The organism is Parafrankia elaeagni (assembly GCF_000374165.1).
GTDB classification, from domain to species: domain Bacteria; phylum Actinomycetota; class Actinomycetes; order Frankiales; family Frankiaceae; genus Parafrankia; species Parafrankia elaeagni.
Genome location: NZ_KB893726.1, coordinates 1 through 81649 on the forward strand (window position 1 = coordinate 1; position 81649 = coordinate 81649).

Sequence of the window (81649 nt, forward strand, 5' to 3'; positions counted from 1 at the left end):
CACCGCCGCCGCCGCCGCCGCCGCCGCCGCCACCGCCGCCACCGCCACCGCCGGGAACACCGCCGCCGCCGCCGCCACCGCCGGTCCAGCCTCCTCCGCCTCCAGGAACGCCGCCGCCGCCATTGCCGCCGCTGCTGCCCGTGCCTCCGCCGCCGGTCCCGCCGCCGCCGGAGCCTCCGCCGCCGGGAACGCCGCCACCGGAGCCGCCGCCGGGAACACCGCCACCGGGAGTACCCCCGCCGCCGGCCCCGCCTGGCGCGTTCGTGGCCGTGCCGCCGCCTCCGCCGGCGCCACCCCCCGGGGTCCCGCCGCCGCCTGCTCCGCCCACGCCGCCGCCGGGAGTCCCGCCGCCGCCGACTCCGCCCACTCCGGGAATGGACGTACCGCCGCCACCCACTCCGCCCACTCCGGGAATGGACGTACCAGCGACCCCGCCGACCCCGCCGCCAGCAGCGCCGGTGGTCGTCGGGACGGGGATGCCGCCGGGCCCGACCGCGCAGGTCGACACCCCGACAGCCGGGACGGTGACGAGCAGGCTTCCGGTCCTCGCGTTCCAGGGCGAGGCGATCACGGCCAGGGCGCGAGTCGGCAGCTCGATCGACTCGCCGGGCCTGATGGTGGAGATGCCCGACCCCTGACTGGTATCGAACCAGCCGAAGCCGAAGGTCTCGTCGGACCGATTTCTGACCTTCCAGAGCGGGCCCTGCGCGGTGCAGGTGTAGCTCAGGACCAGCGGATTGGTCTCGAAGTCCTCAATGCCGTTGATATCCCGGTCGAAGGGGATGCGGAACGGCAGCAGGGACAGGAACTGGTCGAGTGTCGCGTCCCCGGTGCCGACGGGAGTCGACGACGGGCTGGTGATCACGGCACCAGGGGCGGGCGGCGCGGCCACGGTGGGGCTCGGGCTGCCGCTGGGAGTAGCGCTGGGGGATGTGGTCGGGTCGAGGTCCACCGAGATTCCGGTCTCGGTGGGCCAGGTCGGTTCCGGGGTGGCGAAGATGCCGGCGGTGATGTCATTGGTGGCGCCTGCCGTCGGCATGGGCTCGGCCGAGGCGGGAATCGCCGCCGCGGTCAGCGCTGCCCCGAGAACACCGGCCGTGACGGCCCGCATTCTGTTGATACGCATGAATCCCTCTCCCTGACTATGACGAGTCGCCATGACACTCGCCGACGGCGCCCGTCGAACCACCGATTCTGGGAGGGGTGGCGGCGCAAGGTGCGGATCAGCGTTTGCCGGTCAGTCTCGACTGAGGCAGAAAGCTACCAACGTCTTGTTAACCCGCGACTCCTCGGGTGCAGACCGGGAAAACGGCCGAGTGCTCGTCCGTGCTATTCGCGTACTGCGCGGCCGGCGTGCTGCCGAGGGGTCCGAGCGCATGATCGATGGAGTTCTTTCGATCATCGCTGAGATCGCCCGAACCAGAGGCCTGATCGCGGTTTCGGTTGCCTGACAGGCATTTTCAGGGCCATGACGTCACTGTTTGTCCGAAATACGGGGATCTGGTATGCCCTCGCGCCGGCGGCTTTCGGTGCCCGCGCGATCCCGCACCGTCAGCGATCTTCGGCCGGGCGGAGCCCGCCGGGATGCGGAGGGGATGGCGGCATCCCGGCCGCGGACCTGTATTTATCGGCACTTCCGGGTAGGCAAGTTCGGGTAGGTACCGGAGTGGTTCGCGCTGACCTGGCCCTGGTGCCGGCGCGTGGCCCACTCGTGGGAGTAGTCGGCCCGGATGGACACCCCGTGAACGGGGGTAATCGCGCCGTAGCAGTCCGTCGCCGGAGCTAAGATAGATCATCTTTGGCGCCCTGACCTGGGTAAACATCGAAACTCGCGGCCGGTGCAGCGGACGGCGAAAGACACTGCGGGGTGGCCCGGTGACCACCCCGAGGGGCGCGACGCACCGGATGCGGGCCCTCCGGCCGGGGCCGGGTGGTGCCCGCCCGGCCGGAGCGACAAGTGGTTCTCAGCTGGCGCGGCGCGGTGGTGCCGGTCCGCCGCCGTGCTTTCCCGTCGTTGATGTATGGGTCGCCACCGGCCGCCCGGGTGCGCAGAAAGGTGGCTGCTTCTCCGCGCCGGGTGACCCCGATGCGGCGGAAGGTGCCCGAAACTTGTTGCCTGCGCGGCCGGGCGGCACCGGACGGTGATGAGCCGAATGGGCAGCCGCCAGAACTCCCTCGCCAGAACTTCCTCGCCCGAGCTCCCTGCCTACCGAACGGAACGCGCGGCCGGCGCCGGTTCCGGTGCAGCTGCCAGCGTGGACCAGTCGATCAGTTGTTCCGTGGCCGTCAGCCGGGCGGCCAGCAGCACGGCGCCGGTGGCCGGCGAAATCGTGGGCCACACGAAGCGGGCGCCCGGGCTGCCGGCGGTGACGTGGGCGGTGAACGCATCCAGGAAAGCGGGCCCGGACCGGAAGGCGCCGCCCACCATCGCGACCGGGAAATCTCCGGTGAGACCGGTTCGGGTGATGGCGGTGAGCGTCTGCTCGGCCAGCAGCCGGCCCGCCTCCGCGAGGATCCCGCGGGCCACCTCGTCACTCCGGTCGCCGCCGCCGCCGCCGCCGCCGCCGTCGCCGCCGCCGTCGCCGTCGCCGCCGTCGCCGCCGCCGCCGTCGCCGTCGCCGGCATCGGCGCCGTCCTGGCCGCCGCCTGCCGCGGCAGCGGCGACCTCCGCGGCGAACGCGGCGATCCCCGACTTGTCGAGGGTCGTGTAGACCAGATCGTCGACGTCCTCGACCTGGCTCAGGCCGTAGAAGGTGAGCAGGCGCGGCACGATGGCCGACCACGGGGCCCGGCCGTCGCGGAAGGCCACGGCCGCCCGGATCCCCTCCAGGCCGATCCAGTGCCCGGAGCCCTCGTCGCCCAGCAGATGCCCCCAGCCGCCGCAGCGCCATGTCCGGCCGTCGGCGGCCACTCCGAGAGTGTTGCTGCCGGTGCCGCTGATGACCGCCACGCCGGGCCGGCCCAGGGTGCCGGCGGCCCAGGCGGCGACGACGTCGTTGAGCACCAGCACGTGTTCGACCCGGGCGAGATGGGGCAGCCGATCGCGGAGCGCCGCCTGGTTCTCCTCGGAGTCGGCACTGGCGATCGCGAGGACCGCCCCACCCAGGTCGCCGGCGGAGGCACCCGCCGCGTCGAGTGCGCCACGCACCGCCTCCGTGATCGACTCCGCGGCCACATCGAGCCCGTTGACGTCCGGGTTGCTCGGCCCGGCGGTGAACGTGCTCAGCGCGGCGCGGCGGAGATCGAGGACCGCGGCGGTGGTCTTGGTTCCGCCGCCGTCCACACCGAGGAGGAAGGAGACCGGCCCGGCCGGCTGCCGGTCGGCGCCGCGCGCGGGCGGCCGGAGCGCTGCCGGCAGCCTGATCAGCGGGGTCAGGCTCTCCGGTGTGGTGCTCTCCGGTGTCGTACTCGCCGGCTGTTGGCTGTGCACCTGCTGCCTCGCAATCCCGTCGCGCCAGGCCGGTGGCGGCGCTGGCTGGTTCCCGCGAGCGCGCTCTCGCGTGGCCCTGTCACTCCGCATCGTGCCGGTCGCCCGGCCCCCGGCCGCGGAGGCCGGACAGTGCCAGCAGCGGTGGGTCCCGTGTGTGGCCCTCCGGTGGGTGACCGCCGGCCCCTCGGTGGGCGTACGAGGCCCCTGGCCGGACGTCCAGCCCTGACCCGCCCAGGCCGTCCGTCGGCCGTCGGTGCTGCGGTGACGCGGCTGATGCTGGTGAGTGTCCCCGTCGCGCATGCCGATGCCGCGGGATGTCGGTCCTGCCCGGGCGGGACCTGTGTCCCGCTGTGTGTCCGCTCACTCGACGTCCTGTGCCGGCCGCGGAAGGAGACGGTAGGACGGTGACCGATGACGACGACGACTGGGCGCCGCCGCCGGTGCCCGACGGAGACGGCGATCCCGTCGCCGCCGTGGACGAGGCACTCACCGAAGCCGAGGCCGCCCTGCGGGGCTTCGCCTGGCTGCCGGACGCGGACGAGGTCGACGCCGCGACGACGATCCTGTTTCACCTCGACCCGGCACGCCGAACCCCGGAGACGCCGCTGCGCCGGGTCCTGCACCAGGCACTGGGGGAGACGTATCCGCAGCTCACCACCTGGCGGCCACGGCCGCAGTACCTCTACGCGGCGGTGAAGACGCTGCATCAGCTCGCGTCCGACCAGGTGGCCGGGGAGAACAGCGCCGCCCTGCTCGTCGGATGGGACCGACTGACCGCGGTGCTGCGCACCGTGACCGCGGCGGCCGGCGGCACGGACCGGGCGGCGCCGGACCCCCCCGGCCCCGGCGCGGGAGCGTGACCGATGCCATCACGATCACGATGACGGTGATTCGGCACATCACGGACTGTCGTGGACCGTCATGTTGCTTCCGAGACGGAAAAGGGAAACCAGGTGGTGCCGGGAGCACTCGTCGCCGAGTATCTGTCTCGTGTCCATTCCACGGCAGGGGCCAACGTCCAACGGCGATCGTGTGAGGAGTGAGCAACCAGGCCGCGGTGCCGGGGCCAAGCTTCCCTTCGTCGTCGCTCTCGACGACTCGGACACGCCCTACGACGTCGTCGACGCGCTGGCACTGGGACCGTTCACCAACGGTGACCAGCCCTGGGCCCGCAGCGTCCGTATCGACCGCCTGCGGCCGGGCGCGAGCCTGCTGCCTGTCGACGCCGAGGTCGTGCGCACCGTTGTGGAGGACTCGCGCGACTCCCGCCTCGCGACCGGCGACGGCTGGACGGTGCGCGCGGTGCGGTGGCGAGGCGGCAGCGCAGAGGTGCTGGTGACCGCGGTCAGCGAGGAACTGGCCCGTACCGTTCTGGACGGCGTGGTGCGTCAGGCGGCGGCGGAGTCCGCCACCGAGGGCACCGTCACCATGGGTTTCTGGTATCTGTCGGCGCAGCGCGGGCCGACGCGGATCACCCGCCGCGCCGCCACGACGGCGTGGCCGTCGATCCGGCGCAACTACCCGTCGGCGTCTCTGGAGTCGCTGGACCGGCTGATGGGCATGCGCCCCGAGGCACTCGTGGGCCGGCTGATCCTGCTGCACGGCCCTGCCGGGACGGGCAAGACGACGATCCTGCGCGCCATGGCGCACGAATGGCGGCGCTGGTGCCAGGTCGACTGTGTCCTCGACCCGGAGGCGCTGTTCGGCGACCCCGGGTATCTGATGGAGGTCGCGATCGGCTCGGATGACGGGGACGACGACGACCCCACGGACGGTGACGGGGAGAGCCTCGCGCTGGCCAGCGCACCGGGCCCGGGCGAGACGCAGCCCGGGACCACCGCGGCAGCTCCCGGCGGTACCGCGGCTCCGGCTGCTCCCGAGGTGCCCGCTGCGCCGGCTTCCTCGGGTGCCCCGGAGACACCGCCCGCTTCGGAGACACCGCCCGCTTCGGAGGCGCCGGCCGCTTCGGAGGCGCCGGCCGTGGAGGAGCGGTCCAGGCGTCGCTGGCGGCTGCTGGTCGTCGAGGACTGTGACGAGCTGCTGCGGGGCGATGCCCGCAGCGTCTCCGGACAGGCGCTCTCCAGGCTGCTCAACCTCACCGACGGCCTGGTCGGGCAGGGCCGCGAGGTGCTGGTGGCACTCACCACCAACGAGCCGCTGGCCCGCCTGCACCCGGCCATCGTGCGCCCGGGCCGCTGCCTGGCCCAGGTGGAGGTCGGCACGCTGCCACGGGACGAGGCGGTCGCCTGGCTCGGCAGCGGGACGGGGGTGGCCTCGTCCATGACTCTGGCGGAGCTGTTCGCGCTGCGCGACGGCCGGCTGCCCACCGCAGCACAGGAGAAGGAAGGCCACACCGGCCTCTACCTCTGACGCCGCCGGCCGTCCGCTGTCCACTGCCTGTGCCGTCTCTCTCCCCCCGCCTGCCGCGCGATGGTTTCCGCGCGGGCATCCGATGCCGATATCGGATGAATTTCCGAATCATTCCCGGAATATGGGCGGACTCCGGAGTCCCCGTGGAATGTGCGAAATGATCGCCGTGGCTGCGGGCAGATTCATCTGCCCGCAGCCACGGCGCCGGTGCTTCTCGCGATGAATGTGGTGCGGCAGGTCGGCGTAACACGCCCGCTGTCGTACTTCGGTGACCGGCGGGGTGTTTTCGACTACTCTTCCAGGGGCGGGACGGGCATTTGGGGATGCTCTGTTCTCGTTCAATCATCAGTCGATAGGAGTCTGGGGGGTCGGTTCTGGGGTCCGACCGAAATCCACTGGGGGAATACTGGTGAGACCGCGCCGGGGCGGGCGGGTCCTCGTTCCCGCGCGCACGGTTTCCTGTGCGTGGGCATCGCCGGGCGCGACCGCGTGAGACCGTGCGGCGCCGGTGTCGTGTGCCTGGCCGGGCGGGCTGCACACGATGCGGCTTCATCGTCTCGACAGTCATCGTCTAGACGGTCGTCCTTCGGGCGTTCATTCGGCTCTGCCTGACTCGACCCAGCCTCACGACCGCCATGCCCGTCTCCACGGACAAGGCGCGGTCCACGAAGAACGATCAGCGGATCGGACGGCGTAGCCATGCCCTCCTCCGCTCAGTTCCGGACGTCTTCGTCCGCCATCGCTCGACACCGCCGGGTCATGCCCATCGCGCACGCCCGGAGCGGGCCCCAAGGAGCTTGAGATAATGAGAATCTTTGTAGTTGGTTCCGGCGTTGTGGGAACGGCCACCGGCAGAGGGCTGATCGAGACCGGGAACACGGTGACATTCATCGACGCCGCGCCGGAGCGGGTTTCCTTCCTCGTCGGGCTCGGTCTGGACGCCCGTCTCGACCTCGATCTCGACGTGGAGCCGGACTCCTTCGTCTTCCTGACGCTGCCGACCCCGAACGCCGGCAGCCGGTACGACCTCTCCGCGTTCGTCGCCGGTACCCGTACGGTCGGCCGGGCACTGCGCTCCGCCGCCGGCGTGCACACCGTCGTCGTCCGCAGCACCGTCGACCCGGGCACCACGGAGGGGCTGGTGGGCCCGTTGCTGGAGCAGGAGTCCGGTCTGCGCCAGGGCGACGGCTTCCTGCTGGCGAGCAATCCCGAGTTCCTGCGGGCGGCGTCCGCGGCCGAGGATTTTCGCTGGCCGTGGATGACCGTCATCGGCGCTCGGAACCGGCGTGTCCAGGAGCGGCTCGCCGAACTGCTCGCGCCCTTCGGCGGCCCGGTCAGGATCTTCGGTGACCCGATGACCGCCGAGTTCGTCAAATGCGCGCACAACATCTTCAACGCCACCAAGATCTCGTTCTGGAACGAGATGCACACCGTCGCGGAGCGGCTCCAGCTCGACCTCGACGCCATCTCCGACACGGTCTCGCGCTCGGCGGAGGCCTCCTTCAACCCCGGCTACGGCATCCGGGGCGGCGCACCGTACGGCGGTGTCTGCCTGCCGAAGGACACCATGGCCTTCCTCGGGTTCGCAGCGGGCGTCGGCGTGGACCTGCCGATTCTCCGCTCCGTCATCGAGACGAACACCCGGTTCCTCGACCGCTTCGACCTGCGTGGCAGTGACGGGCTCGACGCGCTGCCCGTCCGTGCCCGGACCGGCGTGATCGACCGGGCCGCGGTCCTGTCCGCCGGGTCGGTGCAGCCAGGTGCGGGTTGGCCGGTGGATCAGCGCCCCGCTCCGGCTGCCGAAGGCTTCGGCCCGGCTGCCGAGGCCTTCGGACCGGATTCGGCGGAAGGCACCCCGCGATGAGGACCGTGCTGCCCTGGCTGCTGCTTGTCGCCTTCCTGCGACCCATGATCGAAATCTTCGTCCTCGCGGCCGGAGAATGGTGGTTCCACACTACCTTCCGGCAGAATCGGGACCTCTTCTCCCGTTACATCATCCAGATCACCACCGTCGGCCGGGAACAGGACCGGGTGAACGAGATCATCCGGGAGATCCGCTCATTCCCGATGACGATGAACTACGAGATCTGGGTGACCAACGAGCCGGGGAACGGTGACATCTACCCCGAGGCGGACCGGGTCATCACCGTGCCGAAGGACTTCACCTGCGTCGCCCAGTACAAGGCACGCGCCCTGGAGTTCAGTCGGATTGTCCGCCAGCATCTCGGCTACGACACGGACGACACGAAAATCACGTTTCTGGACGACGACACCTCGCCGACCTGGGAGTACCTGGAGACCGCCTACGCGGCCGACTACGACATCTGCCAGGGTGTCACCGCACCGCGTATCGACTACGGTCGTGGGCCTTTCACGCACTTCCTGCTCAGCCACATCGACGACCTGCGTTTCCACAACTGCATGACCTACTGCTCGTCTTTCCAGGGAATTCTGGGCCGACCGCTGTTCGTGCACGGTGAGGGCCTCACGATCACGGGGAAGACGGAGCGGACCGTTACCTGGAACTGGCGGATCTTTGCCTCCGAGGACCTCACCTTCGGGTGCAACGCCGCTGCCGCCGGGCTGCGCTGGGGCTTCTTCCACGAGTACATCCAACTTACGTCGCCGTGGACCTGGAAGGCGTACTTCAAGCAGCGCCGCCGGTGGATGTGGGGAAACATCCACGCCATCGTGAACCGGGACGTCCTGCCGCTCGGTGCCGCGATCCGCATCGCGGTCCGGTACTTCCTGAGCCTGTTCACCTTCCTCGCGTCCGGGTCGGCGATCGTGCTGATCCTGACGAACACGATCGAGGTCTCCGGCTGGGCGCACTCGCTGTTCTGGTGCTCTCTCGCGGTCTGGTTGGTGAACTTCGGGCTGAGTGGCTGGGTCAACGCCGGCCTGCGCCAGCCGGGAGTGAGCAGCGCGAAGTTCTGGACCAACCGTGTCCTGCAGTCCCTCGCCGCCGTCGTGCTCGCGCCGGTCACCGCGACGTTCACCATCGTCGCGCTGATCACCACCCTCTACATGGGCAACCCGCGCAGCTTCGAGGTCATCGCGAAGACCGCGGCGACGAGCGGGCAGCGCGAGCGGGACCGCGGCGACCGCGGCGACAGCGGCGACGCCACAGGCGGCACCGGACGGGTGCCGGCCTCGACCGGTGGGGAGCGACACCGATGACGACGAGCCACCCCGGCCACAGCGGGCACGGCGGCCAGACCGACCAACTCAGCCACGGCGGCCAGGCCGGGCCGCTGGGCCGAACCGGGCCGCTGGGCCAGGCCGGGCCGCTGGGCCGAACCGGGCCGCTGGGCCAGACCGGGCCGCTGAGCCGAACCGGGCCGCTGAGCGCCGCGAGCACCCTGAGCCTGCCGAGCGGCGGGCCGGACCCGGCGCTCGCCGCCGAGCTGCTGCGCCGCCAGCGGGCCCGCCACCGCGGCGTGTACCTGCTCCTGGCGGTGATGACCCTGCTCAGCGCGGTCACCCTCAGCGTGACGGTCGGCCGTGACTACCGCGAGCTGACCTCGACGGCCGAGTTCTTCCACCGGCACGCCTACACACCGTCCTACGACCCGCTCAGCAACGTGATCCTCGGGTTGCCGCCGAACACGATCGACGTCGCCACCAGCCGGCCCTCGCCGGACATCCGCGGGATCGCGCTGCGCACGAGCGACATCGCCCTGGTCGCCGGTGGCGAGCTGGTGCGCAGCATTCCGCTTCCGCGCCCGGTCACCGGCCTGATGGACGTTGTCCGCGCCGTCGACGACTCGTCCTGGATCAGTGACGACGGCAACGGGCGGGTCTCGGTGTCCGCCGCACTCGTCGTTTCACCGGGTGCCGAGCTGACGATCAGCGCGCCGGTGCGGGAGCTGGTGCTGACCGTCCGGCGGGGGGTGCTGCTCGGTGTCGACGGCGGCCGGCTCACCCTGGACGGGGTGTCCGTCCGCCCGGATGTCCCAGGCGGCGACCCGCTGCTGCTGGCCGTCGACGAGCGGCGCCCGTTCGTCGTCGCGACGAACCGGGCGACCCTTGTGATCACACGCAGCCACCTGAGCTATCTCGGGCGGGACTGGAACAGCTCCTACGGTGTCTCCTGGTCCGACGGGTCGACGGGGAGCATGACCCATTCCGAGGTTGATCACAGCTTCATCGGGACGTACACGGACCATGCCCGGGACGTGGCGATCGAGCGAAACTGGTTCCACGACAACACGCTCTACGGCGTCGACCCGCACAGCTACTCGACCGGAATCGCGGTGCGCCACAACGTCAGTGAGCGCAACGGCCGGCACGGGATCATCTTCTCCGACTTCGTCACCGGCGGGGTGGTGGAAGGGAACATCACCCGGGACAACCGCCTCAACGGCATCATGATGGACGCCTCGAGCACCGGTAACCGGATCGTCGGCAACATCTCCTCCGGGAACCGGGGCGACGGGATCGTGCTCGCCTCCTCGCCGCACAACGTCATCGCCGACAACCGGATCGTCGACAACCGGGTCGGCATACAGGCCCGCGGGGAGCGCGAGAACCTGGAGGTCCGCGGCAACACGCTGGTCGACAACCAGCTCGCCGCGCAGGGCGTCGACCTGGCCGGCAACACGCTGCGGGACAACGGCAGCCAGTGGCGACCCCGGGTGCTGATCGGCATCTGGTCGTCCGTGCCGGCCGTCCTGGTCCTGCTCGGCGGCGTCACCGGGCTCGCACGGCGGCGGCGGGCCCGTCACGGCGGCCGCCCCGCTCTGGCCGCCAGGTTCTGAGATGACAGTCGGTGTGCCACCGGGCGTGGCGGACGGCGGGACACCCGCGGAGGTGGCCGGGAGCGACGGGCGGCTGCGGAGGTTCCGCCCGGACATCGAGGGCCTGCGCGCGGTCGCGGTGATCCTGGTCGTGCTCGGCCATTCCGGGCTCGCCCTTCCCGGCGGCTACGTCGGCGTGGACGTCTTCTTCGTGATCTCGGGGTTCCTCATCACCCGGCAGCTGGTCACGGAGCGGGCCACCCACGGGCGGATCTCGCTCGCCGGCTTCTACGCCCGCCGGGCCCGCCGGATCGTTCCGGCGGCCGCGGTGGTGATCGTGGCGACGATGCTGGCGGCGTGGCGGTGGATGTCACCGCTGCGCCTCCACTCCACCGGGGTCGACGCCGCGCTCTCCGCGGTCTCGGCGATCAACATCCGGCTCGCCCAGGAGGGCACCGACTACCTGCGTGCGGAGGGGCCGCCCTCACCGTTCCAGCACTTCTGGTCCCTGGCGGTCGAGGAGCAGTTCTACGCCGTGTGGCCGCTGCTGCTGATCGTGACGGCGGCGCTGGCCGGGCCGGTGCGCAGGCACCGGGCCGGGCCGGTGGCAGTGCTGCTGGTCGTGGTGACGGGCACGTCGCTCGCCCTCAGCGCGGTCATCACCCCGCGGTCGGCTCCCTGGGCCTACTTCGGGGGCCACACCCGGGCCTGGGAGCTCGCGCTGGGGGCCCTTGTCGCGCTGGCGGCACCGGGGCTCGCCCGGATGCCACGAGCGCTGTCATCCCAGCTGACCTGGCTCGGCCTGGCCGGCATCATGGTCGCCGCCACGATGTTCGGGGAGGCCACGCCCTATCCGGGGCTGGCAGCGGTGCTGCCGGTGGCGGGGTCCGCGCTCGTGATCGCCGGCGGGTGCGCCGCTCCGCCGCGCGGCGCCGAGCTGCTGCTGCGCGCGTGGCCCTGTCAGCTGATGGGACGGGTGAGCTACTCCTGGTACCTCTGGCACTGGCCGGTGCTGGTCCTGTGGCCGGAGGCCACCGGGGAGCAGCCCGGCACCGCAGGAAAGATCGCCGCGGTCGTGCTGTCGCTGCTGCTCGCTGTCGCCACCTACCACGCGGTCGAACAGCCGGTCCGGTCCCGGCCGGCCCTGGTCCGCCGGCCGGTGCTGGGGCTCGGCCTCGGCGGCTTCTCGATCGGCGCCGCGGTGGCCGCCAGCCTGGTGGTCGCCCAGCTCGCCGCCCTGCCCACCGGCTCCGGGGTGCCGGCGTCGCGTCTTGATACCAGCGACGGGCCGGCAGCCGGCGGGCCGGCAGCCGGCGGGCCGGCAGCCGGCGGGCCGGCGGGCGGCGGGCCGTCCGCCGGCCTGAGCCGGGTGATCGAGGAGTCGCTCGACCTCACCGGGCTGCCGGCCGGCCTGCGGCCCTCGCTGGACCAGGCGCCGAGTGACTACAAGGCGAACCGGTGCTACACATCGATCACCAGCAGCACCCCGACCGACTGCGTGTACGGAGACCCGTCCGGCCGGCGGACGGTGGTGCTCTTCGGCGATTCGCATGCCAACCAGTGGTTCAACGCGATGAACGACATCAGCCGCCGGTACAACTGGCGGCTGGTCCCCTACACGAAGGGCGGGTGCCCGCCGGCGCACTACCCGAACTTCGTCCTGGAGACCCTCAAGCGTGTCTACACCGAATGCAACACCTGGCGTGCGGAGGCACTGCGCCGGATCAGGACGCTCGCACCCGATCTGGTGGTGGTCGGTTCCGAGGCCCGGACGGAGGCGATCCGGGTCGGTGCCGGCGGCATGACGAGGATGGTGCGGGAACTGCGCTCGACCGGGGCCAAGGTCGTCCTGATCGCGGACACCCCCTACCCCGGCTTCGACGTCCCGGACTGCCTGGCCCGTAACCCGGGGCATGTGCGGCGGTGTGTCGTACGGGTCTCCGAGGCGAAGCTGACCGAGCCACAGCGGGCCATCGAGACCCGCGGCGCGCTCGACGGCGGGGCGATGCTGGTGGATCCGGTGCCGTGGCTGTGCTCGAGGGACCAGTGCCCACCCATCATCGGCGACACCGTCGTCTACTACGACAAGAGCCATATCACCGGGACGTATTCTGCCGCGCTCGCGCCCTATCTCGGACCGGAACTCGTCCGGCTGGCCGGCTGACCTTTCACCCAGCCACCTTCCCGGCTTTCCGGACCCCGCGTCCGGTCCAGTGAAAGGAAGGGGTCGGAGGGGGACGGAAGCAGCCGGCACGCCGGTTCCCTGAATACGTAGGACGCCGTCCGGGCGGGTTCTAGACTGCCCGCGGCCGGGAGAGCGCGCCGGCCGGGAAGTCGTTGGGCGGTTCGCGCGGGTCGGGGGATTCGCGCGTCGGGGACGCGCGAATCAGGGGGAGTCGTCGGGGTGAGCGCACCGTCGCGGCGGGCCGTCGCCGTCGTGGCACTGCTCGGCGCGGCCGGGGCCGGGGCCGGTGGCTGCACGTCCGACGGTGGCCGTGGCCGTGGCCGTGACCGTGACCGGGAACCGGCGGTGCGCCTGGCCACGACGGCCGGGCCGGCACCGGTGGCTCCGCACCTGCAGAGCTTCTTCGGTGACGAGCTCGTCATCCGCCAGCGCGGGGCGTTCGGTCTCGACGATGTGGCGGTGCGGGCGCCGGCCCCGGGCTGCGGGTGGAGATCCATCCGGGTCCGCTACCCGGCCGGCTCGGCCAGCCAGCTGTCCGTGCAGGAGGACGGAGCGCCGTCCGGCGGGGCGCAGGCCTACCTGCTGTTCCGCGGCGGGCCGCGTGACGACCTCTTCCTGAGCTATCGCGTCCGTTTTCGGAGTGGTTTTCGGTTTGCCCGCGGTGGAAAACTCCCTGGATTCTTCGGCGGTACACACGTGGCCGGTGGGCACACCCCGGACGGTACCAATGGATTTTCGACAAGATACATGTGGCGTGACGGTGGGAAAGGGCAGGTCTACGCGTATCTCCCACTGTCCCGTGATTACGGGACGACGCTCGGCCTGGGCACCTGGGAATTCGTCCCGGGTCGCTGGGCGGCCATCCAGCAGCGGGTGCGGCTGAACACCCCGGGCCGGGCCGACGGGTCGCTGACCGTCTGGGTCGACGGCCGCGGGGTGTTCCACCAGGACGGCATGCTCTTCCGGAGCACGCCGTCACTGCGGATCGACGGTGTCTTCTTCTCCACCTTCTTCGGTGGCGACGACCTCAGCTGGGCCAGCCCGATCGACCAGTACGCGGACTTCGCCACCTTCGTGGTCTCGGACCGCTTCGTCGAGGCTGGTCCCGCCGGAACCTGCTGATCCGGCGGGACCCCGCAACAAGCCGCCGGGGCCTACTGGCGCCCGCGGCGACGACTGTCACGGTCGGAGTCACCGAGGGTGACCTCGTCGCCGGTCACCAGGCCGGCCCGACGCAGCGCGTCGGCGATGGCACCGTCGGTCCGCCCGCCGCGCTGACCGCCGCCGCGCTGCCCAGCGCCGCGGTTGCCGCCGCTACCCGGGCCACCCGGGCCGCCCGGGCCGCCCGGGCCGCCGTTACCGCCGCCGCGCTGGCCAGCGGAGCCGCCGCGCTGGCCGCCGCCCCGACCGCCGGGCGTCCCACCGGAGGCCTGGCCGCCGTCGCGCCCGGAGGCGCGTCCGGCCCCGGCCCCGGCCCCGCTCCCGGCGCTACCGGCGCCACCACTCCCGCCGCGGCCCGCTCCGCCGCGGCCGCCGCGTGCCGACCGGCGCTCGCCGGAGCTCTGGCCGCCCGCGTCCGCGGCGCCCGGCTCGTCGTCGAGGCGCAGCGTCAGCGAGATCCGCTTGCGGGGGATGTCGACGTCCAGCACCTTGACCCGGACGATGTCGCCGGGCTTGGCGACCTCGCGGGGGTCGGCTACGAAGTTCTTCGACATCGCCGAGACGTGCACGAGGCCGTCCTGGTGGACACCGATGTCGATGAACGCGCCGAAGGCGGCGACGTTGGTGACGACGCCCTCGAGGACCATGCCCGGCACCAGGTCGGCGAGGGTCTCGACACCTTCGCTGAACGCGGCGGTCCTGAACGCCGGCCGTGGGTCGCGTCCGGGCTTCTCCAGCTCGGCGAGGATGTCGGTCACGGTCGGCAGGCCGACGGTGTCGTCGACGAAGTCGGTGGGCTTCAGCGAGCGCAGCGTCTTCGTATCACCGATCAGTGTTCGCAGGTCACTGCCGGCGACGGTCAGGATGCGTCGGACCACCGGGTAGGACTCGGGGTGCACGCTGGAGCTGTCGAGCGGGTCGTCCCCGCCGCTGATGCGCAGGAAGCCGGCGCACTGCTCGAACGCCTTCGGCCCGAGCCGCGGGACGTCGAGCAGGCCGGTGCGGGAGCGGAACGGCCCGTTGCTGTCACGGTGGCGCACGATGTTGTCCGCCAGGCCGCCGGTGATCCCGGAGACCCGGGCGAGCAGCGGCGCCGAGGCGGTGTTGACGTCCACCCCGACGGCGTTCACACAGTCCTCGACCACGGCGTCCAGCGACGACGACAGGCGCGTCTCGGACAGGTCGTGCTGGTACTGCCCGACCCCGATCGACTTCGGGTCGATCTTGACGAGCTCGGCGAGCGGGTCCTGCAGCCGCCGCGCGATCGACACCGCGCCACGCAGCGAGACGTCCAGCTCGGGTAGTTCCTGCGAGGCGTAGGCCGAGGCGGAGTACACCGACGCGCCGGCCTCGGAGACCATGACCTTGGTCAGTTTCAGGTCCGGGTGCCGGCGGATCAGGTCCTCGGCGAGCTTGTCCGTCTCCCGGGAGGCCGTGCCGTTACCGATCGCGATCAGGTCCACGCCGTGCGTCGCCGCGAGCTTGGCCAGGGAGGCGATCGAGTCGTCCCAGCGGCGGGCCGGCACGTGCGGGTAGATGGTGTCGGTGGCGACGACCTTGCCGGTGGCGTCGACGACGGCGACCTTCACCCCGGTCCGGAAGCCCGGGTCGAGACCCATCGTGCGCCGCTCTCCCGCGGGGGCGGCGAGCAGCAGGTCGCGCAGGTTCGCGGCGAAGACCCGGGCCGCCGTGTCCTCGGCGGACGTCCACAGCCGCATCCGCAGGTCGACACCGAGGTGGACGATGATGCGGGTGCGCCACGCCCAGCGGACCGCGTCGAGCAGCCAGCGGTCGGCGGGTCGGCCCTCGTCCGCGATGTCGAAGCGTTCGGCGATGCGGCGCTCGTAGTCGGTCGGGCCGGGAACGGGCGGCTCCGCCGGGTCGGCGGGCTCGTCCGGCTCCAGGGTCAGGTCGAGCGCCTCCTCCTTCTCCCCGCGGAACATCGCGAGGATGCGGTGGGAGGGCAGCTTGGTGAACGGCTCGGCGAAGTCGAAGTAGTCGGCGAACTTCGCGCCGTCGGTCTCCTTGCCCTCGCGGACCTTGCTCACGAGGTAACCACGGGACCACATCCGCTCGCGCAGGTCACCGATGAGATCGGCGTCCTCGGCGAACCGCTCGACCAGGATGGCGCGGGCGCCCTCCAGCGCGGCGGTGGCGTCGGCGACACCCTTCTCCGCATCGACGTAGGCCTCGGCGGCCGCGCGTGGGTCGAGCGTGCGGTCGGTCAGCAGGGCGTCGGCGAGCGGCTCCAGCCCCGCCTCGCGCGCGATCTGCGCCTTGGTGCGGCGCTTCGGCTTGTAGGGGAGGTAGATGTCCTCCAGCCGGGCCTTGGTCTCGGCCGCCATGATCTGCGCTTCAAGGGCCTCGTCGAGCTTGCCCTGACCGCGGATGGAGTCCAGGACCGCCGTGCGCCGCTCCTCCAGCTCCCGCAGGTAGCGCAGCCGCTCCTCCAGGGTGCGTAGCTGCGCGTCGTCGAGGGCGCCGGTCGCCTCCTTACGGTACCGGGCGATGAACGGCACGGTGGCCCCGCCGTCGAGCAGGTCGATCGTGGAGGTCACCTGCCCCTCGCGTACGCCCAGCTCCGCGGCGATCCGCGCCTGGACAGTCACCGTCTCCGGGACGGACACCGTCGTCACGATCCGCAACCGCCTTTGCCTGTGTCCTCGTCGTCCCCGCCGGATCCTCCCGGGGGCTGTTACCTCTGATAATCCCTCTCGCCGGATAGCCCGTGGCGTTCGGGGTGAGGCCGCGCCCCGGGCGCGACGCCGTGTGCACGTTCACGGCCACCTGGCCGGGTCCGGGTGCTTTGCCACCCTTTGCGGTCGACTGCCGCCGGCTGGACGGGCCTGGCGGCCGGACGATCTGTGACGGCGCTGACGGTCCCCACCGACGCCGGCGGCGGCGCCTACCCGACGGAATATCGTGTGCATCCGTTGGCACGACATGTCAGCGAATCTGCATGAACTGTCACTTTCAGTAGAGATCTGCGGCGGCGGAGGAGCTGTGCGAGGAGTTCCGGAGCACGGTTCCGGCGGTGGGGGACTGCCCGCTCCTGCCGTGTTGTCGGACGCAGCTGTGACCCGGCTGCCGTTCACCGCCGACAACCTGCTGGCCGCCCGCCGCCAGGTCCTGTTGCTGGCCAGCAGGGCGGGGGTGCCGCCGCAGCGGGCGGCCGACCTGAAACTGGCGCTCCACGAGATCCTCACCAACAGCGTGCGCCACGGCGGCGGCGGTGGTGTGCTCCGCGTCTGGGCGGAGGAGGCCATGCTGATCTGCGAGGTCTCCGACCGGGGCCACGTACGGGACACGCTGGCCGGGCGGCGGCCTCCCGCCCTTGACGCGGAGGGCGGGCGCGGCCTGTGGCTCGCCCATCAGCTCTGTGACCTGGTCCAGCTCAGCTCGTCGCCCGCCGGCACCATCGTGCGCCTCCACTGCCGCATCGAGAGCGGCTGTGACGCGAGCGGCAGTGTGGAGAGCGGCCGCGCGGGGGCCGGCGCTGAGACGGAGCCGGTGGACGCCGGCCGTGCGCCGGCGCACCCGACGCACCCGGCGCACCCGACGCACCCGGCCCACCCGGCGCACCCGGCGCACCCGGCGGAGATCAGCGGAGCCTGGCCTCCAGCCCGTCCAGCACCGCATTGCTGAGCTTGCGGATACCGATCGGCGCGAAGGTCTTCTCGAAGAAGCCACCGACACCGCCCGCGCCGTCCCAGGTCGTCAGCGCCGTGACGGTGCTGCCGCCGGCGCCGGCGGCGCGGACCGACCACTGCGTGCGCAGGGACGAGCGCTGGTCGGCTTCCAGCAGGACGCCCGCCGAGGGCGTGCTGACCAGCGCCTCGACCTCGCGGATGCGCTTCTTGGTGGCGTGCAGGCGGTAGGCGATCCGGGTGCCGGCGCCCTCGCCGCCCTCGACCACCCGGTAGTCGGTGATCATCGCCGGCCACAGCTGGGCCCGAGTGCCGGCATAGTCCGCGAGCAGGCCCAGGACACGCTCCGGTGCCCCGCCCACAGTCCGCTCCACTTCGACACTGATGCGCGCCATCGCGACTCCGTCCCTCCCTCGATGCGTCCATCCGGAAAGCCGAGACTATCCCCCGGCCCTACATAACCGCGTGGACGGGCCCCTCGCCGGCGCCGCCCGATCGCGAATTGTGGGAACGCCGGTCGGCCGTTAATGTGACCGCGCTGCCCGGCGGCGCGACCCGCGGCGCGTGATCCGATGGGGAGAAGGCGGCCGAGGCTGTGCCATGCTGGTTGGACGGGGGTTCTGTGCCACATTCTCCGCAGACGTCCAGTGATACGCGAGAGCCGGTTCCGCGCCGCGGACCACTGCGGGCCGCAGGTGACATGCTGGTGTATTTCGCCGGGGCACAGGCCCGTTTCCTCCCGCCGACCGACCGGGCCCGGTTCGTCACGGCCGGCATCCTCATGCTGCTGACCGCGGTGCTGGCCACCTACGCCGGCGCGACGGTCGCCGCCGTCGGATTCGGCACCGGAATGGCGCGGGCGCTTCCCTACGGCCTCTTCTACGCCCTTTTTATATTCTTCATCGACCGTTCCGTACTGCTCACCCAGACGTCCTACCGTTACGGCAAGGACGGTACCGTCGAAACCACCCGTCCGGGTTTCTCGATGACGGTCCGGGTTTTCATCGCGATATGTGGCGCGGTCCTGGTGGGCGAAGCCGTCCTGCTGCGAATCTTCGAGACGTCCATCGCCGCCCGGGTAACCGAGATCCAGCAGGAGGAGACGGGCCGCATGCTGGCCGCCTGGGATGTCAACCAGGAAGGCGAACTGGCCGCCCGCACCGCGGACCTCGCGGCCAAGCAGAAACGTCTCGACGCCGCGAACGCGCTGGTCGAGTCGAAGACGGCCGAGGTGAACTGCCAGCTCACCGGCGGTCCGTCCTGTCTGGGCGGCGCCGGGCCGGTCTATGAGATCAAACTGGGTGAGCTGGCCGCGGCCACGGGCGCGGTCACCGAGGCGGCCCGTCTGCGCAACGCCGCCCAGGCGGGTCTCGACGAGTTCCGCGCCGGTCAGGAGAAGGACCGGGCCGCGTTCGCGACAACCGCCGCCGGCACCAGCGGCGCGGCGAACGACCTGCTCATGCGGGAGAAGGCGTTCTGGCGGCTCACCACCGAGGACAGGTCGGTCCTGGTGTGGCGGGTGCTGCTGACCCTGCTGCTTCTCGGTGTGGACCTCGCGCCGCTGCTGTTCAAGCGCGGGCTTGACGCGACCTCCTACCGCCGCCGTGAGCGGCTCGCCCGCTGGCGGGACGAGACCGATACCGAGGTGGCAGCGCTGCAGGTGGGGCACACAGCCCGCGAGCGGCGTGATCTCGCGCCCGTCGTCGCTGCGCGGCTGGCGGCCCGCTGGGAGGACTACCAGCTCCGGCGGGACGGTGTCGAATCGGCGGTGCGCTGGACGGCGGACACAGCCGACGGCCGCCTCGCCGAGGCGGAGATCAGCGCCGAGCAGCAGTCCCGGCTGCGTGAGGTGCGCGCCCGGCACGGCATCGTCGCGGTCCCGCGCGAGCCGTCCGGTGCCCTGCCGCGCGACGCGGTCGGGATGGTCTCGCGCGAGCCGGTCCCGCGCGAGCCGGTCCCGCACGACCCGTCCGGTACCGGGCCCCCGCCGCAGGTGCCGGGAGCCCCGATCGTCACGGCGCCGCAGACCCCGCCGGCCTCCCTGGGGCCGTGACCGCCCGACGGTGTCGGTCTGACAGCCCCGACCAGGCCGACCAGGCCGACCAGGCCGGTCAGCCGGCGCGGCGGCGGCGCCGACGGCGTCGGATCATCGAGGTCAGCAGGCCCACGGCGGCCAGGCCGCCTGCCGCCGTGCCGGCGGCGCGGGGGTTCTCCCGGGCCTTGTCCCGGCCGGCGCTGCTGGCGGTGGCGACCTTCGTCTTCACTCCCTGCGCGGTGCGCCCGGCGACCTTCTGCGGGCTGATCCGGTCGGAGAGCTCGTCGAGGTCATGACCGAGCTGCGCGCGGGTCGCCTCGATCTCGGAGCGGATCTCGTCGGACTTCGTGCTTGTCACAGTCGCCTCCCTGGCGGCGGTCGACGGATGGGTGCCGGCGGCGTGCGCCTGCTGGAGGCCGGCCGGTCTGCCGGTGTACTGAGTCTGTCGGCGTGCTGGGGTCTGTCGGCGTGCTGGGGGTCTTGTCGGTGTGCGTTGGGGTCAGTGCCGGCGGTTCTGCGCCCACTGGACGTCCTCGCGCAGCGTCTCCACCGTCTGGGTGGGCGCGGGGTGGACGTTCTTCACCGTCCGGCGGCCCATCAGGGCGAGGACGGCCGCGGCGGCGACGAGCAGCACACCCACGATCAGTGCCGCCCAGCCGAGTGCCATCACCGAGCCCAGCCCGAACATGACCGCGAGGAGGATGAACACGAGGGCGAAGAACCCGGCGCCACCGGCTCCGGCGAACATCCCGGCGCCCTTGCCCGCCTTGGTCGCCTCCTCGCGGAGCTCCGCCTTCGCCAGGGCGAGCTCCTGACGGAACAGCGTCGAGACGTCGTTCGCGACCTCGCTGACCAGCTGTCCTGTGGACGAGGCGTGGCCCGGGGGGGCTTCGGTGGTCGGCGCCACCGGGCTCCGCGTAGCGGCGGGCTGGGCTCCGGTCACCGGGGTGTGGGGTCCGGCGCCGTGCCTCCCGGCGGTCGCGGCGGCGCCGTGCCGGGTCTCCGGCGGCGAGACGGCGGCGACCTCGGGGCGCGCGGCGGAACCGTCGACAGGCGTCCTGACGGTCATCTCGGCGTCGTCAGGCACGCCGGTGCGGTCCACCGGAGGCGTGGTCTGTGTCGTCGGCTGGCGGGCGAGTGCGCTGGTCATACCGTCTCCCTCTCAACCGTGCCGGTCCCGGAGCCCTCCGGTGGTTTCCCTGCTGGTCGGTGTAGACCCGGATGCCCGCCCGTGGCCGGATAAACCGTCGTCGGCTCCGTCGCTGTCGCTGTCGCTGCCGCTGTCGCTGCCGTCGCCGTCAGCGTCAGTCGGCGCGTTCCTGCGGGGACGAGTGCTGCCAGTCGGCGAGGATCGTGCGAATGCCGGTGACCAGCGACAACGGCTGGTCGAGCATCACGTGGTGCCCGGCGAGCGGGATCTCGATCACCGGCGCGACCCGGCCCAGCAGGTTGTACATGAGATGCCCGATGTCAGCGGTGACCAGGCCCTTCTCGGCACGGAACAGTGCGACCCGGCAGTGGACCTTGCGCAGGACCTCGGGGGAGGGCGTCCGGTTGCCGAACACGTTCGGGTCGAACTTCCAGGCCCAGCCGCCCAGCATCGCCCCCATCGAGTTCCGGGCGATGTGATCGATGATGTACGGGAGACTGCTCGGCTGCGCCGGCACCGTGCGGAACCGCGCCAGCGCGTCGGTCGCCGTCGGATACACGCGCAGCGGGCCGAACGCGGTCCGCTCGCGGGCGGCCCGCTCCTCAGGGGTGGACTCCTGCACCGGCGAGTCGATCAGCACGATGCCGGCGACCCGGTCCGGGTACTCGGCGGCGGTGGTGATCGTCACCCAGCCGCCCATGCTGTGGCCGATGACGATGGGGGGCGAGGTGATCCCCGCGTGGTCGATGACCGCGACGACCTCGGACGCCCACGTGCTCAGCGAGTACTCGTCGCGCCGCCCGCTGTCACCGTGGCCGGACAGGTCGAGAGCGACGACCCGGTACTCCGCCGGGATCAGCGGGGCGATGTGGTCCCACCAGCCGGCGTGGGCCGCGCCACCGTGCACGAGCACGATCCCGGGCCCGTTCACCCGCCCCCAGCACCGGTAGCTGACGGTCGTCCCGTCGACCTCGGCCTCCAGCCGCTCGGGACGTGTGTCGATGGCGGCCTCGAACCAGGCCGGTGCTTCCTCATACATCCATGTCTGCCGTTCGGCTCGTCGTTGCGGTTCTCGGCGACCGCCGCTTCCTTGATGAAACACCGTGGGCGGGCTCCCGCCGGTGTCCCTCGGCCCGGTGGCGGATACGTCGTATTTCCGACTCGCCGCCGGAGACGGACCCGATCTGATCCGGAACCCAGGGGCACCGCGTGACCGCCGCGGCCCGCGGCCGGTCGCCTGGGCCTCGCTGCCGCGGGACCCTGCGTAGCCAGCCCGGACTCCGACACCCGGGCTTCACGACGGCGGTGCCGCGGAACGTGCCCGGATCAGCGCTCGGTACAGGGACACATGCCGGGCGGCGCAGACGTCCCAGCTGAAGCCGCGGGCGAGCGCCCGCCCGGCCGCCACCCGCGCGGGGTCGGGCGCCCGGTCGGGCCACGGCTCGGCGGTATCGAGGCATGCCTCCAGCGCGGACGCGAACCCCGCCGGCTCCGCGGCGAACCGCACGGCACCCGCCGCCGAGGCCCCCGCCAGCACCTCCCGCAGGACCGGCAGGTCACGTGCCACCACCGGGACCCCGGCGGCCAGCGCCTCCAGCGCGGCCAGCCCGAAACCCTCCTTGGCGGAGGGGAACGCGAACACGTCCGCCGCGGCGACCAGCGCGGGCAGCTCCCCGTGCGGCACCGGCCCGAGGATGACCGGCTCGACACCAAGGCCGGCTGCGCGGGCCAGTACCTGATCGCGGTAGTCGCGATAGTCGAACAGCGTCTCCCCACCGGCGAGGACCAGTGAGACCGGCCCGGGCTGCCGCGGGCGCAGCCGCGCGAACGCCTCGACCAGGTCCGCGGTGCCCTTGCGCGGCTCGATCCCGCCGACCGCGAGGACATATCGGCCCAGCCGGGCCCGCCAGCGCTCCCGAGCGGCGTGAGCCGGGCCCCCCGGATCTGCCGCCGCGGTGAAGCGGGCGGCGTCGACCCCGTTCGGAATCACGGTCGCGGTGATCTCCCAGCCGGCGGCCAGCTCGGCGGCGACGGCCACCGAGACGCACACGTGCGTGTGCGGGCGGCGCAGCCCGCGCTCGTGGCAGGCGACCAGCTCGGGGGTGGTGAAACTGTCGAGATGGTGAACGGTGCGCACGCAGTCGTCCACCGCGTTCGCGGAGAGACAGTCCTGGGCGTGCACGACGTCGTACCAGCTCCCGGCCTCGTGCTGCTGTCCTGCGCTGTGCGGCCGTCCCGCGCTGTGCTGCTGTGCCGCGCTGCGGCCTCGTGCCGTGCTGCGCCGGTGCGCGGCGAAGGCCTCGCCGAGGACGGCGATCGAGCGGAGGATGCGCGGCCCGACCGCCTCGTCGGAGACGTCCGGGAACGGCACCGCACGGATCCGCACGGCGCGGTCGACCGGTCGGAAGAAGCCGATGTCGCCGCCGCGGGCGAGTGTCCACAGGTCGACGCGGTGCCCGGCGCGGGCCAGCGCCTCGGCCAGCGCGAGGGTGGCGACCACACCGCCCCGCGGCCGGGTGGAGTAGGTGAGCAGCGCGACCGCCAGCGGCCCGTCCCCCGTCGCGTTCATCGGTGCTCCGGCACGCCCGGCTGGCCCGGCACGCCCGCCGGGTTCGGTCTGTCCGGAGCGCCGGTCGGGTGGGCGTGCGCATCGGCCGCGAGGCCGACCAGGTCGTCGTGGCTGGGCCCCGGCACGACTGCTGGGCGCCAGTCCGTTGCCAGCACGGCGCGCACCCGGGCGACGAACTCGGGGTCGGCCAGCACCGAGGGCGCGAGCAGCAGGTTCTGCAGGCGGGTGAAACGGCGCCACACCCAGGGATCCCGGCGGGCGGCCAGGTACGCCTCACCGTTGGTGACCGAGGGCGTGCCCGTGCCCCCGAGGGCCGCCGTGACGGCGGCCGGGACCGCCGGCCACGGCGTGAAACCGGTCGGCGGTGCGCCTCCGGCCACCCCGGCCTGGCTGGTGGGCGGACCCCCTGGCCCGGCCGGGCGCCAGCGCAGCAGGCGGGCGGCGTCCTGGGCGCACGAATCCTCGAACCAGGGGGCGAACTCGGCGCGCAGGACCTCGTCGAGCGTGTGGGCCCACATGGCGGGGTCGGGTGACGCCCCCACCGTCTCGGCCAGTCGGACAGCGGCGAGTACGGCGAGCGTCACCCCGCGGGTGTGGGCCGGATTGGTGATGACCGCCGCGTCGCCGACGGGCAGCAGCCCGAGCACCACCGGACGACCGTCGGGCACCAGCGGCCGCAGCCGGTTGGTGAGGTGCGACATCGCACTCACGGGCGAGACCGGCTCGACCTGGCCGGGCGCGAGCCACGGGCCGAACATGTCGATGGAACGTGCCGCGGCGTCGAAGGCCGCACCGTGGCGCAGCACCCGGATCTCCGTGTCCTCCGGGAGCACGCCGAAGGTCATCGAGAAGACGTCCCCGTCGGCCGGGAACATCAGGCAGGAGTAGCGGTCGAAGGACGCACCCGCGGTGTGCCCGCGGTTGAGCGGAAGGCCCGGCTCCGGGCCGCGCCGGCGGTAGAAACGTGAGTAGTAGGCGATGCCGCAGTCGGCCTCGGCCGGGGCGGGCAGGTCGGCGCCCGCGTCGACCAGCCAGCGGCGCACCGGTGAGAGCCGCCCGGCCGCATCCACGACCAGGCCGGCCTCACAGCTGGACCCGTCCGCCAGACGCACCCCGCGGACCAGCAGCGGCCCCCGGCCCGGGCTGGCGGGTCCGCCCGCCACAAGCAGGCCGACGACCCGTGCCCCCGGCCGCAGGCTCACCCCGGGCTCGCGGCCCACCACATCGCGCAGCACCCAGTCGAGCACCGCGCGGCGGCACCCGAGCACGACCAGCTCGCCATCGCCATCGCCATCGCCGCTGCTACCGCCGCCGGGCGCGCCGGGCGGCGGACCGGTGAGGGTCGGCGGTGCGTGTTCGACCAGGCGGGTCTCCCGCGCGCCCGCGGCCTGCAGGGCGGCGAGGACGTCCGGTGCGTGCTCGGCGAGCAGCGATCGGCAGCGGGCGAGGAAGGCGTGTGAGTGCCAGGTCTGGGTCGCACCCGGGCGATGCCAGCCCGCGATGTCCGCGAGGGTGCGGGGGCAGTCGTCGACATCGCGTTCGAGCACGGTGACCCGCCAGCCGCGCCGTGCCAGCAGCAGGGCGGTGACCAGGCCCGACGCACCAGCACCGACGACGACGGCGGTGGCAGGGGTGGTGGCGGTGCGCATCAGCAGGTGGCCCGGGTGCGCTGCGAACGCCGCGGGTCGTACGGTTCGCCGGCGAGCAGGCACTGCGGTGAGTAACTGGCGCCGCGGCGGTCCCGCAGCAGGTTCATCCCGCCGCGGGCCGCGCCCAGCGCGCCGGTGACGTCGAGGGTGGCGACGGCCAGGCCCTCCTGGGGCCCGGTCGTGGCGAGCACCGACCCGTCCGGGTGGACGACCTTGGCGCTACCGACGAAACGCAGCGCGCCGACGGCGCCGGTCTGGTTCGCCGACACCCAGACGACCTGGTTCTCCAGCGCACGGACCTGGTCGTAGAGGTTGAAGCGGTGCAGGGAACGGTCCTCGGAGATGTCGGCGGCCGGGTGGGTGCGGGAGATCGGCCAGGCGGACAGGCAGGCGATGATCGCCGCGTCGGCGAGGGCGAGGCTGCGCCCCGCCTCCGGGAACGCCTTGTCGTAGCAGATCATCATTCCCATCCGGCCGAGTGGGCTGTCGAACGCGGTGAAGGCGCGCCCGGCCTCGTAGACGAGGCCTTCACCCAGTGGCTGGTGGACCTTGCGGTGCCGGCCCAGAACTCCGCCACCGTGCACGCACACCGCGCTGTTGTACCGGTACCGGCCATCACGCTCCGTGTATCCGGCGCAGACCACCATATCTCCGGCGAGCGCTGCGAGCCGTGCGATCTCCGGGCCGTCCGGGTCGAGCGCCGGCGGCCCGCCTCGCTGCCGGTCACCCGGGTCGGGGACGCGTCCCCGGCGCCCCGGCGGCCCGTCCGGCCCGTCTCCGAGCTCGATGACCGGGCCGCGGTACGGCCGCAGGTCGTCCGCGGTGGGCGGCAGACCATGCAGATAGCCGCCGAGCGCGCCCTCGGGCAGCACGAGGAGATCGACCCCGCGCTGCCGGGCCGCGTCGATGTGCCGGCCGATCCGGGCGAAGCATTCGTCCAGGTCACGGACAAACGGAGCGGCGGCCGCGGCGATCGTCACCGGTGGGCGGGCGGGGTGCTCCCGCTCGCCCACCGGGTCCCCGCGGCGCACTGTGCTCATGCGTGGCCCAGCCCCGTCACATGGCCGGACAACGCCGGGGTGAGGACGCCGTCCGGCCACCGCAGCGTCACACCGGTGCCGTTGCGCAGCCGCCCGCAGCGCCCGGACGTCGCCGGCTGGGTCGCCGGGACGGGGCGGTCGTCGACGTCGGCGGTGAGCATGGCATACCCGGGGAAGCAGGTGAGCCAGTCACCCACCGTGGTGTTCGCGGGCCGGGGGACGGCGGCGACGTCCAGTTCGGCGGCGCAGCCGCTCGCCTCGGCCAGCATGCCGAGCGTTCCGACGATGCCGACCATGCTGACGTCCTTGGCGGCACAGGGCCGGTGACGGCGTGGCAGGTCCAGCAGCGCCCGCAGCTCGGCGCTGCGCCGTCCGGACGTCGAGTCCCACTGCCGCCCGGAGTAGCCCGGGCGCCACTCGCCGCCGAGGTCGGCGGTGAGGGTCACCGCATGCCCGGGCAGGCCGCCGCCGGCGGGGACCGGGTGCTCGGCCCGCCCGAGCGCCGTCACCGACAGGGCCGACGCGACGCCGAGCTGGGTGTGCCCGCCGAGGATCGGGACGCCGTACCGCTCCGCCGCGGCGCGCAGGCCCCCGATCACGCGGGCCACCCGGGACACCGTCGGGCCGGCGACCGCGTCCAGCAGGCCCACCGGCCGGGCTCCCATCGCCGCCAGGTCGTTGAGGTTCACCAGCACCCCGCACCAGCCGGCCCAGTACGGGTCGCGCTCGACCATCGACGGCACTATCGCGTCGCAGGCGGCGACCACGTCGGTGCCGGGCACCGGGGCGCCGTCGTCGCCGACGAACCCCGGGCCGCCGGGGCGCATGCCCGCCAGCAGGTTCGCCAGTGGTGCCTTGATCGACGCGGCGACGGCGGCCAGCCGGTTGATGGGCCAGCGCATCAGTACATGGGGGCGCCCGCCGACGGTCGTCGTCCCGGCGATCATCCAGCCGAGCCGGCCGAAGAAGCGGACCCGGTCGGTCTGCACCGCTGCGTCGAAGCGGAGCACACCCTCGTTCTCGGCGCGGGCGCAGGCCGCCCGGACCAGCGCCGCACCGACCCCGGCGTACCGGCCGCGGGCCGCGGCGGCGACCACCAGCCGCCCGCCCTGCCAGGCCCCGATGTCGTCGCCCCGCCAGATCGGGGCGAGGCGCACGCCGCCGATCACGGTGCCGTCGTCGACGCCGCCGACGATCCGGGCGACCAGGACGACGGTGCGCGGGTCCGCGTCGACCTCGTCGAGGTCACCGGCGACGCTCGCCGGGAACAGGCCCTGCTCGTCGACGAAGACCTCGCGCCGCAGGCGGGCGTAGGCGGTGTAGGTGGCCAGGTCCACAGCCTGTTCGACTCGGTAGGGCGGCTGCCCGGCCAGCGCGCGCCGGTCGCCCCAGACCGCCAGCGTGTCCACCGTCCGGTTCCGGATCGGTGTGTGCCCTCCCGAGAGCAGACCGGACATCTCGATCATCCCCCGGCCTGGGGGAGTGCCGAGCACGCCCCGCACGCCGCGCAGCCGGCGCCCTGGTCGGCACCCCGCATCCCGGCGGCGGTCAGCGCGGCCGCCACCCGGGCGGTCACGTCCGCGACGAGGTCCGGCGAAGGTGCGCGGGCCCCGTCCCGCTCGGCGAGCGTGCCCGCCAGCGGGCGGAACGGCACGACGAACGGATAGACACCCTGGGCGATGAGCCGTCGCGCACCCTCGACCAGCTCGTCCGGATCCTCGCCGAGCCCGAGGAGCAGGTAGGTCGACACCCGGTTCCAGCCGAAGACGCGTACAGCCTCCGCCCACGCCCGCTCGTAGTGCTCCAGCGGGACGGTCGCCTTGCCGGGCGTCCACCGGCGGCGCACCTGCGGGTCGAGCGACTCGACATGCATCCCGATGGTGCTCGCGCCGGCGGCGCGCAGATCGGCCAGCACGGACAGGTCGGCGGGCGGCTCGCACTGCACCTGCACGGGCAGCTGCGGGACGGCCGCCACGACCGCGCGGACGCACTCGGCCAGCAGCGCGGCACCCCGGTCGGCGGCGGCGGTGCTGCCAGTGGTCATGACCATCTGCCGGACGCCGTCGAGCCGCACCGCGGCGCTGGCCACCTCCGCGAGCTGCGCGGGTGTCTTCAGCCGCGTGGTGGCCCCGGCGCGCAGCGACTCCTCGATCGCGCAGAACCGGCAGCGGTCCGGCTCGCGGTACCGCACGCAGGTCTGCAGCACCGTGGTGGCCAGGACGTCCGCGCTGTGCAGGCGCGCGAGCTGCGAGTACGGCACCCCGTCGGCGGTGCTCAGGTCGTAGAACCTCGGCCGGCGCACCGGAGTCGCCTCGACGCCGAGATCGGCCCCGTCGAACAGCAGCCGCCCGGCGTCGACGGAGTACCTGCTGGTGGGGACGATCGGCAGTGCCAGCCCGCGGCCCTCGACGACGACGTGGCCGTCGTCGCTCGGGCCCGCGCCGCTGCGCCGCTGGACGGGCGCGGCGACCCGTACTCCCTGGACGGCGACGGCGCTGCGCAGGGCGAGGCCGAGATCCCCCGGCGGCCGGGGGGCGGACCGGGAGTCGGACCGGGGGCCGGGCCGGGTGGCGGGCCGGGGGCCGGGCGCGTCGTCGGGCCGGCGATCGATCGTCAGACCATTGTTCATCTGTGGTCTCCCGTCGGGAATCCGCGCCGGACCTGCCGGGGCGCGTGAACCAGCGCCCGCGGGCAGGGGCGGGAGAGCGGGGTGAAGATATGGATGACGCCCGTTCCGGGACCGGACCGGTACCCGGAGGAGCGGTTGCTGTCCGCCGACCTGACGGCCGGCCCACGGCGTCCGGAAACGGCGCTCAGAGCATGTACGTCGAGTTCACGATCGCACCCTTGCGGGTGTAGTGAATGACACAGTCCTGGATGTCGAGGGGATGTGCGGGGATGACCCCCTCGATCAGGTCCTCCTCGCGCAGGCCGTGCAGCGACAGGCCGAACCGGCAGACGTAGACCTTCCCGCCCTCCTTGATGAAGGTCTCGATCTGCGCGTTGATGTTGTGCTCGCCGGCGAAGGCGGAATCGCCGGTGTGCGGGAAGCCCCGGGTGGCCATGCAGTTCATCGAACCCGGGCCATAGAAATAGATGACGGATTCAAATCCTTTACGCAGTGCCCTGGTGGCCTGCAGGATCGCCACGAAACTCACCGAGGACTCGTGGGCGATGCCGTGGACGAGGGTCAGGTAGCACTCGCCGTCCTCGGCCTGGTAGTCGGGGAAGAGCTTGGTCGAGCCGTACAGATTGCTCCCGGGCGGCAGCGACGGGTGCGGAACCTCGGTGAGGCTCTGGCGCTCCAGCTCCGTCAGCTCCATCTGCGCTCCTGTCTCGGTCTGGTCGGAAGTGATCGACTACCACAGGTTTACCCGAGGTTGATCACTTCGCGCGGTCGTCAGGTGTGGTCGCCGCGTGGGGTCCGGCGGCGGATCCCGCGGCGGATCCCGCGGCGGCGGGGGTGGGAGCGGATCCGCGGCGGAGGTAGAGGTCCTGGAAGTTCTCCGCCAGGACCCGGCGGGCGAGCTCCGGGTCGCCGATCGCGGCGGTGAGCCGCGAGAGTTCCCCCGGGTAGTCGCTCCACGGCTCGTCGCTGGCGAAAAGCAGCCGGTCGTGCCCGAGCCCGCGGCGTGCCACCTCGGCCGCGAACCACCGTGGAGCGAAGCCGATCGCCCAGCTGGCGTCGGTGTAGACGCGTCGCCCGGCGGCGACCCAGTCGAAGAAGCGCCCGCCGATCAGCTTGATGTGCCCGCTCACCCCGCCGCCGAGGTGCACGAGGTGGACGGCGACCCGCTCGGCGTAGTCCTCCACCAGCCGCCCCATCCGGTCGATGTCGGCCGGCCCGCCCGGTGAGGTGTGGACGTGCACCACGAGGTCGTGGGCCTCGGCGACCGCGAAGATCCGATCAAGCGCGCCCCGGCAGGCCGGGTCGTGCACGTCGCCTCCCGGCAGGAAGCTGAGCTTGAGCGCGGCCACGCCCGGCTCGTGGGCGAGTGCCAGTGCCTGGTCGGTGGCCTCGGCATCGGCGGGGCGCGGGGAGACCCACAGGCCGGCGAGGATCCGGTCGTCGCGCTGTGCGGCCTCGACGCAGAGCTCGTTGAGCCCGAACGGCACCGCCGGGTCCGGGACGCCGTAGTTCGGGATCACCAGTGCCGCCGCGGTGCCCTCGTGGTCCAGGTCGGCCCGCAGCTCGGCGATGGTGGCGCGGGCACCGACGGTGGGGACGACCGCCGGCCCGCCGTAATAGGCGTGGGCCGGCAGCGTTCCGAGATGACGGTGCCCGTCGTGTACGTCCGGTCGCGGCACGGTGGCAGTGAAGCACCCTGGTGTTTCCCGTGTGTGGCCAACGTGACAATCCGGTCGCGGCAATGGCACGTTCTGGTCCCTGTGCTGCCAGAACCTGGTCCTGAGATCACCCCTCTGGGTAGTCGAAGCGTTGCCTCCGTCCGCTCGCTGTGATCTTTGTGTTGATCGCGCGGCTCGACCTGTCATCCCGGGAGCAAGCTGGACGCATGCGGTACGCGGTCATGGCAGACCTGCACGGAAAACGCAAGGCGCTGCGTCGGGTCCTGGCGGCGGCCAGCCAGGCCGGTGTCGACGAGGTCGTGTGCCTCGGTGACTACCTGGAGGCGAAGGTACCCATGCGCCGGCACGACCCGGCCCGCTTCTGGCCGCTCGACGAGGTCGTCGATCCCGACCCCGACCTGTGGGCCGAGCTCGTCGGCGTGCGGCGCGTCCTCGGCAACCAGGAGGAGCGGATCCGGGATCTGCTCGAGCCGGAGCAGATCCCGGACCTGCTCGCGCCGTTGCTGACCGGCACATCGATCACCCACGTCGACTGCGCGGTGGGGATGCACGGCCACCAGATCGGCTGGGACTTCGACGAGGAGTCCGACGCCTTCCTCCCCCGTGCCGGGGACGTGCCCGTCGTTCCCCTGGTCCTGGTGGGGCACACGCACCGCCGGGCCGTGTTCGAGATCCGCGGGGGCGGGCCGGGGTCGGTGCGTTCCGTGCCCGTGATTCCCGGCCGGCCGGTACCGGTGCCCGTCCGGGCTCCCGGGGCCGAGCTCGTGACGACGGTCGTCAACGTGGGTCCGGCGATCGGGCGTCCGTCCAACTGGTTGTTCTTCGACGCGGACCGCGGAGAGGTGATCTTCGAGGAGGCCTGACCCGATCTGACCAGGCCTGCGATCTGCCGTTGGGCCCTCAGGATTGGGACTTTGGTCCTGTCGCCTCTGACGTCTGGGGGTCGTAAAGTCGCTATACGTCCCGGCGAGTTTCGCGCAGAGCCTACGTTCCCCCCGTACGTCAGGAGCTGCGAGGCCCGCCGGGGCTTCTTCTTTTTCCTGGCGTTCTGGCGTTCTGGCGTTCTGGCCTCCCGGCCCCGGCCCCGGCCCCGGCCCCGGCGCCCCGGTGCCCCGGCTCCGCGTCGAGCCGTGCGAGTGATGATGCCGCAGTGTGCTGGTGATGCTGATGCAACGCCCTCGAAACACCGAGCCCGTTCGTGCTGGCTGTAGCCGGTTGGTCGCTGTGCCGGTAACCGGAAGTCGTATCGGGTGGCGGCAGCTGTTCGCTGATACGGCCCCGAGTCTCCCCGTAGTCCGGAGCGGATGCCGATTCGGTGTCCGGAACGGCCCTGACGGTGAGGGTCGTCGGCTGTACGACACCGGTTGGGCGCACCCAGGTGGTGGCAGACCTTCATTCCGATGATGACAATACGAACATGTCTGATAATTTTCGGTAGTACGCGATGGGTGCCGGTCTACTCTCGTCGCCCAGGTCGTGTGGGTCGTTACTTTCGGCTCGATGTCGGCCGGGTGGTGACGGTCTGGCGGCGGCTGGGTCGGCTCAGGTGCGGTCGCGGCGGTTGGCGCCGCGAAGTGGGTCTGTAGCCTGCCAACGGCAGGGTGGGGGCAAATCGGCGTGATCCGGGCGGACCGGACCTTTGGTTTCCAGCAGTCGGATGGTCTGGTTTCGCCACGTTGGGAGCCGGCCTGGGGGCGAGCCGGTAGCGTGCGAGGCCGATCGCGTTGCGTACGCGATCGACTACAGCAACTGGGCTCGTTGACCTAGGGGGGTTGAACTGGTGCAGGTCCCCGCGGCGCGCATCGTGTTTACACCGGAAGACCGGGCGGAGGTCGCGTCGGTCGCGGCCGAAGTCCTGACAACAGGTGCGCTGACACTCGGTGCGCACACCCAGGAATTCGAGGCGGCCTTCGCCGCCGCTCACGGTGCTCCGTACGCGGTCGCCGTGAACAGCGGAACGGCCGCTCTGGAGATCATCCTCAGAAGTGTCGACGTGGACGGATTCGACGTCGTCGTGCCGACGAACACGTTTGCGGCGACGGCCTTCGCGGTACTGCGGGCCGGCGGCAACCCGGTCTTCGCCGATGTGAGCGCGGACACCTTCGCGCTGAGCGCGGAGACCGTTTCGGCCGCCGTGACACCCCGGACGAAGGCGGTTGTCATCGTGCACATCGGCGGCCTCATTCCGCCGGACATCGACGAGCTGCGGGCCATTCTCGACGAACGCGGGATCGCCCTGGTGGAGGACGCGGCCCACGCGCACGGATCGAGCCTCGCCGGCCGGTACGCCGGCTCCTTCGGGCTCGCCGGATCCTTCTCGTTCTACCCCACCAAGCTGATTACCAGCGGCGAGGGCGGAATGGTCGTCACCGCGGACGAGCGGATACGGGACGAGGCCCGCGTCTACCGGGACCAGGGCAAGGCCGGATTCCTCGGCAACATTCACATCCGGCAGGGATACGCCTGGCGGATGAGTGAGGTGCACGCGGCGACCGGGCGGGCCCATCTTCGGCACCTGGGCGCCTTCCTCGCCCACCGGCGTGATGTCGCCGCACGGTACGACCTGGAGATCGATGCGATGGGCGTGGACCGGCCGCGGGCAGTCGAGGGCGGCATCACCAACTACTACAAGTACCCGGTGCTGCTCGCTCCGGGCGCGGACCGCGCGCGCGTGAAGAAGGAGCTGCGGGAGGGGCACGGTGTCTCGCTCGCCGGTGAGGTGTACGAGGTCCCGCTGCACCAGCAGCCGATCTTCGAACAGTACGCCCGCGCCCACCTGCCGGTGGCCGAGGACATCTGCGCCCGGCACGTCTGCCTGCCGCTGCACTCCGACATGACCGAGGCGGAGGCCGAGCACGTCATCAGCTCGTTCCGCACCGTCATGCGCGCCCTCGACCTGGACGGTGCGTCCCGATGAGGATCGCGGTCACCGGAGGGTCCGGGTTCATCGGCGGCCATGTGGTCGACCGCCTGCTCGACGCCGGCCACGACGTCCTCTCCCTCGACCTGGCCGGATGTCACCGGCCGGATCCACGGGCCGCCTACCGCGAGCTCGACGTGCTCGACCTGGACGCGCTCACCGACGCGTTCACCGGTGTCGACACCGTCTTCCACATCGCTGGGATGTCCAACGTCGACTTCGCGTTCGCCGACCCGGTGCGCACAGTACGCCTCAACGTCGAGGGAACCGGCAAGGTCTGCGAGGCGGCCCGCCGCGGCGGCGTGCGACGAGTCGTCTTCGCCAGCACCGTCTGGGTCTACGGTGCGGTGGCCGACACCACCGCACCGGTCGGCCCCGTCAGATCATCCCAGTCATCGGGTGCAGCGATTCCGCCGCCGTCCGGGCACAGCGACGGCCCGGCCCCGGAACCGCTGACCGAGGACGCCGAGATCACGCTCGCCCGGGCCGGCCACGTCTACACCTCGACGAAACTCGCGGCCGAGCTGCTCCTGCAGAGCTACCAGCAGACCTATGGCCTGGCCTTCACCATCCTGCGTTACGGCATCCCCTACGGCCCGGGCATGCGGGACGAGCTGGTCCTCGCCCGGTTCGTCACCAACGCGATCGCCGGCCGCCCGCTGACCGTCGCCGGGGACGGCCAGCAGTTCCGGAAATACGTCTACGTCCGTGACCTCGCTGACGCGCACGTGCTCGCACTGGCGGACGCCGCGCGGAACACGACGATCGCCCTGGAGGGCGAGGAACGGATTAGCGTGCTGGAGATGGCCCAGGCCGTCCAGGCGTACTTCCCCGACGTCGCCATCGAGCACGTTCCCGTGAGGCCCGGCGACTTCCGCGGCCGGGAGATCTCCGCCCGGCGGGCGGCGGAGCTGCTCGACTGGCGTCCGACGACGCCGTTCCGTGACGGGGTCCGGCAGTACATCGAGTGGTATCAGGCGAATCGGCAGCCACCGGTGGTGGCTGCCCAGTCAGTCGGGGATCTCGGCGTCTCCGCGGCCTCATCGGAGTGAGCGTGACGAAGATGGACGGGATTGACGCGACCGTGAGCGGCATCGACGCGGTCGTGAGAGGGGCTGGTGCGGTCAGGCCCGGCCCCGGTGTCGTCATGAACGGGGCGCTGGCGGACGGCGGGTCCGAGGCACGCCGAGGCGAGGTGCTGTTGCTTTCCGGTTCCCTCGGCATGGGCCATGACGTGATGGCCGAGGCCTGCGCCATGTCGCTGGAACGCCGCGGGTTGCGCACCAGGACCGCTGACAGCCTGCGCATGACGGACGGCCGCAACGGCATGCTGGGGCAGAACGCCTTCCGCGGGCTCATCGCGGTGCCCGGTGTGTATGACGCGCTGCACTTCTCGCAGCTTCGCACCGGCGGCCCGGTCGCCCGCGCGATCGAGCGGACGTCCAGCAGGTTCCTGGTGCCGCGGCTGCGCGAGAACCTCCGTGCCGAGCCGGTCGACATGGTCGTCTCGATCTTTGCCTCGGCGGCCGCGGCGGTCAGCCGGCTGAAGCCGGAGTTCCCGGGGCTGGTCACGGCGGTCTTCTCGTCGGACTGCTGTGTGCACCGAATCTGGGTGCAGGAGAACACCGATCTGTTCCTGGTGACGTCGCAGACCGCCGCCCGGTACGTGCGCAGGTTCTCGCCGAACGCGCGGGTGGCGGTCGTGCCGACGCCGGTCCGGGCGGCGTTCTACGACCCGCCGACGCAGGAGGAGGCGCGGGCCAACCTCGGTATCCCGCTGGAAAGCCGCTGCGTCCTGCTCATGTCCGGCTCGTGGGGGCTGGGCCCGCTGGTGGAGGCGGCCGAGGCGCTCGCCAGGGCCGGAGTCTGGGTGCTCGCCGTGGCCGGGCGCAACGAGAAGCTCGCCGCTCGGCTCGCCGCGCTCGCCGAACGGGACCACCGGGTGATCCCGTTCGGGTTCACCACCCGTATCCCGGAGTTGATGGCTGCGAGTAACCTGGTCGTGACCTCGTCGGGCGACACCTGCAGCGAGGCCCGGGTCATCGGGCGCGACCTGCTGCTCATGGACGTCGTCCCCGGCCACGGGCGGGACAACCTGCAGAAGGAGCTCGACCGCGGCCACGCCGAGGTGACAAGCACCGACTCGCTGTCCCTGACCCGGTCGGCGCTGGCCTGCCTGGATCGGGTCAAGCCACCCTCGCAGCGGGTCGCCGCCACGCCCCAGGCCTGGGAGCAGGCCTTCGGTGCGGCGCTGGCGCAGGTGGGCCTGGGCGCCAACTGGTGATACCCGTCGCGGCACGATCCGTCGCGGCACAACCCCGCCCAACGTCCGGTGCGTTCTGGAGAAGCGAAGTATCACGACATGAGCTCGGAGAGCCGTCACGTTGCGGCAGATGATGGCGCGGTGGCTGTCCGTGCCGGGGCGGTGCACCCCGGCTCGGCGGCCATCGGGAGCGGATGGGACGCTGCCCTGGTGAGCCGCGCATGAACACGGCGCTCGTCCTCGGGCTGCCCATCACCATTGTCTCGGCCGCGCTGTACGGCGTCGCGCCGCTGTTGCAGGCGATGGCCGCCCGCCGAGAGGAGGCCGGCGCCGGCCTGGGCCTGGGCCTGCTCGCCCGGCTCGCCACCCGGCCGCTGTGGCTGCTGGGCCTGGCCGTCGAGGCAGGCTCGTTCCTGCTCGAGGTCTATGCGCTGTCGGTGGCGCCAGTGGCCCTGGTGGCCCCGGTGATGGCTCTCGACATGATCGTTTTTACTCTGCTGGCCCGCCGGGCCCTGGGGGAACAGATCAGCCGGGTCGGCTGGAGCGGTGTGGGCCTCATGGTGGCCGGGGTCGGCCTGCTGGCCTACGCGTTCCACCGCAACGCCGAGGTCGGCAGCCCGGCAGGGCGCAATGTCCTGCTCGCCTTCCTGGTACTCGGGCTGATCTTCTCGTTGCTGTGCGCGTTCGGCGCGAATCTCGCGGCGGCCAGGCGGAAGATCGCGGGCGCCGCGCTGGGGTTCGGCCTGGCGGCCGGCGTCAGCTACGCCATCGCGACGCTGGCGACGCGTCAGATCGGCCTGGCCGTGCACGAGCACCGCAACGGCGACTCGCCGCTGGTCGACCTGCTGTCGACGCCGACCCCGTACATCCTGATCCTGTTCTCGGTGCTCGCGCTGGGGCTGGAACAGCGCGGCCTGCAGGGGCGCGCGGCTGTCATCGCCTTCCCGGTCACCAGCGGCGTCTCCGCGTTCCTGCCGGTGACGCTCGGCCTGACCCTGTTCGACGAGCCCGCCCCGGACGGCCCCCGCCTGCTGGCCTTCGTGGTGTCGCTGGTCATGGTCGCGGCCGGCATCGCCGCGCTCGGCCGGGACCGGATGGCGGCCAACCGGTCGGTCGAGGAGGAACTGGCGCTGGAGGACCTGCCGCCGCGTGGCCCGACGTCCGGTGGTGCTGAAGCACGCCCGGGCGTGCTTCAGCACCACCGGGCCGACGACGACGGCTTCCTGATCGGGGACGTCCACGGTGTGGCGGACGAGGACTGGGCTGCTCCGGACGCCGGTTCGGGCCTCGGTGGCAGTGGGCCCACTGCCGGCGGCGCCTCCGCGCGACGGTCCGGTGACCGGTTCGGGGTTGTCATTGACCCATTGCGGAGTGCGCAGCGCTGAGTAAAGATGCATCGCGTGGGTGAAATGTCCGGTGACACCGTCGGTCGCTGAGGGCGTTGCCTCTGGTGTTCGGGGTGTGGCCCCGCCTGGCCGGGATTGGTGGATCGCATGTATGCGGACGACTCGGGGTTTGACAGCGCGGGCCCCCAGGGGTCGGGCTACCAGTCCGTCACTGTCAGTCTGCCCAGCGACCTGTTGGACGTCGTCCTGCGGCGAGTCGGCCCGAACGGTCTGTCCGCCTACGTCGCGCAGGCGCTGTGGCGGCAGGAGCCGCGCGCATCCCTGATCGACTTCCACCGCTGGACGGCTGCGCTCAGCCGGGCCGCGCTCGAGCAGGAGCCCTCCCGAGCCGAGCCGCCGGCTCTGCACTGAGGAGCCTCCCGACGGGGCAGACAGATCCTGGTGCCGTGGCCGGCACCAGGATGGACGGCCGGGCGCCCGGGCGATCGGGGGGTGAACCCGGGCGGCCGGCCACAGCGACTATCTCACGGACCGCACATGGATTGTCACCAAGAGTTTTTGGATGTGTGCATCGCGTGAGCGAGACCCCGGGTAGGACAGCATTCGTGACGATCATCCGTTTCTGATGGCGCTCCATGCTGTCCGACCCGGTCCGCCGCGTTACCGAGGGTCGGGAGCGAAGCGGTCGAGCGCCTTGCGAATCCGGGAGTTCGCCTGCGCGAAACTGATCTTCCCTTCCACGTACGCTGCGAGCGCCGCGCGTCGGACCCGCTCGACTCGCGGATCGGGCAGAGGGGTGTTCAGCAGGTTGGTCGTGGCGGTGGCCACGGCAATCACCTCCCGGTACCAAGGGAACAGGGGACTACAACTCAATCCGTGGCGGACGGGCAGCGTGGCAGACACAGCTGACCGCTCGCCCGGCAGGCTTACCAGCCGGTCGGCGGCCCGACGGCCTCCGCCGAGGCCAGCCGACGCCCGACCGGAGCCGGCACCGCCCGGCCGGGCGGTGCCGGCTGGACGATCTGGGTGGCGGGTGGCGGGTGGCGGGTGTGGCGGGCGTCGTGCGGGCGGGGACGTGGGCCCTGCCTACGCGGGCGGCCTGCCGGACGGGGTGTGCCGGGCCTGATGCCGTGACCGGCTAGGCCCGGCCAGGTGCTCGCTCAGTGGCACTCACGGCGTCACTCCTCCGCTGCAGGACGGGCTCCGGGCGGCTGGAACCCGCCTCCGAACGCTACAAAGCCGATGCAGGTGTCACCTTCGGTCAACGGTGACCGGGTGAACATCTACAGAGTGCGTGACTGCGGCTGGTTACGCAAGGGGCAGGGAACCGCCGCCACCAGGCTCGTCCCGGGCGGCGCCGGGAACCCGGGGCACCCCGGGACTGCTGCGGGCCTTCGGGCCCGCGGCGGGCGCGCGGTCGAGGCTCAGGGCGCGGTCGAGGACGCCGGTGCGTCGAACTCGCCGTTCCGCACCCCGGCGAGGAAGGCGTCCCACTCCGCGCCGCTGAAGACCAGGAGAGCGCGCAGCGGCGCGGTCGAATCGCGGACGGCCACGCCGCCGTCGACGTGCGCCACCTCGACGCACATGCCGCCCTCGCCGCTGCTGTAGGTGCTCCGGTGCCAGGCCAGGGCCATCGGATCCGGGACTGCCGGCTTTCTGGACGTTCTCACCGAAAATCCTCCGAAACATCCGCTATCAGGGCCGCGGAGTCCGCCGGGCTCAGTGCGGACGCCATCAGACGATCAAGCCTGACTCTATAGCGCCGAATTTCGGCGGGACGTTCGAGGTAGAGGCTTCCGGCGCCTTTCTCTATATAGACCACGTCGTGATCCGTCTCGTCCGCGAAAGTCAGAACGGAGAATGTGCTGCCGAGCCCGGCATGTGCCCCGACGGAGAGGGGAAGCACCTGAACGGTGACATTCGGGAGCTCGGCGGTCCGGTTGATCCGCGTGAGCTGGGCGCTCATCGCGGCGGTGCCGCCGACCGGCCGCCGCAGCACGGCCTCGTCCAGGATCACCTGAAGCCGCGGTGGACTGTCCTCGTGCAGCCGCGACTGCCGGTCCAGCCGGAGAGCGACCCGCCGTTCGATCTCGTCGTCCGACGCCTCGGGCAGGCTCGCCCGCATCACCGCCCGCGCGTAGTCGGCTGTCTGCAGCAGGCCGTGGACCAGCTGCGGCTCGTAGACGCTGATCGACGATGCCCCTGCCTCCAGGCCGATGTAGACCTCGAACCATGCCGGGACGACGTCCTGGTAGGCCTGCCACCAGCCATGCCGGCGGGACTCGCGGGCGAGCGCGAGCAGCGCCTCGCGATGCTCGCCCGGCGGCACCCCGTACAGCTGCAGCAGGTCGGCGACGTCTCTGGTCCGGACGGGCAGACGCCCGTTCTCCAGTCTGCTGATCTTGGATGCCGAGCACCGCAGCGCCTCGCACGCCTGCTCCACCTCGATGCCCGCGGCCTCGCGCAGCCGCCGCAGCTCGCCGCCGAGCCGGCGGCGCCGCACGGTCGGGCCGCTGTTTCTCGCTGTCACCTGGTCCTCCTCCAGGAGTTGCGCAGGCAGTGACGCGTTCCGTCACGTATCCACAAGCTAATGACATAGATAGTGCGCAATCTGTAGCGAAACCATCACGCAAGACCTTGCATATGCGTCATGCAAGCTCCATGCTGCAGAAGCGGTGCTCACCTTGAGTGGCGAAAGCGAGCTCCTGGGTGAGATGTTGTCGACGATTGGACCTACCAGGGGGAGCGTCGGTGGTGGTCGGGGCGGCGTGGGTAGCCACAGCTCGGCGCCGCCCGCTGCCTGCCCCGGGCGCTGCCTGCCCAGGAGCTGCCTGCCCGGGCGCGGTGGTACTTCCACCCGCCGGTCTGATCATCTCAGTGATCGCGTCCGGAGTGGGCCCTTTCCGCGGCCGGGACCGCGGCGACCGGGCTCCGGTGGACGTACAGGCGGAACCGGAGACCCGATGAACTGTTATCCGCGCGGCAGGAGTTCCTGCGGCAGACGCGTTCGCCCGGCCACGGCCAGATCAGGGGAGAAGGACGACCCGGAATCATCGTCAATGTTCGGGGTCATCCTGTTCACGGGCGGCCCGCGCCGCGCGCGTCGGATCGTCCTCGCTTTCGACTCCGCCTCCGACGCCGACGCGTTCGCTGTGGAGAACCACTATGTGGACTATCTGGTCGCGCCGCTGTCCTTCCTGGCGCCGGCCGGCAGCCGCCGGATCCGGTGATGTGCCACGAGACCGCCGCGACGGCGGGGAGAAGAAAGGCGGGAGCACGATGAGCCGGCGATTCCTGGTCTTCGACGGCGACGGCGAGCTCGTCGGCGCCTTCGCCGCGTGGGAGGACGCCCATGCCTGGGCCCACCTGCGCTCGGCCGAACCCGCGACGATCGGTCCCGTGCAGGTCGAGGACCGCGACGAGCGCCGCACCTGGACGATGGACGGTGGCGACCACTGCCGGCTGACGGTCTGGCGGCGGCACGTCGAGTACGGCTACTGCGCGCCGTCGTCGCCCGAGCCGATGCCGCCGACCACCTTCGTCCCGCCCTCCGCCCCGCCGCCGGGCACCGTGGGCCCGCGCCCGCGGAACCGCCAGCGCCGGCAGGTCATCGCCTCCTGACATCCGCCGGCGACGCCGGGTCCGAGCCAGCAGCCGCTCGCGGATGGGGGAGCAGCGTCGAGACCGCGGAGACCGCCGTGGCCGGCACGCCCGCGCCCGGCACGTCCGCGCCCGGCACGTCCGCGCTCTGGGTGGATGAGGTCTCCTGCGCCGCACGCCGTGGGTGAGGTGTGACCGCGGCGTGCCACAACAGCGCGGCGAGGAGAGCGGCCGCCGCCGCGAAGTAACTGTTGGCGAGGGCGATCTGCCCCGCGGAGTGGGCCAGCTCGAGGTTCCCGCCGTGCGGTACCCACCAGATCGGGGCGAGGGCGGCCAGGACGTAACCGGCCCCTGCCGCGGCGCGTCCCCAGGGCGGGCGCTGCGGGCCGACGGACAGCCCGAGCAGCAGTGGCACCAACCAGACCCAGTGGTGACTCCAGGAGATCGGCGAGGTCAGCAGGCCGGCCAGCGCACAGGTCGCGCCACCGAGCAGCGGTCGCCCGCGGCGGGTCAGCAGAACCGCGGCGGCGAGGCCGGCCGCCAGCAGCACCCCGGCGAGCGGCAGATACAGCGGCCTCGCCGCCTCCGCGCCGCCCATCAGCCGGGACAGCACGCCGAACAGCGACTGGTTCCCGGCGTAGGGGATGCCGCCGATGTGCCCTGCGTCGAAGAACGTGTGCGTCCAGTAGGTGGCGGAGGGGCGAGGGCTGACGGCGAACCCGACGGCGACCGTCGCGCCGAAGGAGGCCGCCGCCGTGGCGGCGGCGCGCCAGCGGCCGGTGAGTAGAAGATAGGGCAGAAAAATCAGCGGCGTCAGTTTGATCCCGGCGGCGATGCCGGTCAGCACTCCGCGCGGAACAAACCTGCACCGCCCGAACAGGTCGTGGGCGACCATGAGCGCGAGAATGACGTTGATCTGCCCGAAGCTGACGGTACTCCGTACTGGTTCGAGTAACAGCGCGAAGCCGGTGAGGGAACAGCAGGCCATGATGCGCGGACGCCACCCCGGTACAACGGCTGCCGCCCGGGCCGAAAAACCGCAGGTCGATCCGCCTGGGCTGGCCGCGCTCGCCGCGCTGCGGGCCGGGAGGGCGCAGAGAGCGCAGAGAGCACAGAGGGCGCAGAAGACGCCGAGACAGAGCAGCGTGGCGAACGTCCAGAGTACCTGCGCGGGCTGGCCGGGCAGCAGCGCGATCGGCGCGAACGCGGCCGCGGCGAAAGGCGTGTACGTGAAGGGAAGTCCGGAAGCGCTGTCCGGTTCGGCGTAGGGGTCGCCGCCGGCCAGGATCGCGTCTCCGCCCATGCGGTAGATGTTGAGATCGACCAGCCTGCTGGTGGCGGCGAAATACAGGAAAGCGGCGGAGAAGGCGATTCCGAGCCCGATTCCGAGCACGGCTGCCGCCGTGGCAGGTGCGGTCCAGGCGCCTGGTTTCCGGATGGTGGCCGTCAACGAATCTTCCAGCTCGGGGCCCGGGGGCAGTGGGCGGTGCGGAACTCGCGGCGGAACTACGGAAATTTACGCGCCCACTCTAGAGCGCTGTTCCCCCGGGCGGTGGAAGGCTGTTCGACGGATGGGTCTCCAGTGGCGAGAGCCGATGTTTTTCCAATGGAGGATCACGGCCTGGGCGATGGCTGCCGCGGCCGCTCGCCGGCATGCCTGAGCGGCGTCCGCGCGCGGGTCAGCGGGTCGAATGATGATCGTCTATCTGCTGCAGGAGGCGGAGGAGCTCCGCGCGCTCGGCAGGGGTGAGTGGGGCGAGCAGCTCCTGTTGGGTCTGGTCGACGAGGTGGTCCAGGGCGCGCAGCCGAGATCGCCCGGCCGAGGTCAGCGTGACGATGTTGCGGCGCCGGTCGTCGGGGTCGGGCGCGCGCTCCACGTGCCCGGCCTCGGTCAGGCCGCCCAGCACGGCCACCATGTCGCTGCGGTGGATGCCGGTGCGCTCGCTGAGCGTGGCCTGGCTCGCCGGCCCGCCGTCGCGCAGGGTGACGAGTGTGGCGTACTGCCACCGGGTCGCCCCCGCGGCGGCGAGGTGCGTGTTCGAGATCCGATCGGCGTGCACCGCGGCACGGCCGAGGAGTCGGCTGGCCAGTGATCGCAGCCGCGGGGAGACGGCGACGGGGTCGGTCGGCACGTGGCGGTCGCGTTCCGGCATGAACGGCATCCTAAGGCTTGCGTTGGTCTCACCAACGACCTAGCGTTGGTGTTACAAACGTTAGGGAGACTAATGACGGAGATCGAGCTGTTTCGGGTGGACGTGCCGCAGGCCGACCTCGACGACCTGCACGCCCGCCTCGACCGCACCCGGTGGCCCGACGAGCTGCCAGGCGTCGGCGACGAGTTCGGCGTGCCACTGGCCCGGGTCAGGGAGCTCGCGGGCCACTGGCGTCGCCGCTATGACTGGCGTGCGGCGGAAGCGGAGCTGAACAGCCATCCGCAGTTCGTCACGGAGATCGACGGCCAGCGAATCCACTTCCTGCATGTGCGCAGTGCGCGGCCGGACGCGCTGCCGCTGGTGCTGACTCATGGCTGGCCGGGATCCGTCGTGGAGTTCCTCGACGTCGTCGGGCCGCTCTCGGCCGACTTCCACCTGGTCGTGCCGTCGCTTCCGGGGTGGGGCTTCTCCGGGCCGACGCGCGAGCGCGGCTGGGACGTCGACCGCGTGGCCCGCGCCTGGGCGGAACTCATGCGCCGGCTGGGCTACCAGCGGTACGGCGCCCACGGGGGCGACTGGGGGGCGGCGGTGTCCCGGGCGCTGTCGCAACACGACGCCGAACACGTCATCGGAATACATCTGAACTACCTCCCGACCCCCGCGCTGCCCGGCGACCCGGACCGCGCGCAACTGACCCCGCAGGACCAGGAGCGGCTCGCGCAGACCGAGGCCTACCTGCGTGACCAGCCAGCGGTCCGAAAGGTGAACGGCACCCGGCCGCAGACCCCCGCGTACGCGCTCAACGACTCGCCGGTCGGGCTGCTCGCCTGGCTGCTCGACCCGATGACGATGTGGGCGGGCAGGGACTTCACGATCAGCCCCGACCGCGTGCTCACGAACGTGATGCTCTTCTGGCTGACCGGCACCGCCGGCACGGCACCTCGCCTGCACCGGGAGACCGGTGGACCACCTTCCTGGCGAACCGTCCAACCGGTCGGCGTCCTCGTGTTGCCCGAGGACATCACCCGCCCGATCCGTTCCCACGCCGAGCGGCGGATGCCGATCGTCCGGTGGACGGAGGCCGACCGCGGCGGCCACTTCCCGGGACTGGAAGTGCCTGAGGTGCTCGCCGCCGACATCAGCGCCTTCTTCGGCGGCTTCTTCCGGGGCCGGTGAATTCCGGCACGAGGAAGAAGTGGTCTCGATGAGGGCCGCTGCAGGCGGCGGAGGTCCTCGCGCGTGGTTTTGTGCGGGGACGACGCAAACCGCCGATCTCGCAGACAGTCGATCTTTTGTTTTCCGGCGTCTGTACTTCTGTACTTCGCGGTGGCGGGCGTGCGGAAGAAAGCACCAGAACCGCGCGCTGCCGCGCCGCCGTCGGGGGGCCCTGTGATTCCGTGGCATCCGAGGGAGTACAGATGCGAAGAAAACCGTCGTTCCTGCTGGGAGCGGCACTGGCGGCCGGGGCGACAGTTCTGTGTCAGGGGCTGGCAGGGGGAGTGGCGTCGGCCTCCCCGTACACCGAGGCGCAGGTGGCGGCCGGGCCGCAGATCCAGACGTCCCTGCTGGGGAAGGCGCTGAGCCTCGACGCAGTCGGTCTGACCACGGACGGCCGCCTGGTGCGGTTCGACACCCTGTTCCCCGGATTCGCGTCCACCATCGGCCCGGTCACCGGGCTCACCCCGGACACGACGCTGGTCGGTATCGACTACCGGGTCCAGGACGGGCGGCTCTACGGTGTCGGGAACCTCGGCGGTATCTACGTCCTCTCCACCACCAGCGCGGTCGCCACCAGGGTCTCGCAGCTCACCGTGCCCCTGGTCGGCACCCGGTTCGGGGTGGACTTCAACCCGGCCGCCAACCGGCTGCGGATCGTCAGCGATCTCGGCGAGAACCTGCGCCACAACATCGACGACCCGGCCGGCACGCCGCCTCCCGGGGTGACGGTGATCGACGGGCCGTTGACCTTTCCCCCGTCACTGACACCGGCCCAGGGCATCACGGGCGCGGCCTACACGAACAACGATCTCGACCCGTCGACCTCGACCACCCTGTTCGACATCGACACCGCCCTCGACCGGGTCGCCATCCAGTCGCCGGCGAACAACGGCTCGCTCGCGCCGACCGGAAACCTCGGCGTCGCAGCCGGGCCCGGGGCTGGATTCGACATCTACAGCACGCTCAGCGGTGGGCGTTCCGTCGGCTCGTCCGCCTACGCGGCGCTGTCCGTCGGCGGCAGATACGCCCTGTACTCCGTCGAGCTTCTGTCGGGCCGGGTCGAGTCCGTCGGGCGTTTTCCCACCGGCAGACAGGTCTTTGATCTCGCTTTCCCGCTGAACCAGTAGGGACAGGACCGACTCGTCAGGAACGGTCCCGAAGGGCGCCCGAACGCATGGCTCCGGGGTGTTGGGCGCATCCACGCCCGGCACCCTCGCGGCGCCGTGGCTCGGCGTGGGGCCGCCCCATGGTCCCCCGCCGGAGACCGCCGGAGACCGGCTGCCGCCGCGGCGGCAGCTGCTTCCCAGCGCCTGGCGTTCCCGAGGCGCTCGCCGTCGGCCTGCCGATAGCATCGAGGAATCGCGCGACCACCCACTGGGGAAGCCGGGGCACCATGACCGTCATCAAGATCAACGCCATCACTGTCGAGCCTGACAGCGGCGACGAACTGGCCCGCCGTTTCGCCGCGCGTGCCGGTGCCATCGACGACCGTGACGGTTTCGAGGGCTTCGAGCTGCTCCAGCCGGCCGACGACCGCACCGTGTGGCTGGTGGTGACCCGCTGGCGGGACGAGGCGTCCTTCCAGGCCTGGGTCAGCTCGCCGGCGTTCGCCCACGGGCACCGCTCCGAAGCCGAGCGCGCCGGCGGCGAGGCGCCCAAGCCGGTCGGTGTGCACAGTGAGCTGTGGAGCTACACGATCGCCGGCGGCTCGGCAGGCTGATTCTGCTGCCAGGGCGGAGCCACTCCCCACCCCCACCGTGGCACGGGCGCGTGCGGCATGGGGGTCGCGCCAGGCTGGGAGTTCTGCACGGCGATGCGGGTTCCCCACTCGAGGTAGCCCATGAACGCGGCGCGGAACTCGGGATCGTCAGGCAGCCCGACCTCGTCCGCGGCGTCGACGAGGAGACTCACCCAGCGCCGGCGCTGCTGCTCGGTGATCGCCCTGTCGAGGTGATGCGCGAGCATGTTCTCGTAGCCGCCGCGGTGCGCGGTGTAAAGCGCGGGCCCGCCGAACACCTCGCCCAGCCACAGGGCCACATGGTGCGGATGCCCGGCATCCATGCGCGCGAACAGCGGGGCGAGCAGATCATCGTCGAGGACGGTCTCGTAGAAGCGTGTGAACAGGCGCTCGAACGCCTCTGCTCCGCCCGCCCAGTCGTGGAGGCTGGGTGGTCGTGGCTGGCCGCCGCCGGGGCCGCCGACCGCCGTCGGCGTGTAGTGCCGCATTTCCTCGATATGCTCGACATACGGACCGACCTCGGCGAGGAAAGCGCGAAAGACATCGCTCCCGCGGAATCCTTTCAGGTGGCCGTCGAGCGAGTCCCAGTCAATGCGCAGCACGTAGTGGTCGCTGTTCTCGTGGCAGCGTGCGAGCTCGAATCCGAGGCAGTTCGGTGACTCGCGCAGCGATTCGGAAGCCCGGCTGTAGGCAGCTTCGAACTCGTCGGACCTGCTCTGGGGAATCTGGTAGCGAATGTATTCGACGATCACCGCTGCACCTCCGGTCGTCAGGCTACCAACGACTTGCTCCGCTGTGGGTACCCACTTTTTTGTGCGTACCCTGACGTGGAGGAGCGGCCCAGCGAGGGCTGGTCAGAGCCGCAGCGGAGGAATGCCGATGGGCGAACGCATCTACCGGTGCCCCGTGGAGGTGACCATCGAGGTCGTCGGTGGAAAGTGGACCGCGGTGATCCTGGCCCACCTCAAGGAGAACGACCGGCTGCGCTTCACCCATATCCGTCGCCTGATCCCCGACGTCACCGAGAAAATGCTCACCCAACGCCTGCGAGAACTCGAGAAGATCGGCATCGTCGAGCGCACCCAGGTGAGCGCCACGCCCCCACACGTCGAGTACGCGCTCACCGCCGAGGGCCACTCCCTGGCGCCGATGCTGCAGTCGATGTGGGAGTGGGGCCAGCAGTGGGCGCAGACCCACCAGCTCTCGATCCGGCCCCCGGCCGAGCGGCTCGCCGGCCACCCGGGCGCCGGCTACTCGGACGAGGGCAGCAGCACGTCGCCGACATCCACGGTGTCCTGACTCCACTGCCAGACAGGTACCTCGCGGATCGGATGCAGGTCGGCGTCGGTGGCGGCCCACGAGTTCTGCTGCGCGACCTGTACGCCGAACTCGACGTGCTCGCGCACCGACCGGCGGCTGCCCGGACGGGTCGTGCGTGCTGACGCGACCGCGATCCCGTTGCGGGCCTCAGTCCTTCTGCGGGCGTCAGTCCATGCCTCGTTTGCCCGGGGTCCAGAACGGCTGGACGACTACCTGCCGGCGGTCCCAGCCGCGCTCGCTCACCAGATGGCGGCGGACGGACTGGCAGGTCCGGGCCTCACCGGCGACGTACGCGACGGGCCGGCCCTCGGTGTCGGTGTCGGCGGGCTCCCGCGGATCGGGCAGGTTGAGGCCGGCGAGCGCCGCCGGCAGCAGCGGGGAGTCGGCGGGCGAGGCGCCCTCGCGGTAGGCCCAGGTGAGGTGCTCGGCCCGGGGGAGCGGCAGCGCGTCCGCCGGGCTGTCGCACTCGAACACGCCGCGGACCTGGGCGGACGCGGGCAGCCCGCGCAGGATCGCGCCGAAGGGAACCGCCGCGGTGTCGTCACCGACGAACAGGTGGAAGGCCGCCTCGGCGCGCGCGACGAGATGGCCGTCCGGCTTCGTGATGATCGCTTCGTCTCCCGGGGCGAGGCCTCGTGCCCAGGCCGCTCCGGGGGCGTCGCCGCCGTGGTCGTACACGGCCAGCGTCAGCCGTCCGTCCGGGTCGTACTCCCAGACGGAGTAGCTGCGCTTGATGTCGCGGAGGCCCTGGCGCCAGTTGCCCAGCAGGGTCGGGTCCCGAGGAAAGAGCGTCACGTTCTGGCCAGGTGTCCAGGCGAGGCCGGCGAGCGCGGGGCCGGTCAGGACGATCCGGCGGGTGCTCCGGGCCAGCTGGTCGACGCTGTCGACCCGCGTGCGCAGCAGCAGCCGGTCCAGCAGCGCGAGGGGCCCCCGCCGAGGGCGGGCAGGGGATGCCACGGGGGAGACGGCGGGGGAGTCAGCCGCGGGGGAATCAGCAGTCACAGGGCGAGCGTAGGCAGGGGAGGATCTGCACTCAAATGCAACTTACTCAATGGCAAAATGCATGCCATGCAATCAGCGTCCTCGCTGGACCTCAATCTGCTGGTGGCTCTCGACGCCCTGCTGGCGGAGGGGAGCGTCAACGGTGCCGCGCGGCGGCTGCGACTGACGGAGTCCGCGGTCAGCCGCGCGCTCGGGCGGATCCGGCGGGCGATGGACGACCCGGTCCTCGTGCGCGCCGGCCATCGGATGGTGCCCACCCCGCGGGCGCTCGCCGTCCAGGCCGAGGTGCACGCCCTGGTCGAACGGGCCCACGCGGTGTTCACCCCGCTTCGGGAACCCGATCTGGCCACCCTGGCGAGGACGTTCACGATCCTGGCCAACGACGCGCTGACCACCGCGATCGGCGTCGACCTGCTCGACCGGCTGAGCCGGGAAGCCCCCGGTGCACGGGTACGGTTCCTCCCCGAGCCGTCCGCGACCGAGGAGCCCCTCCGGGACGGGACGGCCGACCTGGAGATCGGTGAGATCGACTCGACCTCGCCGGAGATCCACATCGAGGTCCTGGCCGAGGAGCAGGCCCTCGCCGTCGTCCGCGCCGGGCATCCGCTGACCCGGGGTCGCCTGACGCCGGAACGCCTCGCCGCCGCCCGCCACGTCACCGCGTCCCGCCGTGGTCGGTTCGCCGGCCCGCTGGACGAGGCCCTCGCGGCACGGGGCCTGCGCCGGACGGTCGCCGTCTCGGTCCCGTCCCACTCCGCCGCGCTGCTGCTCGTCGCCGGCAGCGACCTGGTCGGCCTGGTACCCGCCCGGCTTGGTCGCGGCCTGCTCACCAGCCTCGGCCTGGTGGCCCTCGACATCGGCCTCGACCTGCCCACGTTGACCATCGCGCAGGCGTGGCATCCCCGCTATGAGGCTGACGGGCCGCACCGTTGGCTTCGCGACCGCGTCCGCGACACCGTCCGCCAGGCTCTCGCCCTCGACACCCGCTGCTAGTCTCCCGCTCCGCCTCCGCTCCGAATCATGGTGATGACGATGTCTCCACGTCCGATGAGGCCACCTGATCGGTTGCCGGGTGAGAGACGGCCAGTTCCTGGCGCAGTCGCTCCCGGGCACGGCGCAGGCGTTGTCTGACCGCCGACGGCGTGATCCGCAGGATCTCGGCGATCTCGTCGGCGGTCAGGTCGTCCCAGCAGGCCAGAGTGAGAACCGCCTGGTCGGCCTCGGTGAGCTGTGCCAGCGCGGCCCGGATCTCGACAGCCTGCTCGGGCAGCGCGTCGTGTGCCGGGATGACCGTGGCGAGATGGGTGCGAAGACGATCGGCCAGCGCGGCCCGGCGGGTCTGGCCACGGCGGTGGTTGGCGAGCGTGTGGCGGGCGATGCCGAACAGCCAGGCAGCGGCCGCGTCGTCGTCGGACGGCAGGTCGGCGACCCGGCGCCACGCGGTCATCAGGACCTCGGCGAGCAGGTCAGCGGCGTCGGCTGGTGGGTCGACCCGGCGGGCGAGAAAAGCCAGCAGCCGTGGGCCGACCGTACTCACAAGGTCGGTGAACCATTCCGCGGTCGTTGCCGCCGCAGTTCTCGATGCCGCATCGGCACCCGAGCTGACAGGCTCAGAGCTCACTGGTCGACACCGATCCAGCTGGAGGTGCAGTTCGCCCTGATGTGCTGACGGATCGGGCCCTCGTCGCCATGAGTCGCGGCCTCGGCGATGGAGCGAAGCCAGTCGACGGTGCCGCCCCCGTCGTTCTCGACGAAGATGGGCCACGACGGCACGCCGCGTATGACTTCTACGGCCCGCCCGACCCGGGCGGTGTCGCCCGCCTGCCGCGCGGCGAGCCATTCACCGTCCCAGACACAGACCGCGTAGTGGGCGAAGGCCGCGTGGACGCCGGTGGCCTGCATCCTCGCGGGCTCCCGCTGGCCGTCGGCGACCTGTTGGTCGATCACGGGCTGCCAGCTGCGCCCGGCCGGCAGCGGGAGATCGGACGGGCGCAACGACTCCACGACCTCGCGGAAATCCGGCGCACCGGTGTTGAGCCACTCGCTGGTGTCGTTCTCGGTGAGTCCCGGCGAGCCGAAAATTCCTGTGCGGGCGAGGCCGTCGGTGGATGCGAACGCTGTTCCCAGGAGCGCCGCGGCCGCAAGCCCGGCCACGGCCACACGTTGCCACGCGCGAGGTCTTCCCGGCACCCGCCTCGACGTCGGTCCCTGGCGTCGTGACCGCGCCGACCGGTCCAGCCGCTCCGTCGTGGTGCCGACCGACCCGGTCCCGCCTGCGGTCCTGTCTGTGATCCCGCCTGTAGTCCCGCCTGTAGTCCTTCCCGTGGTCCTGCCTGTGGACCCGGCGTCGGTGTCGACGACCGCCCGCGCAAGCTCGTCGACCAGGCGGCCGACGTCCGCGCGGGTTGCCAGAGCCGGCCCGACCGGGTCCGCGGACCGCATGCGGCGATCCAGCTCGTCGTCCTCCGGCAGCCCCATTCTGATCAACCTCCGGCGTCGACATGGATCTGCTGCCCAGAACATGTCCGGCATGCCGTCCGGTGTGACGCTGTGGAACGCGGACCTCGCGCGTGGGGTGCGCGTCAGGTGTGTGCGTCGGACAGGCGTAGCAGGTGGTGCAGGCGGCGCAGGCGGTGCCTGAGATGGTGTTGCTCGGCGAGGTTGACGGTGGCGGCGATGGCTCGCCGGTAGGCCGTGGCCGCGTCGCCCGCTCTGCCGGCCTGCTCCAGGAGGTGGGCGCGGACGGCGTCGAGGCGGGGAAGGCCAGGGTGGTCGGCTTCCAGCGCGTCGATCCCGGCGAGGGCGACGTCGATGCCGTCGACCATGGCCTGGGCGACGATGCGGTTGAGGGCGATCGTGGGGTTCCGGTGACCGGTCACGATCTCGAGAAGCCGGTAGAGCGCGAGGATCTCGTCCCAGTCGGTCGTCGCGATGTCGGGCGCTTCGGCATGCAGAGCGGCGATGCAGGCCTGGAGCAGGTAGGAGCCGGGCGCGGCGCCGGGGGTGGCCTGCTCGACGAGCCGGATGCCCTCGCTGATCAGATCCCTGTCCCACCGGGCCCGGTCCTGCTCGTCGAGCGAGGTGAGGCGCCCGTCCGGCCCCACCCGGGCCGGGTGGCGGGCCTCGGTGAGCAGCATGAGCGCAAGAAGCCCGGTGACCTCGGTGGATTCGGTGGACTCGGGGACGCTGCGGCGCAGGAGCCGGGCGAGGTGGATCGCCTCGGCGGCGAGATCCGCGTCGCGGGGAGGCGCACCGGCGGTTGTGTGATGCGCCTCGGCGAACATCACGTAGAGCACGTCGAGTACGGCGGTGATGCTCTCGCCCGCCTGCTCGGGTGGCGGCAGCGGCTGGTCGAGCTCGCCGAGGCGACGCTTGGCCCGGGTGATCCGCTGGGCGATGGTGCGTTCGGGGATCTGGTAGACGTTGGCGATCTGGGCGGTGGTCAGGCCGGCGACCGCCCGCAGGGTCAGCGCGACCTGTCCGGAGCGTGGCAGGGCGGGGTGGCAACACAGCTGCAGCACCAGCAGCGAGTCGTCCCGCTGGACGGTCTCCGGCGCCACCGGGGGCGCCAGCAGCGTTGCGCGGGTCTCGCGGTCGCGGCGCCGGGCGTCACTGCGGGCGCGGTCGGCGTACCGGCGGCGCGCGGTCGCGATCAGCCAGCCGAGCGGGTCGTCGGGAAACCGCGCCGGCCACTGTTGGTACGCCTGCAGGAGCGCCTCCTGGACGGCGTCCTCGCACAGGTCGAACTGGGCGGTGCCATAGGCGCGGAGCAACCGGGCGAGGGCCTGCCGCGCGAGCTCGCGCCACCGGCCCTCGCCCTGATCCCCGGTCTCACCCTCGCCGAATGGTTCAGCTGGGATCATCCCTCGCCCAGGTCGGAGAACATCACCGGCCGGAGCTCGAGGGCGAGCCCGGGGATGTTGGCGTCGGGAATCTGCTGGGCCAGCTCCACCGCCCGGGCCTCGTCCTCGACGTCCAGGAGATAGAAGCCGCCCATGAACTCCTTGCTCTCGACGAACGGCCCGTCGGTCACCTCGGGCCGGCCCCCGGAGCTGCGAACGACCTTCGACTGGCTGGGGTCGGCGAGGGCCTGCGTCGCGACGAACTCACCGCGCTCCTTGGTGGCGGCGATGAACGCGCCGTGCCCCTCCTGGATCTGCCGCTGCTGGTCGGCGGTGAGCTGCTCCAGCACGGCCGGGTCGATCTGCATGATGATCAGGTACTTCACGGTCTCCTCCTAGGCGGAGCAGCCACCCGCGTGGCGGCTCACCAGGTGGTCGTCGCCGACGGTGCTTCCGCGACACTACGCAGCCAGAAATCTTCCCCGGCGTTGTCGCGCGGGGCGCGCCGGCGACGACCACCTGGTACGCGGCCACCAGCCGGCACGCGGCCACGACGGGCGAGACGCCCACGTTCAGGGAGGTAGGCCATGGCACAGCGGGTCCGGGTCCACTGCTTCACCATCAGCCGGGACGGGATCGGGGCGGGCGAGGAGCAGAGCCTCGATCGCCCCTTCGGCCACGCGGACCCCGGGCGCCTGTTCGCCTGGGCCGGCGCCACGGACAGCTGGGTCCACCGCACCGAACCCGACGGCACCCGAGGGCTCGACGACTACGTCGTCCGTGACTTCAGCCGCGACATCGGCGCCGAGATCATGGGGCGCAACAAGTTCGGCCCGATCCGCGGCCCGTGGACGGATCAGGAGTGGCAGGGCTGGTGGGGAGACGAGCCACCCTTCCACACGCCGGTCTTCGTGCTCACGCATCACGTCCGCCCGTCGTTCACCCTGAGCGACACGACGTTCCACTTCCTGGACGCAACTCCGCACGAGGCGCTGGAGCAGGCGAAGGCCGCCGCCGACGGCCGGGACGTGCGCATCGGTGGCGGCGTCACGACCGTTCGCGAGTTCCTCGACGCGGACCTGATCGACGAGATGCACATCGCCGTCGCCCCGTTCGAACTCGGCACCGGCCTCCGCCTCTGGGACGACCCGGACGAGCTGACCGACCGCTACCACCTGGAGCGCGTGCCGAGCCCGAGCGGTGTGGTGCACCACTTCTTCTGGCGGCGATAGGCACGCGGGGCAACAGCCCCCCGGCCGACAGACGCCTCCCCGCGGCGCTTTCGTGGCGCGCAGCCGGTGTAGCCGGTGTGCCGGTGTGCTGGTACAGGGCGTCAGGCGTGGGCGCGCAGTGCTCGGGCGTACCACTCCCAGGTGTCGATGATGTCGTCAGGGGCCTGGGCGGGGGCCCAGCCGTTGATGATGCCGACGAGGGTCCAGTAGCGGCCGACCCGTCGGTCGGTGAAGGCTTCGATGCGATCGGCCACGCAGGTGCGGTCTTCGGCCGGGGCCGGGCCGAGGGCTTCGAGGCGCTCGACCACGGCCAGAGCCTCGGGGGAGGCGGGGTCGACACCGGCCCGGGCGGCGGGCCCGGCGAGCTCGCCGACAGCCTTGCCGACCTCGAACTGCGCGACGTCCGGTTCCGGTCCCTCGGCCCGGGCTCGCTCGGCCATCCGGCGGCTGGTGGCGACGAAGTCGGGATCGCGCAGCAGCTCGGCGATCTCCACCCAGGCCGAGACCTGTTCCGGGGTCGGGTCGTCGGGCAGTTCGGGAGCACCCATGGCCAGCCTGTCGGCGACGGCGCTGGGACCGGCGCTGTCGCTGGTGCTGTCGCCGAAGACAGCGTCGAGGTAGTCGTCCACGATCCGCCGACGCTGTTCGGCCGTCAGGTTGGTCAGGTCGGTCATCCGTCGGAGCTCCTCGGGGTCGGTCGATCCGTTGAAGGCGCGCAGCACCGCACGCTGCAGTCGCAGCACGCGAATCTGGGCGTCGAGGGCGCGTACGTGCTCGGCCGCAACCTCGGTCAGCGACGCCTCGGCGCCGAGCACCCGCCTGATGTCGTCCAGGCCGACGCCGAGCTCGCGCAGGGTGCGGACCAGCCGCGCCCGGGCCACGGCTTCGGGCCCGAACAGCCGGTAGCCCGACGCTGTGCGGCCCTGCGCGGGCAGCACGCCGGCGTCCGCGTAGAACCGCAGCGTCCGCACCGAGAGCCCGGTGCTCGCCGCAAGCTGGCCGATCATCATGGAATCGATCCTCGGGTCTCCACCGGCTGGAGAGTCAACCGCCCCGGACCGGCAATCTGGTGTTGGCCGTGGCGAAGGTGGGGAGGCTGGTCGGGGAACCGCTACGGCTCGTTCCCGAGGTCATCTGACGGGCGGAGGATCGGGTGAGCGTGCAAAAGGACGAACTGGCTTGCATCGCGACCGAGGCGTATATCTTCGCCTACCCGCTTGTCACCATGGAAGTGACCCGTCTCCAGGCGACCGGCGTCGAACCAGGAAAGCTACCCGGTCGAGCGCCGATGAACCAGTTCGCGCATCTCCGCAGTTTTCCTGACTCGGACTTCCGGATGGTGGTTCGACCGAACTTCGACACCCTCTATTCTTCGGCATGGCTCGATCTCACCGACGGGCCGGTGACGGTATCGCTCCCGGACGTCGGTGATCGTTACTACATGCTGCCCATGCTCGACATGTGGACGGATGTCTTCGCCACCCCGGGCAAACGCGTCAGCGGAACGTACGCGGGCGTCTGGGCGGTGGTCCCGCCGGGCTGGAGCGGCGATCTTCCGGCGGGCGTGGAGCGGATCGACGCGCCGACGCCGTACGTCTGGATCATCGGCCGCATCCAGAGCAACGGCGAGTGGGACTACGACGCCGTTCACAAGGTGCAGGACGAGTTTCAGATCTCCCGTCTTCCCGGACCGAGGACCACGAACAACGGCACAATTTCGACGAGCAACGGCGCAATGCCGACCGCCGATCAAAACATCGACATGACGGCACCGCCACTCGACCTGGTGAACGCCATGACGGGTGCGGACTTCTTCGCGCGGGCGGCCGAGCTGATGAAGCTCCATCCACCCCACATCACCGACTGGTCGCAGGTGCGGAGAATGCGGGCCATCGGCCTGGTTCCAGGTCAGCCTTACGACGTGGGTGTCCTGGACCAGCAGGTCCGTGCGGCCGTCGAGGCGGCCCCCCGGGCCGCCCGGGAGGTTCTCGCCGCGCAGGTTCCGACGATCGCAACCGTCGCCAACGGCTGGCAGCTCAACATCAGCTCGATCGGTGTCTACGGCAATTTCTACGCCAAGCGGGCGATCGTCGCCATGATGGGGCTTGGCGCCAATCCCGCGGAAGACGCCGTCTACCCGCTTCTGCTGACCGACAGTGCTGGCGACCCTCTCGACGGTGCCAACAACTATGTGCTCCACTTCGAGAAGAATGATCTCCCGCCGGTTTCCGCCTTCTGGTCGGTGACGATGTACGACGAGCATGGATTCCAGTTCGCCAATGACCTCAACCGCTTCGCCCTCGGGGACCGGGATCCGCTGCGGTTCAACGATGACGGGTCCCTTGACCTGTACTTTCAGCAGGGCAGCCCGGGATCCGACCGGGAATCGAACTGGTTGCCGGCTCCGCCCGGTCCGCTGGGCGTCACGATGAGGCTCTACGGACCCGATACATCCGTTCTGCGTGGGGCGTGGTCACCACCTCCCGTGCGGAAGGTCGCCGTGGCGAATTCAGGCTGATCGGCCGGCAATCCGCACTTCGCGGCGTGGACGGAAGGCTCCCCGGCGGCCGGCGGCCGGGGCCCTGTCGGATGAGTCAGGACGCGGGCGCGGGAGCGGGAGCGGGGTCGAACGCGGTGTCCCGGGCCACCCGCCTGGCCGCCGTCGCCACCCGCGACCATCGCCCGGGTACCGCCGACGATGTCGGCGTAGGCACCCTGCGCGGTGCCGAACGTCCGGCGTTCCGGATCGAACAGGTTGGTGCGAACGCCCCCGGCTCGACGATCAGCACGTCCACACCGAACGGGCGCAGCTCGTCGGTCAGACCCTCCGACCAGCCCTCCAGGGCGAACTTGGTCGCGCTGTACGTCGAGAACCCGGCGAACGACATCTGGCCGCCCATGCTGCTCAGCTGGACGATCGCGCCGCGCCGCTGCCGGCGCAGCTGCGGGTCATGGGTGTCGAGCCGTCGACAACAGTCGGCACGAGCGCCGGATCGGCGGTGGTGCACGGGTTGGTGCGGGCCTCCGTGTGCTCCCAACACCATTAACCGGCTCACCGTGTCGGTCATCGACAGCACCGGGGCGAACGCCAGCCAGCCAGCCCAGGTGATGTCCGTGTTCTGCCGACCGCGCGGCGAACTCTGATCGCCCGGGCCCGGGCGGCCGACGAGCCGCCCGGGCCTGCTGGTCTTCGGCCTGCGCCGAGGGCGAACGTGGTGTCCCGCGAACGCCGGGCGCGGGAACCGGGGACGGTCAGGCCTCGTAGAACAGGGTGACGTTCAGGATGTCGACGGGGGCGGCGTCCGGAGTGTCCGACTCGAAGCTGATCACGTTGATCGTCCCGAGGTGCCCGACCTCGGTGTGTAGTGTCGCGAAGTTGTTGCCGTCCGGCAGGGCGATCTTGCACTGCTCGCTGCCGTTGACCAGAATTCGGTAGACGTGGTTTCCCTTCCGCGTGTCGACCATATAGAAGAGCATGCCGCTTCCCCGCTTCGGGACGTACGGCAGCCCGACGTTGAATGTCACGGAATTACCGAGCTGTGCCGGAACCGCGCCACTGATCGCTCTGTAGTCCATCGTCGCTCACCTTTTCACTGTTGGTTGACCGGAAGGCCGTCGAGCTCTCCGCCGTTTATGTCCCGGTTGGAAGGTCTCGGCTGACAGTCAGTCTGCCTGTCGAGTGATACGCTTACCTAGTGCAGATTCTGGACTCCGCCATGTCTCTTTCCGGACAGCGCGCGGCCGCGCCTTTCGACTTCCCGGCCGGAGCGAATATCCGCCGGGTGAGCCGAACGTCTCATAGGCGATCCTGACGTCTTGCGTGACGGTTTGAGCTTGCTGCTCGACGCCGCGCTCTACGACTCCACCGCTGTCTGGCATGCCCGCGAGATGGCAGATGTGCTCCACAGCGGAACCCGCGTGCACGACGTGCGTTCCACGCGGCGCACTCGGCTATGACCGGCTGACCAGGCCCGTCACCGGGTGGCGCTCAGCGTCGGATGTGGCCTCGCGTCCGTCAGGTCGTGGCGGGCGCAGATCACGGCCCTGGCCGCCAGCATCTCGAACGTAGCCGCAGCCCAGGTCGGGCCTGTCTGCACGGCGACGGAGCGATGGCGGGCGTCCGGCACGTCCGGCACGTCCGGCACGTCGGCCCTGGCCAGGGCCGAAAGACCGCGACCGCGATGCGGCGTGCAGCGTCGGTCGTCGATCTCAGCCTTCCCGGCCAGCGTGAGATCGTGGCCGCTGATCCGGCCGTCCTGACCCGGCTGCCGGGGCCAGTCCTCGTCGACGAGTGGCAGCGCCTTCCCGAGGTGTGGGACCACGTGCGGCGCGCGGTCGACGCCGGCTCGCCGGCCGGTCATTTCATCATCGCGGGCAGCTCCGCGCCGCGAGGGGCGGTGGTTCGTCGACCAGCCGCTCGGCCTCGGTCAGCGAGTGGCTGGGGACAGCACGACGGTGCAGCCCGAGTCGGCCCGTTCCCGCAACAGGGTCCGCAGCCATCGGATCCCCTGTGGGTCCAACCCGTTGGTCGGCTCGTCCAGCACCAGGATGTCCGGATCGGCGAGCAGCGCCGCCGCGAGACCAAGCCGTGGCGCATGCCGAGCGAGTACCTCCCGACCCTGCGACGCGCGTCCTGCTCGAGGCCCACCAGCGCCAGCACCTCGGACACCCGCGCGCGCGGCAGTCCGGCCATGGTCGCCAACGAACGCAGGTGTATGCGCGCCGAGCGCCCTGGATGGGGCGCCACATGGTCCGATGAAGGCTCCCAGGGTATGGGCGTCACGCGCAGGGGCCTCGTGACCGTTCAACAGAACCTGCCCTGCACTCGCCCGGGCAATCCCGCTGATCACCTTGAGTGCCGTGGTCTTGCCCGCTCCATTGGGTCCGAAGAATCCGGTGATGGCTCCGCTACGAATGCTGAACGATACGTTCTCAACGGCGGTAAATCTGCCGTAGTGCTTTGCCGGCCCTCGACGGTGATAGCCGCACCGGCCCGGCTGGCCGCAACCGCGTCCGCCGTTCGTGAAATCCCATGGCGGAAGAATCCAGTCCGCTGACCTCGCGGTCATCCCCCCATGGACGGACTTCTTGTCTCGACCGTGGGCGTAGACCACGGCGACCAGTCCTCCTCCCCGGGGCTGGTGATCGCTGCTGGTTCCGGTCCGCGTGGCGGCCTGTGACGGTTCGCGAGAATTGTCAAGACCTCTTTCGGTGACGGTCTTCTGCCAGGCGAGCCGTCGCGCCGCCGTCAGCGGAGCCGGGACAGCGCGGCTGTCACCCCCTGAGGGTCGAACGCGGTGGGGTCGAGGTCGGCCGCGCTGCCGAGGCCCAGCCATTCCAGCCGCTCGTCGTGCTCGGGATGGCTGGGGTCGCCGAGGATCTCCAGGAGCGCCTCGTAGCCCCAGATGCCGCCGCAGTCCTCCGGCGGGGCCGCGCGGCGCCCGCCGGTGCAGCGCGGATAGCGGACCGACGGGTCGGGCTCGAGGATCTTCTCCAGGAGGATCTCGTGCTCCCAGTCGTCGCCGAAGTCGTAGGTGTAACGGATCTTTGCTTTGAGGGTGGGAAGCACCTGCTCCAGCGACACCGGCTGCTCGGCGCGTTGGTCAAGATCCGCGTCTGGTGTGCCGAACCTGCCGTAGGGCGTCTCGAAGGCGTGCAGATGGCTGTCGTCCCAGTCGAAGGCCGCTTGGAGGATGGTGTGCAGGCGCTCCAGGCTGGTGTTGGCCGGTACCTCCAGCCGTCGCCAGATCGGTGGTTTCGCGCCGCGCAGCCCGACCTTGACCTGGTAGACGGGGGCCCGCTGTCCCTTGGCCCGCTTCGGCTTCTTCGGGAGCGGTGGTGCCAGCGCCCAGCCCGCCGCTGACAGGCCGCGTCGCCCCCTCGGGTTCCCCGTCAGGCCCGCGAGGAGCTCGGCGGGGTTCACGCCCCGCTCGTCCAGCATCCTGACGAGCTCGGCCATGCCACCGAGTACGTCGATCACCTCGTCCTCGTCCCCGTCGCCGTCCGGATGAGGCGCGGGTGGCCTCCGCGGAGTCGGGAGCGTCGCGAGACGTGACCGCAGCACCAGCGCCACGGCCTCGTACGGCGGCCCGTCCTGGCCGTCCTCCTCGCCGAAGGGGATCTCGTCCTCCTCGCCGAACAGCTGGAGAAAGGACGCGGCTTCCCCGGCTTCCCCGTCGTCGCCATAGCCGTCGCCGTCGAACGGGAGCTCGCCGTCGTGCACCGCCCGTGCGTTCAGGGCGTTCTCGACCTGCCAGCGGAACTCCTCGGCGTCCAGCGTCTCGGTTCGCAGCCCGACCTTGTCCTTGCGAGCCTCCGCGGTGATCTCCTTCAGGATCAAGGGAAGGTCCTCGGCCGGGAGGACGAGGATGTCGTCAGCCTCACCGCAGGCCGACGGGTCGACGCACACCAGGAACGCGTGGCGCCGGCCCGCCCGCTCGACGGTGCAGCTCAGGAAGACGGCGGCACCTTCGTCGTCGTACCGGCGCTGGAAGTCACCGGCCACCAGTGGCGCCGTCAGCTCCTGCGCCCACCCCGGCCGGGACACGCCGGCCGCGGCGAGCCGGCCGGCGGCGGCGTTCGCCGTGGCACCGACCGGCCCCGACGCGACGGAACCAACCGCCAGCAGCACCGCAAGGGCGTCCCCGGTCGCGGTGGTCTCCAGCCGCGGCACGATCTCCTGAAGAAACGCCTCCCCGACGGATCCATCGACGAGGCCGTCAAGCACAGCGAACGTCGCACCGGCCACCTCCGCCAGTAGCGGGTCGTCGTTCTCGCGGAGCGTCCTGCCGATCTCGAGCATGTCGGTGGTGAGCGTGCGCAGCCCCATCTCATCGTCGTCATGAGGCTGACCGTCGTCATGAGGCCACCGCGGAGACTGATCACGGATGTCCGGCACGGAGGACAGCGCGGGCCGGGAGCCGCGCCCGGCGGGTGCCAGCCTCTTGGAGGAGGGCTTCTTTCCGTTCTTGCGACCGCGGCTCACAGGGCTCATACCCTTGAGTCTGCACAGGCTGCGGTACCTTCATGCGACCGACGCCTGACACGTGCCTGATTGGCCCGCGACGGCCCGGCCGCGTTGGCGTCCGTGGGGGGGGCAGTCACCGTGGCATCGATGATCGGCGAGCAGGCGTAGCTGACCCGTCCGGCCGACCCGGCTACGGTGATGATGTGGGACTGCATCTGAGCCAGATCGTCGAGGCGGACGAGCTGCTGACGAACGACCCGTTGGCGTTGCTGATCGGGATGGTGCTGGACCAGCAGATCCCGTTGGAGCGGGCGTTCGCGGCCCCGCTGGAGCTGACGCGGCGGCTCGGTCGTTCGTTGGACGCGGTCGACCTGGCCGCGATGGATCCGGACGAGCTGGCGGCGATCTTCTCGATCCAGCCCGCGTTGCACCGCTTCCCGGCGGCGATGGCGCAGCGGACGCAGAAGCTTTGCCGGATCGTCATCGACAGCTACGACGGCGATGCCGCGCGGGTGTGGACAGGCGCCGCAGACGGGAAGGACCTGCTGAAGCGGGTCGCTGCGCTGCCCGGCTTCGGGATCCAGAAGGCGAAGATCTTCGTGGCGCTGCTCGGCAAGCAGCTGGGCGTCGAGGCGCCAGGCTGGCAGGAGGCCACCGCGCCGTTCGGTGAGGCGGGAAGCTACCTCTCCATCGCCGACATCGTCGACCCGCAGAGCCGCGACAAGGTCCGCGACTACAAGAAGCAGATGAAGGCCGCGACGAAGACCGCAGCCTCTTGACCTGCAGGTCTGTGGGCGAATTTCCGCCCTGTCCGCACGGAGTCCGCTGGGCGGACAGGGCCGTCCGATTGTGTCGGGCGCCGTGTTGACTCGCTGTGGTCGCCGTCCAGCGATCCTTCCCGCGTGTGAGTAGATGTGTGACACTGTAAGTTGTGGTGGACGGCCTTTGGTGGGACCAGGAGGACGCGGAGTACATCCGGCGTCGGTCTGATCGCTATCCCGGTGCGACCGACATCGAGCCTGAGTGGACCTTGGAGGCTGTGAAGGATCCGCGGAGGATCGTTCGTGACCCGGATCCGAGGAGCAGGATGGGCGCGGCTCGCCTGATCGGGTACTCGCGCAGTGCCGGGTTCGTGCTGACCGTGATCGTCGATTCGATCGACGAGGCTGGGATCACCGCGTGGAAGACCCGCGGAAGCGATCTTCGAGACTACCTGGAGGGGGAGGACGACGGTGACTGATGCGTCCAGGCGTGCCCGGCGTGACGCGATCCGCGCCGAGTACGCGACCGAGGAGGCCGAGGCTGCCGAGGCGGAGGCCGTGGAAGCTGAGCAGGCCGTCGTGTCTGTACGGGTTCCCGCATCGTTGGCGGAGGCGCTCAAGGCCCGTGCCGCCGCCGAGCAGCTGCCGACCTCGGTGTTGGTCCGGCGCATCCTTGCTCGGGCGGTTCAGAGCCCCGAAGCTCCTGTCGTGAGCGTGGAGCAGGTCGAAGAGATTGTGCGCAGGGTTCTCCGTGAATCAGCGTGATCTGCGGTCCGCAAACAGTCCGCAGAACGCCGGAAAACGGCCCGCGTCAGTGGCGACTACTGAAAGCGAGAACCGCAGGTCAGGCGGCATGTCGACCGGATAGACCCAGGTCGGAGGACTACGCTGTGGCGCGAAGCAGATGAAGGCTGTGGCCAAGGCGCAGGTCGTCTGGACCACAGTTTCGCGTTTCGGGGCGCGTCGTGCCCAGGGCAACTCCCGCGGATGCGGTCGTATCTAGGATGCCGTGACCTACAACACGATCAACAAATGGGCTGCGGGCATCAGCGACAACTATGCCCTGGGCGTCCTGGCCGCGACGTTCGAGCTGTGGTTTTCCGGTCGTCGTCCTGCCTTTTGCCAACTCGGACTGGCCGCCGACTTCGCCTTCCAACGCGGCGTCACCGGCCTCAGGGAAGCCGGAGCGGAACTCACGCTCGACGGGACGGACCGGATGAGCGCGCGGGGCGAGGGGCCGCGGGGAACACGGGGTGTCTCGCGGTAACTACACGTCGAAATCGGCATACACCGGTGCGTGGTCGCTCCAGCGTTGGTCGTACGTCGGCGGCCGATCCACGGCGGCGGCCGTGATCCGTCCGGCCAGCTGGTCGCTCGATATCAGATAGTCGATTCGCCAGCCGGTGTCGGTATCGAAGGCCCGACCTCGCCATGACCACCATGTGTACGGGCCCGGCTGTTCTCCCGTGAAACTTCGCACGAGATCCACGAAACCATCCTCGGTGAACAGCTGGTCAAGCCAGGCTCGTTCCGGAGGAAGGAATCCGGCCTTCTTCAGGTTGCCCTTCCAGTTCTTCAGGTCGATCTCGCGGTGGCATATGTTGAGGTCGCCGCACACAAGCACGTTCCGGCCGTCGGCTGCCAGCTTTGCCATGCGTTCTCGGATGGTGGCCAGGAAGCGGTACTTCTCCTCCTGCAGGGGTGTGTCCGCCTCGCCGGTGTGCACGTACACGGACACCACTGTCAGTAGCCCGGGATCGCCCTCCAGCGCGAAGTCCGCCTCCACCCATCGGCCGGCGCCGGTGAAGTCGCCGAGACCCGCGCGGACGCTCGTGGGTGCGATCCGGGACAGGATCGCGACCCCTGCCCTGCCCTTCGCGCCCGACGCCTCATGGACGATGTGCCAGCCGGACCCGACCGAGTCCGCCAGCACCGCGTCGTCGGCGCGCACCTCCTGAACACACAGGATGTCCGGGCACCGGGCCTCCAGCCACGCACCCATTCCTCGCCGTCTGGCCGCGCGAATACCGTTCACGTTGACCGTCGCCACCCTGAGCACAGTGCCCCGGCCTCCTCGTCCGTCGCCCTGTCCACCATGGAAGCAGGCTGGCAACCACCGCCCTCGGGCAGTGCCCTGGAGAAGGCGGACTGGGGTCGGGCCAGCCTCGGGTGGAGCGCAGCCATCCACCCGAGGCTGACGTTCATCTCGGAGCTACGACGGCGACGTCGGCCTGAATGGACCTTGGTGGTTGTGAAGGGTCAGCGGAGGGTCGTCCGTGAGCCGGGCCGGAGCAGGACCGGAGAGGAAGCAGTATGGGTGCGGCTCGTCTGATCGGGTAGTCGCGCAGTGCCGGGGTCGTGCTGACCGGGTGACCGTCCATCCTCGAACCTGACGTCGGCGACGAGTCTCGGAGCCGGAACGACCCAGCACTGGGAGTGGAACGTGGTTCAGATGCATGCAGCCGATGGCACGGGCAGCCCCGGCGATGGCCACGGTGGCGGTCTGCTCGATGTCGCGCACCTCAGTGTTCCCGCCGCCGGCGCTTACCTGGTCGTTCTGCGCACCGCGACCGCGTCCCTGGCCACGCGGGCGGACCTCACCCTCGACGACATCGAGGACCTGCGGATCGCCGTGGACGAGGCCGCCGCCCTGCTGCTGGTCTCCGCCGTCCCGGGATCGGCCCTGGAGTGCGTCTTCACGCTCTCCCCAGGCTTCCTGCGGGTGACCGTCTCGGTCGACAGCCTCGGCGGTGAGCCGCTGTCGAGGGACACGTTCGCCTGGACCGTGCTGAACGCACTGGCCGGCGAGGTCGGCAGCTCCACCGGGCCGGGCCAGCGAGTCGCGATCGAACTGACGAAACGGCGCGGCGACCGCGGCGAGTAGCCGACCCTGCCCTGCCCTGCGCGCGAGCGGACGGGCCGGACCGAACTGCTGCGCGTCGCCGGATGCGGGGTCCAGCACCCGGCCCTGGTTGATCGCGGGCCGTGCCGGAACTCCCGTTGGCGAGAACTGCTCCGATCGCAGAAGAGCGTGGGGCGGTTCTCGCCGGCTGTCTGAAGGTGTCGATGGGTCCCCGGGTCCGCGCACGCATATCCGTGCGCGGACCCGGGGCGAACCGGTCGGACTCTCAGTGAGTGAATGCGTCACTCGGGCTCAGGGTGCCTGCGCTGATCGCTGTCTCCTGATAGGCGATCTCGCGATCGACCGCACGCTGGTCGCCTCGAGCCATGGCCGCCCAGCGTCGCGCGGCGCTCGGATGCATGTGGCATATTCCTGGCACACGCGAGTTCTTCAACAGAAAATTCGGATCCCGGGCTGAGGTCGGTTCGGAACCGGCGCCTCCGTCAGCTTTTCCGATTCCGCCGAGGCCGAAAACCCGGCGAGCCGGGGACGTGCACGCCGGGCAGGTGTCGGCCGGTGATGGGTGGACGTCCGCCGGTGGTGGGCGGGTCTTCGTCCGCCCGCTCGACGTCCGGCCCCGGCCGAGGTGTCGGGCCCGAGGTGCCGGGCCGAGGTGTCGGGCCTGGAGGTCAGGCCGGGGTGAGATCCGGTTGGTCCTCGGCCATGAGGCGTCGGGCGATGCGGCCGATCGCGGCGCGGACCCGGGCGTCCATGACCGCGCGTTCGCTGTCGGACTCGACGAGCTGCTCGGACAGCCAGGACGTCCACGCGTCGCCGAGTGTGACGACGGCCGTGCGGCCACGGTCGGTGAGGAGCAGGAGCTCGCCGTCCCGGCTGAGGTAGCCCTCGGCCACGAGGCCGTCGTAGAACGAGGTGAGCACGCCGTGCGGGATGCACAGGCGGCGCTCGATGTCCCGCTGCCGCGGCGGGTGGTCGCGCAGCCGGGTGCGTAGCCGCACGCCGAGCAGCCCCCAGGCGGTGGGCAGGTCGACTCCCGCTCCGGAGCTGGCCACGAGATCGCCGACCGCCTCCCGGTTCCGCCGGACGAGGCGGCTGATCAGTGTCTCCAGCTCGGCGTCGGAACTCTGGCTCGCCGGCATCGCGAAGCCCTCGCCGGGACCGCGGACGGCCTCGCGGGTCGACCACGGTCGTGAGGCCGAACACCGCGCCGAGCGCGCCCTGGTAACGCCCCCGCTCACGCAGCGGGATGACATCACCGATCAGGGCGGTGGCGGTGACGAGAATGCCACCGGCTCCGATGCCCTGCACGGCGCGGGCCGCGATCAGCACGGGCATGGTGCTCGCGAGCCCGCAGAAGAACGATCCGACGACGAAGATGACGATGCTGAGCTGGAAGATCCGCTTGCGGCCGAACAGATCGCCGAACTTGCCGGCGAGAACGGTCGCGATCGTCTCGGCCAGCAGGTAGGACGTGATGATCCAGCTCATGTGGCCGGCCCCGCCGAGATCACTGACGATCGTCGGCAGCGCCGTCGAGACGATCGTCTGATCCAGCGCCGAGAGCAGCATTCCAAGCAGGATCGTGCCGAAGATCAGATTGACCTGGGCGCGCGGCAGTGACGGCGCCCCGTCCTCCTCCGCCTCGCCGGCCGGGCGTTCGCGGAGGTCCGTGGCGCTCACGCCGCGAGCTCGGCAGCGACAGCGGTGTCCCCACGCGCCGGCGCCGGGGCGGTCAACGCGGGAGGAGCGAGGCTCCGGTCACGCCCCGTGCGGACCATCTGCCTCGGTGTCTGCATTGTGGTCGCCTCCTGTGCGGGTGCCCGCTGCCCGCTGCGTGCTGCCCGCTGTCGACGGCTCCGGGCCTCCCCTACCGCTCCCCGGCGGGAGAATGTAAACCGAGTTCAGATGCGTTCCGAGTGCCCCGGTTCGGGAGCGTCCGGCTCGGTAGCCAGCTGGCTCCGGAGCGTCTCAGTGCAGGGAGCCGGACTGCCTGAACGGGTCATGATCGGCGAGGAGCCGCTCCAGGCGTGCCTGGTCGACCCGGCTGATCACCGCCGAGGACTCCTGATGGTCGCGGACGCACTTGGCGAGGGTGAACGTCGACGTGACGACGTACAGCATGCCGACGATGAGGAAGCCGCGTATCCAGCCGTTCCCGGGCAGGTGGGCGATCGCGTAGGAGACCGCCGTCACCGAGATGCCGAAGGAGAGCGCGGACTGAACCATGAACGCGGTCGTCGTCCTGGAGATGGCGGCCTTGGTGGTGGTCATGAACCCACCCTGGCCCGCCCGGCGCAGTCTGACCTGAGTCGACGTACTCAGTTTCCGCGGATGGCTCAGTTTCCACGGACGGCTTACGCGGATGACCGGATGTAGCGAAGCTACTCGTTGTCGTGCGAACCAGGACTTTCTGCAACACTTGGCGGGTGCTCATGCCACTGCGCATGCCGCAGGGCCAGGACCGCCTCCGTGGATCGGGCCGCCTCCGCGGGCCGGACGGCGTCCGTGGTGCTCTGTGGCGGTCACTCGCTGTCTTCCGCCTGGTGACGGGGCTCTATGCGATCGTGACAGTCGGTCGTGACCTGGGGCAGACTGCCCACCCGGCCCGCGGGCTCGTCTGGTTCGGTGCGCTGGTGGTCTGGTCGGTCGTCATGTCCCTGCTCGCGCCGGCGGCCGACAGCCGGCAGTCCCGGCTCCGCGCTGGCCTGGTCGTGGCTGACGTCATGGTGTGTGCTCTGGTCCTGCTGACCAGCGGCGTAGTGAGTTCGGCCGGGTCCGCGGACGTCCTGCCCGCGCTGTGGACCGCGAGCGGTGTGTTCAGTGCCGCGCTCGCCGGCGGAACCGCGGGAGGCGCTGCTGGTGGTGTGACGCTGGCCGTGGCCTCCTTCGTCACCCATGGCTCGGTGGACGACTCGTCGGTGCGACCGGCGGTCCTGTTCGTCCTGTCGGGAGCCATCGTCGGCTACCTGAGCAGTACCGCCCTGCGCGCCGAGTCGGCGCTGGCGCGGGTGCTGGCGGAACAGGCGGGGAACGCCGAGCGGGAACGTCTCGCCCGGAGCGTCCATGACAGCGTCCTTCAGGTACTTTCGCTGATCGCGCGCGAGGCACAGCGCGGCATGCCGGCCGACGAGGTGGCCAGGCTTGCCGCTGACCAGGAGTCGGCGCTGCGTGATCTGCTGCGTACCCCCCGGCCGGCCCACATGCTCGAAGCGGGACGTCCGGTCGGTCGCGGGACGGGCCCGGGCCGCCGGAGAGGACCGCCGCGGCTGCCCCGTCCCGGTGTGGATCTTGGACTTTTGTTGGCCGAGCTGGCGAGGACGCCACGTTCGACGACGGTGTCGGCTGTGAGGGTCTCCACGCCGGGCGTTCCCGTGCTGCTACCGGCGGCCCACGCCGGCGAGGTCGTCGCGGCCGTCCGTGCCGCGCTGGACAACGTGGCCGCGCACGCCGGCCCTGGAGCATCGGCGTGGCTGCTGCTCGAGGACGACGGGGACTCGGTCACCGTGACAGTCCGCGACGACGGTACGGGTATCGCACCTGGACGGATCGAACAGGCCGCGTCGGAAGGTCGCCTCGGACTCGCGGTCTCCGTGTACGGCCGGATCCGGGATCTCGGCGGCGACGTCGTCGTCACCGGCCTCCCGGGCCAGGGAACGGAGGTCGAGCTGCGTGTCCGGCGCCGACAGGGCTAGCGAAGCTGGTGCACCTGACGAAGCCGACGGTGCGAAGGACCGGCCGGACAGGGTGGTTGTCGTCGATGACCACCCGCTGTGGAGGGAGGCCCTGAGTCGGGACCTGGGCGAGGCGGGCTTCGCGGTCGTCGGCACCGCCGGTTCTGTCGCGCAGGCCCTGCGCGTCCTGGCAGCGACCCGGCCTGACGTCGTCGTCCTCGATCTCGGGCTGCCGGACGGCTCGGGCGTCGACGTGATCCGTGGCCTGCTCGGCTCGGCCACGTCGGCGCGCCCGCTCACCGGCGCCGCGGTTTCGGTGCTCGTCGTGTCCGCCTCCGGGGAACAGGAGGACGTGCTTGACGCAGTCAAGGCCGGAGCATCCGGGTACCTGCTCAAGTCGGCTCGTCCTGAGGAGCTGGTGGACGCGGTTCGCCGCACGGCGCGCGGAGCTGCCGTCTTCACCGCGGGGCTGGCCGCGCTCGTCCTCGGTGACATGTCCCGCGCGGCCCGGGATTCGGGCTCCCGGCCGAGCGACGGCCGCCCGGCAGCGCCTCGACTCACGCCGCGGGAGATCGAGGTGCTCAGGCTGGTCGCGAAGGGCCTGTCCTCCCGGGATGCCGCGGACCGGCTCGGCGTGTCGCATCGGACGGTCCAGAACCACGTTCACAACGTCCTTGCGAAGCTCCAGCTCCGCAACCGGGTCGAACTGACCCGGTTCGCCCTCCTGGAGGGCTACGACGATGCCTCCTGAGCTCATGCGCCGCGGAGATTGCCGACGGCGTGACGACGACAGCCGGGTGTCACAGGCGACGGCGCCGCGTCATGGGCGCGTGATGAAGTTGCCCGCCCGCCCGCCCGCGCCCGCCGCGGCGGGTTCAGGCACGGGCGAGGCCCTGGAGAGCGGCCCAGCGACTGACGTCCTCCCTGCGCAGGGCGGTGGCGAGCAGGTCGGGAAAGCGGTCCGGGGTGCAGGCGAAGGCGGGTGCGCCGAGTTCCGCGCAGGTCGCGGCGAGCTCGTGGTCGTAGGCGGGCGCACCGTCGTCCGACAGCGCCAGCAGTACGACCACGGTGACGCCGGCGTCGACCAGGTTCCGCAGCCGGGCGATCAGTGAGGACTGGTCGCCGCCCTCGATGAGGTCGCTGATCAGGAAGAGGACGGTGTCGGTGGGCCGGCGCACCAGGCTCGCGCCGTAGCCGACCGCTCGGTCGATGTCGGTGCCGCCGCCGAGCTGGACGCCGAAGAGCACGTCCACCGGGTCGTCCAGCGCGTCGGTGAGGTCGACGACGGAGGTGTCGAAGACGACCAGCCGGGTGCTCACAGCTTTCAGGCTCGCCAGCGACGCGCCGAGCACGCTCGCGTGGACCACCGACGACGCCATGGAACCGCTCTGGTCGATGAGCAGGATGACGTCGCGCAGCGCCGCGGCCTTCCGCGCACGCTCGTGCCCGATCAGCCGGTCGACGATGACGGTGCGCTGTTCGGGCTGGTAGTTGCGCAGGTTCGCGAGGATCGTGCGGTTCCAGTCGACGTCGGGCAGCCGTGGGGTTCGGGTGCGCTCGGCCCGGTTGAGCGCGCCGAGCACCGCGGAGTGCAGGGAGTGTTCGAGGCGGCGCTCGATGTCCTCGACGACCTTGCGGACCACTGCCCGCGCGGTCTGCCGGGTGCGTTCGGGCAGCGCGGACCGCAGCGAGAGCAGGGTGCCGACCAGGTGGATGTCGGGCTCGGCGGCGGCCAGCAGCTCCGGTTCCAGCAGCAGCCGGGCGAGGCCGAGCCGGGTGACCGCGTCACGCTGCAGCACCTGCACGACCGACGACGGGAAGTAGCCACGGATGTCACCGAGCCAGCGGGTCACCGCGGGGGCGGAGCCGCCCAGGCCGGCCGCGCGCCGCCGCGGCCCACCGCGACCACCGGCCCCGCCGTCTCCGGACCCGTCGTTGCCACTCTCGTAGAGCGCGCCCAGGGCCGCGTCGATGTCCGCGTCCTGTTTCGACAGGCTGCCCGTGGCGCCGAACGCCGGCGCGGCCGGCGCGCCGAGGACCAGCCGCCACCGGCGCGCCCGCTCGTCGTCGGCCCCGGACAGGGGTGCGGATGAAGGCATCGCAGTGGTCTGGTCAACGGGCATCGGAGCTGTCCTTTCCCGCGGTGGTGAGCCCCAGCAGGGCGGTGAGGGTCGGCAGCACGGCTGTGACCCGGTCGATGTCCCAGGCCGGGCCCGCCCCGCTGTCCGCCGGCGGGTCGCCAGCCAGTGGAGGTGCCGCGCCGGTCGCAGCGACGGAGGCCTGCGTGGCAGCTGTGCCGCCGTGGGGTCCCGCGGTGGCGGGCTGGGGCAGGCCGGCACGGATCCGTTCGCCGATCATGCGGCGTTCGTGGCCGCCGAAGGCGGCGAACGCGCGGCGCAGCGGGGCGAGCGCCAGGACGAAGTCGTCCGCGTCGAGGCGGCACAGCCAGCTGTCGACGAGCGCGAGCAGTGCCGGGTCGCGGGCGAGCACGGAGCCGGCCCGGCCGAGGAAGCCGGCGAGCCAGCGCGCCGCCTCGGCAGGCGCGCCGCCGACGGCGGACAACGCCCGCGCCAGCCGTGTCGACACGTCCGCCGCGGCCAGCTGGCCGGCATCGGAGAGGATCCGGGTGCACCGCCCGGTCACCAGCGGGTTTCCACCGATCTGGTCGGCCGCGATGCCCACGGCCGTGTGCCACCGGGCGATGTGCTCGGGATCTGCGATGAGCCGGAACGCGGCGTCGGCCCCGTCGACGGCTGCCGTCATCGCGTCGGCGGCGTCGTCGTCGAGGCTGACGCAGGCCGGTGGCAGCCCGGCGCAGATGCGCGTCATCAGGCTGTTCGTCAGCCCGACGACCAGGGTGGTGTCGCTGCCGCGCACGTCGCCGTACCGGTGTACGCGGGCCAGCGGTGCGAGGGCTCGCATCAGGTGGGCGACGTCGCCGGTGGCGGCGGCACGGCGTTCGAGGCCGGCGGACACCGCCTCGAGTGCGGCGGGCAGGTCCGCGAGCACCACCCGCTCGAACAGCTCTGTGATCGCGGCGAGGTCGCCGGCGGCCTCGGTGCGCGCTGTGACGACGGTCGTCGCGGCGTCCGCGACGGTGGCACCGTGTCGGGCCGCGGCGATGAGGTCGAGGGCGAACGACGGCCGCCAGGCGAGCTGCCAGGCCTCGGCGAAGGTGCCGGTGCCGGCGGTCTGCGCGGGGACGCCCCAGTCGATGCCGAGCAGCCGCAGCCGGTGCAGCAGCGCGCTACGGTCCCGGTCGAGGTCGCGCCGCAGATCCAGGCGCAGGGCCCGTTCGGTCGGGCTCGGTGCCAGCCGCAGCCGCTTCTGCGCCCGGGTGAGGTCGGCGGCCAGGGGAACGGCCGGGACGTCCGGCCCGACCTCGCCGACGACGTCACCGACGACGAGCTGCTCGCGGACGACCCGCAGCGGAACCTGGTCTCCGGCGCACAGCCCGGCGAGGACCGCGTCGGTGAGCTCGGTGAGGCCGGGAGCTGCGCGGTCGCGGACCGCGGCGAGTGTCTCGGCGAGCCGCACGGTCTCCACCGCCGAGGCCGTCGACGCGGGCAGGTCGGCGGCGCGGAGCAGGGCGGCGACCCGGGCCACCCAACGGGCGGTGGTCTGGTCGGGTGTGGTCCACAGATGGTGGTACCAGCCCGGCGAGGCGATGCCGGCGCCGTAGCCGGAGTCGGCGGCCAGCAGCGCGTGCGTCCACGGCACCCAGGTTGTGGCGGTGCGTACCGGACGGATGCCGCGCAGCAGCTCGCGGTCGGCGGTGACGGTGGTCCGGCCGGTTCGCCCGGCGAGCGCCGGGACGTGCCAGGCGCCGCAGATCACGGCGATCCGGCGGGCGGCGTCCGCGCCGGTGCCGGCGGCACGGATCTCCAGCCGCATGTGCGCCTCACGGAGCAGCTCGCGATGCCGGCGCTCGTCACCACGGGGCTGGCTGGCGGGCTCGCCGCTGCCGCTGCCGTCGCTGTCGTTCCGCCGGTCGCTGCGGTCGCTGCGGTCGCCCGCCTCGTCGCTGCGGGCAGGACCGTCGCCGTCGCGCAGCGCTGTCATCGACTCGGCGACGGCGGTGAACAGGTTCACTGCGCCTGCCCCGTCGAGCCGGCGGTGCTCGACGAGATCCTCCCAGAAACGCTCCGGGTCGTCGTGACCGGCGGCGTACGCCAGCCAGCCAAGCGGGTCGGCGGCCACGTCAGGCACGCCGGCCAGGTCCGGCGCCCCGGCCACGTCCGGTATCGGGTTCGCCGGCCGGCCGAGGTCGGATACGCGCCCGGTTGCTCTGGCCGCCAGGTTCTGGGCGGCTGCCGGAGCGGCTCCGGCTTCCGCGGCCCCGGCTGCGGCTGCGGCTGCGGCTGCGGCGCGGCGGCGCAGTGCCAGGTCGTGGCCGAACGGAAGATCGATGAAGCGGGTACGGACTCCGTTCGCCCGGCCGTGCAGCAGGGCCTGCCATTCCGGTGAGAAGTCGGCGAACGGCCAGAACGCGGCGTCGCGCGGCTCGTCGACGGCGTAGGCGGTCAGTGCCACGGGCGGGGTGAGCGTGCCGAGGTGGGTGAGCGCGCCGTCGCCGTCAGGTGGTCCTTCGACGAGGATCAGGTCGGGGTCGAGCTCGGCGAGCGCCGCACGCACCGCCCGTGCCGAGCCGGGGCCGTGGTGGCGCACTCCGAGGTAGGTGACTGTCATCAGGCGGCCCCGGGGGAGGCCAGCGCGCCGTCCTCCTCAAGGTCCCGGCAGGCCCGGTAGAGGTCCGACCAGTTCGCCCGGTCGCGGACCACCCCCTCGAGATACTCCCGCCAGGCGACGGGGTCGGTCGACGGATCCTTGATCACCGCTCCGAGGAGGCCGGCGGCGATGTCCTCGGCGCCCAGCCGGCCGTCCCCGAAATGCGTCGCCAGGGTCATTCCACCGGTGATCACGCTGATCGCCTCGGCGGTGGAGAGCGTCGCGGTCGGCGACTTCAGCGTGGTGCGGCCGTCGCCGGTGACACCGGCCCGCAGCTCCCGGAAGATCCGAACGACGCGGCGGACCTCGTCGACGGGCGGCGGCTCGTCCGGCAGCGCCAGCGACCGGCCGATCTCGGCGACCCGCCGGGTGACGATCTCCACCTCGGCGTCCTCGCTGGCGGGCAGGGGCAGCACCACGGTGTTGAACCGGCGCCGCAGCGCCGAGGACATCTCGTTGACGCCGCGGTCACGGTCGTTGGCGGTGGCGATGACCGTGAACCCGGCGACCGCCTGCACCTCGCTCGACAGCTCGGGAATCGGCAGGGTCTTCTCGGACAGCACGGTGATGAGCGCGTCCTGCACCTCCGCGCCCATGCGGGTGAGTTCCTCGACCCGGGCGACCGACCCCGTGGTCATCGCGCGCATCACCGGCGAGGGCACCAGAGCCGCCGGTGACGGCCCTTCGGCGATGAGGCGCGCGTAGTTCCAGCCGTAGCGGACGGCATCCTCGGAGGTTCCGGCCGTGCCCTGCACGACGAGCGTCGAGTCGCCGCTGATCGCGGCTGCCAGGTGCTCCGAGAGCCAGGTCTTGGCGGTGCCGGGGCTGCCGAGCAGCAGCAGCGCGCGGTCGGTGGCGAGGGTGGCGACCGCCACCTCGACGAGCCGGCGGGAGCCGATGTACTTCGCCGAGATGACCGTCCCGTCGTCGAGCTCGCCGCCCAGCAGGTAGGTGACGACCGCCCACGGAGAGAGCCGCCAGGACGGTGGCCGCTGCCGGGTGTCGGCGGTGGCCAGCGCGGCGAGCTCGGCGGCATAGGCCTGCTCGGCGTGCGGGCGCAGCAGGTGCGGGCTGTCGGTGGGGCTGCTGTTGCTGTCAGCCGGGGCAGCGCGCAGGGGCGTGGAGGACGTCAACGGGGACCTTCCTGGACGAGGCTGACCGGGCTGACCGGGCGGGCCGGGCGGGCCGGCCCGGCGGCGGTGCCGGTGGGGGGCGGGGTGGCGAGCGCGGTGTGCAGCCGGCGCCGCGCTTCGAGGGCGGAGCACAGCGCGGCGTGCCCGTCGACGTAGGCCTGCGCGATCAGGTGCGGGTTGAGGCGGGCGAGGTCGAGGCCGACCTCGGGGTCGATCCGCCAGGCGGTGGCGGTCAGCAGATGCAGGACCCGCGACGTCACCCAGGTGTCTCCGGGTGGGCTGGTCAGCAGTGTGGCCAGGGGAACGAGCGCGGCCCGGGAGAAGTCCGTCGACCAGCGCCCGGGTACGGAGGCGAGCAGTAGTGCGGCTTGTTCCGCCGGCTGCCGCGGGCGGGCCCGCCCCGCCACCGGTGAGCGCGGGTCGCCGTGCGGCTGGGATGCCGTCAGCGGATGGCCGCGCAACGCCAGGGTGAGTCCCTCCGCCCGGGCCGGCTCGGGCAGGCAGGTGATGAGACGGCCCTGTTCCTCGGGTTCGGAGTAGGGCAGCAGCGCGAGCACCCACTCGGGGCGGCGATGGCGCACGACGGCGGGGAACAGCGCGCGTCGCAGCCAGGAGGCCGGCTCCTGAGCCACTCCCGCGACGGTGACATCGGCGGCCAGGAACTGTTCGGCGGTCAGCCCGGTGCGTTCCGCCCAGACGGCCGGGTCGACGCGGGTGAGCTCGGCGCTGAGAAGCATGGCGCGGGCCTCGGCGGTGCTGATGTTCGGCCGAGGATCGCGGACACCGTCGCGACGCATCTCGTCGGTGACCCCGGCGGGTGTGTCGAACGTGAGACGGTGGCTGCGGCGGCCGGGCAGGCCGTGCCGCGTCACGGTGATCAGCCCGTCGGTGCGGGCGGCCGCACGCTCCTCCAGGCGGGAGCCGGGCAGCCGCAGCGCGGACGTGACCGCGGCTTCCCTGACGTCGGTACGCCGGTCGTCGAGCGCATGCTCGAGCAGGTCGACATCCCACGGCCCGGTGCCGATCCGTAACGCCTCGCAGAAGGCGACCCGCTCGGCCCCGCTCGCCTGGTCGAACGGCGCGAACGGCGGCCCGTCGGCGGGGCCGCGGAGCAGTGCGACCGCCGCGGCAGGGTCATCGTGGCGAAGTTCCTGCAGCAGCATCCGCCGCTCGGCGGCGTCAGCGGTCGGCCACGTCTCGACGGTCCCGCGGCGCGCCCACCGGCCGTCCGGGTGCAGGCCGGCGAGCCACCTGCCGCGTTCGCCGAGGACCCGGCTGATCGCGACGCGGATCTCCGTCTCCCGCCGGCCCAGGGCCAGCAGGTCGCACAGCAGCTCGGCCGGCGCATGCCAGCCATGTTCGGCCGTCAGTTCCAGGCATCGCAGTCGTGCCTCGGGCTGGCCCGCCAGCGCGCCCTCGACGATGAGGGAGACATCCGGAGCGAGGACCGGCGCGTGGTCGGGCGGCGCCGGGGAAGGCGCGGGCTCCCCACCGGCGTCGGCGGGTAGCAGCCCGGCCCGGCGTGCGACGGCGGCGAGCGCCGTGGCCCGCAACAGCCTGTCCACAGCGGTCAGCGGCTCGTCGTCGGCGCCGCGGGCGCCGTCCTGCTCGGCGGCGAGATGATCGAGGCCCGGGAGGGGCGGTACAGCGGCCCGCGCCGTGCCGACGACAGCGACGTCGACCAGCTCCGACCAGCCGGGCGCAGGCCGCACGGATCTCGGCCTGGCACCTGGCCTGAGGCTTGGCCCGCCGCGGCCAGTACCACCGCTGCTGCCTGCGGGCTGATCGGGGCGGTCCGCCGGTGGGTTCGGGCCAACGCCGAGGGGAGCCCGCGACGGGACCGCTGACAGCGGGGTGATGTCGAAGCTGTCCCACTCGACGACCAGGTCGAGCGGATGACCACCACCCACGGCGAGCAGCCACCAGCCCCACCGGGCCGCCGCGTCGCCGGCCAGCGGCAGCGCCTGCCCGGCACTGTCTCGCAGCAGCCACCCGGCGCTCTCCACGCCGGACGACCTGCGCCCGTCGCCGGCGCCCGCCCGGGCCGCCGGCGCTGTGTGTCGGTCACCTGCGGCAGCCGGCAGGATCGTGATGCCGCGGACGACGAACGCGACCGGATCGGCCCACGGATCCGCGGTGAGGGTGGCGGCGTGCGCGGACAGCACCTCCCGCCAGGTCGCCGCGGCGGAACCGGAGCCCTCCGGGCCGGGCTCAGGCCCAGAACCAGGGCTGGGCGGCCTGAGCCCGGCAAGTTCAGTGAGCGGTTCGGGGGCGCCGGTGGCCCCGGCGAGCGCGAGCCTGGCGGGCCGGCGGCCGGGATAGACCGCCACCTCCGCCTGGACGCGGGTGAGGACCGGCAGGCCGGGAGGCGGTGGATTCCTCCCCACGCCGAAGCTCACCAGCGGCGCCAGCGGCCCGGTCGGGGACGACCGTAGCCACTGCCGGCGCCCCTGCAACTTCCCGGCCTGGAACAGCCGCTCGCCGAGGACGTCCATCGGCCCGGCCAGCCTGTCGCCGGCGAGCACGTCGGCGGTCGCCCGGGAGAAGCCGACCCGGTCGCGCACCACGTCGACGAGTTCGGGTGGCAGCTGGGCCCGCCTCGACCAGCCCTGGAGGAGCAGATGCAGGCAGCCGAGTCGGTCGGTGAGCCGATCAGGCCAGTCCGCGCCGCCGCGCGCGGCGAGGCGGGCCATCTCACGGACGACGTCGGCGAGCCCGGGCGCCTGCGCGTCGACCATCCGCGCGGCGAGGCCCTCCCACCAGGCGGCGGGCTGTGCCTGGGCGGCGCCCAGCCCGTCGCGGGCGATGTCGCAGAGCCACCGGTTCAGCTCGGCCACACCGGCGTCGACCCGGGCCTCGCGCCGAGCCAGCGCCCGCACCGACGATGCTGATCTGGCGGTGCCGGACGCGCCCGACCCGCCCGCGGTACCCCCGGCCGCGGCGCGCTGGGCGGCCCGGGCGTGGGCCGCGTCCACGCGGGCGGCACGCCGGCCGAGCCAGCCCGACACCCACTCCGGCGGGTCGCCGCCGGCCGCGAGTGCGCCGGGACTGCCGCTGACCAGGAACAGCAGGCCCAGCGCGTGCTTGCACGGGAACTTCCGGCTCGGACAGCTACAGGTGGAGGCGGCCTCGGCGCCGCACAGCACCACCACCCGGTAGGGCGTCGCTCCGCTGCCACGGCACGCCCCCCACGCCGCATCGCCGGACGTGCCGAGCCCTGACCAGTTGCTCACCCCGCTGAGGCGTTCACCGGCCCGGGCGGCGGCCGCGTCGGGCGCCAGGGCGAGCACGGTCTCGCGGGTCACGGTCGAGACGGTTGACGACGACATGGGGTAATCCTGACGCCCGCCTCCGACAGTTTTCGTGCCGCGGTCGGCCGCCGCCTCGGAGCGCCCGCGCGATCCAAATAGCAACCGATGGTTGCGTGATGACGGGAGTGCGGCTACCTTAATGCGCAACCAAACATTGCAGGAGGCTGGCATGGAGTTCGGAACCCTCGAGCGCGAGATCTACATCGAGGCCTCGCCGGAGATCGTCTTCGACGTGGTGAGCAGTCCCCAGCACCTGAAGGGATGGTGGCCCGACGACGCCCGTTACGAGCCGACTCCCGGCTCGGCAGGGGAGATCGTCTTCGGAGACCGCGACGCCGACGGCAAGGTTGTGCCGTTCACCGTCGTCGACGCGCGACCACCGCGGACGTTCTCGTTCCGCTGGACGCATCCGAGCGACCAGGCCGCGGCCGAGGGCAACTCGCTGCTGGTCACCTTCGACCTGACGCCCTCGGGCAGCGGGACGCTGCTGCGGATGACCGAGACCGGCTTCCGGGAGATGGGCTGGGAGGTCGCCGTCCTCGAGGAGCAGTACCGGGACCACGTCTCCGGCTGGGACTTCTACCTGCCGCGGATCGCCCCGTACGTGGCGACGCTGCGGGTGCGGCCCTGAACACCACGGTGGCCGGGGGCGTCGACGACGACCTCTGGTCCGCGATCGGGGACCCGACCCGGCGCCGGCTCCTCGACCTGCTGCTCGTCGACGGTGACGGAACCGCGACCTCGCTGAGCCGGCAGCTGCCGGTCACCCGTCAGGCGGTGGCCAAGCATCTCGGCGTCCTCGACCGGGTCGGCCTGGTCCGGGCGACGCCCGCGGGCCGGGAGAAGCGGTACCGGGTGGACGACGCCCAGCTCGCCCGCGCGGTGGCCCAGCTCGCATCGGTCGGGTCCGCGTGGGACGCCCGACTGCAGCGCATCAGGCGGATCGCCGAGGCGATCCAGCGCGCCCAACAGGACTGATGTTCAGACCGGCATGACATGCCCGGCGAATCCAGGGAGAAACCGAGATGGTGGACATTCTGCACAGGGTCGGAGTCAGGACCTCAGGCCCCGAGAAGGTGTACGAGGCGCTGACGACCGTCGAGGGTCTCACCGGCTGGTGGACGGTCGACACGAGGTGGGCGGACGGTCCACAGGGCCGCGGTGACGCCGGAACCGGCGGCGTCCTCGAGTTCCGTTTCCCGGTCGGTGGGTTCGACATGGAGGTCGTCGAGTCGCGGCCGTCCGAGCGGGTCTGCTGGCGTGTGGTTGACGGCCCCGAGGAATGGAAGGGCACGACGATCGACTGGGACCTCCACCAGAACGGTGAGTACACGATTGTCCTGTTCCGGCACCAGGGCTGGAAGGAGCCCGTCGAGTTCATGCACCACTGCAGCACGAAGTGGGGCTCCTTCCTGATGAGCCTGAAATCCCTGGTGGAGACCGGCGCGGGCGCGCCGGCCCCGCGGGACGTGCAGATCAGCGACTGGCACTGAGCAGCCCGGCACCGAGCAGCCCGGCACCGAGCAGTCGTGGGTCAGACGGTGACCATTTCGCCGGCCCCGGCGTGGTCTTCGCCTCCGCCGCGGTCGTCGGCGGCCGGGTCGGAGACCACAAGGAGGTAGTCGACGCTGGTGGCGAAGTCGAGGGAGCTGCCGCGGACGGAGAGGGTGTGCTGGCCAGGCGCCAGCGGTGGCAGCTGCACCCACAGGCCGCAGCCGTAGCCCTGGAAGGTCCCGGCGTCACCGGTGACGGGGTTGCCCGCCACCCCCCGGTAGGTGATCGATGTCGGCGGGAAGACCTCGGCCTGTAGGGGAGAGCCGTCCAGCTCGGCGCCTCCGGCCGCGTCTGCCATCAGCGCGGTGCAGTCGGCGGGGTCCTGCGCGACCAGGTTGACGAGTGGGACGACCACCGGTCGCTCGGTGGGCAGCACGCACTGGCGGGCGGTGTAACCGCCGAACGTGCCGGCGAGGAACCAAACGTCCGCCGGCTGGCCGACCGCGCACGCGTGGCCGTCCGGATCCTCGACCGGATTGTCAGCACCGACGGCGGAGGCCGCCCAGGTCCACCACCGCGACTGCAGATCCGCCGGCGCGAGCGCCCGCTCTTCCACCGGGGACTCGACCAGGCGCTCTGTCGGAGACGTCGCCGGGGCGAGGGCCTCCGGGGCCGTCCCGGTGCTGAGGCCGTCGCCGCCGGCGGGGGCGCAGCTGCCGGCGAGCGGTACCGCCACGAGGACGGCCACAACAGCCGGCGGGGCCCATCGGCGGGCACTGACGGAAACGGCGCCGCGCCCGCTGCTGCGTCGTCGTACTGCCTGGGGCACAGTCACTCCTCGGAACAGACAGCCCGCCGGTACAGGCGAGCCCGCCAGTATCCAGGTCCCGATTCGGCCAGGCGATGGCGGTCCGGGAAACCTCCACCCTGTCGCCGAGAGCGGACCGAGAGCGGACCGGGCAGCGGACCGGGCAGAGTCAGAGGTTCTGGCCGCCGGAGAGCTCGATGCGGGTGCCGTTGGCCCAGGCGAAGCCGTCGGCGAGGATCAGCGGGACGGCGGCGCCGATGTCGTCCGGCTCGCCCGCCCGGCCGAGCGGGATCGCGCCGGCGACGGCCTCGTTGACCTGCTTGTTGTCGCGGACGAGGCCGCCGCCGAAGTCAGTGGCGATCGCGCCCGGCACCAGGACGTTGACCCGGATCCGGCGGTCGCCGAGCTCCGCGGCCTGGTAGCGGGTCAGCACCTCGACCGCGCCCTTGGCCGCCGCGTACGCGGCGTTGCCCGGATAGGTGAAACGGGCCAGGCCGGAGGACACGTTCAGGATGCGGCCGCCGTCAGCGAGCAGTGGCAGCAGTGCCTGGGTGAGGAAGAACGGTGCCTTGACGTGGACGTCGAAAAGCCCGTCGACGTCTGCGCCCGCCACGAGGTGGCCGTCCGGCGGGCCACCCGCAAGGTCATCCTGCACCCCGAGGTGGGCCGGCTCGACCTGGAGTGCGACGTCGTGATCAGCCCGCCGTCCGGCCAGCGGCTGGTTCTCTTCCGTCCGCAACCGGGCTCCGGGACGGGTGAGCGGCTGGAGATGCTCGCCGTGCTGGGGACCCAGACCTTCTCCGAGCACTGATCCTGACGTTCTCGCCCCGCGTCCGTGGCAGGAGTGATCAGCCGAGGGCGCGGTCCATTAAAGTTTGAGGGGTCAAACTTTAATGAACTCCTTGATCGTTAAAGGTTGGAGGCGAGATATGGCCGGGTATGAGGCGAGGCGGTGGGAACCGGACCTCGGAGCTCCGGGGAGCCGTAATCGCCGTGGAGGTGCCTATCAGCTCTACGTACCCGATCCGCTGGTCGGTCGGGCGCTCACGGTCGACCCGGCCCTCGACGAGCGCTGCGCGGACGTCGAGACATCCGTCCGTGCCCTCGCGGGCAGCCCCGGCGTCGGCGGGCTGGAGGGGCTTGCCCGCTTCCTGCTGCGTTCCGAGGCACTCGCCTCGTCCAGGATCGAGGGCCTGCAGGTCTCGCCCCAGCAACTTGCGCTGGTCGAGCTGGCCGAGGCCGAGGGTCTGCCACTGAGGGGCTTCTCGGAGAACGCCCGGCTGGTCGCCAACAACCTCAGCGCCCTGCGGCAGGCAGGTGGTGCTCTCGTGGTCGCGCCGCGGGTGACATCCGACGGGATCGTCGGACTGCACAGCGCGCTTCTTCCTGACCTCGATCCGCCCGGTATGCGGACTGTGCAGAACTGGATAGGAGGCGGCAGCTGGCATCCGTTGGATGCCGAGTTCGTGCCGCCGCCACACGATCTGGTTCCCGGCCTGCTCGATGATCTGGGTCGGTACGCGTCCGGAGCCGGTCACTCCGCCCTTGTTCAGGCAGCGCTCGTGCACGCCCAGTTCGAGACTGTTCACCCGTTCATCGACGGCAACGGACGTGTCGGGCGTGCGCTGATCCACACCGTGCTCACGCGGAGAGGCCTGACCCGCGCCGGTGTGCTGCCGGTCAGTGTCATCCTGCTGACTCGTTCCGATGCGTACGTCGAGGGGCTGACCGCCTATCGCTACGACGGCGCTCCTGACTCCGCGGCGGCTCGGATCGGTATCAACGCCTGGCTCCGCGTCTTTCTGGACGCGGTCGATCTCGCGGTCGGGCAGGCCGCGGCCTTCAGCGCGGATGTGGCCGCCCTCGAACAGACCTGGGTCGACCGGGTCGCCCGCCAGCGGCAGGCGCTCGGGCGGGTCTCGCAGGTGCGGGCGGGTTCGGCCCTGCGCCGGATACTCGACATGCTCCCGGAGGTACCGGTCATGACTGCACGCACGGTCGAGCGCGTCCTGGAGGTCTCCTTTCCGGCGGCCAGGTCCGCGCTGGAGGAACTCGTCGCGGCCGACGTCCTCGCGTCGCGGCAGGTTGAACGCAACACGACGGGTTACTTTGCGCGTGAGATCTTCGACCTGCTGTCCATCACGGAGAGGCGTCTCGCCAGCACTCGATGGGACACCCGCGAGGCGCCACCGCGACGTCCGACCCCCGCGCTGCCTGCCACGAGCCGGCACGAGACGCCCGGAGCCGGCCTGCCCGTCGAGAACTGAGGAAGGTCGCGGCGGTAGTGGAAGGTCGTGCGTACCGCCCGGAAAGGCTCATACTGCTCCTGTCCGTTATTCGCGGAGATCTGAGTATCTTTTGGTCGGGTGGGCGGCGGGTGCGGCGTGGGCGACGAAGAATTTTCTGGACCCTGGGGGCCGGAATCCGTGACGCAGCCGGCGCGGCCGTGGGCGGCTCGTGGCGGGGTGCTCCCGGACAGGTGGGTGCCCTGCCACGGTCATCGCCCACTGTCCGGAAATATCGGGCGTCGGCGCGGGGTGGCGGGCGAAAGAACGTCGGAATGCAAGTCTTCATTATCGAATGTGATGGCTGTCACAATCGCTTGGAGAATGTTTGCCGGTGGCGTGTAACGTCGTTGCCGTGCTTCCGACCTGGGGAGTACACGCCGGGTGGCACGCCGAATCCCGCCCCGCCCGGCGCACACCAGATCTGAGGGTGGGAGCGGGGGACCCAGTGTTCCCGGGCGTTCTTTCCGGACGTCCTCGGGGTGAAGCCGTCAGCGCTTTGTGGCGCGGATACGTGTGTGCGGCCGGGCGATTCCCAGCCCGAACCCGACAGCTAACTTCGTAGGCGTGGGGAAGGACATTCATTTTGTCCGTTATGACTTCGGGTGCCCGTAAGAACCGTCGTTCGATCCGCCGTGGCCGCGCTCTGCTGGTCGCCCCGGTGCTGGCCGCGACGATCGGTGGCGGAATCGCGATGTCCCAGCCGGCCAG

75 protein-coding genes, 3 pseudogenes and 1 riboswitch are annotated in these 81649 nt (G+C 71.6%); of the genes and pseudogenes, 36 read left to right on the top strand and 42 right to left on the bottom strand.

Annotation, left to right across the window (positions count from 1 at the left end; all coding sequences use genetic code 11):
- Together B207_RS39800 and B207_RS0115835 are read right to left on the bottom strand one after the other, a co-directional pair.
- The coding region (locus tag B207_RS39800; RefSeq protein ID WP_154675386.1) for a hypothetical protein at window positions 1-1126 on the bottom strand (1126 nt) is incomplete at its 3' end.
- Window positions 1127-2206: 1080 nt separating this feature from the next.
- Window positions 2207-3430 (bottom strand): BadF/BadG/BcrA/BcrD ATPase family protein, encoded by a 1224-nt coding sequence (locus tag B207_RS0115835; protein WP_018637539.1) that lies wholly within the window; start codon window positions 3428-3430, stop codon window positions 2207-2209.
- A gap of 404 nt (window positions 3431-3834) precedes the next feature.
- On the opposite strand from B207_RS0115835, the gene B207_RS0115840 reads away from it, so the two are divergent.
- From B207_RS0115840 to B207_RS0115870, 7 genes are all read left to right on the top strand, one after another.
- Window positions 3835-4290: a hypothetical protein gene (locus B207_RS0115840; protein WP_018637540.1), complete on the top strand. Its 456-nt coding sequence runs from the start codon at window positions 3835-3837 to the stop codon at window positions 4288-4290.
- Window positions 4291-4462: 172 nt separating this feature from the next.
- Entirely contained in the window at window positions 4463-5800 is a 1338-nt protein-coding gene (locus tag B207_RS0115845; RefSeq protein ID WP_018637541.1) for a DUF5925 domain-containing protein, read from the top strand.
- An 805-nt stretch (window positions 5801-6605) separates the two neighbouring features.
- A complete protein-coding gene (locus tag B207_RS34095) occupies window positions 6606-7664 on the top strand; it encodes a Rossmann-fold NAD(P)-binding domain-containing protein (RefSeq protein ID WP_035740856.1) in 1059 nt (352 codons plus the stop codon).
- On the top strand, window positions 7661-8980 hold the full coding sequence (locus tag B207_RS0115855) for a glycosyltransferase family 2 protein (protein WP_018637543.1): 1320 nt from the start codon (window positions 7661-7663) through the stop codon (window positions 8978-8980). The genes B207_RS34095 and B207_RS0115855 overlap by 4 nt, the downstream gene beginning before the upstream one ends.
- The gene (locus B207_RS0115860; RefSeq protein WP_084692170.1) at window positions 8977-10560 is read left to right on the top strand and encodes a right-handed parallel beta-helix repeat-containing protein; all 1584 of its coding nucleotides are present in this window, start codon (window positions 8977-8979) and stop codon (window positions 10558-10560) included. The genes B207_RS0115855 and B207_RS0115860 overlap by 4 nt, the downstream gene beginning before the upstream one ends.
- A 1-nt stretch (window position 10561) precedes the next feature.
- Window positions 10562-12703 carry an acyltransferase family protein gene (locus B207_RS0115865; RefSeq protein WP_018637544.1) on the top strand — a complete coding sequence of 714 codons (2142 nt, stop codon included), beginning with the start codon at window positions 10562-10564 and terminating at the stop codon, window positions 12701-12703.
- Between the two features lie 240 nt (window positions 12704-12943).
- Window positions 12944-13846: a polysaccharide lyase gene (locus B207_RS0115870; protein WP_018637545.1), complete on the top strand. Its 903-nt coding sequence runs from the start codon at window positions 12944-12946 to the stop codon at window positions 13844-13846.
- 32 nt (window positions 13847-13878) lie between these two features.
- Here B207_RS0115870 and B207_RS0115875 read toward each other — a convergent pair whose 3' ends face one another.
- The gene (locus B207_RS0115875; RefSeq protein WP_035740881.1) at window positions 13879-16521 is read right to left on the bottom strand and encodes a Tex family protein; all 2643 of its coding nucleotides are present in this window, start codon (window positions 16519-16521) and stop codon (window positions 13879-13881) included.
- A 439-nt stretch (window positions 16522-16960) separates the two neighbouring features.
- Between B207_RS0115875 and B207_RS41505 the strand changes: the two genes are divergently transcribed.
- Window positions 16961-17530 (top strand): ATP-binding protein, encoded by a 570-nt coding sequence (locus B207_RS41505; RefSeq protein ID WP_018637547.1) that lies wholly within the window; start codon window positions 16961-16963, stop codon window positions 17528-17530.
- Here the strand turns inward: B207_RS41505 and B207_RS0115885 are convergent.
- On the bottom strand, window positions 17487-17927 hold the full coding sequence (locus B207_RS0115885) for an SRPBCC family protein (RefSeq protein WP_018637548.1): 441 nt from the start codon (window positions 17925-17927) through the stop codon (window positions 17487-17489). The genes B207_RS41505 and B207_RS0115885 overlap by 44 nt on opposite strands.
- A gap of 305 nt (window positions 17928-18232) precedes the next feature.
- On the opposite strand from B207_RS0115885, the gene B207_RS34105 reads away from it, so the two are divergent.
- On the top strand, window positions 18233-19585 hold the full coding sequence (locus B207_RS34105) for a DUF4407 domain-containing protein (RefSeq protein WP_018637549.1): 1353 nt from the start codon (window positions 18233-18235) through the stop codon (window positions 19583-19585).
- A 58-nt stretch (window positions 19586-19643) separates the two neighbouring features.
- Here the strand turns inward: B207_RS34105 and B207_RS0115895 are convergent, their stop codons facing one another.
- The 10 genes from B207_RS0115895 to B207_RS0115940 all read right to left on the bottom strand — a co-directional run bounded on the left by B207_RS0115895 (window position 19644) and on the right by B207_RS0115940 (window position 30283).
- The gene (locus B207_RS0115895; protein ID WP_018637550.1) at window positions 19644-19925 is read right to left on the bottom strand and encodes a DUF3618 domain-containing protein; all 282 of its coding nucleotides are present in this window, start codon (window positions 19923-19925) and stop codon (window positions 19644-19646) included.
- A 141-nt stretch (window positions 19926-20066) separates the two neighbouring features.
- On the bottom strand, window positions 20067-20717 hold the full coding sequence (locus B207_RS0115900) for a phage holin family protein (RefSeq protein ID WP_018637551.1): 651 nt from the start codon (window positions 20715-20717) through the stop codon (window positions 20067-20069).
- Between the two features lie 154 nt (window positions 20718-20871).
- Window positions 20872-21756: an alpha/beta fold hydrolase gene (locus B207_RS0115905; RefSeq protein WP_018637552.1), complete on the bottom strand. Its 885-nt coding sequence runs from the start codon at window positions 21754-21756 to the stop codon at window positions 20872-20874.
- A 255-nt stretch (window positions 21757-22011) separates the two neighbouring features.
- Window positions 22012-23286 carry an MSMEG_0565 family glycosyltransferase gene (locus B207_RS0115910; protein WP_018637553.1) on the bottom strand — a complete coding sequence of 425 codons (1275 nt, stop codon included), beginning with the start codon at window positions 23284-23286 and terminating at the stop codon, window positions 22012-22014.
- Window positions 23283-24935: an FAD-dependent oxidoreductase gene (locus B207_RS34110; protein ID WP_051102548.1), complete on the bottom strand. Its 1653-nt coding sequence runs from the start codon at window positions 24933-24935 to the stop codon at window positions 23283-23285. Before B207_RS34110 ends, B207_RS0115910 begins: the two co-directional genes overlap by 4 nt.
- Window positions 24935-25975, bottom strand: coding sequence for a carbon-nitrogen hydrolase family protein (locus B207_RS0115920; protein WP_035740859.1), 1041 nt, complete (start codon window positions 25973-25975; stop codon window positions 24935-24937). Before B207_RS0115920 ends, B207_RS34110 begins: the two co-directional genes overlap by 1 nt.
- Entirely contained in the window at window positions 25972-27432 is a 1461-nt protein-coding gene (locus B207_RS0115925) for an MSMEG_0567/sll0787 family protein (RefSeq protein WP_026311104.1), read from the bottom strand. Before B207_RS0115925 ends, B207_RS0115920 begins: the two co-directional genes overlap by 4 nt.
- Before the next feature lie 5 nt (window positions 27433-27437).
- The gene (locus B207_RS0115930; protein ID WP_018637557.1) at window positions 27438-28604 is read right to left on the bottom strand and encodes an MSMEG_0568 family radical SAM protein; all 1167 of its coding nucleotides are present in this window, start codon (window positions 28602-28604) and stop codon (window positions 27438-27440) included.
- Window positions 28605-28788: 184 nt separating this feature from the next.
- A complete protein-coding gene (locus tag B207_RS0115935; RefSeq protein ID WP_018637558.1) occupies window positions 28789-29298 on the bottom strand; it encodes an MSMEG_0572/Sll0783 family nitrogen starvation response protein in 510 nt (169 codons plus the stop codon).
- A 61-nt stretch (window positions 29299-29359) separates the two neighbouring features.
- Window positions 29360-30283: an amidohydrolase family protein gene (locus B207_RS0115940; protein WP_018637559.1), complete on the bottom strand. Its 924-nt coding sequence runs from the start codon at window positions 30281-30283 to the stop codon at window positions 29360-29362.
- 206 nt (window positions 30284-30489) lie between these two features.
- Here B207_RS0115940 and B207_RS0115945 point away from each other — a divergent pair, with 206 nt between their 5' ends.
- The 6 genes from B207_RS0115945 (at window position 30490) to B207_RS0115970 (ending at window position 37223) form a co-directional block, all read left to right on the top strand.
- Window positions 30490-31146 (top strand): metallophosphoesterase family protein, encoded by a 657-nt coding sequence (locus B207_RS0115945; protein ID WP_018637560.1) that lies wholly within the window; start codon window positions 30490-30492, stop codon window positions 31144-31146.
- 917 nt (window positions 31147-32063) lie between these two features.
- Window positions 32064-33200, top strand: a complete 1137-nt coding sequence (locus B207_RS0115950) for a DegT/DnrJ/EryC1/StrS family aminotransferase (protein WP_018637561.1) — start codon at window positions 32064-32066, stop codon at window positions 33198-33200.
- Window positions 33197-34255: an NAD-dependent epimerase/dehydratase family protein gene (locus B207_RS0115955; RefSeq protein WP_018637562.1), complete on the top strand. Its 1059-nt coding sequence runs from the start codon at window positions 33197-33199 to the stop codon at window positions 34253-34255. Before B207_RS0115950 ends, B207_RS0115955 begins: the two co-directional genes overlap by 4 nt.
- A gap of 95 nt (window positions 34256-34350) precedes the next feature.
- On the top strand, window positions 34351-35487 hold the full coding sequence (locus tag B207_RS0115960) for a glycosyltransferase family protein (RefSeq protein WP_035740891.1): 1137 nt from the start codon (window positions 34351-34353) through the stop codon (window positions 35485-35487).
- Between the two features lie 200 nt (window positions 35488-35687).
- The gene (locus B207_RS0115965; protein WP_018637564.1) at window positions 35688-36851 is read left to right on the top strand and encodes a DMT family transporter; all 1164 of its coding nucleotides are present in this window, start codon (window positions 35688-35690) and stop codon (window positions 36849-36851) included.
- Window positions 36852-36959: 108 nt separating this feature from the next.
- Window positions 36960-37223: a type II toxin-antitoxin system CcdA family antitoxin gene (locus tag B207_RS0115970; protein WP_018637565.1), complete on the top strand. Its 264-nt coding sequence runs from the start codon at window positions 36960-36962 to the stop codon at window positions 37221-37223.
- A 249-nt stretch (window positions 37224-37472) separates the two neighbouring features.
- Here B207_RS0115970 and B207_RS40675 read toward each other — a convergent pair whose 3' ends face one another.
- The 3 genes from B207_RS40675 to B207_RS0115985 form a co-directional block, all read right to left on the bottom strand.
- Window positions 37473-37640 carry a hypothetical protein gene (locus tag B207_RS40675; protein WP_018637566.1) on the bottom strand — a complete coding sequence of 56 codons (168 nt, stop codon included), beginning with the start codon at window positions 37638-37640 and terminating at the stop codon, window positions 37473-37475.
- Between the two features lie 596 nt (window positions 37641-38236).
- Window positions 38237-38446 carry a DUF397 domain-containing protein gene (locus B207_RS0115980; protein ID WP_018637567.1) on the bottom strand — a complete coding sequence of 70 codons (210 nt, stop codon included), beginning with the start codon at window positions 38444-38446 and terminating at the stop codon, window positions 38237-38239.
- A gap of 32 nt (window positions 38447-38478) precedes the next feature.
- Window positions 38479-39342, bottom strand: a complete 864-nt coding sequence (locus B207_RS0115985) for a helix-turn-helix domain-containing protein (RefSeq protein WP_035740863.1) — start codon at window positions 39340-39342, stop codon at window positions 38479-38481.
- A gap of 529 nt (window positions 39343-39871) precedes the next feature.
- Between B207_RS0115985 and B207_RS40680 the strand changes: the two genes are divergently transcribed.
- Window positions 39872-40042, top strand: a complete 171-nt coding sequence (locus B207_RS40680) for a hypothetical protein (RefSeq protein WP_018637570.1) — start codon at window positions 39872-39874, stop codon at window positions 40040-40042.
- 49 nt (window positions 40043-40091) lie between these two features.
- Entirely contained in the window at window positions 40092-40433 is a 342-nt protein-coding gene (locus tag B207_RS0115995) for a hypothetical protein (RefSeq protein WP_018637571.1), read from the top strand.
- Here B207_RS0115995 and B207_RS0116000 read toward each other — a convergent pair.
- The gene (locus B207_RS0116000) at window positions 40420-41862 is read right to left on the bottom strand and encodes a glycosyltransferase 87 family protein (RefSeq protein WP_018637572.1); all 1443 of its coding nucleotides are present in this window, start codon (window positions 41860-41862) and stop codon (window positions 40420-40422) included. The two genes, B207_RS0115995 and B207_RS0116000, sit on opposite strands and share 14 nt — an antisense overlap.
- Window positions 41863-42091: 229 nt before the next feature.
- Window positions 42092-42574: a MarR family winged helix-turn-helix transcriptional regulator gene (locus B207_RS0116005; RefSeq protein WP_018637573.1), complete on the bottom strand. Its 483-nt coding sequence runs from the start codon at window positions 42572-42574 to the stop codon at window positions 42092-42094.
- Window positions 42575-42637: 63 nt separating this feature from the next.
- Between B207_RS0116005 and B207_RS0116010 the strand changes: the two genes are divergently transcribed.
- From B207_RS0116010 to B207_RS0116020, 3 genes are all read left to right on the top strand, one after another.
- The gene (locus tag B207_RS0116010) at window positions 42638-43741 is read left to right on the top strand and encodes an epoxide hydrolase family protein (protein WP_018637574.1); all 1104 of its coding nucleotides are present in this window, start codon (window positions 42638-42640) and stop codon (window positions 43739-43741) included.
- 242 nt (window positions 43742-43983) lie between these two features.
- Window positions 43984-44910 (top strand): DUF4394 domain-containing protein, encoded by a 927-nt coding sequence (locus B207_RS0116015; RefSeq protein ID WP_026311106.1) that lies wholly within the window; start codon window positions 43984-43986, stop codon window positions 44908-44910.
- A 266-nt stretch (window positions 44911-45176) separates the two neighbouring features.
- Window positions 45177-45503, top strand: a complete 327-nt coding sequence (locus tag B207_RS0116020) for an antibiotic biosynthesis monooxygenase family protein (RefSeq protein ID WP_018637576.1) — start codon at window positions 45177-45179, stop codon at window positions 45501-45503.
- Here the strand turns inward: B207_RS0116020 and B207_RS0116025 are convergent.
- Window positions 45473-46273 (bottom strand): globin domain-containing protein, encoded by an 801-nt coding sequence (locus B207_RS0116025; protein ID WP_018637577.1) that lies wholly within the window; start codon window positions 46271-46273, stop codon window positions 45473-45475. The genes B207_RS0116020 and B207_RS0116025 overlap by 31 nt on opposite strands.
- A gap of 127 nt (window positions 46274-46400) precedes the next feature.
- On the opposite strand from B207_RS0116025, the gene B207_RS34120 reads away from it, so the two are divergent.
- Window positions 46401-46820: a winged helix-turn-helix transcriptional regulator gene (locus B207_RS34120; RefSeq protein ID WP_018637578.1), complete on the top strand. Its 420-nt coding sequence runs from the start codon at window positions 46401-46403 to the stop codon at window positions 46818-46820.
- On the opposite strand, the gene B207_RS39805 is transcribed toward B207_RS34120, so the two are convergent.
- Both B207_RS39805 and B207_RS0116040 read right to left on the bottom strand, forming a co-directional pair.
- Entirely contained in the window at window positions 46772-46927 is a 156-nt protein-coding gene (locus tag B207_RS39805; protein WP_018637579.1) for a hypothetical protein, read from the bottom strand. The genes B207_RS34120 and B207_RS39805 overlap by 49 nt on opposite strands.
- A gap of 79 nt (window positions 46928-47006) precedes the next feature.
- Window positions 47007-47843, bottom strand: coding sequence for a siderophore-interacting protein (locus B207_RS0116040; RefSeq protein WP_051102549.1), 837 nt, complete (start codon window positions 47841-47843; stop codon window positions 47007-47009).
- A gap of 57 nt (window positions 47844-47900) precedes the next feature.
- Between B207_RS0116040 and B207_RS0116045 the strand changes: the two genes are divergently transcribed.
- On the top strand, window positions 47901-48836 hold the full coding sequence (locus tag B207_RS0116045; RefSeq protein ID WP_018637581.1) for a LysR family transcriptional regulator: 936 nt from the start codon (window positions 47901-47903) through the stop codon (window positions 48834-48836).
- 25 nt (window positions 48837-48861) lie between these two features.
- Here the strand turns inward: B207_RS0116045 and B207_RS34125 are convergent, their stop codons facing one another.
- From B207_RS34125 to B207_RS0116065, 4 genes are all read right to left on the bottom strand, one after another.
- Window positions 48862-49464, bottom strand: a complete 603-nt coding sequence (locus tag B207_RS34125; protein ID WP_051102550.1) for an RNA polymerase sigma factor — start codon at window positions 49462-49464, stop codon at window positions 48862-48864.
- The gene (locus tag B207_RS41510; protein ID WP_230205043.1) at window positions 49461-49997 is read right to left on the bottom strand and encodes a hypothetical protein; all 537 of its coding nucleotides are present in this window, start codon (window positions 49995-49997) and stop codon (window positions 49461-49463) included. The genes B207_RS34125 and B207_RS41510 overlap by 4 nt, the downstream gene beginning before the upstream one ends.
- Window positions 49998-50425: 428 nt before the next feature.
- Window positions 50426-51706, bottom strand: coding sequence for an RNA polymerase sigma factor (locus B207_RS0116060; protein ID WP_018637584.1), 1281 nt, complete (start codon window positions 51704-51706; stop codon window positions 50426-50428).
- A complete protein-coding gene (locus B207_RS0116065) occupies window positions 51703-52071 on the bottom strand; it encodes a YciI family protein (RefSeq protein ID WP_018637585.1) in 369 nt (122 codons plus the stop codon). The genes B207_RS0116060 and B207_RS0116065 overlap by 4 nt, the downstream gene beginning before the upstream one ends.
- Window positions 52072-52272: 201 nt before the next feature.
- Between B207_RS0116065 and B207_RS0116070 the strand changes: the two genes are divergently transcribed.
- Window positions 52273-52917, top strand: a complete 645-nt coding sequence (locus B207_RS0116070; protein ID WP_018637586.1) for a dihydrofolate reductase family protein — start codon at window positions 52273-52275, stop codon at window positions 52915-52917.
- Window positions 52918-53018: 101 nt separating this feature from the next.
- On the opposite strand, the gene B207_RS0116075 is transcribed toward B207_RS0116070, so the two are convergent.
- Window positions 53019-53927 carry a MerR family transcriptional regulator gene (locus B207_RS0116075; RefSeq protein ID WP_018637587.1) on the bottom strand — a complete coding sequence of 303 codons (909 nt, stop codon included), beginning with the start codon at window positions 53925-53927 and terminating at the stop codon, window positions 53019-53021.
- 143 nt (window positions 53928-54070) lie between these two features.
- Here B207_RS0116075 and B207_RS34130 point away from each other — a divergent pair, with 143 nt between their 5' ends.
- The gene (locus B207_RS34130) at window positions 54071-55435 is read left to right on the top strand and encodes a DUF1254 domain-containing protein (RefSeq protein WP_018637588.1); all 1365 of its coding nucleotides are present in this window, start codon (window positions 54071-54073) and stop codon (window positions 55433-55435) included.
- A 122-nt stretch (window positions 55436-55557) separates the two neighbouring features.
- On the opposite strand, the pseudogene B207_RS34135 reads toward B207_RS34130, so the two are convergent.
- From B207_RS34135 to B207_RS0116105, 5 genes and pseudogenes are all read right to left on the bottom strand, one after another.
- A pseudogene (locus tag B207_RS34135) lies at window positions 55558-55865 on the bottom strand (SDR family NAD(P)-dependent oxidoreductase); the annotation flags it as partial.
- 304 nt (window positions 55866-56169) lie between these two features.
- On the bottom strand, window positions 56170-56493 hold the full coding sequence (locus tag B207_RS0116095) for a hypothetical protein (RefSeq protein ID WP_018637589.1): 324 nt from the start codon (window positions 56491-56493) through the stop codon (window positions 56170-56172).
- Between the two features lie 398 nt (window positions 56494-56891).
- Window positions 56892-57278, bottom strand: coding sequence for a hypothetical protein (locus tag B207_RS39810; protein ID WP_018637590.1), 387 nt, complete (start codon window positions 57276-57278; stop codon window positions 56892-56894).
- 66 nt (window positions 57279-57344) lie between these two features.
- Window positions 57345-58253, bottom strand: coding sequence for an ATP-binding cassette domain-containing protein (locus B207_RS42885; protein WP_407671421.1), 909 nt, complete (start codon window positions 58251-58253; stop codon window positions 57345-57347).
- Window positions 58166-59746, bottom strand: a complete 1581-nt coding sequence (locus tag B207_RS0116105; protein WP_018637591.1) for a plasmid pRiA4b ORF-3 family protein — start codon at window positions 59744-59746, stop codon at window positions 58166-58168. Before B207_RS0116105 ends, B207_RS42885 begins: the two co-directional genes overlap by 88 nt.
- Window positions 59747-60087: 341 nt before the next feature.
- Here B207_RS0116105 and B207_RS0116110 point away from each other — a divergent pair, with 341 nt between their 5' ends.
- The 4 genes from B207_RS0116110 (at window position 60088) to B207_RS0116125 (ending at window position 61912) form a co-directional block, all read left to right on the top strand.
- Window positions 60088-60663 (top strand): HhH-GPD-type base excision DNA repair protein, encoded by a 576-nt coding sequence (locus B207_RS0116110; RefSeq protein WP_018637593.1) that lies wholly within the window; start codon window positions 60088-60090, stop codon window positions 60661-60663.
- 152 nt (window positions 60664-60815) lie between these two features.
- Window positions 60816-61124, top strand: coding sequence for a hypothetical protein (locus B207_RS0116115; protein WP_018637594.1), 309 nt, complete (start codon window positions 60816-60818; stop codon window positions 61122-61124).
- Entirely contained in the window at window positions 61117-61410 is a 294-nt protein-coding gene (locus B207_RS0116120) for a ribbon-helix-helix protein, CopG family (protein ID WP_018637595.1), read from the top strand. The genes B207_RS0116115 and B207_RS0116120 overlap by 8 nt, the downstream gene beginning before the upstream one ends.
- A 244-nt stretch (window positions 61411-61654) precedes the next feature.
- Window positions 61655-61912 carry a hypothetical protein gene (locus B207_RS0116125; protein ID WP_018637596.1) on the top strand — a complete coding sequence of 86 codons (258 nt, stop codon included), beginning with the start codon at window positions 61655-61657 and terminating at the stop codon, window positions 61910-61912.
- Here the strand turns inward: B207_RS0116125 and B207_RS0116130 are convergent, their stop codons facing one another.
- A complete protein-coding gene (locus tag B207_RS0116130) occupies window positions 61913-62704 on the bottom strand; it encodes an exodeoxyribonuclease III (RefSeq protein WP_026311110.1) in 792 nt (263 codons plus the stop codon).
- Between the two features lie 393 nt (window positions 62705-63097).
- Between B207_RS0116130 and B207_RS0116135 the strand changes: the two genes are divergently transcribed.
- Window positions 63098-63529 (top strand): ATP-binding protein, encoded by a 432-nt coding sequence (locus tag B207_RS0116135; RefSeq protein ID WP_018637598.1) that lies wholly within the window; start codon window positions 63098-63100, stop codon window positions 63527-63529.
- Between the two features lie 647 nt (window positions 63530-64176).
- Here B207_RS0116135 and B207_RS41515 read toward each other — a convergent pair.
- The 3 genes and pseudogenes from B207_RS41515 to B207_RS0116150 form a co-directional block, all read right to left on the bottom strand.
- Window positions 64177-64560, bottom strand: coding sequence for a hypothetical protein (locus tag B207_RS41515; RefSeq protein WP_230205049.1), 384 nt, complete (start codon window positions 64558-64560; stop codon window positions 64177-64179).
- A gap of 121 nt (window positions 64561-64681) precedes the next feature.
- Window positions 64682-65125, bottom strand: a pseudogene (locus B207_RS41520) (MFS transporter); the annotation flags it as partial.
- Between the two features lie 351 nt (window positions 65126-65476).
- Window positions 65477-65779, bottom strand: a complete 303-nt coding sequence (locus B207_RS0116150) for a YiaA/YiaB family inner membrane protein (protein WP_018637601.1) — start codon at window positions 65777-65779, stop codon at window positions 65477-65479.
- Window positions 65780-65952: 173 nt separating this feature from the next.
- On the opposite strand from B207_RS0116150, the gene macS reads away from it, so the two are divergent.
- Together macS and B207_RS0116160 are read left to right on the top strand one after the other, a co-directional pair.
- Entirely contained in the window at window positions 65953-67200 is a 1248-nt protein-coding gene (gene macS / locus B207_RS0116155; protein ID WP_035740897.1) for a MacS family sensor histidine kinase, read from the top strand.
- Window positions 67178-67930 (top strand): response regulator, encoded by a 753-nt coding sequence (locus tag B207_RS0116160; protein WP_018637603.1) that lies wholly within the window; start codon window positions 67178-67180, stop codon window positions 67928-67930. The genes macS and B207_RS0116160 overlap by 23 nt, the downstream gene beginning before the upstream one ends.
- Window positions 67931-68054: 124 nt before the next feature.
- On the opposite strand, the gene B207_RS0116165 is transcribed toward B207_RS0116160, so the two are convergent.
- Genes B207_RS0116165 through B207_RS0116180 form a run of 4 tightly spaced genes read right to left on the bottom strand, consistent with a single transcriptional unit; the run spans window position 68055 to window position 76369 of the window.
- Window positions 68055-69302, bottom strand: a complete 1248-nt coding sequence (locus tag B207_RS0116165) for a VWA domain-containing protein (protein WP_018637604.1) — start codon at window positions 69300-69302, stop codon at window positions 68055-68057.
- Window positions 69292-71868, bottom strand: a complete 2577-nt coding sequence (locus tag B207_RS0116170) for a DUF5682 family protein (protein WP_018637605.1) — start codon at window positions 71866-71868, stop codon at window positions 69292-69294. Before B207_RS0116170 ends, B207_RS0116165 begins: the two co-directional genes overlap by 11 nt.
- The gene (locus B207_RS0116175) at window positions 71868-73022 is read right to left on the bottom strand and encodes an ATP-binding protein (RefSeq protein WP_051102552.1); all 1155 of its coding nucleotides are present in this window, start codon (window positions 73020-73022) and stop codon (window positions 71868-71870) included. Before B207_RS0116175 ends, B207_RS0116170 begins: the two co-directional genes overlap by 1 nt.
- A gap of 14 nt (window positions 73023-73036) precedes the next feature.
- On the bottom strand, window positions 73037-76369 hold the full coding sequence (locus tag B207_RS0116180; protein ID WP_018637607.1) for an SWIM zinc finger family protein: 3333 nt from the start codon (window positions 76367-76369) through the stop codon (window positions 73037-73039).
- A gap of 151 nt (window positions 76370-76520) precedes the next feature.
- On the opposite strand from B207_RS0116180, the gene B207_RS0116185 reads away from it, so the two are divergent.
- From B207_RS0116185 to B207_RS0116195, 3 genes are read left to right on the top strand one after another with little or no spacing between them, the layout of a single operon-like run.
- On the top strand, window positions 76521-76982 hold the full coding sequence (locus B207_RS0116185) for an SRPBCC family protein (RefSeq protein WP_018637608.1): 462 nt from the start codon (window positions 76521-76523) through the stop codon (window positions 76980-76982).
- Window positions 76979-77329, top strand: a complete 351-nt coding sequence (locus B207_RS0116190) for an ArsR/SmtB family transcription factor (RefSeq protein ID WP_026311113.1) — start codon at window positions 76979-76981, stop codon at window positions 77327-77329. Before B207_RS0116185 ends, B207_RS0116190 begins: the two co-directional genes overlap by 4 nt.
- 47 nt (window positions 77330-77376) lie before the next feature.
- Window positions 77377-77844, top strand: coding sequence for an SRPBCC family protein (locus B207_RS0116195; protein ID WP_018637610.1), 468 nt, complete (start codon window positions 77377-77379; stop codon window positions 77842-77844).
- A 41-nt stretch (window positions 77845-77885) separates the two neighbouring features.
- Here B207_RS0116195 and B207_RS0116200 read toward each other — a convergent pair whose 3' ends face one another.
- Both B207_RS0116200 and B207_RS34145 read right to left on the bottom strand, forming a co-directional pair.
- Window positions 77886-78674, bottom strand: coding sequence for a signal protein (locus B207_RS0116200; RefSeq protein ID WP_230205046.1), 789 nt, complete (start codon window positions 78672-78674; stop codon window positions 77886-77888).
- Between the two features lie 148 nt (window positions 78675-78822).
- Window positions 78823-79248 (bottom strand): annotated as a pseudogene (locus tag B207_RS34145) (SDR family NAD(P)-dependent oxidoreductase); the annotation flags it as partial.
- Between the two features lie 21 nt (window positions 79249-79269).
- On the opposite strand from B207_RS34145, the gene B207_RS34150 reads away from it, so the two are divergent.
- Complete coding sequence (locus B207_RS34150; RefSeq protein ID WP_018637613.1) at window positions 79270-79464, top strand: MmyB family transcriptional regulator; 195 nt, start codon at window positions 79270-79272, stop codon at window positions 79462-79464.
- 118 nt (window positions 79465-79582) lie between these two features.
- Window positions 79583-80920 carry a Fic family protein gene (locus tag B207_RS0116210; RefSeq protein WP_018637614.1) on the top strand — a complete coding sequence of 446 codons (1338 nt, stop codon included), beginning with the start codon at window positions 79583-79585 and terminating at the stop codon, window positions 80918-80920.
- 398 nt (window positions 80921-81318) lie between these two features.
- Window positions 81319-81520, top strand: a riboswitch (cyclic di-AMP (ydaO/yuaA leader).
- The last annotated feature ends 129 nt before the right edge of the window (window positions 81521-81649 follow it).

Coding starts and splice junctions, on each gene's coding strand:
- B207_RS0116165 (WP_018637604.1), bottom strand. CDS start 69,302: ATGCCCGTTGACCAGACCACTGCGATGCCTTCATCCGCACCCCTGTCC.
- B207_RS34095 (WP_035740856.1), top strand. CDS start 6,606: ATGAGAATCTTTGTAGTTGGTTCCGGCGTTGTGGGAACGGCCACCGGC.
- B207_RS0115910 (WP_018637553.1), bottom strand. CDS start 23,286: ATGAACGCGACGGGGGACGGGCCGCTGGCGGTCGCGCTGCTCACCTAC.
- B207_RS0116005 (WP_018637573.1), bottom strand. CDS start 42,574: ATGCCGTTCATGCCGGAACGCGACCGCCACGTGCCGACCGACCCCGTC.
- B207_RS0115905 (WP_018637552.1), bottom strand. CDS start 21,756: ATGTATGAGGAAGCACCGGCCTGGTTCGAGGCCGCCATCGACACACGT.
- B207_RS0115960 (WP_035740891.1), top strand. CDS start 34,351: ATGAACGGGGCGCTGGCGGACGGCGGGTCCGAGGCACGCCGAGGCGAG.
- B207_RS0116180 (WP_018637607.1), bottom strand. CDS start 76,369: ATGTCGTCGTCAACCGTCTCGACCGTGACCCGCGAGACCGTGCTCGCC.
- B207_RS34110 (WP_051102548.1), bottom strand. CDS start 24,935: ATGCGCACCGCCACCACCCCTGCCACCGCCGTCGTCGTCGGTGCTGGT.
- B207_RS0116150 (WP_018637601.1), bottom strand. CDS start 65,779: ATGACCACCACCAAGGCCGCCATCTCCAGGACGACGACCGCGTTCATG.
- B207_RS0116170 (WP_018637605.1), bottom strand. CDS start 71,868: ATGACAGTCACCTACCTCGGAGTGCGCCACCACGGCCCCGGCTCGGCA.
- B207_RS42885 (WP_407671421.1), bottom strand. CDS start 58,253: ATGGCTGGGCCTCGGCAGCGCGGCCGACCTCGACCCCACCGCGTTCGA.
- B207_RS0115920 (WP_035740859.1), bottom strand. CDS start 25,975: ATGAGCACAGTGCGCCGCGGGGACCCGGTGGGCGAGCGGGAGCACCCC.
- B207_RS34120 (WP_018637578.1), top strand. CDS start 46,401: ATGGGCGAACGCATCTACCGGTGCCCCGTGGAGGTGACCATCGAGGTC.
- B207_RS34105 (WP_018637549.1), top strand. CDS start 18,233: ATGCTGGTGTATTTCGCCGGGGCACAGGCCCGTTTCCTCCCGCCGACC.
- B207_RS0115995 (WP_018637571.1), top strand. CDS start 40,092: ATGAGCCGGCGATTCCTGGTCTTCGACGGCGACGGCGAGCTCGTCGGC.
- B207_RS0115970 (WP_018637565.1), top strand. CDS start 36,960: ATGTATGCGGACGACTCGGGGTTTGACAGCGCGGGCCCCCAGGGGTCG.
- B207_RS0115930 (WP_018637557.1), bottom strand. CDS start 28,604: ATGAACAATGGTCTGACGATCGATCGCCGGCCCGACGACGCGCCCGGC.
- B207_RS0115865 (WP_018637544.1), top strand. CDS start 10,562: ATGACAGTCGGTGTGCCACCGGGCGTGGCGGACGGCGGGACACCCGCG.
- B207_RS0115860 (WP_084692170.1), top strand. CDS start 8,977: ATGACGACGAGCCACCCCGGCCACAGCGGGCACGGCGGCCAGACCGAC.
- B207_RS0115945 (WP_018637560.1), top strand. CDS start 30,490: ATGCGGTACGCGGTCATGGCAGACCTGCACGGAAAACGCAAGGCGCTG.
- B207_RS0115935 (WP_018637558.1), bottom strand. CDS start 29,298: ATGGAGCTGACGGAGCTGGAGCGCCAGAGCCTCACCGAGGTTCCGCAC.
- B207_RS0115965 (WP_018637564.1), top strand. CDS start 35,688: ATGAACACGGCGCTCGTCCTCGGGCTGCCCATCACCATTGTCTCGGCC.
- B207_RS0115955 (WP_018637562.1), top strand. CDS start 33,197: ATGAGGATCGCGGTCACCGGAGGGTCCGGGTTCATCGGCGGCCATGTG.
- B207_RS0115925 (WP_026311104.1), bottom strand. CDS start 27,432: ATGTCCGGTCTGCTCTCGGGAGGGCACACACCGATCCGGAACCGGACG.
- B207_RS0116015 (WP_026311106.1), top strand. CDS start 43,984: ATGCGAAGAAAACCGTCGTTCCTGCTGGGAGCGGCACTGGCGGCCGGG.
- B207_RS0115980 (WP_018637567.1), bottom strand. CDS start 38,446: ATGGCCCTGGCCTGGCACCGGAGCACCTACAGCAGCGGCGAGGGCGGC.
- B207_RS0116095 (WP_018637589.1), bottom strand. CDS start 56,493: ATGGACTACAGAGCGATCAGTGGCGCGGTTCCGGCACAGCTCGGTAAT.
- B207_RS0115855 (WP_018637543.1), top strand. CDS start 7,661: ATGAGGACCGTGCTGCCCTGGCTGCTGCTTGTCGCCTTCCTGCGACCC.
- B207_RS0116195 (WP_018637610.1), top strand. CDS start 77,377: ATGGTGGACATTCTGCACAGGGTCGGAGTCAGGACCTCAGGCCCCGAG.
- B207_RS0116075 (WP_018637587.1), bottom strand. CDS start 53,927: ATGATGATCGGCCAGCTTGCGGCGAGCACCGGGCTCTCGGTGCGGACG.
- B207_RS0116135 (WP_018637598.1), top strand. CDS start 63,098: ATGCATGCAGCCGATGGCACGGGCAGCCCCGGCGATGGCCACGGTGGC.
- B207_RS0116210 (WP_018637614.1), top strand. CDS start 79,583: ATGGCCGGGTATGAGGCGAGGCGGTGGGAACCGGACCTCGGAGCTCCG.
- B207_RS0115885 (WP_018637548.1), bottom strand. CDS start 17,927: ATGGCGCGCATCAGTGTCGAAGTGGAGCGGACTGTGGGCGGGGCACCG.
- B207_RS40680 (WP_018637570.1), top strand. CDS start 39,872: ATGTTCGGGGTCATCCTGTTCACGGGCGGCCCGCGCCGCGCGCGTCGG.
- B207_RS0115900 (WP_018637551.1), bottom strand. CDS start 20,717: ATGACCAGCGCACTCGCCCGCCAGCCGACGACACAGACCACGCCTCCG.
- B207_RS0116045 (WP_018637581.1), top strand. CDS start 47,901: ATGCATGCCATGCAATCAGCGTCCTCGCTGGACCTCAATCTGCTGGTG.
- B207_RS0116010 (WP_018637574.1), top strand. CDS start 42,638: ATGACGGAGATCGAGCTGTTTCGGGTGGACGTGCCGCAGGCCGACCTC.
- B207_RS0116070 (WP_018637586.1), top strand. CDS start 52,273: ATGGCACAGCGGGTCCGGGTCCACTGCTTCACCATCAGCCGGGACGGG.
- B207_RS0116020 (WP_018637576.1), top strand. CDS start 45,177: ATGACCGTCATCAAGATCAACGCCATCACTGTCGAGCCTGACAGCGGC.
- B207_RS0116105 (WP_018637591.1), bottom strand. CDS start 59,746: ATGGGGCTGCGCACGCTCACCACCGACATGCTCGAGATCGGCAGGACG.
- macS (WP_035740897.1), top strand. CDS start 65,953: ATGCCGCAGGGCCAGGACCGCCTCCGTGGATCGGGCCGCCTCCGCGGG.
- B207_RS39810 (WP_018637590.1), bottom strand. CDS start 57,278: ATGACCGGCCGGCGAGCCGGCGTCGACCGCGCGCCGCACGTGGTCCCA.
- B207_RS0116185 (WP_018637608.1), top strand. CDS start 76,521: ATGGAGTTCGGAACCCTCGAGCGCGAGATCTACATCGAGGCCTCGCCG.
- B207_RS0116060 (WP_018637584.1), bottom strand. CDS start 51,706: ATGATCCCAGCTGAACCATTCGGCGAGGGTGAGACCGGGGATCAGGGC.